93 protein-coding genes and 1 pseudogene (1 of these 94 running past the window's edge) are annotated in these 115,343 nt (G+C 72.4%); 68 read left to right on the top strand and 26 right to left on the bottom strand.

The window, feature by feature from the left end:
* The 6 genes from ACFYW1_RS30085 to ACFYW1_RS30060 all read left to right on the top strand — a co-directional run.
* Positions 1-1,353: the 3' portion of an ABC transporter substrate-binding protein gene (locus tag ACFYW1_RS30085; RefSeq protein WP_389000082.1), read on the top strand. It extends 420 nt beyond the left edge of the window; the window shows 1,353 of its 1,773 coding nt (coding positions 421-1,773); the start codon falls outside the window, past its left edge; its stop codon occupies positions 1,351-1,353.
* Between the two features lie 144 nt (positions 1,354-1,497).
* Positions 1,498-2,499: an ABC transporter permease gene (locus ACFYW1_RS30080; RefSeq protein WP_389000152.1), complete on the top strand. Its 1,002-nt coding sequence runs from the start codon at positions 1,498-1,500 to the stop codon at positions 2,497-2,499.
* Positions 2,496-3,596, top strand: a complete 1,101-nt coding sequence (locus ACFYW1_RS30075; RefSeq protein WP_389000079.1) for an ABC transporter ATP-binding protein — start codon at positions 2,496-2,498, stop codon at positions 3,594-3,596. The genes ACFYW1_RS30080 and ACFYW1_RS30075 overlap by 4 nt, the downstream gene beginning before the upstream one ends.
* Before the next feature lie 35 nt (positions 3,597-3,631).
* Positions 3,632-4,840 (top strand): ABC transporter ATP-binding protein, encoded by a 1,209-nt coding sequence (locus ACFYW1_RS30070; protein WP_389000149.1) that lies wholly within the window; start codon positions 3,632-3,634, stop codon positions 4,838-4,840.
* An 18-nt stretch (positions 4,841-4,858) separates the two neighbouring features.
* On the top strand, positions 4,859-5,530 hold the full coding sequence (locus ACFYW1_RS30065; RefSeq protein WP_389000076.1) for a trimeric intracellular cation channel family protein: 672 nt from the start codon (positions 4,859-4,861) through the stop codon (positions 5,528-5,530).
* A gap of 107 nt (positions 5,531-5,637) precedes the next feature.
* Positions 5,638-6,504 carry a thioesterase family protein gene (locus tag ACFYW1_RS30060; protein ID WP_389000073.1) on the top strand — a complete coding sequence of 289 codons (867 nt, stop codon included), beginning with the start codon at positions 5,638-5,640 and terminating at the stop codon, positions 6,502-6,504.
* Positions 6,505-6,572: 68 nt separating this feature from the next.
* Here ACFYW1_RS30060 and ACFYW1_RS30055 read toward each other — a convergent pair whose 3' ends face one another.
* Positions 6,573-7,220, bottom strand: a complete 648-nt coding sequence (locus ACFYW1_RS30055) for a TetR family transcriptional regulator (RefSeq protein WP_389000070.1) — start codon at positions 7,218-7,220, stop codon at positions 6,573-6,575.
* A gap of 100 nt (positions 7,221-7,320) precedes the next feature.
* On the opposite strand from ACFYW1_RS30055, the gene ACFYW1_RS30050 reads away from it, so the two are divergent.
* The 3 genes from ACFYW1_RS30050 (at position 7,321) to ACFYW1_RS30040 (ending at position 9,099) form a co-directional block, all read left to right on the top strand.
* Complete coding sequence (locus ACFYW1_RS30050) at positions 7,321-7,497, top strand: hypothetical protein (protein WP_389000155.1); 177 nt, start codon at positions 7,321-7,323, stop codon at positions 7,495-7,497.
* Between the two features lie 59 nt (positions 7,498-7,556).
* The gene (locus ACFYW1_RS30045) at positions 7,557-7,880 is read left to right on the top strand and encodes a DUF4190 domain-containing protein (RefSeq protein ID WP_389000067.1); all 324 of its coding nucleotides are present in this window, start codon (positions 7,557-7,559) and stop codon (positions 7,878-7,880) included.
* A gap of 208 nt (positions 7,881-8,088) precedes the next feature.
* Positions 8,089-9,099 carry a helix-turn-helix domain-containing protein gene (locus tag ACFYW1_RS30040; RefSeq protein WP_389000064.1) on the top strand — a complete coding sequence of 337 codons (1,011 nt, stop codon included), beginning with the start codon at positions 8,089-8,091 and terminating at the stop codon, positions 9,097-9,099.
* 51 nt (positions 9,100-9,150) lie between these two features.
* On the opposite strand, the gene ACFYW1_RS30035 is transcribed toward ACFYW1_RS30040, so the two are convergent.
* Positions 9,151-12,978: a S8 family serine peptidase gene (locus ACFYW1_RS30035; RefSeq protein WP_389000061.1), complete on the bottom strand. Its 3,828-nt coding sequence runs from the start codon at positions 12,976-12,978 to the stop codon at positions 9,151-9,153.
* 382 nt (positions 12,979-13,360) lie between these two features.
* Here ACFYW1_RS30035 and ACFYW1_RS30030 point away from each other — a divergent pair, with 382 nt between their 5' ends.
* On the top strand, positions 13,361-14,530 hold the full coding sequence (locus ACFYW1_RS30030; protein WP_389000058.1) for a cysteine desulfurase family protein: 1,170 nt from the start codon (positions 13,361-13,363) through the stop codon (positions 14,528-14,530).
* Between the two features lie 117 nt (positions 14,531-14,647).
* On the opposite strand, the gene ACFYW1_RS30025 is transcribed toward ACFYW1_RS30030, so the two are convergent.
* Positions 14,648-15,328 carry an N-acetylmuramoyl-L-alanine amidase gene (locus ACFYW1_RS30025; RefSeq protein WP_389000146.1) on the bottom strand — a complete coding sequence of 227 codons (681 nt, stop codon included), beginning with the start codon at positions 15,326-15,328 and terminating at the stop codon, positions 14,648-14,650.
* A 61-nt stretch (positions 15,329-15,389) separates the two neighbouring features.
* On the opposite strand from ACFYW1_RS30025, the gene mnmA reads away from it, so the two are divergent.
* Positions 15,390-16,520: a tRNA 2-thiouridine(34) synthase MnmA gene (mnmA, locus tag ACFYW1_RS30020; protein ID WP_389000055.1), complete on the top strand. Its 1,131-nt coding sequence runs from the start codon at positions 15,390-15,392 to the stop codon at positions 16,518-16,520.
* Positions 16,521-16,618: 98 nt separating this feature from the next.
* Here mnmA and ACFYW1_RS30015 read toward each other — a convergent pair whose 3' ends face one another.
* Together ACFYW1_RS30015 and ACFYW1_RS30010 are read right to left on the bottom strand one after the other, a co-directional pair.
* On the bottom strand, positions 16,619-17,419 hold the full coding sequence (locus tag ACFYW1_RS30015; protein ID WP_389000052.1) for an alpha/beta fold hydrolase: 801 nt from the start codon (positions 17,417-17,419) through the stop codon (positions 16,619-16,621).
* A 95-nt stretch (positions 17,420-17,514) separates the two neighbouring features.
* Entirely contained in the window at positions 17,515-17,850 is a 336-nt protein-coding gene (locus tag ACFYW1_RS30010; RefSeq protein ID WP_389000050.1) for a DUF427 domain-containing protein, read from the bottom strand.
* A 76-nt stretch (positions 17,851-17,926) separates the two neighbouring features.
* Between ACFYW1_RS30010 and ACFYW1_RS30005 the strand changes: the two genes are divergently transcribed.
* From ACFYW1_RS30005 to ACFYW1_RS29960, 10 genes are all read left to right on the top strand, one after another.
* Complete coding sequence (locus ACFYW1_RS30005) at positions 17,927-18,466, top strand: TIGR00730 family Rossman fold protein (protein WP_389000047.1); 540 nt, start codon at positions 17,927-17,929, stop codon at positions 18,464-18,466.
* Positions 18,467-18,493: 27 nt separating this feature from the next.
* Positions 18,494-19,183, top strand: coding sequence for an SDR family oxidoreductase (locus ACFYW1_RS30000; RefSeq protein WP_389000044.1), 690 nt, complete (start codon positions 18,494-18,496; stop codon positions 19,181-19,183).
* Positions 19,184-19,232: 49 nt separating this feature from the next.
* Entirely contained in the window at positions 19,233-20,258 is a 1,026-nt protein-coding gene (locus tag ACFYW1_RS29995; RefSeq protein ID WP_389000041.1) for a methionine synthase, read from the top strand.
* 30 nt (positions 20,259-20,288) lie between these two features.
* Complete coding sequence (ligA, locus tag ACFYW1_RS29990) at positions 20,289-22,499, top strand: NAD-dependent DNA ligase LigA (protein ID WP_389000038.1); 2,211 nt, start codon at positions 20,289-20,291, stop codon at positions 22,497-22,499.
* A 301-nt stretch (positions 22,500-22,800) separates the two neighbouring features.
* The gene (locus ACFYW1_RS29985; protein WP_389000035.1) at positions 22,801-24,960 is read left to right on the top strand and encodes a putative bifunctional diguanylate cyclase/phosphodiesterase; all 2,160 of its coding nucleotides are present in this window, start codon (positions 22,801-22,803) and stop codon (positions 24,958-24,960) included.
* A 325-nt stretch (positions 24,961-25,285) separates the two neighbouring features.
* Positions 25,286-25,582 (top strand): Asp-tRNA(Asn)/Glu-tRNA(Gln) amidotransferase subunit GatC, encoded by a 297-nt coding sequence (gatC, locus tag ACFYW1_RS29980; RefSeq protein ID WP_015036350.1) that lies wholly within the window; start codon positions 25,286-25,288, stop codon positions 25,580-25,582.
* Positions 25,583-25,587: 5 nt separating this feature from the next.
* Positions 25,588-27,090 (top strand): Asp-tRNA(Asn)/Glu-tRNA(Gln) amidotransferase subunit GatA, encoded by a 1,503-nt coding sequence (gene gatA, locus ACFYW1_RS29975; protein ID WP_389000031.1) that lies wholly within the window; start codon positions 25,588-25,590, stop codon positions 27,088-27,090.
* Positions 27,087-27,326 (top strand): hypothetical protein, encoded by a 240-nt coding sequence (locus ACFYW1_RS29970; protein WP_389000028.1) that lies wholly within the window; start codon positions 27,087-27,089, stop codon positions 27,324-27,326. The genes gatA and ACFYW1_RS29970 overlap by 4 nt, the downstream gene beginning before the upstream one ends.
* A 15-nt stretch (positions 27,327-27,341) precedes the next feature.
* The gene (gatB, locus tag ACFYW1_RS29965) at positions 27,342-28,850 is read left to right on the top strand and encodes an Asp-tRNA(Asn)/Glu-tRNA(Gln) amidotransferase subunit GatB (RefSeq protein ID WP_389000025.1); all 1,509 of its coding nucleotides are present in this window, start codon (positions 27,342-27,344) and stop codon (positions 28,848-28,850) included.
* A 155-nt stretch (positions 28,851-29,005) separates the two neighbouring features.
* Positions 29,006-30,226 carry an SLC13 family permease gene (locus ACFYW1_RS29960; RefSeq protein ID WP_389000143.1) on the top strand — a complete coding sequence of 407 codons (1,221 nt, stop codon included), beginning with the start codon at positions 29,006-29,008 and terminating at the stop codon, positions 30,224-30,226.
* 75 nt (positions 30,227-30,301) lie between these two features.
* Here the strand turns inward: ACFYW1_RS29960 and ACFYW1_RS29955 are convergent, their stop codons facing one another.
* Complete coding sequence (locus tag ACFYW1_RS29955) at positions 30,302-32,245, bottom strand: protein kinase (RefSeq protein ID WP_389000022.1); 1,944 nt, start codon at positions 32,243-32,245, stop codon at positions 30,302-30,304.
* A gap of 234 nt (positions 32,246-32,479) precedes the next feature.
* On the opposite strand from ACFYW1_RS29955, the gene ACFYW1_RS29950 reads away from it, so the two are divergent.
* From ACFYW1_RS29950 to ACFYW1_RS29930, 5 genes are all read left to right on the top strand, one after another.
* Positions 32,480-34,606: a phosphocholine-specific phospholipase C gene (locus ACFYW1_RS29950; protein WP_389000019.1), complete on the top strand. Its 2,127-nt coding sequence runs from the start codon at positions 32,480-32,482 to the stop codon at positions 34,604-34,606.
* 88 nt (positions 34,607-34,694) lie between these two features.
* Positions 34,695-35,699: a hypothetical protein gene (locus ACFYW1_RS29945; RefSeq protein WP_389000016.1), complete on the top strand. Its 1,005-nt coding sequence runs from the start codon at positions 34,695-34,697 to the stop codon at positions 35,697-35,699.
* On the top strand, positions 35,657-36,151 hold the full coding sequence (locus tag ACFYW1_RS29940) for a hypothetical protein (RefSeq protein WP_389000013.1): 495 nt from the start codon (positions 35,657-35,659) through the stop codon (positions 36,149-36,151). The genes ACFYW1_RS29945 and ACFYW1_RS29940 overlap by 43 nt, the downstream gene beginning before the upstream one ends.
* A 183-nt stretch (positions 36,152-36,334) precedes the next feature.
* On the top strand, positions 36,335-38,557 hold the full coding sequence (locus ACFYW1_RS29935) for an MMPL family transporter (RefSeq protein ID WP_389000010.1): 2,223 nt from the start codon (positions 36,335-36,337) through the stop codon (positions 38,555-38,557).
* Between the two features lie 38 nt (positions 38,558-38,595).
* Positions 38,596-39,150 (top strand): GNAT family N-acetyltransferase, encoded by a 555-nt coding sequence (locus ACFYW1_RS29930; protein WP_389000140.1) that lies wholly within the window; start codon positions 38,596-38,598, stop codon positions 39,148-39,150.
* 47 nt (positions 39,151-39,197) lie between these two features.
* Here ACFYW1_RS29930 and ACFYW1_RS29925 read toward each other — a convergent pair whose 3' ends face one another.
* Positions 39,198-41,771 (bottom strand): helix-turn-helix domain-containing protein, encoded by a 2,574-nt coding sequence (locus ACFYW1_RS29925; RefSeq protein ID WP_389000007.1) that lies wholly within the window; start codon positions 41,769-41,771, stop codon positions 39,198-39,200.
* 302 nt (positions 41,772-42,073) lie between these two features.
* Here ACFYW1_RS29925 and ACFYW1_RS29920 point away from each other — a divergent pair, with 302 nt between their 5' ends.
* The 3 genes from ACFYW1_RS29920 to ACFYW1_RS29910 all read left to right on the top strand — a co-directional run bounded on the left by ACFYW1_RS29920 (position 42,074) and on the right by ACFYW1_RS29910 (position 44,927).
* Positions 42,074-42,298 (top strand): hypothetical protein, encoded by a 225-nt coding sequence (locus ACFYW1_RS29920; protein ID WP_389000005.1) that lies wholly within the window; start codon positions 42,074-42,076, stop codon positions 42,296-42,298.
* Between the two features lie 153 nt (positions 42,299-42,451).
* A complete protein-coding gene (locus ACFYW1_RS29915; RefSeq protein WP_389000002.1) occupies positions 42,452-43,714 on the top strand; it encodes a serine hydrolase domain-containing protein in 1,263 nt (420 codons plus the stop codon).
* A 109-nt stretch (positions 43,715-43,823) separates the two neighbouring features.
* Positions 43,824-44,927: an alpha/beta hydrolase gene (locus ACFYW1_RS29910; protein ID WP_388999999.1), complete on the top strand. Its 1,104-nt coding sequence runs from the start codon at positions 43,824-43,826 to the stop codon at positions 44,925-44,927.
* Here the strand turns inward: ACFYW1_RS29910 and ACFYW1_RS29905 are convergent.
* The 3 genes from ACFYW1_RS29905 to ACFYW1_RS29895 form a co-directional block, all read right to left on the bottom strand.
* On the bottom strand, positions 44,885-45,316 hold the full coding sequence (locus ACFYW1_RS29905) for a DUF6191 domain-containing protein (RefSeq protein ID WP_389000137.1): 432 nt from the start codon (positions 45,314-45,316) through the stop codon (positions 44,885-44,887). The two genes, ACFYW1_RS29910 and ACFYW1_RS29905, sit on opposite strands and share 43 nt — an antisense overlap.
* 28 nt (positions 45,317-45,344) lie before the next feature.
* Complete coding sequence (locus ACFYW1_RS29900) at positions 45,345-46,511, bottom strand: PQQ-dependent sugar dehydrogenase (RefSeq protein WP_389000134.1); 1,167 nt, start codon at positions 46,509-46,511, stop codon at positions 45,345-45,347.
* A gap of 219 nt (positions 46,512-46,730) precedes the next feature.
* A complete protein-coding gene (locus ACFYW1_RS29895) occupies positions 46,731-47,723 on the bottom strand; it encodes an aldo/keto reductase (RefSeq protein WP_388999996.1) in 993 nt (330 codons plus the stop codon).
* A gap of 310 nt (positions 47,724-48,033) precedes the next feature.
* Here ACFYW1_RS29895 and ACFYW1_RS29890 point away from each other — a divergent pair, with 310 nt between their 5' ends.
* The 8 genes from ACFYW1_RS29890 to ACFYW1_RS29855 all read left to right on the top strand — a co-directional run bounded on the left by ACFYW1_RS29890 (position 48,034) and on the right by ACFYW1_RS29855 (position 59,157).
* Positions 48,034-49,002: a 2-hydroxyacid dehydrogenase gene (locus ACFYW1_RS29890; RefSeq protein ID WP_388999993.1), complete on the top strand. Its 969-nt coding sequence runs from the start codon at positions 48,034-48,036 to the stop codon at positions 49,000-49,002.
* Positions 49,003-49,186: 184 nt separating this feature from the next.
* A complete protein-coding gene (locus tag ACFYW1_RS29885) occupies positions 49,187-52,123 on the top strand; it encodes a putative bifunctional diguanylate cyclase/phosphodiesterase (RefSeq protein WP_388999990.1) in 2,937 nt (978 codons plus the stop codon).
* A gap of 219 nt (positions 52,124-52,342) precedes the next feature.
* A complete protein-coding gene (locus ACFYW1_RS29880) occupies positions 52,343-54,199 on the top strand; it encodes an acetolactate synthase large subunit (RefSeq protein ID WP_388999987.1) in 1,857 nt (618 codons plus the stop codon).
* A gap of 22 nt (positions 54,200-54,221) precedes the next feature.
* Positions 54,222-54,749, top strand: a complete 528-nt coding sequence (gene ilvN, locus ACFYW1_RS29875) for an acetolactate synthase small subunit (protein WP_148839397.1) — start codon at positions 54,222-54,224, stop codon at positions 54,747-54,749.
* Positions 54,750-54,861: 112 nt separating this feature from the next.
* Complete coding sequence (gene ilvC, locus ACFYW1_RS29870; RefSeq protein WP_388999983.1) at positions 54,862-55,863, top strand: ketol-acid reductoisomerase; 1,002 nt, start codon at positions 54,862-54,864, stop codon at positions 55,861-55,863.
* A gap of 274 nt (positions 55,864-56,137) precedes the next feature.
* Complete coding sequence (gene serA, locus ACFYW1_RS29865) at positions 56,138-57,730, top strand: phosphoglycerate dehydrogenase (RefSeq protein WP_388999980.1); 1,593 nt, start codon at positions 56,138-56,140, stop codon at positions 57,728-57,730.
* Between the two features lie 78 nt (positions 57,731-57,808).
* Positions 57,809-58,390 carry a TetR/AcrR family transcriptional regulator gene (locus ACFYW1_RS29860; protein WP_388999977.1) on the top strand — a complete coding sequence of 194 codons (582 nt, stop codon included), beginning with the start codon at positions 57,809-57,811 and terminating at the stop codon, positions 58,388-58,390.
* A 242-nt stretch (positions 58,391-58,632) separates the two neighbouring features.
* Complete coding sequence (locus ACFYW1_RS29855; RefSeq protein ID WP_388999974.1) at positions 58,633-59,157, top strand: hypothetical protein; 525 nt, start codon at positions 58,633-58,635, stop codon at positions 59,155-59,157.
* A gap of 26 nt (positions 59,158-59,183) precedes the next feature.
* Here ACFYW1_RS29855 and ACFYW1_RS29850 read toward each other — a convergent pair whose 3' ends face one another.
* Positions 59,184-60,359 carry a PucR family transcriptional regulator gene (locus ACFYW1_RS29850; protein WP_388999971.1) on the bottom strand — a complete coding sequence of 392 codons (1,176 nt, stop codon included), beginning with the start codon at positions 60,357-60,359 and terminating at the stop codon, positions 59,184-59,186.
* Positions 60,360-60,538: 179 nt separating this feature from the next.
* Here ACFYW1_RS29850 and ACFYW1_RS29845 point away from each other — a divergent pair, with 179 nt between their 5' ends.
* Both ACFYW1_RS29845 and pruA read left to right on the top strand, forming a co-directional pair.
* Entirely contained in the window at positions 60,539-61,465 is a 927-nt protein-coding gene (locus ACFYW1_RS29845; protein WP_388999968.1) for a proline dehydrogenase family protein, read from the top strand.
* Between the two features lie 53 nt (positions 61,466-61,518).
* On the top strand, positions 61,519-63,150 hold the full coding sequence (pruA, locus tag ACFYW1_RS29840; protein ID WP_388999965.1) for an L-glutamate gamma-semialdehyde dehydrogenase: 1,632 nt from the start codon (positions 61,519-61,521) through the stop codon (positions 63,148-63,150).
* 141 nt (positions 63,151-63,291) lie between these two features.
* On the opposite strand, the gene ACFYW1_RS29835 is transcribed toward pruA, so the two are convergent.
* The 4 genes from ACFYW1_RS29835 to ACFYW1_RS29820 all read right to left on the bottom strand — a co-directional run bounded on the left by ACFYW1_RS29835 (position 63,292) and on the right by ACFYW1_RS29820 (position 66,730).
* Positions 63,292-64,014, bottom strand: a complete 723-nt coding sequence (locus ACFYW1_RS29835) for a nitroreductase family protein (RefSeq protein ID WP_388999962.1) — start codon at positions 64,012-64,014, stop codon at positions 63,292-63,294.
* A gap of 81 nt (positions 64,015-64,095) precedes the next feature.
* Positions 64,096-65,304 carry a lysophospholipid acyltransferase family protein gene (locus ACFYW1_RS29830; protein ID WP_388999959.1) on the bottom strand — a complete coding sequence of 403 codons (1,209 nt, stop codon included), beginning with the start codon at positions 65,302-65,304 and terminating at the stop codon, positions 64,096-64,098.
* Positions 65,301-66,161 carry a phosphatidate cytidylyltransferase gene (locus ACFYW1_RS29825; protein ID WP_388999956.1) on the bottom strand — a complete coding sequence of 287 codons (861 nt, stop codon included), beginning with the start codon at positions 66,159-66,161 and terminating at the stop codon, positions 65,301-65,303. Before ACFYW1_RS29825 ends, ACFYW1_RS29830 begins: the two co-directional genes overlap by 4 nt.
* The gene (locus tag ACFYW1_RS29820; RefSeq protein WP_388999953.1) at positions 66,158-66,730 is read right to left on the bottom strand and encodes a CDP-alcohol phosphatidyltransferase family protein; all 573 of its coding nucleotides are present in this window, start codon (positions 66,728-66,730) and stop codon (positions 66,158-66,160) included. Before ACFYW1_RS29820 ends, ACFYW1_RS29825 begins: the two co-directional genes overlap by 4 nt.
* A gap of 454 nt (positions 66,731-67,184) precedes the next feature.
* On the opposite strand from ACFYW1_RS29820, the gene ACFYW1_RS29815 reads away from it, so the two are divergent.
* From ACFYW1_RS29815 to cimA, 9 genes are all read left to right on the top strand, one after another.
* Positions 67,185-67,313, top strand: coding sequence for a hypothetical protein (locus tag ACFYW1_RS29815; protein WP_388999950.1), 129 nt, complete (start codon positions 67,185-67,187; stop codon positions 67,311-67,313).
* A gap of 601 nt (positions 67,314-67,914) precedes the next feature.
* Positions 67,915-68,955 carry a 3-isopropylmalate dehydrogenase gene (locus tag ACFYW1_RS29810; protein ID WP_388999947.1) on the top strand — a complete coding sequence of 347 codons (1,041 nt, stop codon included), beginning with the start codon at positions 67,915-67,917 and terminating at the stop codon, positions 68,953-68,955.
* Between the two features lie 239 nt (positions 68,956-69,194).
* Positions 69,195-70,286 carry a branched-chain amino acid aminotransferase gene (locus ACFYW1_RS29805; protein WP_388999944.1) on the top strand — a complete coding sequence of 364 codons (1,092 nt, stop codon included), beginning with the start codon at positions 69,195-69,197 and terminating at the stop codon, positions 70,284-70,286.
* 197 nt (positions 70,287-70,483) lie between these two features.
* Positions 70,484-71,164, top strand: coding sequence for an urease subunit gamma (ureA, locus tag ACFYW1_RS29800; protein WP_356934272.1), 681 nt, complete (start codon positions 70,484-70,486; stop codon positions 71,162-71,164).
* A complete protein-coding gene (locus tag ACFYW1_RS29795) occupies positions 71,161-72,849 on the top strand; it encodes an urease subunit alpha (RefSeq protein ID WP_388999939.1) in 1,689 nt (562 codons plus the stop codon). Before ureA ends, ACFYW1_RS29795 begins: the two co-directional genes overlap by 4 nt.
* 19 nt (positions 72,850-72,868) lie before the next feature.
* Complete coding sequence (locus tag ACFYW1_RS29790) at positions 72,869-73,882, top strand: agmatine/peptidylarginine deiminase (protein ID WP_388999936.1); 1,014 nt, start codon at positions 72,869-72,871, stop codon at positions 73,880-73,882.
* Between the two features lie 3 nt (positions 73,883-73,885).
* Positions 73,886-74,512: a TetR/AcrR family transcriptional regulator gene (locus tag ACFYW1_RS29785; protein ID WP_388999933.1), complete on the top strand. Its 627-nt coding sequence runs from the start codon at positions 73,886-73,888 to the stop codon at positions 74,510-74,512.
* Positions 74,513-74,593: 81 nt separating this feature from the next.
* A complete protein-coding gene (locus ACFYW1_RS29780; RefSeq protein ID WP_388999930.1) occupies positions 74,594-75,928 on the top strand; it encodes an MFS transporter in 1,335 nt (444 codons plus the stop codon).
* Positions 75,929-76,269: 341 nt separating this feature from the next.
* The gene (gene cimA, locus ACFYW1_RS29775; protein WP_388999927.1) at positions 76,270-77,877 is read left to right on the top strand and encodes a citramalate synthase; all 1,608 of its coding nucleotides are present in this window, start codon (positions 76,270-76,272) and stop codon (positions 77,875-77,877) included.
* Between the two features lie 70 nt (positions 77,878-77,947).
* On the opposite strand, the gene ACFYW1_RS29770 is transcribed toward cimA, so the two are convergent.
* Positions 77,948-78,430 carry a hypothetical protein gene (locus ACFYW1_RS29770; RefSeq protein ID WP_388999924.1) on the bottom strand — a complete coding sequence of 161 codons (483 nt, stop codon included), beginning with the start codon at positions 78,428-78,430 and terminating at the stop codon, positions 77,948-77,950.
* A gap of 118 nt (positions 78,431-78,548) precedes the next feature.
* On the opposite strand from ACFYW1_RS29770, the gene ACFYW1_RS29765 reads away from it, so the two are divergent.
* On the top strand, positions 78,549-79,994 hold the full coding sequence (locus tag ACFYW1_RS29765) for a hypothetical protein (RefSeq protein WP_388999921.1): 1,446 nt from the start codon (positions 78,549-78,551) through the stop codon (positions 79,992-79,994).
* 52 nt (positions 79,995-80,046) lie between these two features.
* Positions 80,047-83,022, top strand: coding sequence for a SpoIIE family protein phosphatase (locus ACFYW1_RS29760; RefSeq protein WP_388999918.1), 2,976 nt, complete (start codon positions 80,047-80,049; stop codon positions 83,020-83,022).
* On the opposite strand, the gene ACFYW1_RS29755 is transcribed toward ACFYW1_RS29760, so the two are convergent.
* Together ACFYW1_RS29755 and ACFYW1_RS29750 are read right to left on the bottom strand one after the other, a co-directional pair.
* Positions 82,985-83,497 (bottom strand): hypothetical protein, encoded by a 513-nt coding sequence (locus tag ACFYW1_RS29755; protein WP_388999915.1) that lies wholly within the window; start codon positions 83,495-83,497, stop codon positions 82,985-82,987. The genes ACFYW1_RS29760 and ACFYW1_RS29755 overlap by 38 nt on opposite strands.
* Positions 83,498-83,611: 114 nt before the next feature.
* Positions 83,612-84,241, bottom strand: a complete 630-nt coding sequence (locus tag ACFYW1_RS29750; RefSeq protein ID WP_388999912.1) for a YceI family protein — start codon at positions 84,239-84,241, stop codon at positions 83,612-83,614.
* Positions 84,242-84,494: 253 nt separating this feature from the next.
* On the opposite strand from ACFYW1_RS29750, the gene ACFYW1_RS29745 reads away from it, so the two are divergent.
* Positions 84,495-85,019, top strand: coding sequence for a hypothetical protein (locus ACFYW1_RS29745; protein WP_384220073.1), 525 nt, complete (start codon positions 84,495-84,497; stop codon positions 85,017-85,019).
* 252 nt (positions 85,020-85,271) lie between these two features.
* Positions 85,272-86,039, top strand: coding sequence for an ALF repeat-containing protein (locus ACFYW1_RS29740; RefSeq protein ID WP_388999908.1), 768 nt, complete (start codon positions 85,272-85,274; stop codon positions 86,037-86,039).
* A 104-nt stretch (positions 86,040-86,143) separates the two neighbouring features.
* Here ACFYW1_RS29740 and ACFYW1_RS29735 read toward each other — a convergent pair whose 3' ends face one another.
* Positions 86,144-86,713 carry a DinB family protein gene (locus ACFYW1_RS29735; RefSeq protein WP_388999905.1) on the bottom strand — a complete coding sequence of 190 codons (570 nt, stop codon included), beginning with the start codon at positions 86,711-86,713 and terminating at the stop codon, positions 86,144-86,146.
* 768 nt (positions 86,714-87,481) lie between these two features.
* On the opposite strand from ACFYW1_RS29735, the gene ACFYW1_RS29730 reads away from it, so the two are divergent.
* The 3 genes from ACFYW1_RS29730 to ACFYW1_RS29720 all read left to right on the top strand — a co-directional run bounded on the left by ACFYW1_RS29730 (position 87,482) and on the right by ACFYW1_RS29720 (position 90,072).
* Positions 87,482-89,287: a LamG domain-containing protein gene (locus tag ACFYW1_RS29730; protein WP_388999902.1), complete on the top strand. Its 1,806-nt coding sequence runs from the start codon at positions 87,482-87,484 to the stop codon at positions 89,285-89,287.
* 97 nt (positions 89,288-89,384) lie between these two features.
* Positions 89,385-89,483, top strand: a complete 99-nt coding sequence (locus ACFYW1_RS29725) for an Imm1 family immunity protein (protein ID WP_388999899.1) — start codon at positions 89,385-89,387, stop codon at positions 89,481-89,483.
* A gap of 76 nt (positions 89,484-89,559) precedes the next feature.
* The gene (locus ACFYW1_RS29720; RefSeq protein WP_388999896.1) at positions 89,560-90,072 is read left to right on the top strand and encodes a GNAT family N-acetyltransferase; all 513 of its coding nucleotides are present in this window, start codon (positions 89,560-89,562) and stop codon (positions 90,070-90,072) included.
* A 63-nt stretch (positions 90,073-90,135) separates the two neighbouring features.
* Here the strand turns inward: ACFYW1_RS29720 and ACFYW1_RS29715 are convergent, their stop codons facing one another.
* Positions 90,136-91,365, bottom strand: coding sequence for a glycoside hydrolase family 64 protein (locus ACFYW1_RS29715; RefSeq protein ID WP_388999892.1), 1,230 nt, complete (start codon positions 91,363-91,365; stop codon positions 90,136-90,138).
* Between the two features lie 213 nt (positions 91,366-91,578).
* Between ACFYW1_RS29715 and ACFYW1_RS29710 the strand changes: the two genes are divergently transcribed.
* Positions 91,579-93,279: a protein kinase gene (locus ACFYW1_RS29710; protein WP_388999889.1), complete on the top strand. Its 1,701-nt coding sequence runs from the start codon at positions 91,579-91,581 to the stop codon at positions 93,277-93,279.
* A 98-nt stretch (positions 93,280-93,377) separates the two neighbouring features.
* On the opposite strand, the gene ACFYW1_RS29705 is transcribed toward ACFYW1_RS29710, so the two are convergent.
* Entirely contained in the window at positions 93,378-93,641 is a 264-nt protein-coding gene (locus tag ACFYW1_RS29705; RefSeq protein WP_388999886.1) for a DUF397 domain-containing protein, read from the bottom strand.
* Entirely contained in the window at positions 93,638-94,462 is an 825-nt protein-coding gene (locus ACFYW1_RS29700; protein WP_388999883.1) for a Scr1 family TA system antitoxin-like transcriptional regulator, read from the bottom strand. The genes ACFYW1_RS29705 and ACFYW1_RS29700 overlap by 4 nt, the downstream gene beginning before the upstream one ends.
* A gap of 111 nt (positions 94,463-94,573) precedes the next feature.
* Here ACFYW1_RS29700 and ACFYW1_RS29695 point away from each other — a divergent pair, with 111 nt between their 5' ends.
* Both ACFYW1_RS29695 and ACFYW1_RS29690 read left to right on the top strand, forming a co-directional pair.
* Positions 94,574-95,053 carry an ATP-binding protein gene (locus ACFYW1_RS29695; protein ID WP_388999880.1) on the top strand — a complete coding sequence of 160 codons (480 nt, stop codon included), beginning with the start codon at positions 94,574-94,576 and terminating at the stop codon, positions 95,051-95,053.
* A gap of 109 nt (positions 95,054-95,162) precedes the next feature.
* Positions 95,163-96,035 carry an MBL fold metallo-hydrolase gene (locus ACFYW1_RS29690; protein WP_388999877.1) on the top strand — a complete coding sequence of 291 codons (873 nt, stop codon included), beginning with the start codon at positions 95,163-95,165 and terminating at the stop codon, positions 96,033-96,035.
* 18 nt (positions 96,036-96,053) lie between these two features.
* Here ACFYW1_RS29690 and ACFYW1_RS29685 read toward each other — a convergent pair whose 3' ends face one another.
* From ACFYW1_RS29685 to sigJ, 3 genes are all read right to left on the bottom strand, one after another.
* On the bottom strand, positions 96,054-96,563 hold the full coding sequence (locus ACFYW1_RS29685; RefSeq protein WP_388999874.1) for a hypothetical protein: 510 nt from the start codon (positions 96,561-96,563) through the stop codon (positions 96,054-96,056).
* Between the two features lie 51 nt (positions 96,564-96,614).
* Entirely contained in the window at positions 96,615-97,688 is a 1,074-nt protein-coding gene (locus tag ACFYW1_RS29680; RefSeq protein ID WP_388999871.1) for a MerR family transcriptional regulator, read from the bottom strand.
* Positions 97,689-97,756: 68 nt separating this feature from the next.
* A complete protein-coding gene (gene sigJ / locus ACFYW1_RS29675; protein WP_388999868.1) occupies positions 97,757-98,767 on the bottom strand; it encodes an RNA polymerase sigma factor SigJ in 1,011 nt (336 codons plus the stop codon).
* A 99-nt stretch (positions 98,768-98,866) separates the two neighbouring features.
* Between sigJ and ACFYW1_RS29670 the strand changes: the two genes are divergently transcribed.
* Positions 98,867-99,301 carry a hypothetical protein gene (locus ACFYW1_RS29670; protein WP_388999865.1) on the top strand — a complete coding sequence of 145 codons (435 nt, stop codon included), beginning with the start codon at positions 98,867-98,869 and terminating at the stop codon, positions 99,299-99,301.
* A gap of 44 nt (positions 99,302-99,345) precedes the next feature.
* Here the strand turns inward: ACFYW1_RS29670 and ACFYW1_RS29665 are convergent, their stop codons facing one another.
* Positions 99,346-100,395, bottom strand: a complete 1,050-nt coding sequence (locus tag ACFYW1_RS29665) for a helix-turn-helix transcriptional regulator (protein ID WP_388999862.1) — start codon at positions 100,393-100,395, stop codon at positions 99,346-99,348.
* A gap of 92 nt (positions 100,396-100,487) precedes the next feature.
* On the opposite strand from ACFYW1_RS29665, the gene ACFYW1_RS29660 reads away from it, so the two are divergent.
* The 9 genes and pseudogenes from ACFYW1_RS29660 to ACFYW1_RS29620 all read left to right on the top strand — a co-directional run.
* Positions 100,488-100,886 (top strand): VOC family protein, encoded by a 399-nt coding sequence (locus tag ACFYW1_RS29660; protein ID WP_388999859.1) that lies wholly within the window; start codon positions 100,488-100,490, stop codon positions 100,884-100,886.
* Positions 100,887-101,027: 141 nt separating this feature from the next.
* Positions 101,028-104,900 (top strand): endo-alpha-N-acetylgalactosaminidase family protein, encoded by a 3,873-nt coding sequence (locus ACFYW1_RS29655; RefSeq protein ID WP_388999856.1) that lies wholly within the window; start codon positions 101,028-101,030, stop codon positions 104,898-104,900.
* A 121-nt stretch (positions 104,901-105,021) separates the two neighbouring features.
* Positions 105,022-107,376 (top strand): polysaccharide lyase 8 family protein, encoded by a 2,355-nt coding sequence (locus ACFYW1_RS29650; RefSeq protein ID WP_388999853.1) that lies wholly within the window; start codon positions 105,022-105,024, stop codon positions 107,374-107,376.
* A 68-nt stretch (positions 107,377-107,444) separates the two neighbouring features.
* Positions 107,445-108,851 carry a serine protease gene (locus tag ACFYW1_RS29645; RefSeq protein ID WP_388999850.1) on the top strand — a complete coding sequence of 469 codons (1,407 nt, stop codon included), beginning with the start codon at positions 107,445-107,447 and terminating at the stop codon, positions 108,849-108,851.
* Positions 108,848-111,193 carry a tetratricopeptide repeat protein gene (locus ACFYW1_RS29640; RefSeq protein WP_388999847.1) on the top strand — a complete coding sequence of 782 codons (2,346 nt, stop codon included), beginning with the start codon at positions 108,848-108,850 and terminating at the stop codon, positions 111,191-111,193. The genes ACFYW1_RS29645 and ACFYW1_RS29640 overlap by 4 nt, the downstream gene beginning before the upstream one ends.
* 1 nt (position 111,194) lies before the next feature.
* Positions 111,195-112,625, top strand: a complete 1,431-nt coding sequence (locus ACFYW1_RS29635; RefSeq protein ID WP_388999844.1) for a hypothetical protein — start codon at positions 111,195-111,197, stop codon at positions 112,623-112,625.
* Complete coding sequence (locus ACFYW1_RS29630; RefSeq protein ID WP_388999841.1) at positions 112,622-113,725, top strand: hypothetical protein; 1,104 nt, start codon at positions 112,622-112,624, stop codon at positions 113,723-113,725. Before ACFYW1_RS29635 ends, ACFYW1_RS29630 begins: the two co-directional genes overlap by 4 nt.
* Positions 113,722-114,996: a carbohydrate ABC transporter substrate-binding protein gene (locus ACFYW1_RS29625; RefSeq protein ID WP_388999838.1), complete on the top strand. Its 1,275-nt coding sequence runs from the start codon at positions 113,722-113,724 to the stop codon at positions 114,994-114,996. Before ACFYW1_RS29630 ends, ACFYW1_RS29625 begins: the two co-directional genes overlap by 4 nt.
* Positions 114,997-115,149: 153 nt before the next feature.
* A pseudogene (locus tag ACFYW1_RS29620) lies at positions 115,150-115,343 on the top strand (methylmalonyl-CoA carboxyltransferase); the annotation flags it as partial.

The following is a 115,343-nucleotide window of genomic DNA, read 5'->3' as shown; positions in this document are numbered from 1 at the left end:
AAGCTGACCTCCAAGGACGTCAAGTACGGCATCGAGCGCATCTGGGCGACGGACACCATCACCGGTGGTCCGCAGTACCTGATGCAGACGCTGGACCCCAAGGGCGAGTACAAGGGCCCCTACAAGGACAAGTCCCCGGACAAGCTCGGCCTCAAGGCGATCGAGACCCCGGACGACAACACCATCGTCTTCAAGCTGCCCAAGCCCAACGGTGACTTCGAGCAGTTCCTCGCCATGCCGTCCGGCTCGCCCGTGAAGGCGGAGAAGGACACCGGCGCGAAGTACACCCAGCGCCCGTTCTCCAACGGCCCGTACAAGTTCGAGACGTACAAGCCGGGCAAGAACATCGTGCTCGTCCGCAACGACAAGTGGCAGAAGTCCTCGGACCCGGTTCGCGCCGCGCTCCCGGACAAGATCACCGTCACGATCTCCGCCAACCTGGAGGAGAACGACAAGAAGCTGATGGAGGGCGACTACGACGTCGACCTCAACGGCACCGGCATGACCCAGTCCGGCCGCGTCACCGCCATCCAGAAGCACCGGGACAGCGTCGACAACATGCAGACGTCCTTCGTCCGCTACGTGGCGCTCGTCCACACGGCCAAGCCGTTCGACGACGTCCACTGCCGCAAGGCCGTCTTCTACGCCACGGACTTCGCCGGTCTCCAGCAGACCCGCGGTGGCGAGATCGCCGGTGGCGCGATCGCCAACAGCACCCTGCCGGTCTCCATCAAGGGCCACAGCGACTACGACCCGTACGGCGTCCTCGCCCGCAAGGGCAAGCCGGACCTGGCCAAGGCCAAGGACGAGCTGAAGCAGTGCGGCCAGCCGAACGGCTTCACCACCAAGCTCACCGCCCGCAACAACAACCCGGGTGAGGTCGACACCGCCGAGGCGCTCCAGGAGCAGCTCGGCAAGGTCGGCATCAAGGTCGAGGTCGACCCGATCGACGGCGCCGAGGCGTCCAGCATCACCGGCTCGCCGTCCGTCGTGAAGAAGCGCGGCTACGGCATGACGATGAGCGGCTGGGGCCCGGACTTCCCGTCCGGCCAGGGTTTCGGCCAGCCGCTGTGGGACAGCCGCTTCCTCGCGGACACCGGCAACTACAACGAGTCGCAGCTGAACGACCCGAAGATCGACGGGCTGTTCGACAAGGCGATCGCGGAGACCGACCCGGTCAAGGCCGGTGAGATCTACAAGGAGCTCGACAAGCGGATCCTCGACCAGGCCGACTGGATGCCCTTCATCTACGAGAAGAACATCACCTGGCGCGGAAGCCGTCTGACGAACGCCTACATGTCCGACGCCTACAACGGCCGCTACGACTACGTCTCGCTCGGCGTCGTCAAGTAATCGCTGTAGCCAACAGCATTTGCAGTCAACCCCGTTGACTGTTCCACTGCCGCCGAAACCCGCCAGTCCGAAGGGCAGGTGATGGCCGGGGCGGTGGCCGGGAGCCCCCACAAGGGGTTCCCGGCCACCGCCGGGCCGCACACAGTGCTTGCTTATCTCATCCGGCGCCTGTTCGCCGTAGTCATCATGGTGCTCGTCGTACTGCTCGCGACCTTCACCATCTTCTTCATGCTGCCCAAGTGGGCGGGCCAGGACGTAGCAGTCCTCTTCGCCGGCAAGGCCACGGGTGTCGAGCAGCTCCAGGGCATCCGGGTCAAACTGGGTCTCGACGAGCCCCTTCTCGTCCAGTTCTGGGACTTCGTCAAGGGCATCCCGATGGGGCGCGACTACGCGAACGGTGCCGACGTCACCCACTGCGCCGCTCCCTGCTTCGGGTACTCCTTCCGCACGGAGGTCCCGGTCTGGACCACCCTCAAGGACGCCCTGCCCGTCACCGGGGGCCTCGCCGCCGGTGCCTGTGTCCTGTGGCTCCTCGGTGGCGTCGCCACCGGTGTGGTGTCCGCGCTCCGCCGCGGCACCATCTGGGACCGCGCCGCGATGACCACGGCCCTGGCCGGCGTCTCGCTGCCGATCTTCTTCACCGGCATGGTCGCGATGGGCCTGTTCGTGCACAACTTCGGCTGGGTGAAGATCGCCGACAACCTCTCCACGGACGACAGCATCGGCACCTGGTTCCAGACCCTGATCCTGCCGTGGATCGTGCTCGCGTTCCTGAACGCCGCGATGTACGCCCGCCTCACCAGGGCCACCATGCTCGAAGTGCTCGGCGAGGACTACATCCGCACCGCCCGCGCCAAGGGCCTGGGCGAGGGCACCGTCATCACCCGGCACGCGCTGCGTTCCGCGATGACACCGATCCTCACCGTCTTCGGCCTCGACATCGGCGTGCTCCTCGGTGGCGCCGTCCTCACCGAGTCCACGTTCAACCTGCCGGGGCTCGGGCTCGCGGCGGTCCAGGCCATCAGCAACAAGGACCTGCCGGTGATCCTCGGCGTCACCCTGTTCGCGGCTCTCGCGATCGCCGTCGCCAACCTCCTCGTCGACATTCTGTACGCCGTCATCGACCCGCGAGTGAGGCTGGGATGACCGAACTGCACAAGAGCGGTGCCGCGCTGGGCGAACCCACCCGGACCGGATCGCCCGCTCCCTCCGCCTTCCTCGAAGTACGCGACCTCAAGGTGCACTTCCCGACCGACGACGGACTGGTCAAGTCCGTCGACGGGCTCAGCTTCCAGCTGGAGAAGGGCAAGACCCTCGGCATCGTCGGAGAGTCCGGCTCCGGGAAGTCCGTCACCTCGCTGGGCATCATGGGCCTGCACACCGCCGGCCAGTACGGCAAGCGCAAGGCGCAGGTCTCCGGCGAGATCTGGCTGGACGGCAAGGAACTGCTGACGGCCGACCCCGACGAGGTGCGCAAGCTGCGCGGCCGCGACATGGCCATGATCTTCCAGGACCCGCTGTCCGCGCTGCACCCGTACTACACGATCGGCAAGCAGATCGTGGAGGCGTACCGGGTCCACCACGCCGTGGACAAGAAGACCGCCCGCAAGCGGGCGGTGGAGATGCTCGACCGGGTCGGCATCCCGCAGCCCGACAAGCGCGTCGACAGCTACCCGCACGAGTTCTCCGGCGGCATGCGCCAGCGCGCGATGATCGCCATGTCGCTGGTCAACAACCCCGAGCTGCTGATCGCCGACGAGCCGACGACCGCGCTGGACGTGACCGTCCAGGCGCAGATCCTCGACCTGATCCGGGACCTGCAGAAGGAGTTCGGCTCCGCCGTCATCATCATCACCCACGACCTGGGCGTCGTGGCCGAGCTCGCCGACGACATCCTGGTGATGTACGGCGGGCGCTGCGTCGAGCGCGGACCGGCCGAGAAGGTGTTCTACGAGCCCCGGCACCCCTACACCTGGGGCCTGCTGGGCTCGATGCCGCGCCTCGACCGCGACCAGACCGACCGGCTCATCCCGGTCAAGGGTTCCCCGCCGTCGCTCATCAACATCCCCTCGGGCTGCGCCTTCAACCCGCGCTGCCCGTACGCGGACGTGCCCAAGGACGACGTCACCCGCACCGTACGGCCCGAGCTGCAGGAGGTCGGCAGCCGGCACTGGGCGGCCTGCCACATGTCGCAGGAGCAGCGGGAGCGTATCTGGACCGAAGAGATTGCGCCCAAGCTGTGAGCGAGGAAAAGGCCGTGACGAGCGAGGACAAGGGCGTGGACGTTCCGGCGCAGAGGGCTGCCGGCGACGGGACGCCGGCCGGGGACGCCGCCTCCCGCGAGGTGCTGCTCAAGGTGACCGGGCTGCAGAAGCACTTCCCCCTCAAGAAGGGGATGCTGCAGCGCACCACCGGTGCCGTGAAGGCCGTCGACGGGATCGACTTCGAGGTGCGCTCGGGCGAGACCCTGGGCGTCGTCGGTGAGTCCGGCTGCGGCAAGTCGACGATGGGCCGGCTGATCACCCGGCTGCTCGAACCCACCGCGGGGAAGATCGAGTTCGAGGGGAGGGACATCACCCACCTCGGGGTCAGCGGCATGCGTCCGATGCGCCGGGACATGCAGATGATCTTCCAGGACCCGTACTCCTCGCTGAACCCCCGGCACACGATCGGCACGATCGTGGGTGCCCCCTTCAAGCTCCAGGGCGTCACGCCCGAGGGCGGCGTCAAGAAGGAGGTGCAGCGGCTGCTGGAGGTGGTGGGCCTCAACCCCGAGCACTACAACCGCTACCCGCACGAGTTCTCCGGCGGCCAGCGCCAGCGCATCGGGATCGCCCGCGCGCTCGCGCTCAAGCCGAAGCTGGTCGTGGCGGACGAGCCGGTGTCGGCGCTGGACGTCTCGATCCAGGCGCAGGTGGTGAACCTGCTCGACGACCTCCAGCGCGAGCTGGGCCTCACGTACGTGATCATCGCCCACGACCTGTCGGTCGTCCGGCACGTCTCGGACCGGATCGCGGTGATGTACCTCGGCAAGATCGTGGAGCTGGCCGACCGCGAGTCGCTCTACAAGGCGCCGATGCACCCGTACACCAAGGCGCTGCTCTCGGCGGTCCCGATCCCGGACCCCAAGCGGCGGTCGGCCAAGAGCGAGCGGATCCTGCTCAAGGGCGACGTGCCGTCGCCGATCGCACCGCCCAGCGGCTGCCGGTTCCACACCCGGTGCTGGAAGGCCACGGAGGTCTGCAAGACGCAGGAGCCGCCGCTGGCCGCGCTGAAGACCGGGCACCAGGTGGCCTGCCACCACCCGGAGAACGCGCCCGACCAGGTGCCCGGCGAGGAGGTGACGGCCCAGGCGCGCGAGGCGATCGAGATCGTCGAGGTGAGCAAGCCGGAGCCCGAGGCGCCGGAGCCCGAGGCCGCCGCCGAACCCGCGGCGGACGGTGGTACCGGGTCGTCCGATACGCCGGAGGACAACCCCAAGGAGTAGTACCGGCACAATTGCCCGGTGCTCAACGAACTGTTCACGCCCTCCGTCCAGCATGCGCTCGACATCGCCGGAATCTTCGTCTTCGCGATCTCCGGCGCTCTGCTCGCCGTACGCAAGAACTTCGATGTCTTCGGCATCGCGGTGCTCGCCGAGGTGACCGCGCTGGGCGGGGGGCTGTTCCGTGACGTCGTCATCGGGGCGCTCCCGCCCGCGGCGTTCACGGATCTCGGCTACTTCACCACCCCGCTCCTCGCCGCCGCCCTGGTGTTCTTCCTGCATCCGCACGTCGAACGGATCCAGGTGGGCGTCAACGTCTTCGACGCGGCGGGCCTCGGGCTGTTCTGCGTCACGGGCACGGTCAAGGCGTACGACTACGGGCTCGGCCTCACCGCGTCGGCGACCCTCGGGCTGGCCACCGCGGTCGGCGGCGGCGTGCTGCGCGACGTACTGGCCAACGAGGTGCCCTCGCTGCTGCGCTGGGACCGCGACCTGTATGCGGTGCCCGCGATGGTCGGCGCCATGATGATCGTCCTGTGCATCCGCTTCGGCGCGCTCAACGCGTTCACCAGCGGCACCGCGGTGATCGTCGCCTTCGTGCTGCGGCTGCTGGCGATGCGCTACCACTGGCGGGCCCCGCGCGCCTACAACCGGAAGTCCGCGAGGGCCGAGGAGGGCTCCGCGGCCACCTGAAGCGGCCCGTGCCGGGGCGCGGTCCGTTCCGGGTCCGGGCGGGCCCGTCATTTTCGGACCACGAAAAAGCTACCGCTCAGTAATACAATCGGTGTACGGTGCGTCGCATGGCACAGGCAGCAGAGCAGGCGGCACCGACCGCGCAGGCGACCATCGGGGACAGCGAGTTCGACCGCGACACCGCCGTCACCCTCCGGGAAGAGGGCGTCTACGACGCCGAACTCTCCGCGGGCTGGACGATCATCCACGCCGTCAACGGCGGCTATCTGCTCGCCATGCTGGGCCGCGCGCTCGGCGAGGCCCTGCCGCACCCGGACCCCTTCTCCGTCTCCGCGCACTACCTCACCGCGTCCGTCCCCGGCCCCGCGGTGATCCGGACCCAGACCGTCCGCACCGGCCGTACCCTCTCCACCGGCCAGGCGTCCCTCTTCCAGTACGCGCAGGACGGCTCCGAGGTCGAGCGCATCCGGGTCATCGCCACCTACGGCGACCTGGACGCCCTGACCGATGAGGTCCGCACGTCGGCGAAGCCGCCGGCCATCCCGCCGCTGGAGCACTGCCTCGGCGCGAGCGACGGCCCGGCCCCGATCCCCGGCAGTTCCGCCATCACCGAACGGATCGACATCAAGCTGGACCCGGCGACGGTCGGCTGGGCCGTGGGCGCGCCCTCCGGCAAGGGCGAGATGCGCGGCTGGTTCGGCCTCGCGGACGGCCGCGACGCCGACCCGCTCTCGCTGCTCCTGACCGTGGACGCGCTGCCGCCCACCGCCTTCGAGCTGGGCATCAAGGGCTGGACGCCCACCATCGAGCTGACCACCCACATCCGCTGCCGCCCCGCCCCGGGCCCGCTCCGGGTCTCCATCACCACCCGCAACCTCGCGGGCGGCTTCCTGGAGGAGGACGCGGACGTCTGGGACAGCGCGGACCGACTGGTGGCCCAGTCCCGCCAGCTGGCCAGGGTGTCGCGTTCCTGAAGTGCCATCGATCCCCGCAGGGGCCCGCCGGAATCCGGCGGGCCCCTGTGCGTGCGGGGCGGACGCGCTCAGGCGCCCGGGCCGTCCGGATCGCCCGGGCCGTCCAGCCAGTGGAGCCGGCCGAGGTTGACCAGCCTGAGCCGCCGCCGGGCCGTCTCGGCCACCCGCCGCTCGCCCTCCGGCCCCGCGTCCAGCAGCGCCGACGTGGTCATCACCATGTGGTCGACGTAGAAGCCGCCCAGCATCAGCAGGTCCTCGTCGCTCCACCCCCGGGACTGCGGCTCCCCGGCGAGCGCCGCCGCCGTCTCCTCGGCGAACCGCCGCAGCTGGGCCGCTATGGCCTCACGGACCGGGCCGACCCCGCCGTGCTGCTCGCGGGCGATGAAGCGGAAGTGGGCGGGCTGCTCGCCGACGTGGCGCAGGATCAGCTCGACGCTGCGCCCCAGGCGCTCCTCGCTGTCGCCGGTCTCGGCGAGGACCGCGCCGATCATTCCGTGCAGACTGCCCAGCGCCTCCTCGACGAGTGCCACGCCGAGCGCGGCGGTGTCCTCGAAGTGCCGGTAGAAGGCGGTGGGCGTGACGCCCGCGGCCCGGGTCACCTCGCGCAGCCCGAGGCTGCTGAGGCTCTGGTGCTCCAGGAGGGCGAGTGCGGCGTCCAGCAGTGCCTGACGTGTTCTCAGCTTCTGGGTCCGGCGGACGCCGACGGTGTGACTCATGCCATTCAGTAAACAACTGTTCTCCGGAGTGGGGAAGGGGAGCCGGGTCTAGACTGAGGAGTCAGTGAACAGTCGTAATCTCAAGTGCTCGTGAGAGCCCGTGGAAAGGCTGAACATGATCGTCCTCGTCGTCGCCCTGCTCCTGCTGGGGGTCGTGCTGGGTGCGGTGGCCCAGATCCCGCCCGCGCTCTCCCTCGTGCTCGGTGCCCTGATCGGCTGCTGGCTGCTGGTCTTCGCCGTGCGCGAGCGGGCGGGCGCGCGTCGCCGCTCCTCGTGACCGGCCGCGCCGCCGTGATGCCCGCCGCACCGCACCCCGACCCGAAGGAGTCCGCCGTCATGACCCTCACCGCGACCGCCCGCCGCCCCGAAGTCGCCGCCCCGCCCCCCGCCTCCTGTGGGCCGGCCGCCCCCGCCCGACGCTCCACCCGGGACGCGGACGGGCTGGCCGTGGCCTCGTTCGTGCTCGGGCTCGTCGGACTGCTGGTGATGAACATCCTGCTCGGCCCGGCCGCCATCGTGATGGCGATCCTCGCCCTTGCCCGGTCCACCTCCCGTCGCGGCCGCGCCCTGCTCGGGCTCGCGCTCGGCGTCGCCGACCTCGTGGTCCTCGCCCTCCTCGTCACCGGAAACGGCGTCGTCGCCTGGAACTTCGGCGGCTGAGCCGGGCGGGGCGGATCCCCGTCGCGGCCGCCCGGCTCCCGGGACGCCGCCCCCGCCGCGCCTCCTCGTCGGGCGTCCCGCCCGGGGCTCGCGGAAACCGTGACGTCTCCTGATCATTCGTCAGGTCTGCTCGCATTCTGTTCGCTTTCGATCTTGGATGGCACAGTGGGCGTCCGTCCGGGGTGAGTTGCGGGGAGGGAGAAAGCGCTTGCTGGAGATAGCGGGGATCGAGGCGGCGGAGGAGCGGGTCTACCGCCACCTGGTGGAGGTACGGAGCGCGGGCGTGGACGAGATCGCCCAACGGCTCCGCATCCGGGAACGCGAGGCGGCGGCGCTGCTGTCCTCCCTGCACGACAAGGGCCTGGTCGGGCGGCTGCCGGGCGACGGCGACACGCGGTACGTACCCGTCCCGCCGGACGTGGCGCTGCAACCCCTGCTGGCGCGCGGACAGGAAGCACTGGAATGGGCGCGGCGCGCGGTGGAGCAGCTGGCCGAGGAGTACCGGGCGGGCGGCCGGCGCCATGACGCCGGGCAACTGGTCGAGGTGATCACCGGGGCCGGCGCCATCCGTCAGCAGCTGCGCCAACTCGCCTACGGGGCCCGCAGCGACCTGCGGTGGTTCTGCAAGGCCGATCCCGTGGCGCTGCGCGCCCAGGACAACGACGAGGAGTTCGAGCTGCTCGCCCAGGGCATCCGCTACGAGGCGATCTACGAACGGGCCTGCCTGGAGCAGCCCGGCATGGTCGACAACGTCGCCCAGGGCATCCGCGCCGGTGAGGTGGCCCGCGCCACCAGCACCCTCCCCGTGCGCATGGTCATCGTCGACAGCTCCGTCGCCGTCTGCCCGCTGATGCCGGGCGGCACGTCCGGCATCAGCGGCGAGCCGACCGCGGCGATCATCCGCAGCAGCACCCTCCTGGACGCCCTCGTCGCCCTGTTCGACATCCAGTGGGCGGCGGGGACCCCGCTGCACGTCACGGAGGCGGGCGAACTTGCCGACTTCGCCGGCGGCATGGAACCGGGCGGCAGCCTCGCCGACGACGAGCGCTATCTGCTCTCCCTGGTCGTCGCGGGCGTGACGGACAAGGCGATCGCCACCCAGCTGCGGGTCAGCCACCGCACGGTGCAGCGCCGGATCACCGCGCTGATGCGGCGGGCGGGCGCGACGACGCGTACGCAGCTGGTGTGGCAGGCATCGCGGCGCGACTGGCTGTCGTAGGACGCACGCGAGCCGCGACCGGGACCGGTCGCGGCTCGCGTGTCCCGCGTACTACCTCAGTGCGTAAGCCCGCTCGATCTCCTGCGTCACCTCGTTGCCCGCGTCGTCCCAGGCGCGGACCCGCAGCGTGACGTACCCGCTGGTGCGGGCGGTCGAGGGGTGGGTGACCCGGACACGGTAGGCACCGTCGCTCCGGGCGGAAACCTTCGCCGCCCGCCAGTGCTCGCCGTCGTCGTACGAGACGGACACCTCCATGCCCTTCACGGAACGGCCCGTCAGGCCGTCCTGGTGGCGGGCGCTCACTCCGAAGGCGAAGGGCCCGGAGCCGGGGGCGGAGCCCCGGAGGTCGGTGGCCACGTCGTAGTCGAGCTGGAGGAGGGGGAGCAGGGACTCCTCGTCCCCGGCCGGACGAGGAGCCGTGAACGACCAGCGGGTGCTGGTGGCCCGCGAGAGGGTGCCCTCGGGAGAGGTGCGCTTCACGTCCAGGTCCAGCCGGTAGCGGCCGTCGTCCCCGCCCGCGGGGAAGACGCCCCACGCCCGGGGGCCTTCGGCGAGGACCTCGCCGTCGCGGCGCAGTACGGCGCGGGTCTCGTCGGGGTGGGGGGTGTCGGCGTCCCTGCGGGGCAGGGCGTGGCCGTAGTGGCCGGAGACGGTGTCGGCGAACTCGGGGATCCCCAGGGTCAGCCGGTCGCCCTTGCGGTACGCCAGCCCTTCGGCACCCCGGGGGATCGCCGGGCGGACCACGGGGGCGTACCAGCTCTCCGTGGTGCGCTCACCGGGCCGGTAGGTGCGCAGGGGGCCGAACATGCCGGTTCCCCTCGTCTGGCCCGCCCAGGTGTTGCGGGGGTTGACCCAGTGCAGCCACCGGGCGTCGGCGGGACCGCTCAGGTACTCCGTCCGCACCTGTCCGGTGCGGGCGTACCGGGCCCAGGGGGAGAGGTACACGTTCTCCCCCTCCCACGGACGCCAGGACTCCCGGTTCTCCGTGACGTACCGCGTCCCGCTCGTGTCCGGGTAGCGCGAGACCACGGTGGCCGTGTTCCTCGGCCCCACCTCGTGGACCACGCGCTCGGGGACACGCTGCTGGGAGACCTGCACGACGTCGTAGAGGTAGGGGCTCTCCGGGGTCCCCCTCAACTCCAGCACGGTGCCCGGCACGCGCAGCCGCTGCGCGGTGGCGGGGGAGGCGTACAGCCCGATCGCGGGCAGTCGCGGTCCCACCGGCTGCCAGGTCGCGGTCGCGGACCTGTTGCCGTCGGCGGTGGTGACGGCGGCCGCGGCTCCGGCCTTGGCGGCCGCGGCCACCGCCTCGTCGTACTCGATTCCCTCCAGTTCCACGAGCACCGCCGCGCCGCGGACGTCCGTGCCCCGTTCGCGCAGTGCCGCGTAGTCCTCGGGCCGTCCGTGACCGGCGTCCACCACCCGCAGGCGCCGCACGCCTTCCACGGCGGGGGAGTTGTGGAGCAGCCGGACGGGGACACCGGCCGCGGCGCCGGTGGAGACCGCGCGTGCGCGGAGCATCGGTGCGGTCAGCTGCCAGCGGGAGGAGAACTCGAAGTCTCCCTCGGTGTACTTCCCGGTGGGCGTGACGTAGAGGCGCATCCCGCCGCTGTGGGAGGTGGAGAAGAAGCTGGCGAACTCCCGCTCGCCGGTCTTCCAGTGGGTGCTGAAGACCATCGGGCCCCGCTGCTCGGCCCGCTGGGGGGTCCGGATCTCCACGGGGACCGCCTTGCGCGCGTCGAACACCAGGTCCGTGTCGCCGCTCACCCGCACCTGGGGGTCGACCACCAGGCTGGTGGTGAGGTTGTCCTCGGTGTACTGCCGGATGACGCCGTGCAGGTAGTACGTGCCCGAGGGCAGCTCCACCGTCGCGGTGTTCCCCGCCGGCAACTCCCCGAGGACGTCGAAGCGGCCTATGGGGCCCAGCAGGATCAGCGGGGAGACGGTCGCCGGCTGCCCGTCGCGGTCGACGCCGCGCACGGTGACCTTGTGCTTGGCCGGGTCCTTCGTCGCGGAGAGAACGGTGTGCGCGACGGTCTGCCCGTCGGCCGAGGTGGCGGTGAGGCGACCGCCGTAGATGCCCTCGGGCAGCGCGGGCACGTCGAGGGTCACGGTCACGTCGGCAGTGCCGTGGGCGGGCACGGTGACCTGCTCGGGGGCGCCGACGGCTCCTGCCGGGGGCGGGGAGCCGTAGAGCTTGTCGAAGGTGGTGGCCAGGGCGAGCGCGACGGGCGCGTCGCCGTCGTTGGTGTAGGTGACGCGCACCTGCTGCGGGCCCGAGTCCGGCTCCAGGGCGCCGAAGGTGGTGGTGCCGGTGGCGCGCACCTGCTGGCGCACCGAGCGGGCCACGTCCACCCGGCCGGTGCCCTGCTCGTAGACCGTCTGGTCGGGGGCGGTACGCGTCGTGCTCATCAACGCGTCCTTGAGCTGCCGGCCGTTCCAGTCCGGGTGCTGCGCGGCCAGGATCGCCGCCGCGCCCGCCACGTGCGGGGTCGCCATGGACGTACCGGAAGCGGCGGTGTACGACGCGTCCACCGGGTTGCCCATGGACGTACCGGCCGCGCGGGCGGCGACGATGCCGACGCCGGGAGCGGTGAGGTCGGGCTTGGCGCCGTTGTCCCCGACGCGCGGACCGCGGCTGGAGAAGGGGGCCAGCTTGTCGTCGCGGTCGACGGCGCCCACGGTCAGCGCGTTCGCCGCGGCGCCCGGGGCGCCCACCGTGTAGTCGGCGCCCGAGTTGCCCGCCGCCACGACGAAGAGGGTGCCGGTGTCCTCGCTGAGGTAGTCGAGGGCGATGCTGAGTATGTCGGTGCCGTCGGTGGGCTGGCCGCCCAGGCTCATGCTGACGATGTCGGCGCCCGAGCGGGCGGCCCATTCCATCCCGCCGAGGATGGCGGAGTACGGCCCGGAGCCGGTGTCGTCGAGCACCTTGCCGATCATCAGCCGTGCCCCCGGCGCCACGCCCTTGCGCGAGCCGTCCGAGGCGGCGCCGCTGCCGGCGATGGTGGAGGCGACGTGGGTGCCGTGGCCGTTGCCGTCGTTCGCGGTGGGATCCTCGGTGAAGTTGCGTACCTCGCCGAGTCTCCCGGCCAGGTCGGGGTGGGTGGCGTCGACACCGGTGTCCAGGACGGCGACGGTCGCGCCCTTTCCGTCGTAGCCGGCCTTCCACGCCTCGGGCGCACCGATCTGCGCGGTGCTGCGGTCGAGGGAGGCGTGGGCCTTCGCGTCCAGCCACAGCTTCTCGACGCCGCCCTCGAAGGCCGCGTTCTTGAAAGCGGAGTTCTTGGAAGAGGCTTTCTTCGTGCCGTCCCCGGCGGCGCTCTTGGCGAGCGCGTCGTCGTCGATGGCCTTCCAGAAGCGCCTGGCCTGCTTCTTGTCCGCCTTCAGCGCCGAGCCGCGCAGGCTCTTGAGGACCAGGCCCTTGCGCGAACCGGTGGGCGCCCCCTTGACCGTGGGGTTCGTGCCGCCGGTGTAGCGGGCGATCAGCGGGATGGCGGAGGCGTGGGCGTCGTCGTAACCCTGCTCGATCAGGGAGGTGATGTTGAACAGCTGTCGGTCCAGCTTGCCGGAGGCGATGTACGGGAGTGCGGCGCGGGGCAGCACGTACAGCTGCTTGTCGATCTCCAGCTGGGTGAAGTCGGCCTGCGAGACGCCCGGGGCCGGCTCGACGGAGACGGCCTTTCGGCCGCCGGGGAAGGTCTCCAGCCGCACCCGGTCACCGGTCACGAGTGTGACGGAGGTGACCTGGGGGCGACCTGCGGGGTTCGCGCCGACGGAGGCGGGCGCCGGGGCGGCGCTCGCGCCGAAGGATGTGGGGGCCGAGGTGGCGATGAGGACTCCTGCCGCCAGTACGGCGGCAGATCGATACCGTCTGTGCATCGGAACCTTTCCAGGTGGCAAGGAAATGGACACGCGGTGCGGCTCAAGACTGGGGCCCCGCCGATCGGCCGCACCAGCCTTTTCCGTGCCGCGCTTGCGACATGTCGCCAAAACGACACGGCGCCCTCCGCCGCGCGTACCGGCGCGGTCACCGGGGCCGGGCGGCCCCTCCTCGTCGCCGGAAACGGCCTCGTCGCCCGGGACTTCACCGGCCGGACCGGCGGCCTCGTCACCGGGGACTTCACCGGCCCGACCGGGCGCGGAGCCCGACGCCCTCCCCGCCCGGACGGGCCCGGGAACGGGGCGAGGAGGAACGGCACCCGGCCGTGCGCGGGTGCGCCCGCCGTACGCCCCGCCCCGGGCTCGTAGAATCGAGCCCACCATGGCTTACCTCGACCACGCCGCGACCACGCCGATGCTTCCGGAAGCGATCGAGGCGATGACCGCCCAGCTCGCCGTCACCGGTAACGCGTCCTCACTGCACGCCGCCGGGCGCCGGGCCCGCCGTACCGTCGAGGAGTCGAGAGAGACCCTCGCCGACGCCCTCGGCGCACGCCCCAGCGAGGTGGTCTTCACCTCCGGCGGGACCGAGGCGGACAACCTCGCGGTGAAGGGCCTGTACTGGGCCCGCCGCGACGCCGACCCCCGCCGCACGCGCGTCCTGGCCAGCCCGGTCGAGCACCACGCGGTGCTGGACGCCGTCGACTGGCTCGCCGAGCACGAGGGCGCGAACGTCGAGTACCTCCCCGTAGATCCGTACGGGCGCGTCCACCCCGACGTGCTGCGCGAGGCGATCCTCAAGGACCCCCACGACATCGCGCTGATCACCGTGATGTGGGCCAACAACGAGATCGGCACCATCATGCCGGTGCGCGAACTGGCCGCTGTGGCCCGCGAGTTCGACGTGCCGATGCATGCCGACGCGGTGCAGGCGTTCGGGCAGCTGGAAGTCGACTTCGCCCGGTCCGGGCTGGCCGCGATGACGGTCAGCGGGCACAAGATCGGCGGCCCGTCCGGCATCGGCGCGCTGCTGCTGGGCCGCGAGTACACCCCCGTGCCCGTGCTCCACGGCGGCGGCCAGGAGCGGCACGTCCGCTCGGGCACCCTGGACGTGCCGGCCATCGCCTCCTTCGCCCTCGCGGGACGGCTCGCCGCCGACGGGCGCGAGGAGTTCGCCCGGGAGATCGGCGGACTCCGCGACGAGCTGGTCGCCGCGGTGCGGGCGGCCGTGCCCGACGCCGTCCTCGGCGGCGACCCGGACCCCGGCGGCCGACTGCCCGCCAACGCGCACTTCAGCTTCCCCGGCTGCGAGGGCGACTCCCTGCTCCTGCTGCTGGACGCGCAGGGCATCGAGTGCTCCACGGGCTCGGCCTGCACCGCCGGCATCGCCCAGCCCAGTCATGTGCTGCTGGCCGCCGGAACCGACCCGGACCTGGCCCGGGGCACCCTGCGCTTCTCGCTCGGCCACACGTCGACCGAGCAGGACGTGGACGAGGTGGCCCGCGCGATCGGCCCGGCGGTGGAACGGGCCCGTACGGCCGGACTCAGCTGACCGCCGCGGCCACCGGGTGACACGTGCACCGGGCGGGTCGGGCGCCGGGCGAAACGTGTATCGGCCGGTGCGCGGGACGTGGGCGGTCCGGGCCGTCCGTACCTCCCGGACCGCCGGTCAGGCGGTCCGGGCCGCCCGGACCAGCTTCAGGTAGCGGTTCCAGTCCCAGTGCTTCCCCGGGTCGGTGTGGTCCGTGCCCGGCACCTCCACGTGCCCGACGATGTGCTCCCGGTCCACCGGTATCCCGTACCGGTCGCAGATCGCGGCCGTCAGGCGCGCCGACGCCCCGTACATCGCCGCCGTGAAGTCCTGCGGGCGGTCCACGAAGCCCTCGTGCTCGATGCCGACGCTGCGTTCGTTGAACGATCTGTTCCCCGCGTGGAACGCCACGTCCAGCTCGCGGATCATCTGCGCCACATGGCCGTCCTTGCGGACCACGTAGTGCGCAGCGGCCCCGTGCCCCGGATCCTGGAAGACCTTCACCGCGCTCCGGTAGCTGCCCTGGGTGACATGGATGACGACCCGGTCGATCGTGTAGTCGTCGGGACGGTCGGCCCGCCGCCAGTTCGACGGGGAGGCAGATATCCACTCGGCGCGGGCGTAGTCCACCTCGCCGGGCTTGCGGGGCTTCTCGATCCCGGGCAGCCGCCACCAGGCGCGCTTCAGCTCGTCCCGCGCCAGCACGGCCGTGCCCACGGCCGTGGCGGCGGCGCCGATCAGCAGCCCGCGCCGGCCGATGCCGCGCCCGGCCCCCGCCTTCGCGGACCCCTCGGCGCCCGACGTCCCCTTGCTTCCCATGTGATCCACAACGCTCATCCATGAGCGTCGAGTTCCCCGGGCCCCGTACCCTGGTGGAGCTATGACTCAGACTTCCCAGCGCCCCCTCCGCGTGCTCGCCGCCATGTCGGGCGGTGTCGACTCCGCCGTCGCCGCCGCCCGCGCCGCCGAGGCGGGCCACGACGTGACCGGGGTGCACCTCGCCCTCTCCGCGAATCCGCAGTCCTTCCGCACCGGCGCGCGCGGCTGCTGCACGATCGAGGACTCCCGCGACGCGCGCCGCGCGGCGGACGTCATCGGCATCCCGTTCTACGTCTGGGACCTGGCGGAACGGTTCCGCGAGGACGTCGTGGAGGACTTCGTCGCCGAGTACGAGGCGGGGCGCACCCCCAACCCGTGTCTGCGCTGCAACGAGAAGATCAAGTTCGCGGCGCTGCTCGACAAGGCCCTCGCGCTCGGCTTCGACGCCGTGTGCACCGGTCACTACGCCACCGTCGTGCTGAACGAGGACGGCAGCCGCGAGCTGCACCGTGCCTCCGACATGGCCAAGGACCAGTCGTACGTGCTCGGGGTCCTGGACGAGAAGCAGCTCGCCCACGCGATGTTCCCGCTCGGCGACACCCTCACCACCAAGGACGAGATCCGGGCCGAGGCCGAGCGGCGCGGGCTCGCCGTCGCCAAGAAGCCCGACAGCCACGACATCTGCTTCATCGCCGACGGCGACACCCAGGGCTTCCTCGCGAGCCGGCTCGGCACGGCCGAGGGCGACATCGTCGACGAGTCGGGCGCGAAGGTCGGCACCCACGAGGGCGCCTTCGGCTTCACCATCGGCCAGCGCAAGGGCCTGCGCATCGGCCACCCCGCCCCCGACGGCAAGCCGCGCTACGTCCTGGACATCTCCCCGGTGAACAACACGGTGACGGTCGGCCCGGTCGAGGCCCTCGACGTCACCGCCCTCACCGCGATCCGGCCCCGCTGGTGCGGTACCGCCCCGTCCGGCCCCGGCACGTACACCGCCCAGCTCCGCGCCCACGGCGGCGAGAGCGAGGTCACGGCGGAACTCGTCGACGGCACCCTGCACGTCGCCTTCGCCGAACCGGTCCGCGGCGTGGCCCCCGGCCAGGCGGTCGTCCTGTACGACGGCACCCGCGTCGTCGGCTCGGCGACGATCGCCACGACGGCCCGGCGGCAGACCGCGGCGACGTCCGGCTGATCCCGCCGGCCGCCGCCCGCCCGACCCCGTACAGCCGTTCCCCGCGCGGTCGCGCCCGACCCCCGTACGGGCGGGACCGCGCGGGGCGGGTCGTGGGCTCAGGACGCCTGGCGGGCGTACACGTCCCGGCCGAAGAACTCCGCCAGGACCGGGGCCATCGCCTGCGGCGCCAGCTCACGGGTCTGGCCCGTCAGGGTGCGGTGGCGGGACCGGGGGAGCGCGTCCGCCAGGGCGCGGGTGGACATCCGGGCCGAGGCGGTGCTGGCGCCGCCGCAGACGACCAGGGTGCGCGCCGTGACGGAGGCGAGGCGCTCGGCCGGGATCGAGCCGTCGCCGAGCAGCGCGTCGTCGTACGCCAGGGTGTGCGCCATCGACACCAGGCCGCTCCACAGCGGGGCGCGCCGCATCCGGGCGATCATGTCGGCCGGTACGCCGGTCACGGCCAGGAACAGCTCGACGGCCCCGGCGCGGTCCCCGGAGGACAGCAGCCGGTGCAGCCGGGAGGTGCAGCACGCCTTGTACTGGAGGCCCGAGGCACCCGGCGTGTACGGCGGCTCGTACACCGCCAGCAGATCGACGGGGAGCCCGGCCGCGTGCGCCTCCAGGGCCAGCGCCCCGCCCGCGCCCACGCCGAACACCGAGGCCCGGCCGCCCGCCGCGGTGACGACGGCGGCCAGGTCCTCGATCTCGCGTTCCACCGCGTACGGCCCGCTGTCACCGCTGGCGCCGCGTCCGCGCCTGTCGTAGGTCACGACGTGGAAGCGGGGCGCGAGGAGGCGTGCCAGCGGAGCCTCGGTCTCCGCCGTGCCCAGGGCCCCGCCCACCAGGACCACCGGCGGCCCTTCGCCCCGCCGCCGGTACGCGATCATGGTGCCGTCGCGGGAGAGAATCTTGTCCATGCGAGGGTGGACCGCCCGCCCCGGAAAAACTCATCGGTCCGGCCGAAGTTTTTTTGGAAATCTTCGATTGCCCAGGTCAGGGCCTTGTCTGAGGATCAGTCGGCAACGGTCTCGGTGTCGTAGAAGCAGAAGTGGTCCTTGATGGCGGCGACTTCGTCCTTCGGCTCCGGGTAGGCCCAGACGAGATCCGCCGCCCCCGGCAGCGACCAGTAGGAGGCGTCCCCCTTGAACGGGCAGTGGGTACGGGTCCCCGAAGGGGACAGGAGGTCCGTGCGGACGTCCTCGGGCGGCAGGTAGTAGCGAACCGGACAGCCCGTCTCGCGCAGCACGAGCGGACGGCGGCTCTCGGCGAGTACGTGCCCGTCGCGGACCACACGTACGTGTGCGGTGCCGGGCTCGACCGTGATGCGGTGTCCTGATGCGGAAGCCATATGGGGTTCAGCCACGCTGTCGGCCGGTTTCTTCCCCGGCGCCGGAGATGCCGGCGGCGCCCCTTACGGTGGCTGCATGAAGATCTGTGTTTTCCTCTCCGCCGCCGACCTCGACGACCGCTACACCCGGCCCGCCCGCGAATTCGCCGAACTGCTCGGCAAGGGCGGGCACACCCTGGTCTGGGGAGGGTCGGAGAGCGGGCTGATGAAGGTCGTCGCCGACGGGGTGCAGGAGTCGGGCGGACGGCTGGTGGGGGTCTCGGTCGACTTCCTGGCCGCGAAGGCACGGACCAACGCGGACGAGATGGTGATCGCGCGCGACCTCGCCGAGCGCAAGGCACTGCTCCTGGAGAAGGCCGACGCGATCGTGATCATGGTGGGCGGCACCGGGACGCTCGACGAGGCGACCGAGATCCTGGAGCTGAAGAAGCACAGCAAGCACGACAAGCCGGTGGTCCTGCTCAACACGGCGGGCTTCTACGACGGGCTGCGCCAGCAGTTCCAGCGCATGGAGGACGAGGGCTTCCTGCCGGTCCCGCTCACCGACCTGGTGTTCTTCGCGAAGGACGGCGTGGGCGCCCTGGCCTACCTGGAGGAGTGGTCCGGCCTGCAGTGACACGGCGGCGGGTGAGAACATGAGGCAATGCCCACTCATGTCATCACCGGCGCCGGTTCCGGTATCGGCGCGGCCGTCGCCCGCCGCCTCCTGGAACGCGGCGACGAGACCGTGCTGCTGGCCCGGGACGCGGCCCGCGCCAAGGAACTGGCCGCGCTCCACCCCGGGGCCCGCACGCTCGTCGGAGACCTCTCCAACCCGGACCGCCTGTCCTGGGCCTTCGCCCAGCAGGCGATGCCGGAGCGGATCGACTCGCTGCTGCACGTCGCGGGGGTCGTGGAACTCGGCAGGGTCGGCGACCTCACCCCCAAGGCGTGGCACTTCCAGCTCAACACCAACCTGGTCGCGCCCGCCGAGCTGACCCGCCTCTTCCTGCCCCAACTGCGCGTCTCCCAGGGGCACGTGCTCTTCGTGAACTCCGGCGCGGGCCTCGCGGCGCACGCCGAGTGGAGCGCGTACGCCGCGAGCAAGCACGGCCTGAAGGCGCTCGCCGACTCGCTGCGCCACGAGGAGCACGCGAACGGTGTCCGGGTGACCTCCGTCTACCCCGGACGCACCGCGAGCCCCATGCAGGCCAAGGTCCACCAGCAGGAGGGCAAGGAGTACGACGCCTCCCGCTGGATCGACCCGGAGTCGGTGGCCACCACCATCCTGATGGCCATCGACCTGCCGCGCGACGCCGAGGTCAACGACCTGACGGTGCGCCCCGGCCGCTGACCGCCCCGCGGGCCCGCCGGGGACATGGGGCAGCACTTAGGCTTCCCGTGTGAGCGAGAAGAACGACTTCAGGGGTTGCCCGGCCACCGGGATCGGATCCATGCCCGGGGGAGACGCGCGGGAGGCGGCGAAGACCGTCACCGGCTCCTTCGCGGGCGGCGAGGGTTTGCCGTACCTGGCGGAACTGCCCGCCCGCGGCCCCGGCGCGGACATGATCGGGCGGACCGTCGGGCTGCTCGTCGAGCTGTACGGCCACGTCGAGCCCAGCGGCTGGCGGATCGGCGACCGTCCCGGCCGCGACACCCGCCGCGCCAGGTCCTGGCTCGGCGAGGACCTGGACGCGCTGGAGGAGTTCACCCAGGGGTACGAGGGGCCGCTCAAGGTCCAGGTCGTCGGCCCCTGGACGCTGGCCGCCGCGCTGGAACGCCGGGGCGGCGAGGCCGTCCTCGGCGACCCCGGCGCCTGCCGCGACCTGGCGGCCTCGCTGACGGAGGGGCTGCGCGCCCACCTCGCCGAGGTACGGCGCAGGGTGCCCGGCGCCCGGGTGATCCTCCAGCTCGACGAACCGTCGCTGACCGCCGTGCTGCGCGGACAGATCAAAACGGCGAGCGGCTACCGCACCCACCGGGCCGTGGACCGCCAGGTCGTGGAGGGCACGCTGCGCGACGTCCTGGCGGCGGCCGGGGACGGGGCGACGCTCGTCCACACCTGCGCCCCCGGCGTACCGTTCGCGCTGCTGCGCCGGGCCGGGGCCGGCGGCATCTCGTTCGACCTCACGCTGCTCACCGAGCGTGAGGAGGACGCGATCGGCGAAGCCGTCGAGGGCGGCACCCGGCTCTTCCTCGGGGTGGTGCCGGGCACGGACCCGGCCTCGGGCGGATTGTCGGACCCGGGCGGTAGCGTCATGGGTGTCAGGACGCTGTGGCGCAGGCTGGGGCTGAATCCGGGGACTCTGTCGGAGTCCGTGGCCATCACCCCGTCGTGCGGGCTCGCGGGTGCGTCGCCCGCGTACGCGCGCGCCGTGCTCGCCCACTGCGTCCGGGCCGCGAGATCCCTCGCGGACAACCCTGAGTAACGGGGCATCGGGCAACGGGAGGACGAGACGATGGCCGGCGAACAGCAGACGGCGGTGCCCGCAGGGGCCCAGGAGCAGCACGCACTCCTCGCCGAGCAGATCGAGGAGCACCGCTTCCGGTACTACGTGAAGGACCAGCCGGTCGTCAGCGACGCCGAGTTCGACCGGCTGATGCGCGAGCTGGAGGCGCTGGAGGACACGTACCCCCAGCTGCGCACGCCGGATTCGCCGACCCAGAAGGTCGCCGGGCCGTACCGGACGGAATTCACCTCCGTCGAGCACCGCGAGCGGATGCTCTCGTTGGACAACGCCTTCGACGACGCGGAACTGGCCGCCTGGGGCGAGCGGATCGCGAAGGAGGTCGGCACGGCCGACCACCACTTCCTGTGCGAGCTGAAGGTGGACGGCCTGGCGGTCAACCTCACCTACGAGCACGGCCTGCTGACCCGGGCCGCGACCCGGGGCGACGGCCGCACCGGCGAGGACATCACCCCCAACGTCCGCACGATCGCCGAGATCCCGCACCGGCTGAAGGGCGACCGGATCCCGGAACTGGTCGAGATCCGCGGCGAGGTCTTCTTCCCGATGGCGGCCTTCGACGGACTCAACACCCGGCTCATCGAGGCGGGCGACAAACCCTTCGCCAACCCGCGCAACGCGGCGGCCGGTTCACTGCGCCAGAAGGACCCGAAGGTCACCGCCACCCGCCCGCTGCACATGGTGGTGCACGGCATCGGCGCCCGCGAGGGCTTCGACATCGACTGCCTCTCGCACGCCTACGAGCTGCTGCACGAATGGGGCCTGCCCACCGCCCGGCACAACAAGGTGGTGGACTCCCTCGACGGGGTGCGGGAGTTCATCGCGTACTTCGGCGAGAACCGCCACTCCGTGGAGCACGAGATCGACGGCGTCGTCGTCAAGCTCGACGAGATTCCGCTCCAGGGCCGGCTCGGCTCCACCTCGCGCGCCCCGCGCTGGGCGATCGCCTGGAAGTACGCCCCCGAGGAGGTCAACACCAAGCTGGTCAACATCCGGGTGGGCGTCGGCCGGACCGGCCGGGTCACGCCGTACGCGCAGGTCGAGCCGGTGGAAGTGGCGGGCTCCGAGGTCGAGTTCGCCACCCTGCACAACCAGAACGTGGTGAAGGCGAAGGGCGTCCTCATCGGGGACACGGTGGTGATCCGCAAGGCGGGCGACGTGATCCCGGAGATCCTCGGCCCGGTCGTCGACCTGCGCGACGGCACCGAGCGGGCCTTCGTGATGCCGACGCACTGCCCCGAGTGCGGTACGGGGCTGAAGCCCATGAAGGAGGCCGACATCGACCTCCGCTGCCCCAACGCCCGTTCCTGCCCCGCCCAGTTGCGCGAGCGGGTCGCCTACCTCGCGGGCCGCAAGAGCCTCGACATCGACCACTTCGGCTACGTGGTGGCCGCCGCCCTGACCAAGCCGCTCGAACCCGACGAGCCGCCGCTGCGCGACGAGGGCGATCTGTTCGGGCTGACGATCGAGGAGCTGCTGCCGATCCGCGCCTATGTCCTGGACCAGGACAGCGGGCTGCCCAAGCGCGACCCGAAGACCGGTGAGGAGAAGACCGCCCGGGTCTTCGCCAACCAGCAGGGCGAGCCGAAGAAGAACGCCGTCGCCATGCTCGCCGCCATCGCCGCGGCCAAGGACGCCCCGCTGGCCCGGATCCTCACCGGCCTCTCCATCCGCCACGTGGGCCCGGTCGCCGCCGCGGAGCTGGCCCGTCAGTTCCGTTCCATCGACCGGATCGACGAGGCGACCGAGCAGGAGCTGGCCGAGGCCGACGGGGTCGGGGGCATCATCGCCGCATCGGTGAAGCAGTGGTTCGCCGAGGACTGGCACCGGGAGATCCTCCGCAAGTGGCGCGAGGCCGGGGTCCGGATGGCGGACGAGGAGCCGGGGGAGGACGCGGGGCCGGGCCCGCTCGACGGGCTCACCGTCGTCGTCACCGGCACGCTGGACGGGCACACCAGGGATGGCGCGAAAGAGGCGCTCCAGAAGCTGGGTGCCAAGGTGACGGGGTCCGTGTCGAAGAAGACCGCCTTCGTGGTCGTCGGCGACAACCCCGGCTCGAAATACGACAAAGCGATGCAGCTGAAGGTGCCGGTGCTGGACGAGGGCGGTTTCGCCGTCCTCCTCGAACAGGGGCCGGACGCGGCGCGCGAGGCGGCGGTACGGCCCGAGGAGCCGGCCGGGGAACCGGCGGAGGCCGGATAGGCCGGGCGGGGAGGAGGGCGGACCGGATGGACGGAAGGGTGGGTAAGGGGTGTCCCGCAATGAAACGGGACAAGCAGGGCGACCTGGGGGCGGGTTCACCCGATCGGCGCATACCAGATGTTGACGGATGGTCGGTTCGCATTCGGGCAACAGCGTCCGAGCGCTGCCCGTAGCGGCCCTTCCCGGCCTACTGTTGAGATGTACACCTGTCGTGTCCGGCCGCGGGGTGGGAAACCGGGCAGCGCGGCATGGAGCGGAACCATCGGGTGACATCGGCACCGCCGGCTGTGAGAGGGACGGAATGAAACCGACCGAGAGCGCCGCAACGGTGTCGCGGCTGCAAGGTTTCGTCGGCCTCACTCCGAAAGTGGGGGCCGTGTTCGTGGTGATCGCCGTCGCCCAGCTCGCGACCGGTTTCTACCGGACCGTGAGCGAGGGGCACGCGCTCTTCCCCGACGGCGAGCCCGGCTGGGCGCTCGCCGTCCTGACCGGAATCATCGTCGGCCACCTGGTCGCGCTCGGACGCGACCGCTGGTGGGGAGGGACCGGCTCCGGCGCCTCGCTCACCCTGGCCGTGCTGCTGCTCTACGGCTGGGTGCCCGCCGGACTGGTCAGCCTGGTCGTCGTCGTCCTGGTGGGCGTCGCCCGCAGACACCGTTGGTGGCAGGGGCTGCTGCACGGCGCCGTCGACATCCTCGGCATCGGCGCGGCGGCCCTGGTGCTCGCCGCGTTCGGCGAGGTGCAGACCGTCGAGTCGCCCTGGCAGCCACTCGACTGGGGCATCGCCGCGGTCCCGGAAGTCCTCCTGGCCGCCTCCACCTACCTCCTGGTGACCCGGGTCCTGCTGTGGTACGCGAGGACCCCCCAGGGCGGCGGGCTGCCGACCATCGCCCGCAGCACCCTGCTGCGCCAGGGACTCGTCGCCCTCGCCCTGCTCGGCATCGCGCCGCTGATCTGCGTCGTCGCGATGGCCACGCCCCTGCTCCTGCCGCTCTTCGCGGTCCCGCTGATCGCCCTGGATTCCGCGCTCTGGATCGCCCGGGCACGGGCCGAGGAACAACTGCGCGACCCGCTGACCGGACTGCCCAACCGGCAGTGGCTGCTGGAACGCACCTGGACGGCCCTGGAGGACGCCGAGTCCACCGGCACCAGATCCGCCCTCGTCCTGATCGACCTCGACCGTTTCCGTGCCGTCAACGACACTCTCGGCCATCTGGCGGGGGACCGGCTGCTGCTCCAGATAGCCGAACGGCTGAGACTCGCGCTGCCCCGGGGGGCGGAGGCCGCCCGGCTCGGCGGCGACGAGTTCGCCGTGCTCCTGCCGACGGCGGACTCCACCACCAGTGCCCAGCGGGTCGCCCGCCACCTGGTCGCCGAGCTGTCCTCCCCCCTGGACCTGGACGGCCTGACCCTGGTGCTGGAGGCCAGCGCCGGGGTGGCGGTCTACCCGGAGCACGCCCTGGACGCCGAGGGGCTGCTCAGGCGCGCGGACGTGGCGATGTACCAGGCCAAGCGCGACCGCACGGGCGTCGAGGTGTACGAGTCCAAGCGGGACAGCAACACCCCCGACCGGCTCGGACTCCTGGGCGACCTGCGCCGGGCGCTGGACGCGGGCGAGGTCGAACTGCACTACCAGCCGAAGGTCCGCTTCGACGGCCAGGTGGCCGGCCTGGAGGCGCTGGTGCGCTGGGTGCACCCGGAGCGCGGCCGGGTCCCCCCGGACGAATTCATCGCCATCGCCGAGTCGTCCGGACTGATGCCGCACCTCACGGAGTACGTCCTGGAGACGGCGCTGGCCCAGGTCGCCCGGTGGCGGGCGCAGGGCCTGTTCGTCCCGGTCGCGGTCAACGTCTCCCCGCGCGACGTCCACACCCCCGGTTTCGCGGGCGGCGTCGCGGCCCGGCTCGCCCGGCACGGCGTCCCGGCCGGCGCACTGCAACTGGAGATAACGGAGCACGTGCTGCTGGAGGACCCGCAGCGCGCCGCCGACACGCTCGCCGGACTGACCGGACACGGTGTGAAGATGTCCCTCGACGACTTCGGCACCGGCTACTCCTCGCTGGTCCACCTGCGGCGGCTGCCGGTCAGCGAGCTGAAGATCGACCGGTCGTTCGTGGCCCGGCTGGCCGTCGACAACGAGGACGCCGAGATCGTCCGCTGCACCATCGACCTGGCCCACTCGCTGGGCCTGCTGGTCGTCGCGGAGGGCGTCGAGGACGACGAGACCTGGGAGCGGCTGCGGGACCTGCGCTGCGACGCGGTGCAGGGGTGGCTGGTCGCCGCGGCGATGCCGCCCCAGGAGACGACGGCCTGGCTCCGGGCGCGGGGCGAGCACGGCTGGCGCCGCCCCGCCGAGCTGGCCGCAGCGGCCGCGGCCGCTGCCGCGGCCGCCAGTACGCCCCCGGAACTGGAACAGCGGCCCTCCGGCCGGGCGATCGACTCACGCCCCGCCACGACCTGAACCCGTGCCCCGTCCCGCCCCGCGGGACGGGGCGCCGCACGGTGGGGAAAACCGGGTTCGGGCGAGGTGTTCCCCCGGGTGGCGGGAGAGGCGGCGGGCTACCCCATAGGATTGGGGGTCGGCGGCACATTTCCACCTGCCGCGCGACGCCTGGCACGCACGCTCGCCGTGTTGCCGAATCGTCCACGTGGCTCCGCCACGAGGACGCTCCGGCGCCTTGCGATCGCACGCACCGGACGCCGCGCGGCCCGTCCTCCGGACGGACGGCGGAAATGTGCCGCCGGCCCCCGGCCAAAACCACACACCAACCCCTGAGGATCGCTGCATGCCTGGCATCACGCGCGAGGAGGTCGCCCACCTCGCCCGGCTGGCGCGTCTGGAGCTGAAGGGCGAAGAGCTCGATCACTTCGCCGGTCAGCTCGACGACATCATCGGCGCGGTCGCCCGCGTCTCCGAGGTCGCCGACCAAGACGTACCGCCGACCTCCCACCCGCTGCCGCTGACCAACGTCATGCGCGCGGACGAGGTCCGTCCGTCGCTCACCCCCGAGCAGGCGCTCTCCGGCGCCCCGGCCCAGGAGCAGCAGCGTTTCAAGGTGCCGCAGATCCTGGGGGAGGACTAACAGCCATGACGGACCACAGCACCATCATCAAGCTCACCGCCGCCGAGATCGCCGCGAGGATCGCCTCCGGCGAGCTGACGGCCGTCCAGGTCACCGAGGCCCACCTGGCCCGGATCGACGCGGTCGACGAGAAGGTCCACGCCTTCCTGCACGTCGACCGCGAGGGCGCCCTCGCGCAGGCCCGCGCCGTCGACGCGAAGAAGGCCGCCGGCGAGAAGCTCGGCCCGCTGGCCGGCGTCCCGCTCGCGCTGAAGGACATCTTCACCACGAAGGACATGCCGACCACCGTCGGCTCCAAGATCCTCGAGGGCTGGGTCCCGCCGTACGACGCGACCCTCACCCGGAAGCTGAAGGCCGCCGACGTCGTCATCCTCGGCAAGACCAACATGGACGAGTTCGCCATGGGGTCCTCCACCGAGAACAGCGCCTACGGCCCGACCGGCAACCCGTGGGACCTCACCCGCATCCCCGGCGGCTCCGGCGGCGGCTCCTCGGCCGCCCTGGCGTCGTACGAGGCCCCGCTCGCCATCGGCACGGACACTGGCGGCTCCATCCGCCAGCCCGCCGCCGTCACCGGCACCGTCGGCGTCAAGCCCACCTACGGCGGCGTCTCCCGCTACGGCATGGTGGCGTTCTCCAGCTCCCTGGACCAGGGCGGCCCCTGCGCCCGTACCGTCCTGGACGCGGCCCTGCTGCACGAGGCGATCGCCGGACACGACCCGATGGACTCCACGTCCATCGACGCCCCGGTCCCGCCGGTCGTCGAGGCCGCCCGCAACGGCAGCGTCGAGGGCATGCGCGTCGGCGTCGTCAAGCAGTTCGCCGGCGAGGGCTACCAGGCCGGTGTCGTCCAGCGCTTCAACGAGTCGGTCGAGCTGCTGAAGTCGCTCGGCGCCACGATCGTCGAGCTGGACTGCCCGTCCTTCGACCTGGCGCTGTCGGCGTACTACCTGATCGCGCCGTCCGAGTGCTCCTCCAACCTGGCCCGCTTCGACGCCATGCGCTACGGCCTGCGGGTCGGCGACGACGGCACGAAGTCCGCCGAGGAGGTCACCGCGCTCACCCGCGAGGCCGGCTTCGGCGACGAGGTCAAGCGCCGCGTCATCCTCGGTACGTACGCCCTCAGCTCCGGCTACTACGACGCGTACTACGGCTCCGCGCAGAAGGTCCGCACCCTCATCACCCAGGAGTTCGAGAGGGCCTTCGAGCAGGTGGACGTCATCGTCTCCCCGACGACGCCCACCACCGCCTTCCCGATCGGCGAGCGCGCCGACGACCCGATGGCGATGTACCTCGCGGACCTGTGCACCATCCCGACCAACCTTGCGGGCAACGCCGCCATGTCGCTGCCCTGCGGCCTGGCGCCCGAGGACGGCCTGCCGGTCGGGCTGCAGATCATCGCCCCCGCCATGAAGGACGACCGGCTGTACAAGGTCGGAGCCGCCGTCGAGGCCGCCTTCGTGGAAAAGTGGGGACATCCGCTGCTGGAGGAGGCTCCGTCACTGTGAGTGCACTGACCAAGGCCAAGGGCTTCAAGAAGTCCAAGACCGGTACGTACCTGTCCATCGGCACCACCGCCTTCGGGGCGGTCAGCGTGCTCAAGCAGGCCAAGAAGGCGCGGTCCGAGCACGACACGCTCCGACTGATCGACGCCGTTGTCTCCGCCGCCGCCATCGCCACGGGTGTCGCCCTGCTGCTGCGCGAGCTCAAGCGCATCGGCGATGACGACGTACTGCTGGGCTGAGAGGGAAGTTTCACCGTGACTGTCACCGACCTGGTGTCGTACGAGGACGCGCTCGCGTCCTACGACCCCGTCATGGGCCTGGAGGTCCATGTCGAGCTCGGCACCAAGACCAAGATGTTCTGCGGCTGCTCCACCGAGCTCAAGCAGGACGCCAACTCCCAGACCTGCCCGGTCTGCCTCGGCCTGCCCGGCGCCCTCCCGGTCGTCAACGAGATCGGCGTCGAGTCCGCCATCAAGATCGGTCTCGCGCTGAACTGCGAGATCGCCGAGTGGTGCCGCTTCGCCCGGAAGAACTACTTCTATCCGGACATGCCGAAGAACTTCCAGACCTCCCAGTACGACGAGCCCATCGCCTTCAACGGTTACCTGGACGTCCAGCTGGAGGACGGCGAGATCTTCCGCGTGGAGATCGAGCGCGCCCACATGGAGGAGGACACCGGCAAGTCGACCCACGTCGGCGGTGCCACCGGCCGTATCCACGGAGCGTCCCACTCCCTGCTCGACTACAACCGCGCGGGCATCCCGCTCATCGAGATCGTCACCAAGCCGATCGAGGGCGCGGGCGCCCGGGCACCCGAGGTCGCCAAGGCGTACGTCGCCGAGCTCCGCGAGCTCATCAAGGCGCTCGGTGTCTCCGAGGCCCGGATGGAGATGGGCCAGATGCGCTGCGACGTCAACCTGTCGCTGCGGCCCAACGGCACCGAGACGTTCGGCACCCGCTCCGAGACGAAGAACGTGAACTCGCTGCGTTCCGTCGAGCGCGCCGCCCGCTTCGAGATCCAGCGCCACGCCGCGGTGCTGTCCTCCGGCGGCACGATCGTGCAGGAGACCCGGCACTTCCACGAGGAGGACGGCTCCACCACGGCCGGCCGCATCAAGGACAACGCCGAGGACTACCGCTACTTCCCCGAGCCCGACCTGGTGCCGGTCGCCCCGGCCCGTGAATGGGTCGAGGAGCTCCGCAAGGGGCTGCCCGAGCTGCCCCGGCTGCGCCGGGCGCGGCTCAAGGAGGAGTGGGGCGTCTCCGAGCACGACATGCAGTCCATCCTCAACGCCGGCGCGGTCGACCTGATCGTCGCCACGACCGACGCGGGCGCCCCCTCGGACCAGGCCCGCAAGTGGTGGATGGGCGAGCTGGCCCGCAACGCCAACGAGACCGGCCGCGGCCTCGACGAGCTGCCCATCACCCCGGCGCAGGTCGCCAGGGTGGCCGAGCTCGTCGCCTCGGGCGACCTCAACGACAAGCTGGCCCGCCAGGTCATCGAGGGCGTCCTCGCGGGCGAGGGCGACCCGGACGCCGTCGTCGAGAAGCGCGGCCTGAAGGTCGTCTCCGACGAGGGCGCGCTGTCCACGGCCGTGGACGAGGCCATCGCCGCCAACGCGGCCATCGCGGACAAGATCCGCGGCGGCAAGGTCGCGGCGGCGGGCGCGCTCGTCGGCGCGGTCATGAAGGCCACCCGCGGTCAGGCGGACGCGGCCCGCGTGCGCGAGCTGATCCTGGAGAAGCTCGGCGTCGAGGGCTGATCCGCCCGCGCCCCGGCCGTCCCGTACGGCCGGGGAAGCCGTGAGCCACGTCCCCGGAGGGGCGGTGCCCGCCGATCACCGGTGCACCGCCCCTTCATCCGGGTCCGGAGAGTCCACTGAACACCGTCCTGACCGAAACCGTCTCCGTCGCCCTCCTGCTCGGCGTGCTGGTCTTCGCCGTGCTGCGCCCGAGGGGGCTGCCGGAGGCGGCCGCCGCCGTACCCGCCGCCGTGCTGGTCGTCGTGGCCGGGGCGGTTCCGTGGTCGGAGGCCCGCGCCCAGGTGGACAGCCTGCTCCCGGTCGTCGGGTTCCTCGCGGCGATCCTGGTGCTGGCGCAGCTCTGCGCGGACGAGGGGCTGTTCACGGCCGCCGGCGACCTGGTCGCACGCGCCTGCCGGGGGCGGACCGGCCCCCTGCTCGGCGGGGTCTTCCTCGTCGCCTCCGCGATCACCGCCGTGCTCAGCCTGGACGCGACCGTCGTCCTGCTGACCCCGGTCGTCCTCGCCACCGCCGCCCGCGTGGGCGCCCGGCCCCGCCCGTACGTCTACGCCTGCGCGCACCTCGCCAACTCGGCGTCCCTGCTGCTGCCGGTCTCCAACCTCACGAACCTGCTGGCATTCACCGCGAGCGGCCTCTCCTTCACCCGGTTCGCCGCGCTGATGACCCTGCCGTGGCTGGTCGCGATCGCCGTCGAGTACGCCGTCTTCCGCCGGTTCTTCGCCGCCGACCTGGCCGCGGGGGCGCGCCCGCCGGAACCGGAGGAGGCCCGCCCGGCCGTCCCGGTCTTCACCCTGGTCGTCCTCGCCCTCACCCTGGGCGGATTCGTCGTCACCTCGTTCGCGGGCGCCGAACCGCTGTGGGCGGCGCTGGTGGGCGCCGGGGTGCTGGCGGTCCGCGCCCTGACCAGGCGCGACACCACCGTCAAGGGAATCGTCCGCTCCGCCCACCCGCTGTTCTGCCTGTTCGTCCTCGCGCTGGGCGTCGTGGTCCGGGCGGTGGTGGACAACGGGCTGGGCGCCGGGATCGACGCGTTCCTGCCGGACGGCTCCTCGCTGCCCGAACTGCTGGCGGTGGCCGCGGTGGCGGCCGTCCTCGCCAACCTGATCAACAACCTGCCCGCGATTCTGGCCCTGCTCCCGGTCGTCGCGGCGGCGGGGCCCGGACCACTGCTCGCCGCCCTGATCGGCGTGAACATCGGCCCGAACCTCACCTACGTCGGCTCGCTCGCCACCCTGCTCTGGCGCCGCATCCTGCACGCCCACGGCACCCCGCCCGAGCTCGGTGAATTCACCCGGCTCGGGCTGCTGACCGTACCGGTGACCCTGGGCGCGTCGACGGTGGCGCTGTGGGGCGCGCTGCAACTGATCGGCGTGTGAGCCCCCCCGGCGGGCCGGGGGCACCTCCCGGGGAACGTGGTCACCGCTTGAGGAGCGGGGCCACCTTGAGCGGGGTCACTTCTTGAGGAGCGGGGTGCCGAGTGCCAGGTGCGCGCCGTCACACGTCTCGTCGACGCTGATCCGCAGCCGCAGCCCGTTCTCGACCTTCAGGGACAGCTTCTGGGGCTTGCCCAGTTCGAGCGTGCCGACCCACAGGGTGGTGTCGTCCACCTTGATGGTCAGCCGCCCCGACTCGTAGTTCGAGTTGTCGTCGATGCCCGCGGTCAGGTCGAAGGTCCGCCAGGCCCGGCCGAGGTTGAACTCCATGTACGGCCCCTCGCCGCAGTCGGGCGTCCCCACGTAGGCGTCCGCGTACTGCTGGGCGTCGAGGGTGGCCGCGCCCACCTCGAACCCGGTGGGATCGACGATCGGGGTCAGCGTGGTCAGCGACACCTCCGAGGCGTCCTCGACGGTACCGGGCGTCGAGGTGCCCGCCGACGGGCTGTCGTCCCCACCGTCCCCGTCGTCCCCGCCGTCCGTGCCCCCGGAGTCCGCGGCCGGTTCCCCGGTGTCGGCCTTCGGCGGTTCGGGGGTCCGGGACGACGAACCGGCGGTTCCGCCCGCCCGGCCGCCGCTGTCGTCGTCACGCATGAGCGCCCACGCCCCGCCCGCACCGAGCGCGGCGGCGACCAGCACGGCCGCCACCGCCAGCGCGACGGCCGGACGCTTCCGCTTCCGTTCCGGCGAGGAGGCGGGCGCGGACGCGGGCAGGGGGACGTCCGCGGTCGGCGGGGCCACCGGTGCGGTGTGCGGCCGGTCCCGTTCCCCGTCCGCCGGTCCCTGTTCCGGCGCCGTCCCCGGGCCGGGGTTCACGGTGGCGGGCGTCGGCACGCCCGGATCGGCGGAGGCGGTGACCGGCGGCGGGAAACCGGGCGCCGTGCCCTCGCCGAGGACCGCGGCCGGTGTGCCGGGAGGGGGCAGCAGCGGTGGCGGCGGTACGGGCATTGCGCCCGGAGTCCCCGACGCCCCCGGGCCCGCGCCCGGCACCTCGTCCCGGGACGCCGTGCCGGAGGCGTCCGCGCCCGGCACCGCGTCGCGGACCGGGGCCGCCCCGGAACCGGTGACCGTGGTCGACACCACTGCCGAACGCACGTCCTTCACCCACGCCGACAGGTTCTCCGGCCGCCGGTCCGGCTCGGCCGCGCAGATCTGCAGGAGCCGCTCCACCCGGTCCGGGGCCGCGGCCGCCACCTGGGGGAGCGCGGCCAGCGCGGCCCGCAGCTGCTCCGGGGTGCTCGGCGGGGCCTGGCCGCTCAGCAGGAAGTAGGCGATCGCGCCGAACGCGTACCGGTCGGTGCCCGGGGTCCGCTTGCCCTCGAACACCTCCGGCGCCGCGTACCCCGGGGTGAACCAGACCTCCGCCGTGCGGTGGTCGGCCGTCAGCTTGCTCAGCCCGAAGTCGACCAGCGTGGCCTGCCCGTGCACGTCGACCATCACGTTCCCCGGGGACAGGTCGCCGTGCACGACGGTCCGGCCGGAGGGCGTCGCCCGCCCCGAGTGCAGCCAGTCCAGCACGTCGGCGAGCTGCTCCAGCGTCCGCAGCACCTCGCGCCGCTCGGCGTGGCCGGCCAGGGTGCGCTCCTCGCGCCAGTCGCGCAGGTCGAGGCCCTCCACGTGGTTCATGACCAGCACGAGCGAACGCCCGGCCGCGGCCGATGCCTCGCCGGGCCCGTGGATCGGCGGCCCCTCGAAGTGCTCGCGCACGCCCACCACACCGGGACGGTTCACGAACCGCAGCAGCTCCGCCTGCTCCCGCCACTTCGTGCTGAGCCGCTGGAACTGCTCGACGGTGATCGTGGTCTTCGAGTCCATGACCTTCACGACCACGGTCTCCGGCGCCCCGTCGAGCTCGATCTCGGCGCGGTACAGAACCGCCTCGCCGCCCCGCCCGATGGAATTGAGCAGGCGGTATCTGTCCGGTGCGGAATCCGGCCCGATGTGATGCGACGCACTGTTCAACTGGTCCCCCAACACAAGTAATTGACGGTGCATAAGACTGCCGCGCGAGCGGGGGCCGGTCAACGCCCGACCGGCGGCGGACGGGTACGGGAACGGCGGCGGGCGAGGGGCGGCCGCGGTTGGACTTCCCGGTCGACCTGTTGGACGTTCACCACGGAGCCGTACGAAATCCTTCCCCGCGCCACCCGGCCCGGTTAGCTTCCCGGCTGAACGACAGGACTCGGGAGGCCCATCTTGACCACGGACATTTCACGGCGCCGGCTCTTCGCGCTCGGCGGCGGCGCACTCGGTGCCGCGGCGGCGGGGTCGCTGCTCCCGCCGTCGCTGCAGGCCGCGATCGCCGCGCAGCCGGCACCCACGGCGGGGTCCGGCGGCCGGGGCGGGCTCGGAGCCATCAAGCACGTGGTGATCCTGATGCAGGAGAACCGTTCCTTCGACCATTACTTCGGAATGCTCCGGGGCGTACGGGGCTTCGGCGACCGCAACGCCGTCGAGCTGCCGTCCGGCCGGCCGGTCTTCGAGCAGCCCGCCCCGCTGGGCGGTTCCGTGCTGCCGTTCCCGGTACGGGACGCCGCCGAGGCCCAGAAGAAGGACCTCCAGTACATCGGTGCCCTCGACCACTCCTGGAGCGGCGGCGGCAAGGCGTGGGCCGGGGGGTGGATGAACAACTGGGTGAGCGCGAAGACGGCCGCCACCATGGCGTACTACGACCGCCGGGACATCCCGCTGCACTACGAGCTGGCCGACACCTTCACGGTCTGCGACGCCTACCACTCCTCCATCCACACCTCGACCAGCCCCAACCGCAACCACCTGTGGAGCGGGAGGACCGGCAACGAGCCGAACGGCAAGCGGGCCGTCGGCAACGACGCGTACGACGAGGGCACGCACCCCGGGTACGACTGGGGCACCTACGCGGAGCGGCTGGAGAAGGCCGGGCGCAGCTGGCGCACGTACACCGAGTGGGAGAACTTCACCGACAACCAGATCGAGTTCTTCGCCACCTTCAAGGCGGTCGCCCGCAAGGCGCTGGCGAGGACCGGCGGCCACACGTACATGGAGTCGTTCTACGCCGCGATACGCGACGCCGACGACGCGGAGCGGCAGCGGCTGTTCGGACTGCTGGAGGAGGGCGTCGCCACCCTGGACAAGACCGAGCGCAGCCTCTTCGAGCGGGCGCTGCGCCGGGTGGAGACCGGGAAGCTGGCCGAGGAGTTCGCCAAGGACGTGGCGGCCGGCACCCTGCCCGAGGTCTCGTACCTGGTGCCGTCGGCCGTCGACTCCGAGCACCCGAGCGTGTCCTCGCCGGTCCACAGCGCGACGATCGTCTACAAGGTGCTGGACGCGCTGGGCAAGCACCCCGAGGTGTGGCGGCACACCGCCGTGCTCATCAACTACGACGAGAACGACGGCTTCTTCGACCACGTGCCGCCGCCGGTCGCGCCGCCCGAGGTGGCCGAGGAGCGCTGGGAGGGCAAGCCCACCGGTCTCGGGATCCGGGTGCCGCTGCTGGTCGTGTCGCCGTGGACGGTGGGCGGCTACGTCTGCTCCGAGGTCTTCGACCACACCTCCGTGATCCGCTTCCTGGAGCGCTGGACCGGGGTGGCGGAGCCCAACATCAGCCAGTGGCGGCGCACCGTCACCGGCGATCTGACCTCCGCGTTCGACTTCGAGCGCGGGCGGCGCAGGCCCGACGTGGAGCCGCCGGCCGCCATTCCGCCGTTCAGCGGGCGCTGGTCGCCGAAGCCGCCGGCCGTGCAGCAGGTGCCGGTGCAGGAGCCCGGCACCCGCCCGGCCCGCCCGCTGCCGTACCAGCCGGACGCGCAGGCGAGGCTGGTGGACGGCGCGGTACGGGTGGACCTCAGCAACACGGGCCGCTCGTCCGCCCACTTCGCGCTGTACCCGTACGCGGGCGAGTTCCCCGTGCCGCAGCACCGGGACGTGCGGGGCACGGACCGGTGGACGGTGCCGCTCCCCGGCGACGCGTACCGCTTCACGGTGACGGGGCCGAACGGCTTCCGGCGCGAGTTCGCCGGGCCCGCGAGGGGCGGCGCGTCGGCCGGGGCCGAGGTCGCCTCGCGGATCGACGCCCACGAGCGGGACCTGCACCTCACCCTGCGCAACACGGGCAGCACGGTGCTCACCTTCGTGGTGCGCCCCCTGGGGTACGTGGACGAGTCGGACCTGCGGGGCTGGTCCAGGACCGTCAAGGTCAAGCCGGGGCGCAGCCGTACCGTGGTGCACTCGGCGGCCGACGCGCACGGCTGGTACGACCTGGCCGTCACCGTCGAGGGGGACGACGCCTTCCGGCGCCGCCTGATGGGGCACATCGAGAACGGCCGGGCGAGCGTCTCGGGCTGACGGACCGCCCGGAAGTTCCCTCGTACGGAAGTTCGATGCCTGGCGGAACCGTCGCGGCGCGGCCCGCGTGTCCTCGATCATGACCGAAATGATCGAGAAATGGCTCGACGTCACGACGGGGTCCGCCCCCGAGGAGGCGGACCCCGTCGTCCTGGAGTGCGCCCGCCTGCTCGCCGCCGAACCGGACGGTGAGCAGGCGGTCCTGCTGACCTTCGGGCTGGTGGGCATGGCGCGGTACGTTCTCGAACGACGCGGCACGGCCGTCGAGCGGGCCGTGGTGGACGCGCTCGGCGCCGCCGCCGCGGCCCTGGACGAGCGGGGTCTTCGGGCCGGCGGGTGCGGGCACGAGCTCCATCCGTGCACCGAGAGCCTGGAGGAGTGGGACACGGACGCGGACGGGCTGTTCACCGCGCCGGACGTCGAGATTCCGCTCGATGAGTGGGACGAGGCCGAGATCTGCCCCCGCAACGCCGCGGGATGGGCGCGGACGGCAGCCGACGTGATCCTGCCGGGCAGCACGGACGGCATCCCCGGGATCGTCCCCGAAAGCCACCGGAGGTACATCCGCAGCCTGGGCAGCGTGCTCAACGACTATCCGAACGGTGATCCGCTCTGGGACCTGGAGATCCACGCCGTACCGCCCACCCGCCCCTCCCGGGCCGCTCTCGCCGGCTATGTCGTCGTCGCCCACGCGAGCTGCTGGTACGCGGGGTCGGGCCGGATCAGGCAGCGCTCGCTGCTCGACGACATGATCGAGGGCCTGGAGTCCGTACTGCCGCTGCTGCCGGACGGGGCCTGCGCGCACGGGGAGGGCGAGCACCCGGCACTGCGCTCCGGCAGCGAGGAGCAGGCCACCGAGGGCATCCACCTGCAGAGCCCCGGCGGCCGCACCCTCCTGCGCGAGGAACACGCGGGCGGATATACGGGGCCTCGCTGGAGGCGTGGACCTGCACCACCTTCCTGCGCGCCCTCGCCGTCGAGGCCCGTGACCATCTGCGCGAAGCGGTCGACAGGCTCTTCGGCACCCGGGAGACGGCGCACCTGGACCAGGTGTACCTGCGTCCCGACGGCCGGCTCGACATCGAGCCGCTGACCGAGCGGCACGTCCCGTTCAAGGACGGGACGGCCTCCGAGGAGGCGGCGCTCTGGGCGGCCCGGCGGTACGAGCGGCTCGGTCCGGACGGACCCGCGCCCGACCGGACCGTCCTGCTGCTCCTGATGGGCACGGCGGCCGATTCCCTGGACCTGTCGTACGGAATCGCCCGCGAGATCCTCGGCATCCTCCGCACCGCCGCCGCCACCCTGCCCGGCGGCGCGTGCGACCACGCGGACGGCCACGGGCGCGCCTCCGACCGCCTGGCCCACCTCGCGCACCTCTACGCCCCCGACACCTGCCCCGCCCCCGGCCCGGACTCCGGCCGGGGTCTCGGGAGCGAGGTGCTGACCTGCCCCGTCCACCTGGCGGAGGTCGTGACGAAGGGCATCGCGGAGATCGAGGAGCTGTTCGAGGAAGAACTGGAGGCGGAGGAGCAACGGGCGGGGTGAGGCGGCCGGAGGCCGTCGCGAACCGGGACCGCGGCAGCCTCCGTGGCCATTGTGAGTAAGGCCACGAAAGGGGCAAAGGATCACGATCGGCTGCCAGAGTGGCAGTTCTCAGGTCATGCGCTCTTTGCGGGTAATTCATGCTTTGTCCCGACGAAGGGCCACGAACCGGCAGGGAGCACGTCCGTGGCCGCCATCGCCCGCTGGTGCATCAGGCACCGCCTCATCGCCGTCCTCATCTGGCTCCTCGCCCTCGGCGGAGCAGCCACCGCGGCGGGATTCGCGGGTTCCGCGTACTCCAACGACTACGAGGTGCCCGGCACGGAGTCCGGCCGGGCCACCGAACTCCTCACGAACGGCTTCACCGACCTCGGCGGGGACACCGACACCATCGTCTGGCACACCACCGACTCCACCGTGCGGGCCGACGACGTCCGCCAGACGATGACCCGGACCCTGCACCGGGTCGAGGAACTGCCCGGCGTCGGCTCGGTCACCGGACCCTACGGGGCCGCCGGCGCGGCACAGATCAGCGAGGACGGACGCACCGCCTACGCCACGGTCACCTTCGACCGGCAGGTCGACGACATCCCGGTGACCCAGGCGCAGGCCCTCGTCGACACCGCGAGGGCGGCGGCCGGCGAACACCTCCGGGTGGAGGTGGGCGGCTCGGCGGTCGCCCTCACCGAAGCGCCCTCCGCCCACCTCAGCGAGGTCGTCGGCGTCGTCGTCGCGGCGGTCGTCCTGTTCCTCGCCTTCGGTTCGCTCGCCGCCAGCATGCTGCCCATCGCCACCGCCCTCGTCTCCGTCGGCACGGCCTACGCGGGCATCGTGCTGCTGGGCCACCTGATGACCGTCGCCGACTTCGCCCCCATGCTGGGCATGCTGATCGGGCTCGGCGTCGGCATCGACTACGCGCTGTTCATCGTCACCAGACACCGCAGAGGGCTGCGCAGGGGGCTGACGGTCACCGAGGCGGCGCAGGACGCCGTCGCGACGACCGGCCGGGCGGTGGTCTTCGCCGGGGCCACGGTCTGCATCGCCCTGCTCGGCATGCTGATCCTGCGGCTCGGCTTCCTCAACGGCGTGGCCATCGCCGCCTCGCTCACCGTCGTACTGACCGTGGCCGCGTCCGTGACCCTGCTCCCCGCCCTGCTGTCCTTCATCGGGACGCGGGCCCTGAGCCGGCGCGAGCGGCGCAGGCTCGCCGAGCACGGGCCGCAGCCCGAACTCCCCACCGGCTTCGCCGCCCGCTGGTCCGCCTTCGTCGAACGCCACCCCAAGCTGCTCGGCGGGATCGCCGCCGTGGTGATGCTGGTCCTGGCCCTGCCCACCTTCTCGCTCCACCTGGGCAGCGCCGACCAGGGCAACAACCCCGCCTCGTCCACCACCCGGCAGGCGTACGACCTGCTGGCCGAGGGCTTCGGGCCGGGCGTCAACGGGCCGCTGACGGTCGTCGCCCGGCTGGACGGCGCGGACGACCGGCTGGCGATGGACGGACTGCCCGCCACGCTGCGGTCCACCGAGGGCGTGGCCTCGGCCGGCCCGGTCACCTACAGCGCCGACGGCGAAACGGCCTTCGTCACCGTCGTACCGAAGACGTCGCCGCAGTCGGAGCGGACCAGCGAGCTCGTCGACCGGCTGCGCGCGGACGTGCTGCCGCAGGCCGCGCAGAACACCTCGCTCCAGGCCCACGTCGGGGGAGTGACCGCGAGCTACGACGACTTCGCCGGGATCATCGTCGGCAAGCTCCCGCTCTTCATCGGCGTCGTCACGGGGCTCGGCTGCCTGCTCCTGCTGCTGGCCTTCCGGTCGATCGGCATCCCACTGAAGGCCGCGGCGATGAACGTGGCCGCCGTGGCCTCCTCGTTCGGGGTGGTCGTCGCGGTCTTCCAGTGGGGATGGGGGAGCGAGCTGCTGGGGCTGGGCAGCGCGGGCCCCGTCGAACCGTTCCTGCCGGTGATCATGGTGTCCGTGCTCTTCGGGCTGTCCATGGACTACCAGGTGTTCCTGGTGGGGCGGATGTACGAGGAGTGGCTGGAGACCGGCGACAACCGGCGGGCGGTCCGGGTCGGCCTCGCCGAGACCGGCCGGGTGATCAACTCCGCGGCCGTGATCATGATCTCGGTCTTCCTCGCGTTCGTCCTCAGCGGGGACCGGGTCATCGCGATGTTCGGCATCGCGCTCGCCGCCGCCGTCGCCCTCGACGCCTTCGTCCTGCGCACGCTGCTGGTCCCGGCCCTGATGCATCTGCTGGGCGGGGCGAACTGGTGGCTGCCGCGCCGGCTGGACCGGCTGCTGCCGCGGATCAGCATCGAGCCTCCCGAGCGGCCGGTGCCGCATGCGAGGATCCCGCAGGCGGCGCAACCGGTCGAGGACGGGGCGGTGGAGGCCGCGAAGACGGTGTGAGCCGTCCGATGATTCCGACCACTTCGATAAGGGGCATGATGTTCGCGGTATCCCTGGGCGACGACGGAGCGGAACTGCGTCCGCTGGAGATCTGGCAGGCACAGGAGTTCCTCGCCCACATGGACCGGGCCCGGGAGCTCGTCGATCCCTGGATCCCCTTCGCGTCCTTCGCCACCGACCTGGAGTCGGCGCGCGCCCTGCTCGGAAGGTACGCGCAGAAGCAGGCGACCGACACCGGCCGGCTCTACGGCATCTGGCTGGACGGCACGCTGGTCGGCGGCGTCCTGTTCCGGGTCTTCGACACGGAGTCGGGCAACTGCGAGGTCGGCTGCTGGCTCGAACCGGCCGCGCAGGGGCGCGGTCTGATCACCCGGGCGGCGCGGAAGCTGATCGACTGGGCGGTGCACGAGCGCGGCATGCACCGGGTGGAATGGATCGCCTCCGCCGCGAACCGGCGCAGCGTCGCCGTGGCCGAACGGCTCGGCATGAAGCAGGACGGGGTGCGGCGCGAGAGCTACCTGTACCGGGGCGAGCGGCACGACTCGGAGATCTGGTCCGTGCTGGCCCCGGAGTGGCGGGCCCGGAAGGACTGAGAACGGGGGCGCGGCGCACCGTCGGGCGGGCGCCGCGCCCTGCCCGCTCAGCCGCCGCGGGCCGCCGGCGTCCGCTGCGTCCCGGCGCCGAACCTGGCCGGCGCGTACTTGCGCTGGTGCTCGCGGTAGGAGCGGGCGAGGTGGTGCTGGAGCCGGATGTGGCGGAACTGGTACACCGCACCGGCCCGGCGCAGCACCCCCCGGCGGTAGGCGTCGTCCAGGAAGGCCACCGTGTCCCAGGGCAGCTTGCCGGTCATCGGCAGCCACACCCGCGACAGGACCAGCCACCGCCCCCAGGCGGTGAACGAGAGCGCGTACGAGCAGGTGCCGCCGAGCCCGCCGATGGCGCCGATGAGGAGCCCGTCCGCCGGGTCCCAGACCAGCGGGCCGAGGAGGCCGTCGAACAACTCGGCGACCAGGCCCCCGCCGAACGCGATGACCAGGGTGAGCATCGGCGCCAGTACGAGGACCTGCCGGAGCACCGTCGCGCGGTTCGAGGCCAGCAGACCGGCCGGGGTGGCCGCGGAGGAGACATCCAGCGGGGCTTCGAGCGCGGCCAGGATCCCGAAGACGAGCCCGGCGCCCGCCCCGAAGATCAGCCCGAAGAGCAGCATGTCGACGAGCGTGCCCTTGATCACCATTTCGTTCGCGAGCGGGACTCCGTAGAACAGCCGGCGCTGGAGGGTGAGGGCGGACGCGCAGCCGGCCCCCATCACGGAGCCGCCCAGCAGCACGGCGCCGAATCGGGCGGCGAACGTACGGATCGGTCTGCGCCCCACGCCGGTGCCCGCGCCGGGCAGCCGCAGCCGTACGCGGGCCGGTTCGAAGGCCATGGTGCCGAACCGGGCCAGGACCGCGTGGACGCACCCGAAGGCGAGACCGGCGACCGTTCCCATCAGACCTCCCAGCAGGAGGGCCTCGCCGATCGGGAACGGCAGGCTGATCAGGTTGATGAGCCACTCGCAGAGGGCGACGCAGAGCGCCGACGCCACCACCACCGACAGCAGGCGCGTGGACAGCCGCAGCGAATCACCGATCCGCCACCACGCCAGGTCCTGCTGGTCGCGGTCGAGCCGGGCCAGATGGTGGGCGAGGTAGCCGAGCCAGTGCTCGGCGCGCTCGGGGTCGCGGGGCCGCTCCCGGCGGCCGGCGGCGCTCCGTTCGGCGACGCGGCGCCGGTAGACCGTCGGCACGAAGCCCGCCAGCAGATGCTCCTCCAGGGAGTTCTCGTCGGGGAAGAGCCCGGTGTCCAGCAGCTCGGCCGGATTCCGGTCGGGCGCCTCGCTGTACATCGTCCGCGCCAGGATGATCATGAGCGGGGTGCTCAGGACCCTGGCCAGGGGAGCGGCCTCCCCGCCCTCCCGGGCGCGCAGCCGGTCCAGTACGGGGGTCCAGACCGCCTCGCTCCCGTCGTCGCGGGGGATCCGGCGGGCCGTCCGGGGCAGGTAGTCGTCGAGGTCGTCGAGGGTGAGGTCGGTCAGTTCGAGACCGGCGGCCCAGACCAGCGGGGCCCCGGCCTCCCGGACGGCCTCGGCGAACTCGCCGCGCCGGCTGGTCAGGACGAGCGGCACCGAGGTGGAGTTGAGCTCCTCCAGGGCCGCGCTCCGCAGCCCCTCCGCGATCTCGTCGAAGCCGTCCAGGACCGGCAGCACGAGGTCCGCGTCGACCAGCGCGGTGGCCAGCGTGGACCCGCCGGGCGCCCGGCGGGTGAGATGCGGGTGGTCGCGCACCAGCCGGTCGATCAGCCAGTCCCGTAACGCGACGGCCGTGGGGTCCCAGGAGCCGACGCCGAAGATCACCGGCACCCGCTCGTGCGGCTCCCGGGTCTCCAGCCGGTCCAGCACGAACCTGATCGTCAGGATCGACTTGCCGGACCCGGCCCGGCCGAGGACCACCAGCCGCCCGGAGTCGATCCGCCGGTAGACCTCGGCCACGCTGCCGAGGTCGCCGCTCAGGTCCATCCGGTCCGGCGTCGCTCCCGGCGGCAGCCGCTGGATGTTCGCCGAATGGTCGGTCAGGGAATCGGGCGCGTCCTGCCAGCGCACCGGCAGCGGAAACGGGTCGTGGACCCGGCGGTGCTCCTCCTCGCGCTGCCAACGGCGCCTGATCTCCTGCGCCAATTCGTCGGCGGCGGCGACGAGGGGATTGCGGAACGGTGATGCGAGACGACCGGGACCGGACCGCGGACCGGACTTCTTCCGGAGGCCCGGCCCGGAATCCGTTCCGGAAACCTCTTCGGAATTCTGCCCGGCCTCCGGACCGGAATTCTGTGCCGGAACGGGTGAGGGAACAGGTGTGGTCACGGAATCCGCCGGGGCCTCCGCCATGGAATTCGCCGTGGAATTCGATGAGGTGGACTCCCCGGCCGTCCCGGTCTCCCCGGAATCCGGCGCGCTTCGCGTTCCCGTGAGCAGGGCCACGAGTCTCTGGCGGTCCTCGGGCCCGGCCTCCAGGGCGTCCGCCAGCAGATTCACCGTACCCAGCCGGTGATCGCTGGATCTGCCGGTCTCCAGTCTGCGGATGGTGCGCACGCTCACTCCGGACCGTTCCGCCATCTGCTCCTGCGTCAGTCCCGACCGGGTGCGCAGCCGACGCAACAACGTGCCCAGCTGATCCGTCACTTGGACATCCCCTCCACCACCGAGCGCGGCCGGTCATGAGCCTATCGTGACGACCGGTCATGCATGGCCGGTCGTATGGCCTGTTCCCCGAGCAGGGCGAACGCCACGATCAGTGGTGCCCGGTCGGTACGCCGACGCGGGGCGACGCATACCGCAGGACCTCCGAGAAGCAGATGGCACACGCGGCCGGCCGACGACGGACCGTCGACGGACCGGGGCGGACCGCAGGGCCGGGCGGGCCCGGCACCGGACCCGATCGCCTCTCCCGGTTTTCTCCTGCCACGGACATATGAGGAGTTGACATGGCATATCGGTTCTGGTGCGGCGAATGCGGTTTCAAGACGCCATGGCTCAGCGAGTCCCAGGGGTCGGACCGCCAGCTCGAACATTACGAGAAACAGCACCCCGGAATTCCCCCCGGTGGCCACGTGGAGGTCAACCGGAAGAACCCGGAGGGCGGCGGATGCTTCGCGGTGCTGGGAATCGTCGTCCTCCTGCTGATCATCGCGGCCTCCTGTCAGCGATAGGTCCTCGGACCCGCCCGTGTCCACACGGCGGCGCTCCTGCGGAACCGCCGTCCCGGACGACGTCACGACGTCTTCCGGGACGGCATCCGGAACGAATTCGACTTCTGCCGAACAGCTGGAACGACCAGCCGACTGAGAGGGACGGAAAAGAAAATGAGCATGCGTGATGTCTCCGGGGCCCGTATCCCGACTGCCACGGAGGAAACGGGCGTCGACGGCGCGGCCCGGAGCCCCTCGCCGACGCGCGGGAACTGGCGCCGGCTGCTGCCGGCGGCCACCGCGGTCTGCCTCCTGATGACCGGGGCCGCCCCGGCCGTCGCCGCCGCCCCGGCCACCGGCTCCTCGTCCACCGGCTCCCCGGCCGCGGCCCAGACCCCGGCCGACATCCTGCAGGCCGGAGCCCAGCAGGGGATCGCCGACGGATACCCGGGCGTGATCGGCATGGTCCGGCAGGGCGACACCACCCAGTACGTCCACGCGGGCGTCGGCGACCGCGCCACCAAGACGCCCGCGGACCCGAAGGCCAAGTTCCGCATCGGCAGCAACACCAAGGCGTTCGTCTCCACCGTGCTGCTCCAGCTGGAGGCCGAGAAGAAGCTCTCGCTGGACGACACCGTCGAACGGTGGCTGCCGGGCGCGGTCGCCGCCAACGGCTACGACGGCTCGAAGATCACGATCCGTCAGCTGCTCAACCACACCTCGGGCCTGCCCGACTACCTCGGCTCCCTCCAGATCAACGGCCCGTACTTCCTCAACCTCAACCCGAGGGAGGCGTACCCTCCGCAGAACCTGGTCGACGTGGCCCTCGGCATGCGCGCGCCGGCGACCGAACCGGGCGAGAAGTTCGGCTACTCCAACACCAACTACGTGCTCGCGGGCATGGTGATCAAGGCCGTCACCGGTGAGGACGCGGCCGCACAGATCCAGCGGCGGATCATCGAACCGCTCGGCCTGCGCGACACCAGCTTCCCCACCACCGACCCCGCGCTCTACGGCAATTACCTCCGCGGCTACGTGCTCCGGGCGATCCTCATCGGCGACGGCACGGTCTCCAACGTGCAGGTCACCGGGAGCGCCGGGGCCATGGTGTCGACCATGGACGACCTGGCCGCGTTCGGCAGGGCGCTGATGACCGGAAAGCTCCTGGCACCCGCGCAGATGGCCGAGCTCAAGACCACCGTTCCCGTGGCCACCGGCGTCGGCTACGGGCTGGGCATCGAGCGCATGGAGCTGCCCTGCGGAAAGACGGCCTGGGGACACAACGGCGCGGTGCTCGGCTACTTCAGCGAGTGGCTGAGCAGCGAGGACGGCACCGAGCAGGTGCTGCACACGAACAACGAGTTCCACATGCTCGCCGGTACGCCGGGGCAGGCACACACGGGCAAGGCCATGACGGACGCGTTCTGCGCGCTCTGAGCACCGCGACCGGAAGGGAGCTCCCCGCGCGGCCGGCCCGCCGACAGGCCCCGGCCGCCGGGCCGGCCCCACTCACCCGTGAGAGCCCCGCTCTCGGAGAGGACACCCGATGAGAACGCAGCCGACCACCCGGCGGACCCGGACCCGGACGGCCGTCGCAGCCGCCGCGCTGGCCGTGACCGCGACCCTCGCCACCCCGCTCGCACACGCCGGGGGCACCGAGGGCGCCGCCCCTCCGCCGGTGCTGTCCGACGGATTCGGCCTGACCCAGATCGCCGGGGGCACCGAGGTGCACTCGGACAACGACTTCACCATCACCGTGACCACCTCGCAGGTGACCGGACCGCGCAAGATCCGCATCTTCCTGCCCAGCGGCTACCGCAGCCAGCCCGGCAAGCGCTGGCCGGTGACGTACTTCCTGCACGGCGGACCCGGAAACCCGGACGACGCCGCGGCCGCCCCGGCCCTGCGCTCGGACTCGATGATCACCGTCGTGCCGGACGGCGGCCGGAAGGGCTGGTACGCCGACTGGCTCATGCAGAAGACCGCCGAGGGCGCGGCGAACTGGGAGACCTTCCACCTGAAGCAGGTCGTCCCCTTCATCGACGCGAACCTGCGCACCGTCGCCGACCGGGACCACCGGGCCGTCGTCGGCCTGTCGATGGGCGGCTTCGGCGCCCTGCACTACGGCGAGGCCCGCCCCGACCTCTTCGGGCACGTCGCCTCGCTGTCCGGCGGCATCGACTTCGGCATGGCGGAGGTCCGCGCGGCGGTCCTGGCCACGGAACTCAACCTGCCCGGCGCCTGGTGCGCCGTGAGCAGCTCCACCCCGCCCGGCACCGGCGAGTGCACGGGCTACGGCCCGGTCGTCGACAGCGACGCGATCTTCGGCTCCCCGTACCCGATCCTCGACGCGGACCGGATCTGGAAGGCGATCGACCCGGCCGCCCCGGTCAACCTGGCCAGGCTCGCCGACACCGACGTCACGCTCTACACCGGCGACAACGATCTGATCGACCACTTCACCGCGATCGCCTCCAGGAACGTCAAGGCCCGCATGGACAAGCTCGGCCTGAGCAGCCGCCTCGTCGACTACGGCAACGGCTCGTCGCTCTCGCCCACCTGCAACGGCGGACACAACTACGGCTGCTGGGCACCGGCCGTCGCCGACTACGTCCCCCGGCTCCAGGACGCCTTCGACCGGGCCGGCTGAACCGGCCCGGCGCAGGCGGCGGGCCCGCGTACGCGACGCGGGTCCGTCACCCCCGGCCGGGGCCCGGGAGGGCACCGGGACCGGCGGCGGGGTCCGATCCGGGATCGGGGGAGGGATCGGGCCCCGCACCGGGGGCGGGGTCGGGGGGGGGGGGGGGGGGGGGGGGGGGGGGGGGGGGGGGGGGGGGGCCCCCCCCCCCCCCCCCACCCCTCTTCCCGTGCTCCGGAGGCGCCGGACGGCCGGACGGTGACCTTGCCCGAGGCCAGGTCTATCGGCCCGCGCCCCGGGTCGCCGATGCCGAGGTCCGCCCGGGACAGCTCCAGCCGCTTCTGCTCCTCGGCGGTGTGCTTGCGGCCGGGCGCGAAGAGTTCCTCGAAGAAGTTGAACACCAGCCGCACGCCCTTCCTGCCGTGACCGCTACCGCACCTCCAGCACCAGGATCCTGTCGTCTCCCGGTTCGGGGGTGCCGCGGCCGTCCGTGTTGCTCGTGACGAGCCAGAGCCTGTCGCCGCCCGCGGCGAGCACGGTGCGCAGACGGCCGTACTTCTTCTCCAGGAACGCCTGCGGGGCCGCCAGGGGTTCCCCGCCGTCCCTGCCGGACAGCGGAATCCGCCAGAGCCGCTCGCCGCGCAGGCCCGCCATCCAGATCGAGCCCTTGACGAAGGCGATCCCGCTGGGGGACGCCTCGGACGTCTTCCACTGTGCCACGGGGTCGACGAAACCCTTCCGGCCCGCCTTGCCCTCGACCTCCGGCCAGCCGTAGTTCCTGCCCGGCAGGATCAGGTTCAGCTCGTCCCGGCTGTCCTGCCCGAACTCCGACGCCCACAGCTGCTTGCGCCCGTCCCAGGCCAGCCCCTGCACATTGCGGTGCCCGGACGAATACACCACGGAGTCGGCCTCGGGGTTGCCGTGCAGCGGCTGCCCGTCCGGCGTCATCCGCAGGATCTTGCCGGCCAGCGACTCCGGATCCTGCGCGAGACCGTCGTCCCCCGTCTCGCCGGTGCCCGCGTACAGCATGCGGTCCGGCCCGAAGGCGATCCGGCCGCCGTTGTGGATCGCGCCCTTGGGGATGCCGCGCAGGATCGTGTCCGGGGCGCCCAGCAGCCGGCCCGGCACCGTGCCGTCCTCGTCGTACTGCATGCGCGCGATGCGGTTGTCGGACTCGGTCGTGAAGTACGCGTACACCAGGTGGTCCGCGCCGTAGGTGGGGGAGACCGCGATCCCCAGCAGTCCGCCCTCGCCGGCCGGCGCCACCCCGGGCACGGAGCCCAGCAGGGTCTTCTTCCCGCTCTTCGCGTCGATCCGGGTGATCGTGCCCTTGTCGCGCGAGGAGACCAGCAGGTCGCCGTCGGGCAGCGCCGCCAGGCCCCAGGGCGAGTCCAGGCCCTCGGTGAGCGTGGAGACCACCTTCACCGAGCCCTTCGCGGGCGGCAGGGAGGCGGTGGCGGTCGGGGAGGCCGACGGGGACGGGGCGGCGGGGGAGACGGCGGCCGACGGCGTCCGGCCGGTGTGCGCCGCGCCGCCGGAACCGTCACCGGAGCACCCCGCGGTCAGCACCAGCGAACCGGCGGCCAGCGCGGCCAGCGTGCCCCGCCGCACCGCCCCGCGGCCCGGGCCCCGACGCCGCCCGCCGGGCCCCGCCGGGCCCCGTACAGATCCGAACAGAACACCGCGCACAGAACCGATCCCTTCGACGGACACCTGACCACTCCTCAAACACCGTCGCCCCGTTCCGGGTTCCCGGTGCCCGACGATTGTCCCCGCCCGCCGCCGGAAGCGGCGCCGAGGAGCGGAGACCGGCGCTCAGTCCCAGGATCCCTGGGCGCCGGGCAGCCGGGCGATCTCCGCCAGGTCCCGCGCGGTCAGCTCCAGCCCGGCCGCCCCGGCGTTCTCCACCGCCCAGTCCTCCCGCTTCGTCCCCGGCACCGGCACCACGTGCGGGCCCTGCCGCAGCACCCAGGCCAGCGCCACCTGTGCGACGGTCGCCCCGTGCCGCTCGGCGATCCGCCGCAGCCCGGCCACCACCGGCTGGTTCGCCGCCATCATCTCCGCCGTGAACCGGGGGTGCCGGGCCCGCAGGTCGTCCGGCTCGAAGCCCTGCCCCGGCGTGAGCGTGCCCGTCAGATAACCGCTGCCCAGCGGCATGGCCGCCAGCAGCCCCACCCCCCGCGCCGAGCACCACGGAAGCAGGGCGTCCAACGGCTCCGGGGACCAGACCGAGAACTCCGCCTGCACCGCGCTCACCGGGAAGACCTGCTGCACCCGCTCCAGCTGACGGATCGTTCCGTCGTACATGCCCGCGCCCGACCGCCGCGGGGCCCGCGCCCCGACCGCGCAGAGTCCGAGCGCCCGCACCTTGCCGGCGGTCACCAGCTCCGCCATCGCGCCCCAGGTCTCCTCGACCGGCACCTCGGGATCGGCCCGGTGCAGCTGGTACAGATCGATCACATCGGTCTGCAGCCGACGCAGCGAGGCGTCACAGGCCCGCCGCACGTAACCGGGACGGCCATTGGCCACGATGTGCTGATCACCCACCAGCAGCCCGCACTTGGTGGAGACGAACGCGTCGGCCCGACGGCCCTTCAGCGCCCGCCCCACCAGCAGCTCATTGGTGAAGGGGCCGTACATGTCGGCGGTGTCGAGCAACTGCACCCCCGCGTCCAGCGCCGCGTGCACCGTCCGCAACGCACGGTCACCGCGCTGTTGTGACGCGCTGTACGCCCAGCTCATCGGCATGCAGCCGAGGCCGACCGCCCCCACGGCGAGCGCCGCCGCACCGAGACTCCTGCGCTCCAACTCCCCGTACCCTCCCTGGGTCCCGCCACCGGACCGCCGCCCGTCGCGGACGCCCGGCGCTTCCCCGAGCTCCCGGCTCCGTCAGGGCAGGGGGGACCCCTGTCCCGGCCCCGGAACTCCCCGGCGCCCCGCGACCGCGCGCGCCGGACGCCGCACGGCATCCCTGCGGGCGACGACGGCAGTTCGACGACCGGGTTCGGGTCCCGCGATCACGGGACCACACCGCACCCAAAGTAACCTCTGCCGCCCGGCGCCCCTCGCGCAGCCTCCACCGATCGCCCCCGGGGGGGCATGTCCTAGCCTCCTGATCATGACTCCGACGAAGACTTCCGACCCGACGAGAACCCCCGACGTCTGGCTGCCGTTCCCCGCCGACGAGATCGACGGGCTTCCCGAAGGGCTCAACTACCGCTTCTGGGACGGGGGCCCGGACTACCCGGCCGACCCCGCCGACTGCGCCTTCTACGTCGTGCCGTACATGAAGGGCGCGGAGGTCGCGGTCCGTCCGCTCGGCGGCATGGCGTCGGTCCGGGTGGTGCAGACCCTCTCGGCCGGCATCGACCACGTCGAACCCGGTCTCGGCCTGCTTCCCGCGGGGGTGCGGCTGTGCAACGCCAAGGGGGTCCACGAGGCGTCGACCGCCGAGCTCGCCCTCGCCCTGATCCTGGCCTCCCTGCGCGGCATCCCCCGCTTCGTGCACGGCCAGGACGAGGAGGAATGGCGCTCGGGCTTCTACCCCGCGCTCGCCGACAAGTCCGTGCTGATCGTGGGCTACGGGTCGATCGGCTCCGCCATCGAGGACCGGCTCGTGCCCTTCGAGTGCGCGCGGGTGGCACGCGTCGCGCGCACCGCGCGGACGACCGCGCGCGGCCCCGTGCACACCCTCGACGATCTGCCCGAACTCCTGCCCGAGGCCGACGTCGTCGTGCTGTCCACCCCGCTGAACCCGTCCACGCAGGGGCTGGTGGGAGCCGGCTTCCTGGCCGCCATGCGGGACGGGGCGCTGCTCGTGAACGTCGCGCGCGGCGGCGTCGTGGACACCGCGGCCCTGCTGGCCGAACTGGAGTCCGGCCGGCTGTGCGCCGCCCTCGACGTCACCGACCCGGAACCCCTGCCCGCCGGGCACCCCCTCTGGCATGCTCCCCACGTCCTGATCACGCCCCATGTCGGCGGCAGCACATCGGCGTTCCTGCCGCGCGCCAAGCGGCTGATGGCCGGACAGCTGAACCGGTTCGCCGCGGGCGAGCCGCTGCGGAACGTCGTGCGCACCACCGGCTGACCACGCGGCGGTTCCCCGCCACCGCGCAGCGTGCGGACAACGCCCCAGGTCGTCACGGAGAGTAGAGGAACTATGTCCCTGAGTGACGACTCTGGTGTATCGTCCCGAAAGGGGCGCTGCGTCGTGGAAGGGACGGCGCCGGGGGACGCGACACGCAAGGGGGGCGACGGGCGATGCACGGCCGATGGGTGGACGATCCGACACCACGGGGCAGTCGACGGGGACCGGCGGGGCGCCGGGTGAGGGCACAGCCGACGGCATCGGGGTCGCGCCGGTGAGCGCGCCGGTCGACGCCCTCGGCGCGCTCCTCTCCCGCCGGTCGGCCGTGTGCGGCCCCTCCGCCCTGTTCTGGCAGCTCCTGCTCGGCTTCGTCTGCGCCGGTTACGCCGTGGGCGCGGCCCTCGGCTGGGGATCACGCCAACTGTCTCTCTTCATGGGGGACTTCGGTCTCAGCGCGGCCGCGCTGATCGCCGCCGTCTCCTGCTTCCTCTACGCACGCGCCGTCGGCAGCCGGTTCCGGCCGGCCTGGCTGCTGTTCTCGTTCTCCTCGCTCATGGCCGCCGGGGGCAACGCGGTCTGGGGCTGGTACGAGGTCGTGCTCGGGCGCGAGGTGCCCACCCCCTCCGTGGCCGACGTCCTCTTCCTCTGCTTCGCGCCGCCCGCCATCGTCGGGCTGCTCGTCCTCGCCAAACGCCCGGTCACCAGAGCCGGCTGGGTCTGCCTCGCGCTGGACGCCTGGCTGATCGGCGGCTCGCTCCTCACGCTCTCCTGGAGCCTCGCCCTCGCCCACACCGCCCACCTGGTGGACGCCGAGGGCACCAGCGTGGCCCGCGCGGCGCTCTCGCTGGCCTACCCGCTGCTCGACATCGTGCTGGTCTCCATGGTGCTCGCCCTGCACTTCCGGCGGATCGGCGCCGACCGCTCCGCGGTGAACACCGCCGTGGCCGCGCTCGCCGTGACGGTCCTGTCCGACGCCCTGTTCACCTCGCCGCTGCTGCGCCAGAGCTACCACTCCGGACAGTTGCTGGACGCGGGATGGTTCGCCGGTTCCCTGCTCCTCGCGTACGCCCCCTGGGGCGCCAACAGAGCGGCGGACAACGCTGTCCCGCCGCGGGAGGAGCCGCAGTCCGCCAGCCGCCCCGTCGCGGGCTCGCTGGCCGCGCTGACGCCGTACCTCGCCGCCGCCGTCTGCACCCTCGGCATCCTCTACAACGTCATCGAGGGCCGCCGGGTGGACCGCGTCGTGGTCCTCACCGGCTGCGCGGTGGTGCTCGCCCTGGTGGTCCGGCAGGGCATCATGCTCGTCGACAACATCGCCCTCACCCAGGAACTGGCGCAGAAGGAGAACCACTTCCGCTCCCTGGTGCAGGGCTCCAGCGACGTCATCATGATCGCCGCCCCCACCGGCGTCCTGCGCTACGTCAGCCCCGCCGCCGCAGGGGTGTACGGACGCGACGCCGACGAGCTGGTCGGGGCCGAGCTCTCCTCGATCATCCATCCGGACGACCTGGGGCGGGTGGTCCACGAAGTGCGCCGGTTCCTCGCCGCCCCGCCGGGCGAGGAACCCACCACCCGCATCGAGTGCCGCTTCCGCTCGGGCACGGGCGACTGGCTCAACGTCGAATCCACCGTCAACCGGCATCAGGGCGGCCTGATCCTCAACAGCCGCGACGTCACCGAACGGGTGCGGCTGCAGGCCCAGTTGCAGCACAACGCCGAGCACGACCCGCTCACCGACCTGCCCAACCGGGCCCTGTTCACCAAGCGGGTCCGCCAGGCCCTCGGCGGCCGGCGGGCCGGTGACCAGGGCACGGCCGTGCTCTTCATCGACCTCGACGGCTTCAAGTCGGTCAACGACCGCCTCGGCCACCAGACGGGCGACGAACTCCTCGTCCAGGCCGCCCACCGCCTCCGCGAATCCGTCCGGTCCGGCGACACCGCGGCCCGGCTCGGCGGCGACGAGTTCGCGGCGATCATCCTCGGCGACGGCACCCGCGACCAGGCCGCCCGGGAGTGCCAGGTCCACGAGATCGCCGACCGGCTGCGCCTCACCCTCTCCCAGCCGTACCGGATCGGTTCCGGGGACGTCCGGGTCGCCGCCTCCATCGGGGTCGCCTTCGCCGAGCCCGGCATCAGCCCCAGCGACCTCATGCGCAACGCCGACCTCGCCATGTACCGCGCCAAGGCGGGCGGAAAGAACCGCGTCGAGCTGTACGCGCCGCAGATGCAGGCCGAGGTCGTGCGCCGCTCCGAGCTCTCGGCCCGGCTGCGCACCGCCCTGCGCGACGGCGAGTTCGCCCTGCTCCACCAGCCCGTGGTGCACCTCGCCAGCGGCACGATCGCCGCCGTCGCCGCCCAGGCCCGCTGGCGCTCCGCCCAGGGCATCCTGTTCACCCCGGCCGAATTCCTCCGCACCGCCGAGGACAACGACCGCACCGCCGAGCTCGGCCGCTGGCTCCTGGAGGAGGCCGTCGCCCAGGCCGCCGAGCGGGCGAGGGCGGGGCACCCGGCCCCCGTGTCCGTGCGGCTCCCCGCCCGCAGACTCCTCGACAAGGGACTCCCGTTCAGCTCCGTCGAGGCACTGCTCACCCGGCACGGCCTGCCCTCCGGAGCCCTGATGATCGAAGTGGCCGACAGCGACCCCCGGATCTCCTTCGACGAACTGGAGCAACGCCTCGTGGCCCTGCGCCGCCTCGGTGTCCGCATCGCGCTCGACGGCTTCGGCAGCGGCTACGCCGCGATCAACGCCCTGCGCCGGCTCCCCATCGACGTACTGAAACTCGACCGCGGCCTCGTCGAGGGCGTCGTGGAGTCCGCCCGGCTGCACAAGATCACCAGCGGCCTCCTGCGGATCGCCTGCGATCTCGGCATGCAGTCCGTGGCCGACGGGGTGGACCTGCCGGAGCAGGTCCTCGCGCTGCGCGCCATGGGCTGTACGCACGGCCAGGGGATGGCCTTCTCCGGCCCGCTCGACGAGTACCGGCTGCGCCGCGCCCTGGCCCGCGGCGAGTTCCCGGTGCCCGGCACAGGCAGCGGCAGCGGCACCGGGAGACCCGTCCTGACCGGGGGTTCCACCCGTTCGGGTGGATCACATGTTGAGACGACCGTCCCACCCACTTGACATGTCGAGTGCGTCGGAGAGAGGGTCATTGCCATGCGCACCCGAATTCTCGTACTTGGAAAGCGCGTCGGCTGAAGCAGAGTCCCTCGCTCGACACTCTGCAGGACCCCACCGACGCGCTCCCCTCGCTTGCCTCACGGCACGAGGGGTTTTTTGTTGCACTGACACCAGGCAAAACGTCTCAAAAAACCCGCAAGAACCCTCAGCTTCGAGAAGAGAATGCCGATGACCGAGCAGGCCACCGGGGCCCACCACCCCCAGCCGCGGGCCCGTAACGGCGGATCCCCCGCCGCCACCGTCGAGCACGTCACGGGCGCGCAGTCCCTCGTCCGCTCCCTGGAGGAAGTGGGCGCCGACACGGTATTCGGCATTCCCGGCGGCGCCATCCTCCCGGCGTACGACCCGATGATGGACTCCACCCGGGTCCGCCACGTCCTGGTCCGCCACGAGCAGGGCGCCGGGCACGCCGCCACCGGCTACGCCCAGGCGACCGGCAAGGTCGGCGTCTGCATGGCCACCTCGGGCCCCGGCGCCACCAACCTGGTCACCCCGATCGCCGACGCCCACATGGACTCCGTCCCGCTGGTCGCGATCACCGGCCAGGTCGCCTCCAGCGCCATCGGGACGGACGCCTTCCAGGAAGCCGACATCTGCGGCATCACGATGCCGGTCACCAAGCACAACTTCCTGGTCACCAGGGCCGAGGACATCCCGCACACGATCGCCGAGGCGTTCCACATCGCCTCCACCGGCCGGCCGGGCCCGGTCCTCGTCGACATCGCCAAGGACGCCCTCCAGGCGCGGACCACGTTCAGCTGGCCGCCCACCCAGGACCTGCCCGGCTACCGCCCGGTCACCAAGCCGCACGCCAAGCAGATCCGCGAGGCCGCCAAACTGATCGTCCAGTCCAGGCGCCCGGTGCTGTACGTCGGCGGCGGCGTCATCAAGGCGGGGGCCACCGCCGAGCTGAAGGTCCTCGCGGAGCTCACCGGAGCGCCCGTCACCACCACACTGATGGCGCTCGGCGCATTCCCCGACAGCCACCCGCTGCACGTCGGAATGCCGGGCATGCACGGTGCGGTCACCGCCGTCACCGCGCTGCAGAAGGCCGACCTGATCGTCGCCGTCGGAGCCCGTTTCGACGACCGCGTCACCGGCAAGCTGGACAGCTTCGCCCCGTACGCCAAGATCGTCCACGCCGACATCGACCCGGCCGAGATCGGCAAGAACCGCGCCGCCGACGTCCCGATCGTGGGCGACGCCCGCGAGGTCCTGGCCGACCTGGTCCAGGCCGTCCAGGCCGAGCACACCGACGGCCACGTCGGCGACTACGAGGCGTGGTGGAAGGACCTCAACCGCTGGCGCGACACCTACCCGCTCGGCTACGACCTGCCCCAGGACGGCAGCCTCTCGCCGCAGCAGGTCATCCAGCGCATCGGACAGCTCGCCCCCGAGGGCACGATCTTCGCGGCGGGCGTCGGCCAGCACCAGATGTGGGCCTCGCACTTCATCCAGTACGAGCAGCCCGCCACCTGGCTGAACTCCGGCGGCGCCGGAACGATGGGGTACGCGGTCCCGGCCGCGATGGGTGCCAAGGCCGGCATGCCGGACCGCACGGTCTGGGCGATCGACGGCGACGGCTGTTTCCAGATGACCAACCAGGAACTCACCACCTGCGCGCTCAACAACATCCCGATCAAGGTCGCGATCATCAACAACGGCGCGCTCGGGATGGTCCGCCAGTGGCAGACCCTGTTCTACAACCAGCGGTACTCCAACACCGTCCTGCACTCCGGCGCCGACACCGAGGGCGTCCCGGCGAAGGGCACCCGCGTCCCGGACTTCGTCAAGCTGTCCGAGGCCATGGGCTGCTACGCGATCCGCTGCGAGGACCCGGCCGACCTGGACAAGGTCATCGAAGAGGCCAACTCCGTCAACGACCGCCCCGTCGTGATCGACTTCATCGTCCACGAGGACGCCATGGTGTGGCCGATGGTCGCCGCGGGCACCTCGAACGACGAGGTCATGGCCGCCCGCGGGGTCCGCCCCGACTTCGGCGACAACGAAGACGACTGAGAGACAGAGAGAGACCGACTCCATGTCCACCAAGCACACGCTCTCCGTCCTGGTCGAGAACAAGCCCGGTGTCCTCGCCCGGATCACCGCCCTGTTCTCCCGCCGCGGCTTCAACATCGACTCGCTCGCGGTCGGTACCACCGAACATCCCGACATCTCCCGCATCACCATCGTCGTGAGTGTCGAGGACCTGCCACTGGAGCAGGTGACCAAGCAGCTCAACAAGCTGGTCAACGTCCTGAAGATCGTCGAACTCGAGCCGTCCGCTGCGATCCAGCGCGAGCTCGTCCTGGTGAAGGTCCGCGCCGACAACGAGACCCGCTCCCAGATCGTCGAGATCGTCAAGCTGTTCCGGGCCAAGACCGTGGACGTCTCCCCCGAGGCCGTCACGATCGAGGCGACGGGCGGCGCGGACAAGCTGGAGGCCATGCTCAAGATGCTGGAGCAGTACGGCATCAAGGAGCTGGTCCAGTCGGGCACCATCGCCATAGGGCGCGGCGCGCGCTCGATCACCGACCGTTCGCTGCGCGCCCTGGACCGTACGGCGTAGGACCCTGCGCCGGACGGCCCCGACCCGCCGCCCGCATGGCAAGACCCCCCAACGTATTCGACGCCCCCGCCGTACGGTGGGACGCAACACCTGCACACCAAGGAGAAACCCAGTGGCCGAGCTGTTCTACGACGCCGACGCCGACCTGTCCATCATCCAGGGCCGCAAGGTCGCGGTCATCGGCTACGGCAGCCAGGGTCACGCCCACGCGCTGTCGCTGCGCGACTCGGGTGTCGACGTCCGTGTCGGCCTGCACGAGGGCTCCAAGTCGAGGACCAAGGCCGAGGAGCAGGGCCTGCGCGTGGTGACGCCGGCCGAGGCCGCCGCCGAGGCCGACGTCATCATGATCCTGGTCCCGGACCCGATCCAGGCCCAGGTCTACGAGGAGTCCATCAAGGACAACCTCAAGGCGGGCGACGCGCTGTTCTTCGGGCACGGCCTGAACATCCGCTTCGACTTCATCAAGCCGCCGGCCGACGTCGACGTCTGCATGGTCGCCCCGAAGGGCCCGGGCCACCTGGTCCGCCGCCAGTACGAGGAGGGCCGCGGCGTCCCGTGCATCGTGGCCGTCGAGCAGGACGCCTCGGGCAACGGCCTGGCGCTCGCCCTGTCGTACGCCAAGGGCATCGGCGGCACCCGCGCCGGCGTCATCAAGACGACCTTCACCGAGGAGACCGAGACCGACCTGTTCGGTGAGCAGGCCGTCCTCTGCGGTGGCACCGCCGCTCTGGTCAAGGCCGGTTTCGAGACCCTGACCGAGGCCGGTTACCAGCCGGAGATCGCGTACTTCGAGTGCCTGCACGAGCTGAAGCTCATCGTGGACCTCATGTACGAGGGCGGCCTGGAGAAGATGCGCTGGTCCATCTCGGAGACCGCCGAGTGGGGCGACTACGTCACCGGCCCGCGGATCATCACCGACGCCACCAAGGCCGAGATGAAGAAGGTCCTCGCGGAGATCCAGGACGGCACCTTCGCCAAGAACTGGATGGACGAGTACCACGGCGGCCTGAAGAAGTACAACGAGTACAAGAAGGCCGACAGCGACCACCTCCTGGAGACCACGGGCCGCGAGCTGCGCAAGCTCATGAGCTGGGTCAACGACGAGGACGCGTGACACCGACGCCCCGGGGGCGGGCCGCAGGGCCTGCCCCCGGGGCGTTTCCGTCGTTCCACCGCACGGAAGAAGCGGCGCGCCATACGTGTGTACAAGACGTCCACCCCCGTGTGGGTGATCCTTCCAACGGGGCGCAGTGCGGGTCCGGTCACATGACTACACTGCTCCCCATACACGCGTCAGGCCCACAGTGTCGTGCGTCTTCCACGCGGCAAGCCCCTCCACGCCTGCGGCCGTCGGGACGGCCGTCCGCACTGGAACTGTGAGGACTCACGTGAGCTCGAAACCTGTCGTACTCATCGCTGAAGAGCTGTCGCCCGCCACGGTTGACGCCCTGGGCCCGGACTTCGAGATCCGGCACTGCAACGGCGCGGACCGCGCCGAGCTCCTCCCCGCGATCACCGACGTGGACGCCATCCTGGTCCGCTCGGCCACCAAGGTCGACGCCGAGGCCATCGCCGCCGCCGGGAAGCTGAAGGTCGTCGCCCGCGCGGGCGTCGGTCTGGACAACGTGGACGTCTCCGCCGCCACCAAGGCGGGCGTGATGGTCGTCAACGCCCCGACCTCCAACATCGTCACCGCCGCCGAGCTGGCCTGCGGTCTGCTGGTCGCCACCGCGCGCAACATCCCGCAGGCCAACACCGCCCTCAAGAACGGCGAGTGGAAGCGCTCGAAGTACACCGGCGTCGAGCTGAGCGAGAAGACCCTCGGCGTGGTCGGCCTCGGCCGGATCGGCGTCCTGGTCGCCCAGCGCATGTCGGCCTTCGGCATGAAGATCGTCGCGTACGACCCCTACGTGCAGCCCGCGCGGGCCGCGCAGATGGGCGTCAAGCTGCTCTCGCTCGACGAGCTGCTGGAGGTCGCCGACTTCATCACCGTGCACCTGCCCAAGACCCCCGAGACGATCGGCCTGATCGGCGACGAGGCGCTGCACAAGGTGAAGCCCTCGGTGCGCATCGTCAACGCCGCGCGCGGCGGCATCGTCGACGAGGAGGCACTGGCCTCCGCGCTCAAGGAGGGCCGCGTCGCGGGCGCCGGCCTCGACGTGTACACGAAGGAGCCCTGCACGGACTCCCCGCTGTTCGCGTTCGACCAGGTCGTCTGCACCCCGCACCTCGGCGCCTCCACCGACGAGGCCCAGGAGAAGGCGGGCATCGCGGTCGCCAAGTCCGTCCGCCTGGCCCTCGCCGGCGAGCTCGTGCCGGACGCGGTCAACGTCCAGGGCGGTGTGATCGCCGAGGACGTGCGTCCGGGCCTGCCGCTCGCCGAGAAGCTCGGCCGGATCTTCACCGCGCTCGCGGGCGAGGTCGCGGTCCGCCTCGACGTCGAGGTGTACGGCGAGATCACCCAGCACGACGTCAAGGTGCTCGAACTCTCCGCGCTCAAGGGCGTGTTCGAGGACGTGGTCGACGAGACCGTGTCGTACGTGAACGCCCCGCTCTTCGCGCAGGAGCGCGGTGTCGAGGTCCGCCTCACCACCAGCTCCGAGTCGCCCGACCACCGCAACGTGGTCACCGTCCGCGGCACGCTCTCGGGCGGCGAGGAGGTCGCGGTCTCCGGCACGCTGGCCGGTCCCAAGCACCTCCAGAAGATCGTCGCCGTCGGCGAGTACGACGTGGACCTGGCGCTGGCCGACCACATGGTCGTGCTGCGCTACGAGGACCGCCCCGGCGTCGTCGGCACGGTCGGACGGATCCTCGGCGAGGCCGGTCTGAACATCGCGGGCATGCAGGTCTCGCGGACGGGCGCGGGCGGCGAGGCGCTGGTCGTGCTCACCGTCGACGACGACGTCCCGCCCGCGGTGCTCGCCGAGATCTCCTCGGAGATCGGCGCCGCCTCGGCCCGCACGGTGAACCTGACCGACTGACCGGTCCCGTCCCGGCACGTACCCGGAATCCAGACAACCGTCTTACACGGACGTCTGGGCGCCGGGTACGCTGCTGTCATGGGACACCGTGAGGATCTGCTCGAAGGCGCCAAGCGCTGCCTGCTGGAGAAGGGGTACGCCCGGACGACGGCGCGCGACATCGTGGCCGCCTCCGGTACGAACCTCGCCTCCATCGGCTACCACTACGGCTCCAAGGAGGCCCTGCTCAACCTCGCCTTCCTCAAGGTGACGGAGGAGTGGGGCGATGTGCTCACCGAGAAGCGGGACGCGGACGGCGACGAGGCGGCCCGGCCGCCGCTCGACCAGTTCCGCGACACCTGGCAGCGGGTGATCGACAGCTTCGAGGGGACCCGGTCCGTCTGGCAGCTCCAGATGGAGGTCGTCTCCCGGATCGACCAGGACCCGGAGCTGCAGAAGGCCCTGGTGGGACCGCAGCGCGAGGGCCGCGACGGGCTCGCCGAGAACATGCTCGGCATCGACCCGGAGAAGGACCCGGAGAAGGCGCGGGTGGCCGGGCTGTTCTGCCAGGCACTGCTCGCGGGCGTGATGGTGCAGTGGCTGATGGACAGTGAATCCGCGCCGTCCGCACAGGATCTGACGGATGGTCTGAAAGCGGTGCTGGAGGGGCGGGAGTCCTGACGGTGCCGGGGGCGGGGGCGAGGACGCCCCGGCCCGGCGGGACGGCGGAACCGGATCGCGGTTCCGGACGACGGAGGGGAGCGGGGCATGAACGGTGGGGTGCGGGGCCTTCGGGCCTCCCGGCCGGAGCGGGGCGCGGGACGCGGGGGCGAGGGGCGCGGCGCGCCCGCCGGGCACCGGCCTCCGGCGCGGCTCGCGAAGCCGCTTCCCGGAGCGACGGCCCCGGCGCACCGGACCGCCCCGTGAGCGCCCGCGCCGGGGAGACCTTCGACACCGCCCGCGCGCTGGCCGACGTCCGGGGACTGCTGGCCGGCCCGGTGCCGGAGGCCGGTCCCGTCGTGGCCGAGGGCGAGCCGGACACGGGGGAGTGGACCGCCACCGCGGGCCCGGGGTTCCGCATCGTCCCGCTCTGGGAGGGCGACTCGCTGACCGGCGTGTACGAATCCGAGTGGCACGAGGCCGTGGACGCGTCCGAGTCCCATCTCGCCGGTCTGGCGGCGGAGTTGGACCGCGAATGGGGCCCGCACCACGTGGTGCCCCTGCACGTGCCGATGCTGCGCCACCAGCGGGGCGTCCCGGTCGAGCCGCTGTTCGAGGCGCTGTTCTCCGAGGACCTCTACGGGGACCTGACGGTCTGGGGCCCGGTCGACGGCACCGGCCGCTGGGTCGCGCTGGGCGTGGGCCACAGCGACGGGGACGCGCCGCTGGTGCTGGCGGCGCTCGTCAGCCTCCGGTCCGTCACCGTCCCGGACACCGACGACCGGTGACCGCGGGCGGCCGGTGACCCGGGACGTCAGGGCGCCGGCGGGACCGCCGGACCCCGGATGGTCCGCAGACGCGCGGTCTTGAGCGCCATGTGGAGCAGCAGCCGGTCCTCGCCGTCGTTCAGGTCGAGGCCGGTGAGCTGCTGGATCCGGGAGAGCCGGTAGTACAGCGTCTGGCGGTGGACGCCCAGCTCGGCGGCGGTCCGGGAGGCCTGGCCCGCGCAGTCGAGGAACACCTCGGCGGTGTGGGCCAGCTCCTTGTGCGACGGGGCGAGCAGGGCGCGGACGGCGAAGTCCGCGGCGGTCCCCGCCGGGAGCGCGGTCAGCAGCCGGTACGGGCCGATCGCGGGCCATCCGGCGACCGGGCCGAAGCGGGACTCGGCCGCCGCGGCGCGGGCCGCGCCCGCCGCCTCGTGCCAGGACGCGGCCAGGTCCACCAGGCCCCGGCGGGGGGCGGAGATCCCGGCGGTGGCGTCCCGGCCGACGGTGGAACGCAGCCGCTCCGCGGCGGTGAGGGCCGGGGCGAGGGCCTCGGCCGAGCGCAGCCGGACCAGCGCGGCCAGCGCCGGGAGCCCGGCGTCGGGGAGCGGGACGGAGACCAGCGCCGCCGCCGACGGCACCGTACGGACCGAGGGCGGGTCGTCCGGCCACGGGGTCACGCACACCACCGCGTGCAGCCCCTCCGCGTCCGGCCCCAGCGCCTCGTGCAGCGCGGCCACCGCCATGTCGCGCTGCCAGCCCCGCCCCGCGGTCAGGACCGCGCCGAACTCGCGGGACGGGTCCGAGCCCGCCCGGGCCTCGGCGGCGAGCAGCGCCCCGATCCGGGCCGCCACCTCCATCGCCGCCCTCAGCTGCTCGTCGGTCGGCCCCGGCTCGGCGTCGAGCAGCCATACGTAACCGAGCACGGCACTCCGGTGGCGTACCGGAAGGCAGAGCCGGTCCCGGAAGACCCCGGCCTCCGGGGCGGCCGGGATGCGGACCGGGCCGGTGGCGCGCGTGATGCCGAAGCCCTCGAACCAGGCGCGGACCGCGGGGGTGGAACGGCGGGTCAGGATCGAACGGGTGCGGACCGGGTCCATCGCGGAGTCGTCGTCGCTGTCGTGCGCGCCGAAGGCGACCAGCGCGAAATCCCGGTCCTCCAGCGTCGCCGGAGCGCCGAGCAGCCCCGAGATCTCGTCCACCAGCTCCTGGTAATCGCCCTTCACCCGGCCATTCTCGCACCCCTTCAGACATATGTCTGAGAACCGGGGAACGGATGCGTGACAGCTGTCGATGGCACACGATCGGGGAGATCCTTAGATTTCACGGTGGTTCTCCGTGCTGTACCGATCTGTTCTCCATGTACCGGTATGGCCCTCGTTCGTACTTTCCGTGGAGGTGCCCCGTGCTGGGTCCCGTGATTCTCGCCGCGTCCCGCAGCGACAAGATGCGCCGTTTCATCTCGGCGGCACCTGGCACCAAGCAGGTCGTCGACCGGTTCATCGCGGGCGAGACCGTCGACCAGGTCGTCCCGATCATCGAGGACGCCGCCGCCAAGGGCCTCGAGGTCACCCTCGACGTGGTGGGCGAGGACATCACCACCCCCGAGCAGGCCGCCGCCGCCCGGGACGCCTACCTGGAGCTGATCGAGCACCTCAAGGACCTGGGCCTGGGCACCAGGGCCGAGATGTCCGTCAAGCTCTCCATGTTCGGCCAGTCGCTGGAGGGCGGGCACGAGCTGGCGCTCGCCAACGTCCGCCCGGTCGTCGAGGCCGCCGCCGCGATCGGCACCACGGTCACCCTGGACGCCGAGGACCACACCACCCTCGACTCGATGTTCGCCATCCACGAGGAGCTGCGGAAGGACTTCCCGCAGACCGGCTGTGTGATCCAGGCCTACCTGTTCCGCACCGAGGAGGACGCCCGCCGGCTGGCCGCCAACGGCAGCCGCGTCCGCATCGTGAAGGGCGCCTACAAGGAGCCCGCCTCCGTCGCGTACCAGGACAAGGCCGAGATCGACAAGGCGTACGTCCGCATCCTCAAGACCCTGATGGAGGGCGAGGGCTACCCGATGATCGGGTCCCACGACCCGCGTCTGATCGCCATCGCCCAGGAGCTGGGCCGCAAGGCAGGGCGCAAACTGGACGAGTACGAGTTCCAGATGCTGTACGGCATCCGCAGCGACGAGCACCTCCGGCTCGCGGCCGAGGGCCACCGGATGCGGGTCTACACCGCGTACGGCACCGACTGGTACGGCTACTTCATGCGCCGTCTCGCGGAGAAGCCGGCGAACCTGATGTTCTTCGGCCGTTCCATCCTCACCAAGGGCTGAACCGGCCCCAGGCCGCCCCCCATCCCCGCCGACACCAAGGAGACAAGGCACTCATGGACGCTGTGACCCAGGTTCCCGCGCCGGTCAACGAGCCGGTCCACTCCTACGCCCCGGGCAGCCCGGAGCGCGCTCGCCTGGAGGCGAAGCTCAAGGAGCTCAGCGAGAACCCGATCGACCTCCCGATGACCATCGGCGGCGAGAAGCGGATGGGTGGCGGCGAGCGCTTCGACGTCGTGCAGCCGCACAACCACAAGGCCGTCATCGGCACCTTCGCGGGCGCCACGCAGCAGGACGCGCAGGACGCGATCGACGCCGCGCTGGCCGCCGCCCCGGCGTGGCGCGCGATGTCCTTCGACGACCGCGCCGCGATCATCCTGCGCGCCGCCGAGCTGCTGGCCGGCCCGTGGCGCGAGACGCTGGCCGCCTCCACGATGCTCGGCCAGTCCAAGACCGCCCAGCAGGCCGAGATCGACACCCCCTGCGAGCTCGTCGACTTCTGGCGCTTCAACGTGCACTACGCGCGCCAGATCCTGGCCGAGCAGCCCCCGGCCAACTCGCCGGGCGTGTGGAACCGCATGGACCACCGCCCGCTGGAGGGCTTCGTCTACGCGATCACGCCGTTCAACTTCACGGCCATCGCGGGCAACCTGCCCACCGCCCCGGCCCTCATGGGCAACGTCGTGGTGTGGAAGCCGTCCCCGACGCAGACCCACGCCGCCGTGCTGCTGATGCAGCTCCTGGAGGAGGCCGGCCTGCCCAAGGGCGTCATCAACCTGGTGACCGGCGACGGCATCGCCGTCTCCGAGGTGGCCCTGAACCACCGCGACCTGGCCGGCATCCACTTCACCGGCTCGACCGCCACCTTCCAGCACCTGTGGAAGACGGTCGGCACCAACATCGCCAACTACCGCACCTACCCGCGGCTCGTCGGCGAGACCGGCGGCAAGGACTTCGTCGTCGCCCACCCGTCGGCCGACCACGCCGTCCTGAAGACCGCGCTGACCCGCGGCTCCTTCGAGTTCCAGGGCCAGAAGTGCTCGGCCTCCTCCCGCGCGTACATCCCGGCCTCCATCTGGAACTCCGGTTTCAAGGAGAAGTTCGCCGCCGAGGTCGACGGCATCACCATGGGTGACGTCACCGACCTGTCGAACTTCATCGGCGCCGTCATCGACGAGCGCTCCTTCGCCAAGAACAAGGCCGCGATCGACCGCGCCAAGTCGGACCCGTCCTGCACGGTCGTCGCGGGCGGCACCTACGACGACTCGGTGGGCTACTTCGTCCGCCCGACCGTCATCGAGTGCACCGACCCGGCCAACGAGGTCTTCACGACCGAGTACTTCGGCCCGATCCTCGCCGTGCACGTCTACGAGGACGACAAGTACGACGAGATGCTGGAGCAGATGGAGTCGGTCTCCGACTACGCGCTGACCGGTTCCGTCATCGCGAACGACCGCGCCGCGGCCGCGTACACGATGGAGAAGCTGCGGTACGCCGCGGGCAACTTCTACATCAACGACAAGTCGACCGGTGCCGTCGTCGGCCAGCAGCCCTTCGGCGGCGGCCGCGCCTCGGGCACGAACGACAAGGCGGGTGCCCCGCAGAACCTCCAGCGCTGGACGCTGACCCGGGCCATCAAGGAGACGCTGGTCCCGCCGACCGACTACACCTACCCCCACCAGGGCTGATCCCCTCGGGGCGTCCCACCCCGACGCCCCGCCCCGAACTCCGCCTCCCGCCCGGTTCCCCTGCCGGCCGGGAGGCGGTTTCCATTTCCGGGCCCGGGACGGGCCGTCCGGGCCTTCCGGAGGTGCCCGCAGGCCCCGGGCTCAGATCTCCACGAGCACCTGGTCCAGCGACTTGCGCACCAGGTCCGGCACCTCGCAGTCGTCGGCCGGATACCCGACCGGGATCACCGCGAACGCCTTCTCGTTCTCCGGGCGGCCGAGCACCTCGCGCAGGAACCGCATCGGGCTCGGGGTGTGGATCAGCGCCGCCAGGCCCGACAGGTGCAGGGCCGTCAGCAGCATCCCGACGGCGATCCCGACCGACTCGTCGACGTAGTAGTGCTTGTGCTTCGTGCCGTCCTCGCCCACCCAGTACCTCTGCTGGAACACCACGACCAGGGCCGGGGCGTCCGTCATGTGGGCCTTGACGGCGTCCGTGCCCAGCGGGCGCAGCGCCGCCAGCCACTCCTCACCGAGCCGCCCGTCGTAGCTGATCCGCTCCTCGTGCTCGGCCGCCTCCCGGATGCGCCGCCGCACCTCGGGGTCCTTGACCAGGACGAAGGTCCACGGCTGCTGGTGCGCCCCGGACGGGGCGGTCGCGGCGCAGGCGATCGCGTCCCTGACGACCTGCTCGGGCACGGGATCGCGGGAGAACCGGCGTACGGTCCTGCGCTCGTCCATCCGCCGGCGCAGACGGGCGGCGTGCGCGAGCGACTCGTCGGCCGCGATCCGCTCGGGGCGGTGGGGGACCGGTCGGTAGGGCTCGCCGTGGACGGGCGTCCACCGCGGGGGCACGGGTGCGGGTGTGGCTGTGGTGTCGGACATGCGGGCAGTGTGACGGGCGGGGGCAGGTCCGGACCAGGGTCCCGCCGGACAGAACCGGTGCGCCCGTCGGTCAGTGTCCGCTCAGCCCCAGCCCGCGACGATCAGCGAGAGCCCCGCCGTGAAGCCGCCGCCCAGCAGGACCAGGTAGCGGCCGTAGTGGCGGCGGTGGCGGCGCATCAGCATGCCGAGGGCCGCGAAACCGAGGCCGACCGTCAGGGTCCGGGAACCACGGGCCTTCGCCGACGCGGCGAGCCAGTCGGCCGTCGGCACCCCCGCGCGCCCCGCCTCCGCCCCGTACACCTTGAACGGAATGCCGTTCCACGGCTGGTGGCGCACCGCGGACGCGCCCTCCAGGGCGAGTTCGTGACGCACCTCGGCCCGCATCCGGTCCGTGGTCAGCGGCGCGGGCAGCCGCACCCCGGCCGAGGCCAGCTGGAGGGCGAGCAGGCCACCGACCAGGCTCCCGGCCAGGGCGCCCAGCGACAGCCGCAGCGCCGCCCCCGGCACGGCCACGCAGACCGCGCCCAGCAGCAGCTCCGGCATCAGCGGCCAGCTCAGCGCCTCCGCCAGCGCCCACAGGAACGCCAGGGGGACACCCCACCGCGAGACGGCGACCGCCGCCACCCGGCGCCGCGTCGCGGAGTCCCGCAGCGGCTCGGCGACCGTACGCCGGTGCAGCGCCACCACCGCGTCGCGGGCCTCCCGCGGGCCGATCGCCGACGGCAGCGGGTCGCCGATCGACACCCGCACCAGTGCCGGGCGCAGCCTGCCGTGCTTCGGCAGCAGCCGGTCCGTGCCCGCGATCCCCACCGGCACCACCGGGACGCCCGCCCGCTCGGCCAGCACCAGCGCGCCCCGGTGGAAGGAGCCCAGCTCGCCGTCCCGGCCCCGGGTGCCCTCCGGGAACAGGACGACCGCCCGGCCCGCCCGCAGCTCGTCCGCCATGGTCAGCAGGTCGTCCATGCCGCCGCCGCTGCGCCGGACCGGGAACCCGGCGGCCAGCCTGCGGCAGATCCGGCGCCGCCACGGAGAGGCGAACCAGTAGTCCGCCGCGGCCCCGATCGCCGGGGTGTGCCGGGCGTCGAGCGCGGCGAGGAGCGCCGCCGTGTCGGCGTGCGAGGAGTGGTTGGCGACGACGACACAGCCGCCGCGCGGCAGCCGGCCGCGCCGCTCCACCCCACCGGTGAGGCTGAGGATGCCCCACCACAGACCGCGCCGGAGCGCGGCGGAGAACCGGGAACGGGCGGGCAGCGCGATCCGGTCGCGGACGCGGGGAAGGGTGGAGGTCATGTCATCACCATCGCCAGGAGAAGAGCCACCAGCAGGGAGTCGATCCGGTCGAGGAGGCCGCCGAAACCGGGCAGCCAGTCACCCGCGTCCTTCACCCCGGACTCGCGCTTGACCATCGATTCGAGCAGGTCGCCGAGGACACAGCCGCCGAGCACCGCGGCCCACAGCGGGAACGTGAACGAGCCGAGCACGAGCAGCGGCAGGGCCGTGGCCACCGCCGCGCCGAGCACCCCCGCCCAGGTCTTGTTGGGGGACAGCGGCGACAGCGGCCGCGCCAGTGGGCCCCGCCGGCCCAGCGCCGTGCCGCCGCACCAGGCGCCCACGTCGCCGAGCGCCACCGCGAGCCCCACCGCGACACCGCTCTCGCCGAGCGTCACCAGACCGGTCAGGGCGACCGGGATCCACAGCAGCCCGAAGGCGGTGCGGGCGGTCCGGGTGAAGCCGGTCCGGTCGTCCCCGGCCAGCACCGGGGGCAGCGCGGCCGCGACCAGCAGCAGCGCCGCCGCCCGCACGTCGAGGACCTCCGGCACCAGCCACGCCAGCGCGGGAAGCACCACCGAGGCCGCCACCAGCACCGCGAGGTCGCCGCGCCGCAGCCCCGCCATCCGGGCGAACTCGCCCGCCGCGACCGCCCCGAGCCCGGCGGCCAGCACGAACGTGCCGCCGCCGCCCAGGAAGTACGCCCCCAGGAAGACCGGCGCCACCAGCGCCCAGGTGCGCCACCGCTTGCGCAGCTCGGCCCGCATCCGGACCTTCGACGGCAGTACGGCGACGGCGACCCCGCCCGCCCCCAGCACCCCCGCGACCAGCGGCACGGCCCGCGCCGCCGCCTCCTCGGCGATCAGTACGGCGCTCATGCCAGTTCCCGCCACAGGCCGGCCAGCCGGAGCGCCGCGGTCAGCAGCGAACCGGCGGCGATCACGATCAGGACGGGCACGGCCCAGCCGCTCGCCGCGGCGACCACCACCAGCAGACAGCGCTCGGTCTTGCCGACCGGGCCGCCGTTGCGCCGGGGCGCGCCCGCCGCGGCACCGGCCAGCGACACCCAGGACGGCAGCGTCGCCGCGAGCCCGGCCGCCGCCACCAGCCACAGCGGGGCGAGCGTCAGGAACCCGGCCAGCACGACCAGGTCCGCCGCCCGGTCGCCGAGCTCGTTGAGCACCGCGCCGCGCCTGGTGGTCCGGCCCGTGTCGCGGGCCAGTGCGCCGTCCAGGTTGGCGAAGGCGAGCCGGGCGGCGAGCAGTACGGCGACCGGCAGGGCCGCGGGGCCGGCGGGCAGCCAGGCCAGTGCGGCGGCGGCACCGGCGGCCGAGACCACCCCGGCCGCGGTGAGGGCGTCGGGCGACACCTCACGGCGGGCCAGCGAGGCGCGGACACCGGAGAGCCGGTCCGCGTACCAGGGCTTGAGAGCGTAGAGGCCGTTCATGGCTTCCACTCTCGGGCGAAGCACAATCGTTCGACACGGGGTGAGTACTCACCTGCGGCTGAGTACTCGGGGCGTGCGCCCGGGTATTCGGGCGAGGGGTGTGACCCTCCTCGCACGAGCGCCCCGATCGGCCACCTCGCCCCTTTGACCAGGGACGACCGACTGCCGTACGGGCTCCGGGGGGCGGAACGGGGGCGGTCCGGCGCAAACCTCCGTCTCAGATAGTAGGAAGTCCGAGTAATTGTGGAGACAGACCGTCCGGGCTGCCCTAGCTTTGTAGGAGCCGAACGTCTCGCTGGAACCAGCGACTGGCGGTCCCGAGCGCGCGCCCCGTGCAGGCAACCCCTGCGGCGCCCGCCTCCGCCCCTTCAGGCACCTCGAAATCCTGATCTCGAAATCACCCTCACGATTTTTCGATCTCGAAATCCTCGCGATCTCAAGGAGTCGATCCACCATGGCCGAGACGACCGTCCGCCGCGTCCGCCGTACCCACCGCCCGACCGAGTCGGAGCGCCAGAACGCCGCCGCCGCCCTGCAGCGGGCCCTCGACCGACGGGACAACGGCGGCTCCACGGGCCACTGACCCCGGCTTTCGGCACCGGTCCGCGGGGACCGGTCGCCGATGGCCGCCGACCGCCCGGCCTCGGGGGCCGGGCGGCTCCCGAGACCGGGCGCCGCCCCGACGGAAGTCGGCCGCGGCCGGTCTCGAAGTGGTCGACGCGCCCGCCCGGCCCGGCGAGTGCGGTCACCTCCATCCACGGGTGCCGTCCGGGCGTCACCTCCACCGCCGGGAACGAGAACCCGGCACGGCGCGCCCGCTCCACGCTCCCGCCGCCCTCGACCACGTGGTACGTGTCGACGCCCTCCCGGCCTCGGGCCCGTCCCTCGTAGCCGTCCGGGACCGGAAGCCGTGGAGCGGCCTGCCCGTCCCGCCCGTCGTGACGTGCGCGATGCCGTCGCGCGCCGGGCCGGCCGGGTCCGCAGACATTCGTGCTGCTCGGCCATGGCCATACCGGCGGCGGGCTTCCCGGGTGTCCCGAAACGGGGATGCCCGCGCCTCCGAACGTCCGCCCTCGGGCCGAGGCCACCCCGTCGAACGGGCGAGCGGCATGCGTACGACTCCCCGCCTGTCCGAATCGTGGACGTCGTATGTCATGAGGTGGGACGAGCAGTAAGGTGCGGACATGTCTCGCAGCATCAATCTCGCAGTGATCCCCGGTGACGGAATCGGCCAGGAGGTCGTGGCCCAGGGCCTCAAGGTCCTCGGGGCCGTGCTTCCGCAGGATGTGAAGCTGGAGACCAAGGAGTACGACCTTGGTGCCCGGCGCTGGCACCGCACCGGAGAGACCCTCCCGGACGCGGAGCTCGAAGCCCTCAAGGGGCACGACGCCATCCTGCTCGGCGCGATCGGCGACCCCTCCGTGCCCTCCGGGGTCCTGGAGCGCGGGCTCCTGCTGAAGCTGCGGTTCGCCTTCGACCACTTCATCAACCTGAGGCCGTCGAAGCTCTTCCCGAACACCGCGACCCCGCTGGCCGGCCGCCCGGACATCGACTTCGTCGTCGTCCGCGAGGGCACCGAGGGCCCCTACACGGGCAACGGCGGCTCGCTGCGCACCGGCACCCCGGCCGAGGTCGCCACCGAGGTCAGCGTCAACACCGCGTACGGCGTCGAGCGCGTCGTCCGTGACGCGTTCGAGCGGGCGAACGCCCGCCCGCGCAAGAAGCTGACGCTGGTCCACAAGAACAACGTCCTGGTGTACGCGGGTCACATGTGGAAGAACATCTTCGACCGCGTCGCGACCGAATACCCCGAGGTCACCACGGACTACCTGCACGTCGACGCGGCGACGATCTTCTTCGTCACCCAGCCGGAGCGCTTCGACGTCATCGTCACCGACAACCTCTTCGGCGACATCCTCACCGACCTCGCCGCCGCCGTGACCGGTGGCATCGGCCTGGCCGCCTCCGGCAACATCAACCCGACGGGCGCCTTCCCGTCGATGTTCGAACCGGTCCACGGCTCCGCCCCCGACATCGCGGGGCAGGGCAAGGCCGACCCGACCGCCACGATCCTCTCCGTCGCCCTCCTGCTGCGCCACCTCGGTCACGAGGCCGAGGCCGTGCGCATCGAGGACGCCGTCTCCGCCGACCTCGCGGAGCGCGACGGCGCGGCCCGTACGACCGATCAGATCGGCGACGCGCTGGCGGTACGCGTAGCGGGCTGACCCGACGACTCCGCTCACGAGCCGCCGGGTGGCGACAGCGCCCGGCGGCTTCTCCTGTGCGGCCCGGGGTGCCACCATCGACCACTGGACCGCATTCGCGTCATTTCGTGCCAGGCTGCCCCGGAGCGATAATCGAACGGGACCGCGGCTCGTACTGAAGCTCGGACGTCCTAGTACCTGCCCGGCGGGAGAGGCGTGAGCGCGGTCCAACACACACAACAGGTGAAGGACACGCACTCATGACGACGCCCACGATCGAGCTCAAGCCCTCCGCGAACCCGCTGTCCGACGCGGAGCGCGAGGCCAGCATGGTCAACCCCGGATTCGGCCGCCGCTTCACCGACCACATGGTGACGATCCGGTGGACCGAGGGCCGCGGCTGGCACGACGGCCAGCTCATCCCCTACGGCCCGCTCGCGCTCGACCCCGCGACCACCGTGTTCCACTACGCGCAGGAGATCTTCGAGGGTCTCAAGGCGTACCGCAGGCCCGACGGCGGCGTCGCCACGTTCCGCCCCGAGGCCAACGCCCGGCGCTTCCAGGCGTCGGCCCGCCGCATGGCCATGCCGGAACTGCCCGTCGAGACCTTCATCGAGGCGTGCGACCTGCTGGTCCGGCAGGACCGCGCATGGGTTCCCCCGCACGGCGGCGAGGAGTCCCTCTACCTGCGCCCGTTCATGATCGCGACCGAGGTCGGCCTCGGGGTGAAGCCCGCCAACGAGTACCTGTTCGTGGTGATCGCCTCGCCCGCCGGGGCGTACTTCCCCGGCGGTGTGAAGCCGGTCTCCATCTGGCTCTCCGAGGACCGGGTGCGCGCCGTCCCCGGCGGCGTGGGCGACGCCAAGACCGGCGGCAACTACGCCGCGTCCCTCCTCGCCCAGGCCGAGGCCAGTGCCAAGGGCTGCGACCAGGTGGCCTACCTCGACGCGGTCGAGCACAAGTGGGTCGAGGAACTCGGCGGCATGAACCTGTACTTCGTGTACGGGAACAAGATCGTCACCCCGGCGCTGACCGGCTCCCTGCTCGCCGGCATCACCCGTGACTCGCTGCTCCAGGTCGCCCGCGACCTCGGCTACGAGTCCGAGGAGGGCCGCGTCTCCATCGACCAGTGGCGCGACGACGCCGCGAACGGCACCCTCACCGAGGTCTTCGCCTGCGGCACCGCGGCCGTCATCACCCCCGTCGGCACCGTCAAGTGCGAGGGCGGCGAGTGGGTCCAGAGCGGGGGCGAGCCCGGCGAGGTCTCGATGAAGCTGCGCGAGCGCCTGCTGGACATCCAGCGCGGGGTCGTCGAGGACACCCACGGCTGGATGCACCCGCTCGGCGAGTGACCTCCCGCCCGGCCGTCCGGCCGGGCCGTGCACGACGCACACACAGGGCCGCGCCCGGCCGTCCGCCGGGCGCGGCCCCGCGCGTTCCCGGGGCGGTGCGGGTGGCGCCCGGCTGTGACGGGGGTGACATGCGCCAGGGTTAGAGCGCTGCTCTAACCCTGGGTTAGAGTGCTGCTCCAAACGGGAGGTGTGGAGACGTGCGACTGACTCCTACGGAACGCGACCGGCTGCTGCTCTTCGGTGCGGCCGAACTGGCCAGGGCCCGCCGCGCCCGGGGGCTGAAGCTCAATGTCCCCGAGGCGACCGCGCTGATCGCGGACACGGTCTGCGAGGCCGCCCGGGACGGACTGCGGCTGGCGGAGGCCATCGAGGCCGCCCGCTCGGTGCTCGGCCCGGACGACGTGCTGCCCGGCGTGGCCGACGTCGTCACCGAGGTCCACGTGGAGGCCGTCTTCGACGACGGATCGCGGCTCGCCGTGGTCTCCGCCCCGCTGGGCGGGAGCCTCGGCGACCGGGCGCCGGGGGCCGTCCTGCCCGGCCCCGCCGGACCCGAGCCGGAGCCCGCCGTGCGACTGGACGTCCGCAACACCGCGACTGTGCCGGTCTCCGTCACCTCGCACTACCACTTCTTCGAGGCCAACCCGCGGCTCGACTTCGACCGCTCGGCCGCGTACGGGATGCGGCTGTGCGTCCCCGCCGGGTCCTCCGTCCGCTTCGGGCCGGGGGAGTCGGTCGAGGTGGGGCTCGTGCCCATCGGCGGCGACCGGATCGCGATCGGCTTCGCCGGGCTGGTCGACGGCCCGCTCGACGCGCCCGGCGCGAGGGAAGAGGCCCTGCGGCGCGCCGCGGCCTGTGGATACCTGGGAGCAGGACGATGAGCATCGACCCGTACGAGTACGCCTCCGTGCACGGCCCGCGCGCCGGTGACCGGGTCAGGCTCGGCGACAGCGGGCTGACCGTCCGCGTCGAGTCCGACGCGCAGGCGTACGGCGAGGAGTTCCTCGCCGGATTCGGCAAGACCGCCCGTGACGGGCTGCACCTCAAGGCCGCCGCCGTCCGCGACACCTGCGACGTCGTCATCAGCAACGTGCTGGTCATCGACGCCGTGCAGGGCATCCGCAAGGTGTCGATCGGCATCCGCGAGGGCCGGATCGCGGCGATCGGCCGGGCCGGCAACCCGGACACCCTGGACGGCGTGGACGTCGTCGTCGGCACGGGCACCACGATCGTCTCCGGCGAGGGCATGATCGCCACGGCGGGCGCCGTCGACACCCACGTCCACCTGCTCTCGCCGCGGATCATGGAGGCGTCCCTCGCCTCCGGCGTCACCACGATCATCGGCCAGGAGTTCGGCCCGGTCTGGGGCGTCGGCGTCAACTCGCCCTGGGCCCTGCGCCACGCCTTCAACGCCTTCGACGCCTGGCCGGTCAACATCGGCTTCCTGGGCCGCGGTTCCTCCTCCCACGGGGCACCGCTGGTCGAGGCGCTCGCGGAGGGCGGGGCCTGCGGCTTCAAGGTCCACGAGGACATGGGCGCCCACACCCGCGCCCTGGACACCGCCCTGCGGGTCGCCGAGGAGCACGACGTCCAGGTCGCCCTGCACAGCGACGGGCTGAACGAGTGCCTGTCGGTCGAGGACACCCTGCGCGTCCTGGAGGGCCGCACGATCCACGCCTTCCACATCGAGGGCTGCGGCGGCGGACACGTCCCCAACGTCCTGAAGATGGCGGGCGTGCCGAACGTCATCGGCTCGTCCACCAACCCGACGCTGCCCTTCGGCCGGGACGCCGTCGCCGAGCACTACGGGATGATCGTCTCCGTCCACGACCTCAAGACGGACCTGCCGGGCGACGCCGCCATGGCCCGCGACCGCATCCGCGCCGGGACGATGGGCGCCGAGGACGTGCTGCACGACCTGGGCGCCATCGGCATCACGTCCTCCGACGCCCAGGGCATGGGCCGGGCCGGCGAGACGGTGCGCCGCACCTTCGCCATGGCCGGGAAGATGAAGGCGGAGCTCGGCCCGATGGACGGAGACGGCCCCGGCGACGACAACGCCCGGGTACTGCGCTACATCGCCAAGCTCACCATCAACCCCGCCATCGCCCACGGCCTCGCGCACGAGGTCGGCTCCATCGAGACCGGCAAGCTCGCCGACATCGTGCTGTGGCGCCCCGAGTTCTTCGGCGCCAAGCCGCAGCTGGTGCTCAAGGCCGGCTTCCCCGCGTACGGCGTCACCGGCGACCCGAACGCCGCCACCGACACCTGCGAACCACTCGTGCTCGGACCGCAGTTCGGGGCGTACGGGGCGACCGCGGCCGACCTCTCCGTCGCCTTCGTCTCCCGGGCCGCCACCCAGCTCGGGGCGGACTCGATGCCCACCCGCCGGCGCCGCGTCGGGGTGCGCGGCACCCGGGGCATCGGCCCCGGCGACCTCGTGCACAACTCCCGTACCGGAGAGGTCGCCGTGGACGCCCGCAGCGGCCTGGTCACCCTGGACGGCGACCCGCTGCGCTCCGAGCCCGCCGACTCCGTCTCCCTCAACCGCCTCTACTTCCTCTGACACCCCTTCAGGACGCCTCATGACCTTCCGCATGCCGCCCGAGTGGGCCCCGCACGAACGCACCTGGATGGCCTGGCCCGGCCCCAACCCCACCTTCGACACCGACGCCGAACTGGCCGCGGCCCGCGAGGCATGGGCCACCGTGGCCCGCGCCGTCCGCCGCTTCGAACCCGTCACGATGGTCGTCGGCCCCGGCCAGGAGGACGGCGCCCGCGCCCTCCTCGGCCCGGACGTCGAACTCGCCGTCCGCCCCCTGGACGACGCCTGGATGCGCGACATCGGCCCCACCTTCGTCACCGACGGGAAGCAACTGGCCGCCGTGGACTGGACGTTCAACGGCTGGGGCGCCCAGGGCTGGGCCCGCTGGGAGCACGACCGGCACATCGCCCGCTCCGTCGCCGAACTCGCCGACGTGCCGGTGCACGGCTCCCGCCTGGTCAACGAGGGCGGCGCCATCCACGTCGACGGCGAGGGCACCGTCCTGCTCACCGAGACCGTCCAGCTCGGCAAGGAACGCAACCCCGACTGGACCCGCGAGCAGGTCGAGGCCGAGATCCACGCCCGGCTCGGCACCGAGAAGGCCATCTGGCTGCCGCGCGGACTGTCCGGCGACTACGGCACGTACGGCACCCTCGGCCACGTCGACATCGTCGCCGCCTTCGCCCGCCCCGGCACCGTCGTCGTCCACGTCCAGCCCGACCCGGCCCACCCCGACCACGAGATCACCCGCGAGACCGTCCGCATCCTGCGCGGGGCCACCGACGCCCGGGGCCGCTCGCTGGAGGTCGTCGAGGTCCCGGCGCCCACCGTGCTGAAGGCCGACGGGGAGTGGGTCGACTACTCCTACATCAACCACTACCTCTGCAACGGCGGCGTGGTCCTGTGCGCCTTCGACGACCCGCGCGACAAGGAGGCGGCGAAGATCTTCGGCGAACTCTTCCCCGACCGTACGGTGACGCTCGTCGACGCCCGTACCATCTTTGCCGGCGGTGGAGGCATCCACTGCATCACACAGCAGCAGCCGAAGGTCTGAAACGTGCCCCCCGCGCCACGCCGTCGCAACACCGCCCCGCCCCGTGAGGAACTGCTGGCCGCAGCCATGGCCACCATCGCCGAACGGGGGCTCGACGGCCTCACCATGGCCGGACTCGGCCGCGAGGTCGGCATGAGCAGCGGACACCTCCTCTACTACTTCCGTACCAAGGACGAGCTGCTGCTCCAGACCCTGGAGTGGAGCGAGGGACGGCTCGGCGCGCGGCGGCGCGCCCTGCTCGCGGGGCGGGCGACGGCCCGCGAACGGCTCGACGGCTACCTCGACCTGTACCTCCCCGACGGCGACCACGACCCGCACTGGACGCTCTGGCTGGAGGTGTGGAACCGCTCGCGGGACGCGGACGACGACGCGCGTGCCCGGCAGGCCGCCATCGAGGACGCCTGGCACCGCGACCTGGTGGCCCTGGTGCGGGAGGGCATCGCGGGCGGCGAGTTCCGCGCCGTCGACGCCGAACGGTTCGCGACCCGGCTGCGCGCGCTGCTCGACGGCTTCAGCGTCCACGTCGCGGTCGGCATACCCGGCATGGGGCGTTCCCGGGCCCTCGCCGAGGCGGGGGAGTTCGTCGGGGAAACGCTCGCCGCGGACAGCGCGCCCGTCCCCCCGCCATGAACGAAACGCACGTAAGTACGCGCGATCGTTGCCCGTTGCGCTCTTGTTGTGTTCGCCGTCGGTCGGGCACGGTGGCGGACCATGGGACGAGAGCAGTGGAAGAAGATCTGGGTCGGCTCCGCCGGCAACATGGTCGAGTGGTTCGACTGGTTCGTGTACGCCACCTTCGCGGTCTACTTCGCGGATTCGTTCTTCCCCGAGGGCAACGAGACCGCCAACCTGATGAACACCATGGGCATCTTCGCCGTCGGCTTCTTCATGCGGCCGGTCGGCGGCTGGCTGCTCGGCCGGATCGGTGACCGCAAGGGCCGCAAGGCCGCGCTCACGCTCACCGTCACCCTCATGTCGGCCTCCGCCGTCCTCATCGCCATCGCGCCGACGTACGACGTCGCGGGATACGGCGGTGTCGCCGTCCTGCTGGTGGCCCGGCTGCTCCAGGGCCTGTCCGTCGGGGGCGAGTACGCCGCCAGCGCCACCTACCTCACCGAGGCGTCCGCCCCCGAACGGCGCGGCTTCGCCTCCAGCTTCCAGTACGTGTCCATGACCGCGGGACAGCTGGTCGGCCTCGGTCTCCAGATCGTCCTGCAACGCAACATGTCCGAGGCGGCCCTGCACAACTGGGGCTGGCGCATCCCGTTCGTCGTCGGCGCGCTCGGCGCCGGAATCGTCTTCTACCTGCGCCGCAACATGCTGGAGACCGAGGTCTACGCGGAGTCCGGCGCCGCCGACCAGGAGGACCGGGGCACCCTGAAGGCGCTGTGGGAGCACAAGCGCGAGGCGTTCCTCGTGATGGCGTTGACCATGGGCGGGACCGTCGCCTACTACACGTACACGACCTACCTCACCAAGTTCCTCTCCAAGAGCGCCGGCATGGAGAAGTCCACCGCCTCGCTCGTCAGCTTCTGCGCGCTGTTCGTCTTCATGTGCCTCCAGCCGCTGGCCGGGATGCTCTCCGACCGGATCGGCCGCCGCCCGCTGCTGATCGGCTTCGCCATCGGCTCCACCTTCCTGACCGTGCCGATCATGACCATGCTCAAGCACGCGGGCACGTTCTGGCCGGCCTTCGGACTGGCGCTGCTCGCCCTGGTGATCGTCACCGGCTACACCTCGATCAACGCCTGCGTGAAGGCGGAGCTGTTCCCGACCGGCATCCGCGCACTGGGCGTCGCCCTCCCGTACGCCCTGGCCAACGCGCTCTTCGGCGGCACCGCCGAGTACGTGGCGCTCTGGTTCAAGAAGGCGGGCGTCGAGTCCGGCTTCTACTGGTACGTGGCGGGCTGCGCCGCGGTCTCCCTGGTGGTCTACCTGACCATGCGCGAGACCCGCGACATCGACCTGGGCCGGATCGGAGCCAAGGACGCGGACCGGGACGGCGCCCGGAAGTCCGGAGCGGCCGACGCCATGCCCGCTCCCTGACGGGGACGGGCGGCGCCACGTCCGAGCCCTGACGGGGACGGGCGGCGCGCCCGCATCCTGAGACGGGGAAGGGTACGGAGGCAGCCCTGTGCAAGACTGTCTCCGTGCCTTCGTCCGTCATGATTATCGGCAGCAGGCGCGCCGGTCCGCAGTGACCGCCCCGCACCACCACGTGCGACGCGGCCACCGTGCCCCAGACCCGCGCGCAGACCTCTCGCACCCGCGAGGGGTTTTTTCGTTTTCCGGCCCTCACCCGGGCCGGGGCGAGGCGCAGGCGGAATGATGGGGGCAAGTGGAGCCAGATCGTCCGGATCCGCTCATCCGACAGGAGTCAGACCAGCATGACCACCAAGGCCAAGGCCACCGACGACAGCTTCCATGTCTTCGACACCACACTGCGCGACGGGGCCCAGCGTGAAGGCATCAACCTGACGGTCGCGGACAAGCTGACCATCGCCCGGCACCTGGACGACTTCGGCGTCGGCTTCATCGAGGGCGGCTGGCCCGGTGCCAACCCCCGCGACACCGAGTTCTTCGCCCGCGCCCAGCAGGAGATCCAGTTCGAGAACGCCGAACTGGTCGCCTTCGGTGCCACCCGCAGGGCCGGCGGCAGGGCCGCCGAGGACCCCCAGGTCAAGGCGCTGCTGGCATCCGGCGCCCCGGTGATCACGCTGGTCGCCAAGTCCCACGACCGCCACGTGGAACTCGCGCTGCGCACCACGCTGGAGGAGAACCTGGAGATGGTCCGCGACACCGTCTCCTTCCTCCGGGAGCAGGGCCGCCGGGTCTTCGTCGACTGCGAGCACTTCTTCGACGGCTACCGCGCCAACGCCGAGTACGCCAAGGCCGTCGTCCGCGCCGCCGCCGAGTCGGGCGCCGACGTCGTCATCCTCTGCGACACCAACGGGGGCATGCTCCCCGCCCAGGTCCACGCGGTCGTCTCCACCGTCCTCGCCGACACCGGCGCCCGGCTCGGCATCCACGCCCAGGACGACACCGGCTGCGCCGTCGCCAACACCCTCGCCGCCGTCGACGCGGGCGCCACCCACGTCCAGTGCACCGCCAACGGCTACGGCGAGCGGGTCGGCAACGCCAACCTCTTCCCCGTCGTCGCCGCACTGGAACTCAAGTACGGCAAGAGCGTCCTGCCCGAGGGCTCCCTCGCCGACATGACCCGCGTCTCGCACGCCATCGCCGAGGTCGTCAACCTGACGCCCTCCACCCACCAGCCCTATGTGGGTGTCTCCGCCTTCGCCCACAAGGCCGGACTGCACGCCTCCGCGATCAAGGTCGACCCCGACCTGTACCAGCACATCGACCCCGCCCTGGTCGGCAACACGATGCGGATGCTCGTCTCCGACATGGCGGGCCGCGCCTCCATCGAGCTCAAGGGCAAGGAACTCGGCATCGACCTCGGCGGCGACCGCGAACTCGTCGGCCGGGTCGTGGAGCGGGTCAAGGAGCGCGAGCTCAAGGGCTACACCTACGAGGCCGCCGACGCCTCCTTCGAACTGCTGCTGCGCGCCGAGGCCGAGGGCCGCCCCCGCCGGTACTTCCGCACCGAGTCCTGGCGCGCCATCGTCGAGAACCGCCCCGACGGCACGCACGCCAACGAGGCGACCGTGAAGCTCTGGGCCAAGGGCGAGCGGATCGTCGCCACCGCCGAGGGCAACGGCCCGGTCAACGCCCTCGACCGGGCGCTGCGGGTCGCCCTCGAACGGCTCCACCCGCAGCTCGCCAAGCTGGAGCTGACCGACTACAAGGTCCGCATCCTCGAAGGCCGCACCGGCACCGAGTCCACCACCCGCGTCCTCATCACCACGGCCGACGGCAACGGCGAATGGTCCACGGTCGGTGTCGCCGACAACGTCATCGCCGCGTCCTGGCAGGCGCTGGAGGACGCGTACACCTACGGCCTCCTGCGGGCCGGTGTCGAGCCCACGGAGTAACCGCCGGACGGGACGGGGCCCCGCGCGCCGCCGGGCTGCGCGCGGGGCCCGGGAAACGGCGGGCGCGGGGCTACCCCATGACCTCGCGGGCCGCGTCGAGGAACACCGACCGGTTGATCTCCAGGAGGTCCCGCAGGCCGTCGCCGTCGCCGTCGGGCAGTCCGTGCCACACGGTCCGGTTGAGGTCGAGGAAGTGCGCGTGCGCGACCTCGTGCACGGACGCGGGGAACTGGACGCGCAGGAGCCGGTCCGCGACCCAGAACCGGGACATGACGTCCCGGGTCGTGAGGTACCAGTCGTCGGTCTCCTCCCACTCGGACGGCCGGGTGTAGGCGCAGCGCTCCGCCTCCGCCGAGACCTCGATGAAGCGCTCCAGCAGCGCCAGCCGTTCCGCGCGCCGGGTCTCCGACAGCGCGATCCGCTGCCGCTGCTGCTCGGCGCGTTCCGCCGACCGCTGGGTCCGGTGCTGGACGAGGTAGGACAGCACGCCGCCGAGGACGACGCCGCCCAACGATATGAGAGACACCCAGACTTGACCTGTCATGGCGAGCATCGTTCCACGGCCCGCTCCCGGCCCCGGGCCCCCGGGCGCCGGGGACCGGCGGGCGGCCCGCGGAACCGGCGGTCCGGACGACAGCGCGCGAGCGCCCCGTCCGGGTTAGCTTCGAAGTATGCGGAACAGAAGGTTCCCTTCCTTGTCGGCCGGTCTGCTGCTGACCTTCGCGGCGGCCGTCCTCGGCACGGCACCCGGTGCGCCCGCGACGGCCGGTGCCGCCGAGGCCGGCTCCGCCGCGGCCGGTACACCCGCCGTCGGCTCCGCCACCGCCCCCGCCACCACGATCGACGAGGTCGCGCAGGCGCTGCGCAGGAGCCCGGTGTACGTCGATCCGGCCGCGGCCGACCAGCTCTCCCCGGCGCAGGCCGCCGCCCTCACGAAGAAGATCGAGGCCGCCGGCAAACCGGTGTTCGTGGCGGTGCTGCCCCGGACCGCGGCGTTCCCCGCACGGAACCTGCTGGCCACCCTGCGCACCGACACCGGAATCACCGGTGTCTACGCCGTCCGCCTCGGCGACGCGTTCGACGCGGGCGCCGACCCGCAGGTGATGCCCACCCGGGCGGTCGACAACCTCACCGCGGCGGTGAAGGCGCCCGGCACGGCCACCGACGCCGCGACCCAGCTGAACGCCTTCGTCGACCGGGCCGTCGAACAGGCCCGCGGCAGCGCCCCCGCCTCCTGGGGCGGCGCGTCCGGCGGTGGCGGGGGCCCGTCGTCCACCACCGCGCTGATCGTGGCCGGCGGCATCCTGGTGCTGGGCGGCGGCACGGCCTACGGCGTCGTCCGCCGCAACCGCAGGCGCAAGGAGGAAGAGGAACGCGCCGCCCTCGACAAGCTCCGGGTCGTCGTGGACGAGGACATCACCGCGTACGGCGAGACCCTGGACCGGCTCGACTTCCACCCCGCGGAACGGGGCGCCGACGACGCCATGCGCGCGGACTACGAACGGGCCCTGGACTCCTACGAGACCGCGAAGTCCCGCATGGCCGCCGCCCGCCACCCGTCCGACGTGCGCGAGGTCACCCGGGCCCTGGAGGACGGCCGGTTCTCCCTGGCCGTCCTGGAGGCCCGCCGCGCAGGCCGGGAGCCGCCCGCCCGCCGCCCGCCGTGCTTCTTCGACCCGCGCCACGGCCCCTCGGCCGCCGACGTCCGGTGGTCCCCGGCCGGCGGCACGGCCCGCGAGATCCCGGTCTGCGCGGTGGACGCGACCAGGCTGCGCGCGGGCGAGGAACCCCTCGGCCGCACCGTCGACACCGGGGACGGCCGACGCCGCCCGTACTGGGAGGCGGGCCCGGCGTACGGTCCCTGGGCGGGCGGCTACTTCGGCGGCGGGCTGCTCCCCGGCCTGCTCGTCGGCACGATGCTCGGCTCCGTGCTGTCGACCCCGGCGTACGCGGCGGAGTACGGCGGCGGCGACTTCGGCCCCGGCGACTGGAACGGCGGTGACTTCTCCGGGGCGGACTTCGATTCCTCGGGCTTCGACGGCGGGGGTTTCGACGGCGGCGGATTCGGCGGGGGCGACTTCGGAGGAGGCGGAGGCTTTGACGGCGGCGGGTTCTGAGCCCCCGGCGGCGGCCTCTCGCGCGGATGCGATTCGTGCTAGACCTGGAGTTATGTCTGGTATCGGCCGATCCCGGGCGTGGCCGGGACGGTCCGTCCGGCCACCACGTCGGCCCGAGGAGGAACACCCGGCCCGAGCCGCTTCCACGTCGGCAGCACGGGGCCCGGCCCGCCGCTCCCGGGGCGGCGGACTGCGCTCGCTGTTCACCGTGCGCACCGTGGCCGGCCAGGTCTTCGGCCTCGTGCTCGCCCTCGTCCTGCTGCTCGTCGTGGTGGGCACGGTCGCCCTGTTCGTGGAGAGCCGCAAGGACAGCATGGACCAGGCCCGCGCCCGTACCCTGAGCGTCGCCGAGACCTTCGCCAACTCGCCGGGCATCGTGCCCGCCCTGGAGAGCGCGCACCCCACCGCGATCCTGCAGCCGCGCGCCGAGCGGATCCGCGAACAGACCCACGTGGACTCCGTCGTCGTCGCCAACACGCACGGCATCCGCTACACCCACCCCGACCCCGCCCTGATCGGGAAGCACCTCGTGGGCCCCTACGAGGAGGCGCTGGCCGGGCAGGGCTTCACCCGGACCTTCACCGGCTCCCGCGGGCCCTCCGTCAACTCCGTGGTGCCCGTCGAGCGGCCCGACGGATCGGTCGTCGGGCTGGTCTCCGTGGGCATCACCGTCGAGACGGTGAACAGCGCGGCGGACCGCTCCATCCCGCCGAGCGCGGCGGTCGCGGCGATCGCCCTCGCCCTCACCACGGGCGGTGCCGCCCTGGTCAGCAGGCGGCTCCGGCGCCAGACCCACGGGCTCGAACCGGCCGAGATGACCCGCATGTACGAGCACCACGACGCGGTGCTGCACGCGGTCCGCGAGGGCGTCCTCATCTTCGGGGCCGACCACCGGCTGACCCTCGCCAACGACGAGGCCCGCCGCCTGCTCGGCCTGCCCCAGGACGCCGAGGGCCGGGCGGTCACGGACCTCGGCCTCACCCCCAGGACGGCGGCCCTGCTCGCCTCCGGCGGGAGCGTCAGCGACGAGGTGCTGCGCTCGGGCAACCGGCTGCTGGTCGTGAACCTGCGCCCGACCGACGAGCGCGGCGGACCGCCCGGCACGGTGGTGACCCTGCGGGACACCACCGAACTGCGCGCCGTGACGGGCCGGGCGGAGTCCGTGACCGAACGGCTGCTGCTCCTCTACGAGGCGAGCGCCCGGATCGGCACCACCCTGGACGTGACCCGGACGGCCCAGGAGCTGGCGGACGTGGCCACGCCCGGCTTCGCCGACGCCACGACCGTGGACCTGGTCGGCCCGGGTCCGCCGGGGGAGGATCCGGTGGTGTCGGACGACGGCGGTCTGGAGATGCGGCGCACCGCCATCGCGGCCCCCGACGCGGGCCGGCCCCTGTATCCGCTCGACCGGAAGGTCGGCTTCGTGCCCTCCCGGACCAGGGCCGTGCACGTGCGCATCGACGCGGAGGACCTGGAGCAGGAAGTCGTCGCGCGGATGGGGCGGGGGTACTGGGACCCCGAACGGGCCAGGAACCTCCTGGACCACGGGTTCCACTCGATGATCTCCGTGCCGCTGCACGCCCGCGGGGTCGTCCTGGGACTGGTGAACTTCTGGCGGGTGGGCGACTCGGAGCGGTTCGACGACGACGACCTGTCCTTCGCCGAGGAACTGGTGGGCCGGGCGGCCGTCAGCGTGGACAACGCCCGCCGCTACACCCGCGAGCACGAGATGGCCGTGACGCTTCAGCGCAACCTGCTGCCGCGCGGCGTGCCGGACCAGAGCGCCCTCGACGTCGCCCACCGCTATCTCCCGGCTCCGGCCGGAGTGGGCGGCGACTGGTACGACGTGATCCCGCTGTCCGGCGCCCGGGTCGCGCTGGTGGTCGGCGACGTGGTCGGACACGGGGTGCACGCCGCGGCCACCATGGGGCGGCTGCGCACCGGCATCCACAACTTCTCCGCGCTGGACCTCGCCCCCGACGAGCTGCTCGGCCACCTCGACGAGCTGGTCGCCCGGATCGACCGGGAGGAGGCCGGCGGCGAGGGCGGTGTCGAGATCGCCGGGGCCACCTGTCTGTACGCGATCTACGACGGTGTGTCCGGGAACTGCGCGGTGGCCAGGGCGGGCCACCCCGGGCCGGCGCTGGTGCTGCCCGACGGCACCGTCGAGTGTCCCGACGTCCCGGCCGGACTCCCGCTCGGCAGCGGCGCCCTGCCCTTCGAGGCGGTCGAGTTCCACGTACCGGAGGGCAGCCGCCTGGTGCTCTACACGGACGGCCTGGTCGAGCGGCGGGGCCGGGACATCGGGACCGGCCTGGAGCTGCTGCGCGACTGCCTCGCCGGCCGTGACCGGACGCCCGAGCAGACCTGTGACGACGTGCTGTCCGCGATGCTGTCCGAGCAGCCGGGCGACGACGTCGCCCTGCTCGTGGCCCGCACGCACATCCTCGACCCGGACCAGGTCGCGCGGTGGGCGGTGGCCACCGACCCGGCGGCCGTCGCCGGGGTGCGCAAGAAGGTCGCCCAGTGGCTCGCCGACCGGGGCCTGTACGAGGAGGCGTTCACCACCGAACTGATCCTCAGCGAACTGGTCACCAACGCGGTGCGCTACGGCGAGGGCCCCATCGAGGTGCGCCTGCTGTACGACCGCAACCTGATCTGCGAGGTCTCCGACACCAGCAGCACCGCCCCGCACCTGCGGTACGCGGCGACGACGGACGAGGGCGGCCGGGGTCTGTTCCTCGTCGCCCAGTTCGCCGAACGCTGGGGCACCCGCTACACGGAGAACGGCAAGGTCATCTGGTCGGAGCAGACGGTCGGCGAATCGGACGGGGAGGGCCCGGTGGGGGCGGGCCTGTTCGGCGACGACCTGTTCGGGGACGACGAACCGGACGAGGACGAACCGGACGGCGACGGGCCGGACGGCGAAGCGGCCGACGACGAACCCGGGGGCGGCACGCGCGGTGACGACCCGCTCGGCGGCGGTGTGCTCAGCGGTGGGCCCCCGGGCCGTCCGGATCCTCGGTGATCCGCACCCGCTGGGGCGCGTCCCGGGGGAAGGCCCAGATCCGGCCGGAGGTGTTGACCGCGGTCACCGTGGTGTCGTCCAGGGTGACGGCGCTGAAGGGATTGGACCAGCTGGAGACGGCGATCCACTCCAGGGTGCTCCCGTCGTCGTCCCGGGTCAGCGCGACCCAGCCGATGGACCCGTGATTGGCCGACTCCCCGGCCCAGGCCCGGCCTCCGGCATGGGCGTGCGTCGCGAGCGCGGAGTCGACCTCCACCCAGCTGTCGGCACTCCATTCGGTGGCGTGCAGGCTCTCGGTCCAGTGCCACTCCTCGGTCCCCGAACCGTCGGGCGGCTCGGGCGACCGCAGGCACAGCAGGTCCATCACCCGGAGAGAGCCGTCGGCGAACACGATGAAGTCCCCGTCGGGCGCCTCCCGGTCGCGCCAGCGCCGGTGCACCTCCCGGGCCGTGGCCGACATGGCCGAAACGTCCATGCCCGGCATTGTGGCACGGTGTGCCGGAACGCCGAGCGCCCGCCTCCCGCCCCGGTGGGGGAGGGAAGGGCGGGCGGGGTGCTCGGGTCGGTGCCGTGCCGTGCGGCGGGGGCGTCAGGCCTGCGGTGCGGCGGCCTTGATGGCGGAGATGTCGAAGGTGAGCTTGACCTTGTCGCTGACCATCACGCCGCCGGTCTCCAGCGCCGCGTTCCAGGTCAGGCCCCAGTCGGAGCGCAGGATGGTCGCGCTGCCCTCGAAGCCGACGCGCTCGTTGCCGTAGACGTCGGTGGCGGAGCCGTTGAACTCCAGGTCGATGGAGAGCGGGCGCGTGACGTCCTTGATCGTGAGGTCGCCGGTGACGCGGTAGTCGTCGCCGCCGAGCTGCTCGGCACGCGTGGAGCGGAACGTCATGAGGGGGAACTTCTCGGCGTCGAAGAAGTCGCCGCTGACCAGGTGGGCGTCGCGGTCGGCGATGCCGGTGTCGACACTGGCGATCCTGACGTCGATCGAGGCGGTGGAGTTCGCCGGGTCGGAGCCGTCCAGCTTCAGGGTGCCCTCGTGGTCGCCGAAGGTGCCGCGGACGTTGGTGACCATGGCGTGGCGCACGGTGAAGCCGATGCTGCTGTGGGCCGGGTCGATCGTGTAGTCGCCGGTGAGGGCGGCCAGCGCCGGGTCCACGGCGGGGGCGGTGACGGCGGCAGCGGCAGCCGGGGCGTTGTTGTTCTTGCGGTTGAACAGAGCCATGGCTCCTCCTCGGGGGACGTGATCGAGCGGGGAACGCGATCGAGTGGGTGTCGAAGCTGTTGTTTAACCTTCAACGAGATTGACTGTAGCGGCATCTAGTTCAAAGTTCAACATCTAGGGATCGGGCGGTCGTGAACGGCGTCGGAACGGCGGGGCAACTCCCACCCGATCCCCGCTCCCCTCTGGCGGACGCGCGTAGAGCTCGGGCAGTATCTGCATGTCGTTGTTTGTCATGAGCAGGAGGAGTCCCCCCATGGTGTCCCGTATGACACTGCGCCCCGCCCTGACGGCCCTCGCCCTCGTCCTCGGCGTGCTCTTCGCCCCGGGCGTCGGCGTCCTCGGCAGCGGTGCCACCCAGGCCCACGCCGTCACCAAACTCACCCACTCCCAGGCCACCGCCCGGTTCAGCTCCTCCGGGATCACCTGGTCCTCGTCCGGCGGTTGCTCCGACCGCAACGTCCCCACGTGCACCTCGTTCGACCAGCTCAACCTGGCCACCGCCCAGGGCGCCCAGACCCTCAAGAGCGCCACGGGCTGCGCGCTGAACATCACCGGCGGCACCGAGACCGGGCACGCCGGCGGCACGTACTCGCACTGGAACGGCTACAAGCTCGACTTCGCCAAGTCGACCTGCCTCACGAACTACGTCCACAACACCTTCACCTACATCGGGGTGCGCGGCGACGGTGCCCCCATGTACAAGGCGGGCTCCGGCAACATCTACGCCGACGAGGGCAACCACTGGGACGTGACGTACTACAACTGCGGCGGCTGCTGACCTCCGCGCACGCGCGCACAGGTGCCCCCGTTCCGGCGGAACGGGGGCACCCGTGCGTGGTCGTGATCATGTCGGCAACGAGCCGGGGGTGAAGACTGCTCGGTCCGGGCAGTGCGCCGGGTGCCGCCCCCTGGCATGATGCCTCGCCGTCGGACAGTACGCGACGGTACGGATCAGGCGCGCCGTCAACTCCCGTGCCACCGACCGGTGCACGAGGTGTCCGGCCGTTCCCGAACAGAGGTAGGTACTCACGTGAGACTGACCCGCGCGGCGCTGGCCGTGGCCGCAGGTGCCCTGGCCCCGGCCCTGCTGCTCTCCACCCCGTCCTCCGCCGCGCAGCCGGCCCCTTCCCCCGCCGCCACGACGACGGCCCCGGACGCGGGCCCGGCCGACGACTCCCCCTACGACTCGATGACGGAGGAGGAACTCCGCGTCGAGATCGCCCGCATCCTGGCCGACCCCGAGATCGGCAAGGCGGTGTTCCGGGAGGCCCAGGAGGCCATGGACGGCACGATCGACGACATGCGGTACTTCCTGAAGACCGGCCGGGCCATCGCACAGGAGGAGGACGACCGGGTGGCGGTCGCGCGGATTCTCGCGGACCCGAACATCGGGAAGGCGGTGTACCGGGAGGCGCAGAAGGCCATGGACGGTACGGCCGAGGACGTGCGGTACTTCCTGGAGACCGGCTGGGCGATCGCTCAGGAGGAGGACGACCGGGTGGCGGTCGCGCGGATTCTCGCGGACCCGAACATCGGGAAGGCGGTGTACCGGGAGGCGCAGAAGGCCATGGACGGTACGGCCGAGGACGTGCGGTACTTCCTGGAGACCGGACTCCGGCTCGCCCAGGCGGAGGACGACCGGGTGGCGGTCGCCCGCATCCTGGCCGACCCCGGCATCAGCGACGCCCTGCGCGCGGCGGCCGAGAAGGCCATCGACGGCACCCCGGAGGAACTGCGCCACTTCCTGGAGGTCGGCCAGTACGAGGCGGACGGCCGGACCCCGCCGACCTCGGGCTGACCCCACCCGCCGCCCGTGCGTCCCGGCCGCCGCAGGAGCGGCCCGGACGCACGGGCGGGCCGGCACCGTCCGGCCCCGGCCTCCGGGCCCCGGTGTCGTTCCCGCTACTGCCCCACCCTGCCGTCGATGCACTCGCGCAACAGGTCGGCGTGCCCGCAGTGCCGGGCGTACTCCTCGACCCGGTGCACCATCAGCTCCCGGACCGAGGTCCTGTCCTTCCCCAGGCGCGTGCCCAGATCCGGGTGCTCGGCCAGCGCGGCGTCGGTCGCGGCCTGCTCGCGCTCCAGATCCGCGTAGGCGCCGTCCACCACGGCCCGGTCGGCGACGGCCTCGTCGAAGTCCGCGTCGCGCCTGCCGTACAGCTTCGGCAGCGGATCGCCGTCACTGATCCAGTTGCGCCAGTCCCGTTCCACCTCGGCCAGGTGCCGGACCAGGCCGAGCAAGGACATCGTCGACGGCGGAACCGACCGCCGGGCCAACTGCTCCGGGTCCAGGCCCTCGCACTTCATCCGCAGGGTCATCCGATACCCCGACAGGAAGTCGTTCAGCGTGGCCAGTTCACCTTCCGGACTCGCTCCGCCGCTGTCACGGGGGTCGTCATCGGGGTCGGCCCACATGTCGGGGTAGACGGTCGCCTGGGTCCATCGCGCGGGTTGATCGCTCATGCGCGCCATGTTCGCCCGCGGGGCCCGCGCCCGCCAGCCATTTGTACGCGGGCCCCGGACGCCGACGGCATGGGCAAGCCGCCCGCCTGGTCCGGCCCGAAACGGGTGAGAAGCGTTGGGTGCCTGATATCCGGTCCGACGCTGTCTCGTTCGCCAATTCCATGATGAATGCACAGAGTTGCTTTCTGTGACTTCGCTCGACAAGGAACGGTCCCGGTTGCCCGTACCCGTTCCGGTGACCATCGGTCCAAGAGATGCCCATGTGTGCTCTCCGGTGAAGTCTGATGCGGAGCGAGCGGGATTCGCATTGCGGAACGTGGGACGGCACGGGGCGGGGGCTTCGGTGACGGCGATGCGGGGGAGTCGGGAAGCGGGTCGACCGGTCAGGAGTGAAAGATCCCAAGGTTTTTTGGACTTCGCGGTCTGTTTTTCGTGCCCGGGTGATCGTCGCCCCACTCGGGAGCGAGGCTCCTTCACTGCCGCAACTCGCCCATGGAGTGACCCGGATCACTCTTGACCGGCCCTGATCATGCCTCGATATTTGGCTGACTTTTGTGAAAGCCGTGTGGGGTCGGGGTGGGATCTGTGAACGGTGGGTTGTGGCGTCGCGCGCGTCACGGTGTGTGTGCGCTGGCTGTCGCCGGCACGGTGGCGGGCTCGCTTCCTGCTCTGGCCTCGCAGGCCGTGGCCTCACCCCTGTCTCCCGGGGGAGTCGCGAGGGAGTCGACCTCGCCGGGGTCGAGGGCCCTGGCCGCCGCGGCCGAAGCGGGTGAGCATGTGGAGGCTGGGGAGGAGCGCACCGAGCGGGGGGCGGCGCCCGGGCCCCCGACCATCACGTTCGACACCACCGGCCCGTACACCCCGTGCACGGCGAACTCCTGCGTCCCGGGAGGCAAGCCCGGCCAGGCAGGGTCCTTCACCCTCGGCCCGGCGGCGGGGGACGTCAACACCGCGTACCGGTACAAGCTGTCGACCGATACCGCATGGTCGTCCTACATACCCGGGGCGACCGTGAAGATCGCTCCGGTGCCTCCGAGATCGGGCACGATGACCCTGGAGGTGGAAGCGAAGGACGCGAACGGCCCCGGTGCCGCCAACTCCGTCGACTTCGTTGTCAAGGAGGGCGACGGACCGGTCGGACGATGGGACTTCCACGACACGGGCGACGAGGCGGTCGACTCCTCCACCACCGACCCGCAGCTCCAGGACAACGCCACCCTGGCCGGTGGCGCGGCCCGAACCGGCCAGGGACGCCGTGGCGAGATCACGGTCATCCCGGCCACGGATACCACTCCCGCGGAGAAGGTCGCGGACAGCGGCCTCGCCCTCGACGGCGCCACCGGCCACGCCGCGACGGCCGGCCCCGTCGTCGACACCCGTGCCTCGTACACGATGGCCGCTTGGGTCCGCCTGGGCGCGGATTCACGGGACGCCACCGTGATGGGACAGGACGGCGCGAATCGCAGTCCGTTCCTCCTGGGCTACGAGCAGAGCACCAAGAAGTGGTCGTTCCGCGAGGCGGACAGCGACGCACCCGCCGGAGACGCGGTGTCCTACCAGCGGGTCACCTCCAAGAGCCAGGCGGTTCCGAAGGTGTGGACCCACCTGGCGGGTGTGTTCGACTCCGTCGACAACACGATCAGCCTGTACGTCAACGGTCGGCTCCAGGGGACCACACCGTTCACGACGGCCTGGGCGGCGGCCGGTCCGCTGCAGATCGGCCGTGTTCAGTCGGCCGGCGCGTACACGGACCACTTCCCGGGCGTGATCGATGAAGTGGCGGTGTGGCAGGAGGCACTGACCGAGGTGCAGGTGAAGCAGGAGAGCGCGCTGCTCGACGCGGACGGAAAGCCGTCCGCGGAACTCGTCGCCTCATGGGACCCCGCTCAAGCCACCGGTATGTCACTGGCCAACAGCGCACCGGATTACGACGGCGCCCTGTCACTCTCCTCGGGCGCCTCGCTGGTCGATGGCGAGCTGGTGCTGGACGGCACGTCGGGGGCCGGGAGCACGCCGGGTCCCGTGGTCGATGACTCGGGTTCGTTCACGGTGACGGCGCAGGCGGTCGTCGACGGGGCAGCAATCATGGAGAAGCCGAACGGTTACAAGGCCCAGATCCTCGGCCAGCGTACGGCCACCGGATCTTCTTGGAGTCTGTGGTTCGAGAAGACCGGCGTCGGTCAGGAACCGGAGCTCGACGAGAACGGCGAACCGGTGCTCGACGAGAACGGCAATTTCGTGACCAAGCCGGTGCCGGTCGGGCGTTGGCACTTCGGCCGCCTGACCACGGACGGCACAGGGACGTCGGTCGTCAGCGAGGAAGAAGCCGCCCTGGACTCCGAGGTCCGTCTCACCGGTGTCCACGACGCGCAGGAGAGAACCATCCAGCTCTATATCGCTGCGGACGCTCAAAGCAACGGGACCACGACCTACACCACACAGGTCGGCAGCGGCGAGTTCTCCGTCGGCAAGGGATACCTCGGATCCTGGGGCAACTACCTGCCCGGGCGGATCGGCGACATCCGGATCTGGGCGGGAGCAATGAGCGACGAAGACCAAGTGAGCAACATCGTCGGTACCTGACCTCGCTGTTCCACGCCTGACCGGAACCAGCGGGGCCGGCCTCCATGGCGGCCCCACCGGTTCCCGGGTTCCCGGCCCCGCGGGGCCTTCGGAGGAGATGCCCCTTGCCCCGGTGCGTCAGGCCGCGAAGGAGTTCCTTTCTTCCGGAGGGTGGTGTCCGGCGTGTGTGCAATGGCGGGAGCCGGAGATCTGGTGATCGGCTGCCCTGGGCCCGTGCCCGGTGGGGTGGTGGGGGTGCGGCTCGATGGTGTGGAGACGTAGGGTTCCTGGCCATGACCGTGTTGCGTGGCGCTTCCGTCTTCCTTCGGCCCACTGTTCGCGAGGACGTTCCCGCCCTGGCCGCGATCCGGGCCACTCCCGAGGTGCGGGCGCGGTGGAGGGGTGGGGACGATCTTGAGGCGGAGGTCTCGGCCGATCTCGAAGACTCCGGCAGCCGGCATCTGACCATCGAGTACCAGCAGCGGATCGTCGGCATGATCCAGTGGCACGCCGAGGAAGAGCCCGACTACCGGCACGCCGGCATCGACCTCTTCCTCGATCCCGCCGTGCACGGCAGGGGGCTGGGCACCGACGCGGTGCGCACGCTGGCCCGTCATCTCGTCGACGACCACGGCTACCACCGGCTGGTCATCGACCCGGCGGCCGACAACGCGGTGGCGATCCGCTGCTACACCAAGGTCGGCTTCCGGCCGGTCGGCGTCATGCGGCAGTACGAGCGCGGCGCGGACGGCACCTGGCACGACGGCCTCCTGATGGACCTCCTGGCCGCCGAGCTGGTGCGCTGACCACGCCTGCTCGGCGGCCCGAGCGCCCGCGCCCGCTCCTTGCGGGGGTGCGGGGCCGGTGGCTCAGGCGCCCACCGTCACCGTGAAGCGGCGGGGGTTGCCGTCGTTGGCCGCGCCCGAGACGTCGGGTTCGCCGTCGGGGCGGACGTCGTCGTAGGGGAAGGCGTAGCCGATCGGGGTGTTGGCGTGGACGACGCGGGACCAGTGGTTGGTGGTCGGGTCCCGGTAGTAGTCGGCGGTCGAGGTGCCGTTGGGCTGGTCGGAGTGGGTGAGCATCAGGGAGCGGTTGAAGCCGGAGGCCAGGCGGGCGAGGAGGGCCTTCTTGTCGTCCGGGTCGGCCGGGTTGTTGGCGAACGGGCCGTGGTTGCAGGTGAAGACGTCCTTGGAGGTGGGCTTGGTGAAGGTGTGGCCGCCCTCGAACGTCAGCACGTCCCCGTTCACCCGGCCGGTGCGGACGCCCCGGCCGCCCTGGAGGTCGATGCGCAGGTCGGTGGAGCGGTACTTCTCCCAGACCCGGTCGATGTACGAGGTGAACACGTCGCGGAACGGCATCTGGTCCGGGCGGTCGAAGAACGGCGCCATCAGGTTCTGCGGCGAGATCACGCGCAGCACGTTGCCGTCCGCGCCGCGGATCACCAGCTTGTCCCACGGCTGCCCGTCGGCGGCGGCCTGGGCGACGAGGCCGTCCGCGATCCGCTGCACCGCGCCGTCCGGGAGCGGCGACACGGTGTGCGTCGCGTCGCCGGTCAGGGTCAGGCCGATCGGCAGTGCGGTGACCAGGTCGACGTAGCTGATGTTGGCGTACAGCTGCTGGGGGTTGAAGGTGAACTCGCAGAACGACCAGGTGCGGCCGTAGTTGGCGTCGGTCGAGGTCGCGAACGCCGGTTCCACCAGGGCGGGGCCGGGGTTGAGGTAGAACGTGAGGGTGTCGTCGCGTACGAAGTAGACGCGGGCGCCGTACATCTGGGGCAGCGTCAGGACCACCGGCGCGCCGCCCGCCGAGTTCAGCGGGATGGCGCAGTCGACCGGCAGCGGGGTCTGCGGCGCGGCGGGGGAGTCGGGGCGGTAGACGCTGCCGTCGGCCCGCAGCAGGACCCAGCGGTCGGTGCCCTGCTCGTGGCCGGTGACGTAGGCGTTGACCCTGCCCGGCAACGAGCGGTTCTCCAGGGCCAGTTCGCACGTCGCGGGGGCGGCGGACGCGCTCGGGCTCAGGGCGCTTCCCCAGACGGGGTAGGTGAGGGCGGTCGCGGTGGCGGCGGCGCCACCGGTCAGGAAAAGCCTGCGTGAGATCACGGGGACTCCTGAGATGTGGGGGGATGTCCTCCACTCTCGCGAGGGCCGCTCCTGCCGTCAAGACTTATGACTGAGAGCGCTCTCAGAAGTCCTGATCCTTCACAACTCGCAGTCATGGGGCGGATGTTGGAGATTGGTTCCGAACCCGTCCCGGACCTGCGAGCATCTGGACGTGACCATCGTGTGCTGGGCCGCCGGGGGAGAGACGACCGGATGAGAGAGCTGTTGCCCACCGACCCCCGGGAGGTCGGCCCGTACCGCCTGCTGGCGCGGCTGGGAGCCGGTGGGATGGGCGAGGTGTTCCTCGGACGTTCCCCCGGCGGGCGGACCGTCGCGGTGAAGGTGGTGCGGCAGGGGCTCGCGGAGGACACGCAGTTCCGGCTGCGCTTCGCCCGGGAGGTGGAGGCGGCCCGGCGCGTCGGCGGCTTCTACACCGCGCAGGTGGTGGACGCGGACACCGACGCCGCACCGCCGTGGCTGGTCACGTCCTACATCCCCGGCCCGTCGCTGCGCGAGGCGGTCGCCGAGTGCGGCCCCTTCCCCGGCGAGGCGGTCGCGGCGCTCGGCGCGGGCCTCGCCGAAGGGCTGAAGGCCATCCACGGGTGCGGAGTGGTGCACCGCGACCTCAAGCCCGGAAACGTGATCCTCGCCGACGACGGGCCGCGCGTCATCGACTTCGGCATCGCCCGCGCCCTGGACGCCACCTCCCAGCTCACCCGGACGGGCGCGATCGGCACCCCCGCCTACATGTCGCCCGAACAGATCCGGGGCCAGGAGGCCGGTCCGGCGAGCGACGTCTTCTGCCTGGCCGCCGTGCTGGCGTACACCGCCACCGGCAGGGGCCCGTTCGGGGACGGCCCCACCGAGGCGCTGGTCTACCGGGTCGTGCACGACGAGCCCGATCTCTCGCGCCTCCCGGCCGGCATCGCCCCGATCGTCGCGGCGGGGCTCGCCAAGGCGCCCGGCGACCGGCCCGGCATCGACGAATTCCTCAGCCGGTGTGCCGCGCTCGCCGGACCCGACGGGCTCCGGCTCCCGGACGGCGTGACCGAGCTGATCAACGAACAGACGGCACGGACCAAGGCGCTGACCGCGCCGGCGGTCCCACGACCGCCGAAACCCTCGGAGCCACCGCAGCCCCCATCCTCGGACCCGGCCCCGGCGGCCGAATCCGCCGAACCTGCCGAGCCCGTCGAACCCGTCGAGCCTGCCGGGCGGGCCGCGGCACCCCGGCCCGTCCAGCACGTCCGGGCCACCGGGCAGAAGACCGCGCTCGGGTACACACCCGTGGCTCTGCCCTGGCTGCCGGGAAGGACGGACGGGGCGCGGCGGGCGAGGATCGTCCGCTGGCACAAGCAGGTGGGCGACGAGATAGCCGTGGACGAGCCGCTGATCGACGTCTCGTCGGTCCGGGGCGAGACCGTGATCACCTCCCCGGCCGACGGCACGCTCCTGGCCGTGTACCGCGGCGACGGCGCGTCGGCCCGCATCGGCTCCGTCGTCGCGGGCATCGGCACACCGGGGGCGAAGGTCCCGCGCGTGCGCCGGTTCCGCGTGGGCCGGGTCGTCCTGATGTCCTTCGGCTGCCTCGTCGCAGCGGCCCTCGTCGTCGTCATCGGGCTGCTCGGTGCGCAGGGGACGCTCTTCACCGGTGACATCCGCGAGGTGGGCCAGGGCGATTGCGTCGCCCAGGAGTACCCGGAGGGGAACAGGAACGCGGACTGGATCACGAAGCCGTGCGTCTTCATGCGGATCCGCGCGGTCCTGAACGACGGCAACGAGTCCAAGACCTACGCGAAGGTCCTCTATCGCGATCCGCCCGACGGGTGTTCCAGGGCCGTGGAGGGATGGTCCGGGACCGACGACTACGAGGCGGAGGTCGGAGACACGGTGCTGTGCCTGGAGCTGCTCTGACCGGCGGCCCGGTTGGTGTTTCGCGCCCGGGAAGCACGATGCCCCGCCGGGGCCGGCCCGAGGGGCGGCGGGGCGGGGCAGGAAGGTTTCCGGGGCTCTCAGACGGTGGCGTTCAGGAAGGCGGTCCAGGCGGCGGGAGGAACGGTGAGGACGGGGCCGTCGGTCACCTTGGAGTCGCGGATGTGGACGGCGGCGGGGTGGGCGGCCACCTCCACGCAGGCGCCGCCCTGGTCGCTGCTGTAGCTCGACTTGCGCCAGTCGTAGGCGACTTCGAGGCAGTCGCCGCCCTGGCTGCCGCTGTAACTGGATTTGAACCAGGCGAGGGTGGCGGTGCGGGGGGCCGGATGTGCTGCGCGGGTCATGTTTCTCCAAGCAGTTCGTCCAGTAGGCGTGCACTCGCCTCGACGGAGAGCGCCTGCGAACGCAGCATCCCACATTTCTGCTGGAGCACGCTGACGTCGTCTGGATCTTGATGCAGGTAGCTGGTCAGCTGGCCCTCCACGTAGACCAGGTGGTCGTGATCGGGGGTCTCCAGCAGCACCATCGGCCCGTCGAGCGCTGCGTGCTTCGGCAGTTTCCTCGGCATGATCTGGAGTCCCAGGAAAGGGAGTTCCATGCACTGACGCAGATGCCGGATCTGGTTCCGCAGTACGGCGGGGTCGCCGATCTCGCTGCGCAGAATGCTCTCCTCCAGCAGGAAGTGCAGCATGGGGCGGGGCTTGCGGCTGAGCAGCTTCTGCCGGTCGAGTCGGTCCGTCACCCACTCCTCCAACTCGTCCTCTTCGAGGGGCGGGTACTGGCAGGAGAAGACGAACCGGGCGTACTCCTCGGTCTGGAGCAGCCCCGGTACCACCTGGTTCTGGTACGAGAACAGTGTCACCGCATTCTGTTCGTAGTCCACGAAGTCCTGGACGAACGCCGGGAACCGCTCCTTCATCGGAACCTTCTCCACCGCGACCCGCAACGCCCCCTTCGTGTCCAACAGTTCGTCCAGCAGGATCGCGAGATCCAACTGGAGCGTCCTGCGGCCCTGTTCGATCGATGCGATCGTGTCCTCTCCCACGGAGCACCGGTCGGCCAGCTCCACCTGCGTCATTCGCGCCGCCTTGCGGAACATCGCCAACTGCGCACCGATCAGGTGCCAGGACGTGATCCGCTTGCTCTTCTTCTCTGCCGGTTGCATGAGCTGCCTCTCCCCGCTGCGAACCCCGGATGACCCGTCAGGAGCCGTACAAACCCGATGTACGACCCCACGCGGTGCTCAACGCTAGTGACTTTGTGTGACGTTGGCGGCGTGAACGAAACAACTCAACTCTCCTGCTTCCGCGAGGTGTTCCACCGCCGGGAACGCCGTGCCGTGCCGCTCGTACGGCAGTTCGTGCGCGCGGCCCTCGTCGACTGGACGTGCGACGTCCGGGCCGACGACGTATTGCTCTGCGTGAGCGAACTCGTCACCAATGCCGTGCTGCACGGCGTCCCGCCCGGCCGTGGTCTCCGTGTGCGCCTCTACTGGGAGCAGGCCGGCGGCGTCCTGCGCATCGAGGTCCACGACAGCGGTGACGGGGAGGTCCGCCCCCGCGATTCCGGAGCGGCGCACGACGAGGAGGGCGGGCGCGGGCTGCTGCTGGTTGCGGCGCTCGCAGACAGGTGGGGGGTGGGGGAGCGGAACCCGGGCAAGGTGGTGTGGTGCGAGTTCGGGATGGGGGACGTAAGCGTGCCAAGGGTCACATACCCCCCTGGCCGGCTCGGAGTGTCGGATCCGGTCGGGGGATGAGGCGCAAGATCGACGGGGTCTACCGGTTCCGGTCGCGGGTGGGGTACCCCTGGAGCGGCGGCCCCGGCCGGGCCGTTCCCCGTGCACGCCAAGCGGAAGGACCCCTGTGATGGACAGCTGGTACGTGGACGACCGCTGCACCAACTGCGACGTCGCCCGGCAGTTCGCGCCCGAGCTGATCGGCGAGGAGGACGGGACGTCGCGCATCCTGCGGCAGCCGGAGGACGAGGCGGAGAACCGGCGTTTACACGCTGCCGTCTTCGCCTGTCACACCCGCTCGATCCGCCCCGCGTCCGGGCAGCCGGACCCGGCGCTCGACCCCTTCCCGATGGCGCTGGACGACGGTGTGCTGGTGTGCGGGCACAACTCCACGCACACCGCCGGGGCCAACTCCTACCTGCTGCGACGGCCCTCCGGCACGGCCATGATGATCGACACCCCGCGCTGGAGCCCCCGGCTCGCGGAGCGGTACGTGGCGGCCACGGGCCCCGTCACCGACGTACTGCTCACCCATCGCGACCATGCCGCGCACGGCCGCCGCTACGCCGACCACTTCGACGCCCGGCTGTGGATCCACGAGGGCGACCTCGACGCGGCGCCGGACGCGGACCGGGTGATCAAGGGGCTCGACCCGGTGGAGATCGGCGAGGGCGTCACCGTCCACCCGCTGCCCGGCCACACCCGGGGCAGCGTGCTCTACCTCGCCGACGACCGGTACTGCTTCAGCGGCGATAGCTTCTACTGGTCGCGCACGACCGAGGACCTCGAAGTCGCGGAGAGCGTGACCTGGTACTCCATCGAGGAACTGGCCGCCTCCCTGGCGAGGACGGCCGGGAAGCTGCGGTTCGAGTGGGTGCTGCCCGGCCACGGCGACCGGCGGCGCCTGGACGCCGACGAGATGTCCCGGCGGCTGCACGCACTGACGGAACGCACGGGGCTGCTGGAGCCCCGGCCGATCGACTTCACGGCCCTGCGCTGGTGAGGGGCGCGTTCCGACGCGTCACGCAGCGGGACCGGGCGCGGAGGGCCGCTTGGCGGTGTCCCGCGAAGCGATGGCCTCCGCCACCTCTTCGAGCGCGGTGCGCAGGGAGGCACCGTATGCGTCCTGCGGGAGACCGGGGGCGTGCTCCCGGGCTGCGTCGATGTGCTCGCGGGCCGCGTCGAAGGACCCGAGCCGGCGGTAGTTGTCGGCCAGGTTGAGATGGAGGGAGGGGTAGAACCCGGCGATGTGGAGGCCGGCGTGGTGCTCCTGGACGCGCTGATCGGTCACGGCGTCGGCGGCGTCCAGGGCCCGGACGTCCCAGGCGAGGGCCCGGGCGGGATCTTCGTAGAGGTCCGCCAGGTAGTGGGCGAGCGAGCAACGGTGCAGCGGGTCCCCGGTGACGCCGATCACCGACCACAGGTCCAGGAGCGTGCGGCGGGCGGAAAGGACGTCGCCCGTCCGGCCTTCGACGACGGCTCGGCCGATGGCCTCCATGGTCGGATCGGGGACGGCGGATGCAGTGGGCATGAAGTGTTCCTCGTCGTTGTCGTTGTTGCTGTTGTTCGTCGGTCGTCGTTCTCAGGCCGAGTGGTCGAACCTGATGGGCATGGCCAGAGTGGTGAGATCGCCGCGGTCGGCGGAGCGGATCGTGACGGGCCGGTCGGGTCCCCTCAGATCGAGCATCACGTCGGGGCCGATCGCCGTGCTCACGGCGGGATAGAGCGTGGTCACCCCGAACCGGATCCGGAGGTCCTCGCCCGCCACGGTGGCGGGGAGCGGGATTCCGGGGCGCTCGTCGTCCGGGGCCCGGACGCTCACGCCCTGCCCGGTGACGTGCAGCGCGACGTGTTCGCCGGGGTGTTCCTCCAGGGCCCGCAACAGCAGGTCCTTCGGGACCGTCGCGCGGGTGGTGACCTCGTCCAGGGAAGCGAGCATCAGCCGGTGGTCGGGGAACTCCTCGGGCAGGATCCGGCAGTGCCGGTCCTCGCGCCCGGACATGCGCAGCCGGATCCCGTGCGGCACCGCTTCGACGCGGACCAGCGCACTGCGCCGGACGTCGGCGACCGCGGCCCGGAGGTCGCTGCCGTCGACCGTGCCGGCCCAGGTCCGCTCCGCCGTCCGGGCCGGCACCAGGGTCCGGGTGGAGAGCCGGTACCGGTCGGTCGCCGTCAGGGCGATCGCCTCATCGTTCGCCTCGACGTGCAGACCGGCGAGCACCGCCGCCCCCGGCTCGTGCGCGGTCGCGGTCAGGACCTGCTCGACCGCATCCGCCAGCACGGGCCCCTTCAACGCGGCGATCAGCAGACCGGGCAGGTCGCCGCCGAGCGCGGACCTGATGACCGCAGCCTTCTGCCGTGCCGCTGCCGCGTCCCCCTCGATCCTGGCGAGATGCTCGTCGAGCAGCCGGGCCGCCTCCTCCGCCCCGGCGCCGAGGACCGCCTCGACCGCGGCCAGCGGCATGGCGATCTCGCGGAGCCGACGCAGTGTGGTGGCCCGCGCCAGCTGGTCGGCGCCGTAGTGGCGGTAGCCCGTGACCGGGTCCACTTCGGCGGGGGGCAGGAGCCCGGAGTCGGCGTAGAAACGCAACGCGCTGGAGGTCAGGCCACTGCGCTGCGCGAAGACCCCGATGGGCATCAGCTCGGAATTCGGCACCTCGCCATCATTGGGCTTCAACCAACTCGAAGGTCAACATCGACGTGGGGGCATCGGCGTCATCGACGTCATGGCCGGAAACGACCGGGCGTCCACAGACGGAGCTTCTCCGGATTGCGGACCACCCAGATCCGGTGCGCCCGGCCGTCGAGGGAGTCGAACGCGGCCACGGTCGCGGTGACGCCCCCGTGCTGGGCGACCAGACCGGGCGCACCGGCCACCGAACGTTCCAGGAGCCGCAGCCCCGGCGCCCTGTCGGCGATCGCGATCATGTACTGGGCGATGCGCGCGCCGCCCTCGACCGGGCGCAGCACGGTCCCGACCAGGCCGCCGCCGTCGGCGGTCATCACGGCGTCGGGGTCGAGGAGACTGACGAGGGCCGTGATGTCCTTGGCCTCCCACGCCTCCTTGACGTGCCGCACCACCTCGGCCCGCCCCGCCGTCGCGGCCGAGGGGGTGCGCTCGGCACGCATCCGCCGCCGGGCCGAACTCGCCAGCTCCCGGCAGGCTCCGGGGGTGCGGCCGACGATCCCGGCGATCTCGGGGAAGGAGTAGCGGAACACGTCGTGCAGCACGAACGCGACCCGCTCGGCGGGCGTCATCGCCTCCAGCACGACGAGGAAGGCCATGGTCACCGACTCGTCCAGGGCGATCCGGTCGGCGGGGTCGGTGGTGTCGGTGCCGCGCCCGCCGACGGCCCACTCCCCGTGGTCGGGCAGCGGCTCGGGCAACCACGCGCCGACGTAGCGTTCGCGCCGGGCCCGTGCGGAGCCGAGCACGTCCAGGCAGATGCGCCCGGTCACCGTCGTCAGCCAGGCGCCGGGGGAGACGACGGCCTCGCGTCTGCCCCGTGGCTGTGCGTACCAACGGGCGTACGCCTCCTGCACGGCGTCCTCGGCCTCGGCCACCGAACCGAGCAACCGGTAGGCGATGCCGATCAGTTGGCGCCGCTCGCCCGCGACCTCCGCCGGGTCCGGCGTGCCTGAGACCTCCGCCGCGCCCTGCCCGCCCGTGTCTCCCGCCGTGCCCCGTTCACCGGCGGCCTTCGCCGTGCCCCGCTCGGGCGCACCCCTGTTCATGACCGCTCCCCCCTGGCCCGTCGTTCGCCCGCCTTGCATTTCGCGGGCCTGCGTCGTCGGACCGGTGAGACCTTATCGATCCACCCAGGGGACGGCATCATGACGACGCGGACGACAACCACGACCGGCACGACAACCCCGACCGACACGGCGGCGACGACGGCCGTGGCGCGGCGCACCGCCGTGTTCCTGCGGACATCGGTCGTTCTCCAGACCCTGACCCTCTTCCTCCAGGCGGTCAGCGCCGGTGTGCTGCTGTCCTCGGCGCACAGCGGTCTCCTGCACGACGTCGGGGCGCGCGTGATGTACGGGGCGTCGATGCTGTACCTGCTCGCGGCGGTGCTGGCCTGGCGGCCGGGCGGCGGTTCGCCCCGCCCCATCGGGTACGCGATCGGCTTCCTCGCCCTCGCCTCGGCACAGGTCGTGCTCGGCATCGCGCACGTCCCGTCGGTCCATGTCCCGCTGGGCGTCCTGATGTTCGGCCTGAGCGTGCTGGTACTGGCCCGTGGGGGGACGGGGGCGGCGCGCGGCTAGCCATGCGGTTCCGCGCGGCCGGGCCCGGCGGGCGCAGGGCGCGGTCAGGTCCGGCGGGCGCAGGACGCGAGGCGGTCGGCGAGGGCGGTGACGAGGTCGCGCAGTTCGGCGGGGCGCTCGATGACGAACGGCCGGTCGAGCGAGGCCAGTACCGGGGGCAGCCAGTCGAGCCGTTCCACCCGCAGCTCGACGCGCCACCAGCGTTCGGCGGCCGGGCCCCGGCCCGTCGTATCCCGGTCCGTCAGGTCCCGGCCCGTCGTATCCCGGTCCGTCAGGTCCCGGCCCGCCGTGGGTCCGTGCTCCTCCAGGCGGGCGACGGCGGCGGGAAGGCGGGTGCGGATCTGCTCCGCCGTTCCGTGGATCCGCAAGGTCACCTCGTGCCGGTACTCGGCCGTGGCGAACCCCGACAGCACGCGCCGCGCCGGATCGGTGCCCGCCGGCACTTCGAAGGAGCCGGGCAGGGTCCTCGCGTCCGCGATGCGGTCGAGCCGGAAGGTCCGGTCCTCGCCGATCCCGGCGTCCTCGCCCGTGACGTACCACCGGCCCGCGTGGGCGACGATTCCGTACGGGTGCAGCGTGCGTTCGCTGCGCCGCCCGTCGCGGTCGGTGTAGCGGACCGAGACCGGCCGGCGGTGGCGCACCGCGTCGGCGACGGTGAGCAGGACCCCGCTGTCCGGGGCGTCGAAATCGCCGGGCCGGTCCGTGAAGGCGAGGGTGTCCAGGAGCGTGTCGAGCCGACGGGCGACGTGCCGGGGCAGCACCCGGCGGATCTTCGCCGACGCCGTCTCGTTCGCCGTGAGCTCCGCCCCCGTCAGCCCCGCCCGGCGCCCGGCGACCAGGCCGAGCAGCACGGCCAGCGCCTCGTCGTCGCCGAGCATCAGCGGAGGCAGACGGTACCCGGGGGAGAGCCGGTACCCGCCGTAGCGGCCGCGCACCGACTCCACGGGCACGTCCAGATCGATCAGCTGGTTCACGTACCGCCGCACGGTGCGTCCCTCGACGCCGAGCCGGCCGGCGAGTTCGGCCACGGTCCTGGTGCCGCCCGACTGCAACAGCTCCAGGAGCGTCAGCACGCGGCCGGTGGGTCGGGACATGGGTGCACCCTAATGCGGATACCGGACCGATTCTGTCCGGTATCCCTCCTAGCCTGCGGCGTGCACACTCCGGCACGACCAAGGGGATTTCCATGGACTTCGTCTCGATCCGCATCATCACCGGCGACGTGGCGCGCCTCGTCGAGTTCTACGAGCGGGCCACGGGGGTGCGGGCGACGTGGGCCACCGAGGACTTCGCCGAACTCAGGACGGCGGGCGCCACCCTCGCGATCGCCGGTACCCGCACCGTCCCGCTGTTCGCCCCGGGCTCCGCCCGCCCGGCGGACAACCACAGCGTGATCACCGAGTTCCTCGTCGACGACGTGGACCGCGTCCACCGGGACCTGGCCGGCTTCGTCACCGACTTCGTCGGCGGGCCCACCACGATGCCCTGGGGCAACCGGTCGCTGCTGTTCCGCGACCCCGACGGCAACCTCGTCAACTTCTTCACCCCGGTCACCCCGGCGGCCGTCGAGAAGTTCGCGCGCTGACGCCGTGCCCAGCCGCTCCCGGGACTCCCGGCAGGGCGCGCACCGCCCACTTGGACTTACGCGACAGGGTTGTTGGACTGGAGCACCCCGAGTCGTCGCAGGTCGTTGACGGTGTCCGGTCACGGGGACTACTCAGAGCACATGTCGCCAAGATTCACTTCGGCGGGCGCCGTCGCCGCCGCATCAGCCGCCGTGCTGGCGCTGGTGGGGACCGCGCTCCCCGCCACCGCCGCAGCTCCCCCGTCCGCCGCAGCCGGGCCGGCCGTGCCCGCGGGCGCCACCGTCATCGGCTCCGCGCAGCTCTCGGTGGCCGTCGCCGACGACTTCCCGCGTGTCCTGGCGTACACCGACAGGGCCAGTGGCAACCGGCTGTTCGGCAGTACGCAGCCGGTCGCCGCCGTGACCCTGAACGGCACCGCGCACCCGGTGAAGCTCAAGGGCGCCCCCGTGGTCGGCGCCTCCTCCGCCCGCTACACGCTGGTCTTCGCCGACCTGCCCGGCGTCGAGATCGACGCCTCGCTCTCCGTCTCCGGACGCGCCACCACCTTCAAGGTGACCGCAGTCCGGGACACCGAGGCGTTCCGCGTCGGCACCATCGACATCCCCGGCCACGACCTGGTCTCCGTGGGCTCCACCGACACCGGCGCCGCCACCGCCTTCACCCGGCTGGACAACGACTCGACGAGGACCGCCGACGTCTTCGCGAAGGTCACCGCGGACACCGCCGCCGACAAGACGCCGGTCGGTGCCTCGTACGCGATCGTCAACACGGGTTCGCTCGCCGCGGCCGTGGAGTCCAACTCCTCGTACGACAAGCCGTCCGGCGCCACCGGCGGCGACGACGCCCGGTTCTGGCACCAGGCCCGCACCGCGGACGACGGCGGCGTCCGGGTCGGCGTCTGGTCCGGCCAGTGGACCTACCGGGGCGACGGCGCGCCGAAGCCGGAGAGCGGCGACGCCCTGCCCTGGGCGAAGGTCGTCGTCACCCCCGACGCCAACGGCGACAAGGCGGTGGACTGGCAGGACGGCGCCGTCGCGTTCCGCTCCATCGGGATCGAGGCGCCCGGCGGCAAGGACACCCCGGACCGGGTCGTCACCCACATCCCGTTCAACTTCGCCAGCCAGGCCACCCACCCCTTCCTGCGCACCCTCGACGACGTCAAGCGGATCTCGCTCGCCACCGACGGCCTCGGACAGCTCGCCGTCCTCAAGGGCTACGCCTCCGAGGGCCACGACTCCGCCCACCCCGACTACGGCGGCAACCACAACGAGCGCGCGGGCGGGCTGAAGGACCTCAACAAGCTCCTGAAGGACGGGAAGAAGTGGGGCGCCACCTTCGGCGTCCACGTCAACGCCACCGAGGCGTACCCGGAGGCCGACGCCTTCGACGAGAAGCTCGTCGACAAGACGAAGCCCGGCTGGAACTGGCTCGGCCAGAGCTACTACATCGACCAGCGCCGCGACATCAACAGCGGCGACCTGGCCGAGCGCTTCCAGCGGCTGCGCGACGAGACCGACCGCAATCTGAGCCTCCTCTACATCGACGTCTACTACACCCACGGCTGGATCGCCGACAAGACCCTCCGGGCCGTGGGGAAGCAGGGCTGGAACGTCGCCACCGAATGGGCCGACAAGTTCGAGCGCGCCTCGCTCTGGTCGCACTGGGCCAACGACCTCGACTACGGCGGCGCCACCAACAAGGGCCTCAACTCGAAGATCATCCGGTTCATCCGCAACGGCGAGAAGGACGTCTGGAACAACGACCCGGTCCTCGGCCAGAGCGCCATCGAGGAGTTCGAGGGCTGGACCGGCGAGATCGACTGGAACGCCTTCTACGACAACATCTGGCAGCGCAACCTGCCCGCCAAGTACCTCCAGCAGCAGCGGATCACCCGCTGGGACGGCAATGACGTCACCCTCACCGGCGGCGTCCGGGGCACCGTCGAGGACGGCCGGCGCACCTTCTACGACCACGGCCGCAAGGTCCTCAGCGGCACCGACTACCTGCTGCCCTGGGACGGCGGCAAGAAGCTGTACCACTACAGCAAGTCCGGTGGCACGAGCAGCTGGGAGGTGCCGTCGAACGCCACGTACACCGTCCACCGGCTCACCGACAACGGGCGGGTCGAGGCCGGCACGGTCAAGCCGGTCGACGGGAGGATCACGCTGACCGCCGAGGCCGGGCAGCCGTACGTCCTCTACCCGCAGCGGGCGCCGAAGGCCGCCGACCCCCGGTGGGGCGAGGGCACCCCGGTCCACGACCCCGGCTTCAACGACGCCGCCCTGAGCGACTGGTCGAGGACCGGAACCGTCACCCGCGACACCGACGACCGGGGCCGCAACAGCGCCGAACTCGCCGGCGGGGCCCCGGCCGCGCTCGCCCAGCGCATCGACGGCCTCACCCCGGGCAAGCGCTACACCGCCTCCGCGCTCATCGAGGTCCAGCCCGGGAAGAGCCGGCACACGACCCTCTCGATCGGCGGGAAGTCCGTCGCCGTGGACCGCTCCACCGTCAAGGACCAGGTCGCCGCCTCCGACTGGCACGGCACCTACTTCCAGCGCGCCAAGGTCAACTTCACCGCCCCCGCGAACGGCCGCGCCACCCTGCGCATCGAAGCGGCCGGGGACAGCACGGCGAAGGTCCGGGCCGACGACGTACGCATCGTCGCCAACGCCCCGAGCACCAGGGCGAACACCGTCGTCCACGAGGACTTCGAGGACGTCGACCAGGGCTGGGGCCCCTTCCTCAAGGGCGACGCGGGCGGCTCCACCGACCCCCGCACCGTCATCACCCGGCTGCACGCCCCGTACACCCAGGCCGGCTGGAACGGAAAGCTCGTCGACGACGTGATCGGCGGCCGGGAGTCCCTCAAGTCCCACGAGGAGAACTCCGGCCTCGTCTACCGCACCGCCCCCTGGACCGTGCCGATGACCGAAGGCCACCGCTACGAGGTCGAGTACGACTACCAGTCCAGCCACGCCGGCGCCTACGAATGGGTCGACGGCTACGACCGGATCACCGCGGACGGCAAGCCAGGCTCCGTCGAGACCCGGACCACGCCCGTCGGACAGCAGCGCACCACCGGCCACTTCACCGAGACCCTCACCGCGGGCTGCGGCGACACCTGGACCGGGCTGCGCAAGCGCGGCGACGCCCCCGAGGGCGCCGACTTCGTCCTGGACTCCTTCACCGTGACCGACCTCGGCCCGGCCCCGGCCTCCGAACAGGCCGCCTGCGGCACGCTCGGCATCGACCCGGGCGCCGAGACCCTGGAACCGGGCACCGCCAACACAGTGAAGGCCACGTTCACCAACCACGAGACGAAGGCGGCCACCGGCGTCGCCCTGACCCTGACCGTCCCCGAGGGCTGGACGGCCGAACCGGCGGGCGCCGTCTCCTTCGACTCCGTCGCGTCGGGCGCCGAGGCCACCGCCACCTGGCGGGTCACCCCGCCGGTGGACGCCGAGTACCGGACGTACGGCCTGGCCTCCGAGGTGAAGTACGCGGTCGGCGACGCCCGGCGCACGCTCGGCGCGCAGACCTCCGTACGGACCCTGCCCCCGCCGCCCACCACCGACAGCTGGGCTGGCGACCTGGACTGGACGGCCGCCGAGAACGGCTGGGGACCCGTCGAACGCAACCTCTCCAACGGTGAGACCGGCACCGGTGACGGCACCCCGCTGACCATCGGCTCCACCGTCTACACCAAGGGCCTGGGCACCCACGCCCCGGCGAAGGTCCGCTACTACCTGGGCGGGAAGTGCACCTCGTTCACCGCTCAGGTCGGCGTGGACGACGTGCAGAAGAGCGCCGGCAGCGTGCAGTTCTCCGTCCTGGCCGACGGCACCGAGAAGGTGAAGTCGCCGGTGCTGAGGGCGGCCGACAGCGCCTGGTCGCTCACGGCCGACGTCACCGGGGCCAAGTACGTCGACCTGGTCGTCGGCGACGGCGGCGACGGCAACGGCAACGACCACGCGGACTGGGGCGACGCCCGCTTCCGGTGCGGTAACTGATCCACCATGATGCGGGACGGGCGCCCACCGGATGCGCCCGTCCCGCGTCGTGCGTGCAAGGCCCCCCACCCCTCCCGACGGCCACTTCCCGACGGCCGTCACCGATGACATGGAGCCGCACATGCCGAACCAGTCCGGCTGGTCCCGCCGCACCCTGCTGACCCTCTCCGCCGCCACCGCCCTGGCGGTCACCCTCCCCGGCTCCGCCACGGCCGCCGCTCCGCACGCCTCCCCGGACGCCGACGAGTTCGACACCCTCCGCCGCCGCTGGACCGACATCGCGCTCGGCACCGGCTACGACCCGGGCGCCGAACCCTTCGCCTCCCGACTGGCCGGGACGGGCACGCTCGCCCGCGGCTTCCGGTCGACGATGAGCCCGGCCGCGAACTCGCTGTGGCCCGGCCTCGCCTTCGATCCGCCGTCCGGCATCAGCCAGAGCTACGGCCGGCTGTGGACGATGACCCAGGCGTACGCGCAGCCCGGCACCGGCTCGACCGGCGACGCCGCCCTCCTCGCCGACATCCTGCGCGGCTGGGACCACCTGGCCGCCACCGCCTACCACGCCTCCGTCACGCCGTACGGCAACTGGTGGGAGTGGCAGATCGGCAGCCCGCGCCTCCTCATGGACATCGCGGCCGTGCTGTACGAACAGCTGGGCACGGCCCGGATCGAGGCCGCCTGCGCGGCCGTCGACCACTTCATCCCCGACGCGGTCCTGCGCGACTACAGCGGCACCTCCACCGGAGCTAACCGCGTCGACCTGTGCCGCTCCGTCGCCGTGCGCGGCGTCCTCGGCCGGGCACCCGCCAGGACCGCCCTCGCCAGGGACGCCCTGTCGCCCGTCTTCCCGTACGTCACCAAGGGGGACGGCCTGTACGCGGACGGGTCGTTCGTCCAGCACACCACCGTCGCCTACTCCGGCACCTACGGCCAGGTCATGCTCGACGGCCTCGGCCGCCTCTTCGCCCTGCTCGCCGGATCGACCTGGGCCGTCACCGACCCGAACCGGCAGATCATCCTGGACAGCGTCGAACGCGCCTACGCCCCGCTGATCCACAACGGCCTGGTCATGGACAGCGTCAACGGCCGGGCCATCAGCCGCGGCCTGCTGAAGAACGACGACCTCCAGGTGATGCGCAGCGACCACTTCCACGGCCAGGGCATCATCGCCGGGATCGCCCTCCTCGCCGCGGGCGCCTCACCGGCCGAACGCGACCGGTGGCACGGCATGATCAAGGGCTGGATCGCCCGGGACCGGACCAGCCCCGTCCTCACCGCCCGCCAGTTCCCCGTCGCGGACCTGGCCCGGCTGCACGCCGTGCAGGCCACCGCCGTCCCGGCCGCGCCGGAACGGGTGGGCCACCACCTCTTCGCCCAGATGGCCCGCGCCGTCCACCGCCGCCCGGACTGGGCCGCCGGCATCTCCATGGCCTCCTCGCGGATCTCGTACTACGAATGCGGCAACGGCGAGAACCCGCGCGGCTGGCACACCGGCGCCGGAATGCTCTACTGGTGGCCGGGCGCGGCCCACAACGACCAGTACACCGACTGGTTCTGGCCCACCGTCGACCCCTACCGGCTGCCCGGCACGACCGTGTCGACCAAGCGGCTCGCCGACCGGGCCGGCGGCGAATGGGGCGCGGCCAGACCCGCGGCGAACTGGGTCGGCGGCGCCACCGACGGCGAGTACGGTGCGGTCGGCCAGCACCTCAAGGGCCTCGGCTCCACCCTGGACGCCCGCATGTCGTGGTTCTGCGCCGCCGACGCCGTCATCTGCCTCGGCGCCGGCATCACCGCCACCGACGGGGTGCCCGTCGAGACGATCGTCGACAACCGGATGCTCGGCGAGAAGGGCACCGAGGCGCTCACCGTCGACAGCCGCCCCCGGCCCCGCTGGGCCCATCTGGAGGGCCACGGCGGCTGGGTCCTCCCCGGCGGGGCGGACCTGCGCACCCTGCGCGAGGACCGCACCGGCGCCTGGTCCGACATCAACACCACCAGCTCCACCGAACGCCGCACCCGCCGCTACCAGACCCTCTGGCTCGACCACGGCACCGACCCGGACGCCGCCGACCACGTCTACCTGCTGATGCCCGGCGCCTCCCGCCGCGCCGTCACCGAGCGCGCCGCCGACGAGGGATGGCTGACCGTGCTCGCCAACACCGCCACCGTCCAGGCGGTCGCGGTGCGCGCGCTGGGGCTGACCGCCGCCAACTTCTGGCGCGCGGACACCGCCGGACCGCTCTCGGCCACGGCCCCGGCGAGCGTGCTCGTACGGCAGCGGCGCGGCACGACGACGCTGTGCGTGAGCGGACCGGACCGCAGCGGCACCCCGGTGGAGGTGGTGTGGGACCGGCCGGTGCGCGAGGTCGTCTCCGCGGACCCGGGCATCGAGGTGCGCGCCACCGGCCGGAGCCTGGTCCTCCGGGTCGACCCGGGCACCGCGGGCGTCACCCTCCGGTGTGACGTCCGGTAGCCGATGGGTGACCGGAGTGTGCCGAAGGGCTGGGAGCGGCCCCCGTCACGCGCGTATTCTCGTGCGCCATGGGGGAGTTGAGAGCGGACTGGCGGCTGCGGCTGCGACGCGGCGCCGCGGACGGGCCCGTCTGCGGCGCCGGGGTGCTGCTCACCCAGGACCGGGCCCTCACCTGCGCGCACGTCGTGGGGGAGCCGGATGCCCGGATGTGGGTGGAATTCGCGGAGAACCCCGGCATCGCCCCGGTCGGGGCCCGCGTCGCCGAGGGCGGCTGGCTGCCCGGACTCGGCGCGACCCGCGAGGACATCGCCGTACTCGCCCTGGACAGCCCGCGCCCGCACGCCACCCCCGCCTCCCTCGACCGGAGCCTGGAACGCGGCCGTGAGGTGTGGATCGGCGGATACGCGCGGGCCTTCGCCGACGGCATGTGGCTGACCGGGCGGATCGGCGGGGCGCACGGGGCGTGGATCCAGCTCGACGCCGGACGCAACGAACAGGTGGTGCGCCCCGGGTTCAGCGGGGCCGCCGTGCAGGTGCGCGGCGGCCCCGCCGGATCGCCCGAACGGGTGGTCGGCATGGTCGTCAGCTGGCGCGGCGACCGCGACCTGGCCCTGCCCGCCGACAACGACCTGGCGTTCTCGTACATGGTCCCGATCGACAGGATCGCCGAACTCGTGCCCCTGGTCGCCGAGTTGAGCGGCCCGGACGGCTGGGACCACGGGCTGGCGCGGCGGCTGCGGAGATGGTTCGCCGGGGGCGACGAGCCCGAGGTGCGGCTCAGCGTCGTCCCGCACGGCGGCGGACGCGACCGCACCCTGCGCCACCAGCTGCACCGCGCCCACCTCGTCTACCGGGGCGGGCGCACCACCCCCGAGGACTTCGTCGACGAGCTGGTGACCCGGCTCCGCCCGCCCCGCCACCAGGCCGCGGCGTACCGCGACTGGCTCCTCACGGGCGGCACCCCGCCGGAACGGCCACCGGGGACGGGGTCCGGGGGAGCGGGGGCCGGAGGCGCCCGCCCCACCCTCGCCGTGATCGGACTCGACGAGGACCGGCAGCCGCACCGACTGGTCCCCCTGCTCGTACGGGTACGGGCGCTCGGCTTCCGGGTGCTCGTCGTCGTCCGGGAGGGCGGGGGCGCCGGGGTGACCGAGGCCGCGCGGCACCTGCTGCTGCCCGCCCTCGACGACCGGGCCGCCCTGCTGATCCGCCGCGCCGAGGAGATCGAGCGGGAATGGGCCGCGCTGAACGGCCTGGTGGAATCGGCCTCCATGGCCCCCCTGCCGCGCACGGACGCGGCCCGCCACCGCCGCCGGCTGGCCTCGCTGCGCACCGTCGAGGACCCGCACCAGCGGCTCACCGCCCTGCGCGCCCTGCTGCGCGATCTGCGGGCGGACCTGGACCGGCACGACCGGCACGCCGGGACGGAGCTGCCCGCACCCCGTGGCGAGCAGGGCCGGGCGGAGCAGCGATGAGAATCCCCTGCCCGCACCGCCGCTTCACCGGAGGCCCGTGCGACGGCGCCGTGCAGAGCACCGGCCACTGCGACACCTGCGGGCGCGCCGAGGACGGTCCCGGACTCCCGCCGCTGCCCGCCGACCCCACCGCGTACGGCCCGGTGAACCTGCTGGAACTGCCCCGGCTCCGGCCGAACCCCCCCGACCGCCGCCTGAGCGCCGCCGTCACCCGGGCCCGCATCCGGATGAGCTGCTCGGCCAAGTCCTGCGCCACCTACTTCGTCCCCCCGTACACCGCCGCCCCGCCGCCCGACGAGGGCCACTGCCCCCGGTGCGGCGCCCCCTACTCCTACCGCCCCGAACTCACCGGCGACGGACCGCTGCTCCAGAACCAGTACCGCATCCTCGGCCCCATCGCCCACGGCGGCCAGGGCTGGGTCTACCTCGCCCGCGACACCCACCTCGAAGACCTCGTCGCCGTGAAGGGCCTGCTCAACCGGTACGCGGAACGGGGCGCCGCCCAGGCCGGCGAGGAACGCCGCAGCCTGGTCGCCATCCGGCACGAACGCATCGTCCAGATCCGGGACTTCGTCAGCACCGGCAACGAGGACGGCACCGTCTCCGGCGGGTACATCGTGATGCAGGACGTCGGCGACCGCACCCTCTCCGCAGTCGTCGAGGCGACCCGGCAGGGCACCTTCGTCCTCGACATCGAACACGTCCTCACCTACGGCTGCCAGATCCTCGAAGCCCTCGCCCACCTGCACGGCATGGGATTCCTGTACGGGGACATGAAGCCGTCCAACGTCGTCCACCAGCACGACGGCATCAAGGTCATCGACCTCGGCGGGGTGCGGGCGATCGGCTCCACGGAACCGCCGCCCGTCATCACCCCCCGCTACGCCGCGCCCGAGATGGTCAGCGGCAGCCCGCTGACCGTCGCCCACGACATCCACACCGTCGGCGCGACCCTGGCCGAGCTGGCCGGCTGGGCCGTCGGCGACGACGTGCCCGGCCTCGGCACCAGCTCGTTCCGGCTGGTGGTGGAGCGGGCCACCGACCCGGACCCGGAACGCCGGTTCGCCGACGCCGACGAGATGGCGGGCCAACTGCGCGGAGTGCTGCGGGAGATCAGGGCACTGCGCGGGAAACGCGACCGGACCGAACCGTCCGCCCACTTCACCCCGTCCACCGGACTGCTCGGCGCGCGGCTGGGCACCGTGCCCGACTACGCGCACTGGCTGGCCCGCACCCCGCACCGCCGCGACGAGATCCGCGAGGCGCCCGCCCTGGACTCCGGGCTCCCCACCCCCGCCGAGATCGCCCGGCGGCTGCCGGTGCCCCGCCCCTACCCCGGGGACCCGGAGGCCGCCCGGTTCCTGGTGAGCAGCTACGACCCCGGACGATTACTGGCCCAGCCCGCCACGGGGGAGCGGTCGGTGGAGATCTGCCTGCACAACGTCCGCCTGCTCCTCGCCAGGGAGGGCGGCGAGGCCCTGGCCGCCGCCCGCGAACAGGTGGCGGCGGCGGACGCCATCCCCGGCCCCGGCCCGGTACGGCAGTGGCGGCTCGGCTGGCACCGGGGACTCGTCGCCCTGCGCGGCGCCCAGGACCCCGGCGACCGGCGGCGGCTGCTGGCACAGGCCCTGGACCACTTCACCGCCGTGCACCGCGCCCTGCCCGGCGAGTACGCCACGAAACTGGCCCTCGCCTACGTCGCGGAGCAGCTCGGCCCCGACCACCCGCCCGGCCCGGCCCCCTCGGCGTACGAACTCTTCCGGGCCGTGCACGCCCGCAACCCCTCCCACGTCGGCGCGGCGCTCGGCCTGGCCCGGCTCGCCCTGGCCCGCGGCGACCGGACCGCGGCGACCGCCGTCCTGGACCTGGTGCCCGACGAGTCGCGGGACCACACCGTCGCCCGGATCGCCGCCCTGCGCATCCGGGCGGCCCGGCTCGCCGCCGGGGAACACCCCCTGCCCGGAGTGCGGCGGATCGACGCCGTGATCGACGCCGTACCCCTGCGCGGTGACCGCACCGGACCGCAGCCGCCGTCCGTCGTGACGGGCGACGAATCGGCCCGGCTGCTGCGCACCGAACTGTACGAGTGGAAGCTCGACGCGGTCCGGGCCGCCGCCGGCGGCAGCCGGCCCGACGGGCGCTGGTGGCGGCGGGGCCTGCCCCCGGTGCCGGTGCCCGGCGAGAGGGCCGTGCGGGAGGACCTGGCCCGGAGCTACCGCTGGATGGCCCGGCAGTGCAGAGGGGGCGCCGACCACGACAAGCTCATCGACCTCTCGCACGCCGTCCGCCCGCAGGGCCGCTTCTGGCTCTCGCCCGGACGCCGTACCGCCGGGGGGAGCTGAGATGGTCCGCAGCGCAGCACCGACCGGACTCGGGGTCGAGCTGTCCGTCCGGGTCGCGGAGAAGCACCGGCCGGACCAGGACGCCCGGATCGACGCCCACGTGCGGGTCACGGCGGTCGCCACCGGCCCGCGCGACCGCGTCCCCGCCGTCGACATCGCCCTGGTCCTCGCGGTGGACGTGGCGCCCCGGCGCCGCGACGCGGCCGCCGCCGCACTGGCCGCCGTCATGGGCGCCCTGCCCGACGGGATCTCGTACACCGTGCTGGGCGGCGGCGACTCCCGGTGCTACCCGCTGAGCGGCCGGTGGGCCCTGGCCGGTCCCGCCGACCGCCGCCGCGCCGCCTTCAGCGTCGGACGGATCGCCGCCGCGGACGGGCCGCCGACCGGATACGCGCACCGGCTCGCCACCGCACGCGAACTGTTCGCCGAACGCGCCCTGCCCGTACGCCACCTGATCCTCGTCACCGACGGCGGCGACCGCGCCGACGGGGACGACCCGGCCCGCCCGGACAGCGCGCTGAACCTCGAACTCGCCCGCTGCGAGGACGCGTTCACCGCCGACGTCATCGCCCCCGGCGCCGACTGGGACCCCGGCCCGCTGCTCGCCGTCGCGGAAGGACTGCACGGCACCGCCACCGGCTCGCCCGACGACTTCGCCCCCGCCGCCACCGCGGCCCTGGACCGGCTGCGCCGGGTCCGCAGCCCCGAACTGCCCATCGAGGTGACCGTCCGCCCGGCCGTGCGCGAGGTGACCCTGACCGAGACCGCCCCCCACCAGCAACGGCTGGAACCGGTGCCGGTACCGGTGCCCGGCGGGAAGGCCGTGGCGGGCGGGGGCCGGCCGCGCCGGCTGGAGTTCCGCACCCACCGCTGGGGACCGGAGTCCCGCGACTACCTCCTGGGCCTGCGGGCCGACGCGAGCGGCGACCCGCTGGACGTGCCCCTCCAACTGGCCACCGTCTCCGTCGGCGGCGTCATCGAACCGGTCGTGGTCCGCTGGCTGCCGTCCGGGGACGCGGCCGCCACCGCGAGCCCGCCCGGCGTCGCGGACCGGACCGTCCACACCATGAACGTCTCCACCCAGATGCGCACCGCCCTCCACCACGGCTACGCCGCCCTCGACCTGGAACGCCGCGAGCGGGCCGAGGCACAGCTCGGGCTCGCGGTCCGGCTCGCCACCGAGATCGCCGCCGACTGGGTCCTGGACGAGGTCCGCCGGGTCGCCCGCATCGTGGACGGCCCCCAGGGGCAGGTGCGGATCGGGCCGACCGTCGACCCCGGAACCGTCCGCCAGGGACTGCTCAGCATCGCCTCCGGCCACCCCGTGCGCCTGCCCGGGGCCCCGGACGGAGCGGCGGGCCGCTGCCCGCACTGCGACCACCCGGCCGGGACCTCGGCCCTGTTCTGCATCGCCTGCGGGAGGCGGCTGTGAGCATCCGGACCGTCATGAGGAACCGGAACGCCGCCGGGGCGGGGGCCCGGACCGGGCCCCCGGGCAGTGCCCCCTACCGTTCCCGGACCCGCCGCCTGCTGGAGCGGCACCGCGCCGCGCTGCTGCTGGTCGCCCTGGTCTCGATGGCCGCCCTGCTCCTCTCGTACCGTCAGGTGCAGTCCGCCGCGGGCGAGATGCGCACCCGCGGCGCCCCCGCCGTGCAGGGCGTGGCCGCCACCCAGCTCGCCCTGCTGCGCGCCCACGAGGAGGCCAGGGGCTCCGTGGCGGACCACATCGCCGACGTGGTCGGCGCCGGGGCCCGGTACGAGACCCAACTGGCCGCCGCCGACCAGGGCCTGACCCGGCTCGCCGACGTACAGATCGACGGGGAACGGGGCCGCGGGGCCCTGGAGACCGTGAACGGCGTGCTCACCTCCTACAGCGCCTCCATCACCCCGGCCGTGACGAAGTACGTGTCGGACGATCCGATGCGGGAGGAGAAGTTCGCCGAGGCCGACACCCTCCTCACCCGGAAGGACACCGGGGTGGTGCCGCGACTGGACGTCCTCCAGGGACACCAGATGGAACGGGTCGACCTGCTCAGTTCGGCCGGCACCTTCCAGCGGGCCGGCTGGGCGGTGGCCGGGACCGGACTGGTGGCCATGGCCCTGCTCACCCTCTCCGCGCTGTGGCTGCTGCGCACCCGCTGCGGACACAGCCTGGACCTCTGCCTGCTGGTCTCGCTGGCCGCCACGGTCTTCCTGGCCGTGGTCCCGCTGACCGCGACCGTCGTCACCCTGGACCGATTGGACACCGCCCGCGACGGACTGGCCCGGATCGAACGGCGGGCCCACGGCCACACCGAACCGGCCCGGTCCCAGCGGGCCGGCACCGGGGAGTCGGCCCGGGTGCGCGCCGACCTGGCCCGGTCCCAGCAGGCGGTCACCGACGAGTCGGCCCGGGTGCGCGCCGGACTGGCCGCCCGGGACTGGCAGAGCGGCACCTACTACGGGGCGCTCGCCGGCGGCGTGACGATCCTGCTGCTGCCCGTCATCGGCCTCGGCCGGCACCTCAACACCGACTACCGGAGACCGGGATGACCGGCCGCCCGCGACACCGGCCGCCGGGAACGGGGACGACCGGCCGCCTCCGCGCCGTCCTGTTCGTCCTGTGCCTGGCGCTGACCGCGGCGGGCTGCGGGCTCGCCGTGCCCGGCGGCGACGACGGCCGGCCGAAGGTGACGATCCTCGGCCCGTGGACCGGCGAACAGGAGAAACAGTTCAAGGGCGTCCTGGACACCCTCGGCACCCCGTACACCTACCAGGGCACCGCAGCCACCCGGGAGGTCCTGCTCGCCGGGGTGCAGGCGGGCGACCCGCCCGACATCGCGATCCTGCCGGGCATCGGTGACCTCGTCGAGTACGCGGCGGAGAACCGGCTGAAACCGGTGGGCCGCCCGGTCGGCGCCACGACGTACGGCAGACCCTGGCAGCCCGAGGCCGAGGGCATGGACGCGGACCTCTGGGTACCGCTCAAGGCCGACCTCAAGAGCATCGTCTGGTACCGCACGGACCGTCCGCCGCCCGCCGCCCCGGCGCCGCTGGGCTCCTGGTGCATCGGCATGGGCGACGACGGGGCGTCCGGCTGGCCCGGCAGCGACTGGATCGAGGACCTGATCCTGCAGACGGCGGGCCCGGTGCTGTACGGGCGCTGGGCGACCGGTGACCTCAGCTGGACGGCCGAGCCGGTGGTCCGTGCCTGGAGCCTGTGGGCCGGACTGCTGGCCCAGAGCCCGGCGACCGCCCGGAACGCCCTGGTCCAGGACCACCGGGGCGAGCCCGGCGGGAACGGCCTGCTCTTCGAGGGCGACTGCGCCCTGGAGCACCAGGGCTCCTTCGCCCGCTTCTTCTACGGGGACCGCCGGGAGCGGGTCTCCTTCACGGACTCCGCGCGGCTGCTGCCCGGGGGACCGAGGGCGAAGGGCCGCGAGGTCTCCGCCGACTTCGCCGCGCTCTTCGGCGACTCCGCACAGGCCCGCGACCTGCTCGCCCGGCTCACCTCCCGCGAGGCCCAGGAGGAATGGGGCCGCAGGGCCGGGGTCTTCTCGCCGAACCCCGACGTGCCCGCCCGCAGCGGTACCGTCGAGAAGCGGATCAGCGACCGCCTCGCCGATCACCGGCTGCCGCTCTGCCTGGACGCCTCCGACGTGATGCCCGCCGCCGTCCGGGACGCGTTCTACGAGGCGGTGCTGCTCACCATGGCCCACCCCGGCGGGTCGGTACGGGAGCGGCTGAAGGACGTGCAGCGGGTCCAGAAGGCCCAGCCCCGCCGTGTCCCCAGACTGACGGGGGTGTGCAGCAGACCACGGTGAGACTTTGTCGGACCCGCACAAAGACTTACCCGTACTGGCTGGTACTTCGCCTGCACGCGGCTCTGCTTATGTAAGGCTCCACCAGTAAACGGGTCGGGAGACTGTACGGAGTCAACGGCAGGATTTGCTTGTCCGGCTCCGTAGGGTCGGTGCATGACCGTTGTGGACGAAATCCCGGGCGAGCCGACCGACACCCGCGGCCGGGTGGCCGAGCTGCTGGCGTTGCGCGAGCAGGCCCGTCGTGGACCGAGTGACCGGGCGACCGAGGCGCAGCATGCCAAGGGGAAGCTGACGGCGCGTGAGCGGATCGGTCTGCTGCTGGACGAGGGTTCGTTCCGTGAGGTGGA

Origin of the sequence: Streptomyces sp. NPDC002669, assembly GCF_042889165.1 — a bacterium.
In the GTDB taxonomy this organism is placed as follows: domain Bacteria; phylum Actinomycetota; class Actinomycetes; order Streptomycetales; family Streptomycetaceae; genus Streptomyces.
This window is presented reverse-complemented; position numbering and strand designations above follow the sequence as displayed.

What these genes read in the sequence shown, in the direction of transcription:
- ACFYW1_RS30075 (WP_389000079.1), top strand. Translation starts at nt 2,496, where the DNA reads ATGACCGAACTGCACAAGAGCGGTGCCGCGCTGGGCGAACCCACCCGG.
- ACFYW1_RS30060 (WP_389000073.1), top strand. Translation starts at nt 5,638, where the DNA reads ATGGCACAGGCAGCAGAGCAGGCGGCACCGACCGCGCAGGCGACCATC.
- ACFYW1_RS30055 (WP_389000070.1), bottom strand. Translation starts at nt 7,220, where the DNA reads ATGAGTCACACCGTCGGCGTCCGCCGGACCCAGAAGCTGAGAACACGT.
- ACFYW1_RS30045 (WP_389000067.1), top strand. Translation starts at nt 7,557, where the DNA reads ATGACCCTCACCGCGACCGCCCGCCGCCCCGAAGTCGCCGCCCCGCCC.
- ACFYW1_RS30035 (WP_389000061.1), bottom strand. Translation starts at nt 12,978, where the DNA reads ATGCACAGACGGTATCGATCTGCCGCCGTACTGGCGGCAGGAGTCCTC.
- ACFYW1_RS30030 (WP_389000058.1), top strand. Translation starts at nt 13,361, where the DNA reads ATGGCTTACCTCGACCACGCCGCGACCACGCCGATGCTTCCGGAAGCG.
- ACFYW1_RS30025 (WP_389000146.1), bottom strand. Translation starts at nt 15,328, where the DNA reads ATGGGAAGCAAGGGGACGTCGGGCGCCGAGGGGTCCGCGAAGGCGGGG.
- mnmA (WP_389000055.1), top strand. Translation starts at nt 15,390, where the DNA reads ATGACTCAGACTTCCCAGCGCCCCCTCCGCGTGCTCGCCGCCATGTCG.
- ACFYW1_RS30015 (WP_389000052.1), bottom strand. Translation starts at nt 17,419, where the DNA reads ATGGACAAGATTCTCTCCCGCGACGGCACCATGATCGCGTACCGGCGG.
- ACFYW1_RS30010 (WP_389000050.1), bottom strand. Translation starts at nt 17,850, where the DNA reads ATGGCTTCCGCATCAGGACACCGCATCACGGTCGAGCCCGGCACCGCA.
- ACFYW1_RS30005 (WP_389000047.1), top strand. Translation starts at nt 17,927, where the DNA reads ATGAAGATCTGTGTTTTCCTCTCCGCCGCCGACCTCGACGACCGCTAC.
- ACFYW1_RS30000 (WP_389000044.1), top strand. Translation starts at nt 18,494, where the DNA reads ATGCCCACTCATGTCATCACCGGCGCCGGTTCCGGTATCGGCGCGGCC.
- ligA (WP_389000038.1), top strand. Translation starts at nt 20,289, where the DNA reads ATGGCCGGCGAACAGCAGACGGCGGTGCCCGCAGGGGCCCAGGAGCAG.
- ACFYW1_RS29985 (WP_389000035.1), top strand. Translation starts at nt 22,801, where the DNA reads ATGAAACCGACCGAGAGCGCCGCAACGGTGTCGCGGCTGCAAGGTTTC.
- gatC (WP_015036350.1), top strand. Translation starts at nt 25,286, where the DNA reads ATGCCTGGCATCACGCGCGAGGAGGTCGCCCACCTCGCCCGGCTGGCG.
- gatA (WP_389000031.1), top strand. Translation starts at nt 25,588, where the DNA reads ATGACGGACCACAGCACCATCATCAAGCTCACCGCCGCCGAGATCGCC.
- ACFYW1_RS29945 (WP_389000016.1), top strand. Translation starts at nt 34,695, where the DNA reads ATGATCGAGAAATGGCTCGACGTCACGACGGGGTCCGCCCCCGAGGAG.
- ACFYW1_RS29930 (WP_389000140.1), top strand. Translation starts at nt 38,596, where the DNA reads ATGTTCGCGGTATCCCTGGGCGACGACGGAGCGGAACTGCGTCCGCTG.
- ACFYW1_RS29920 (WP_389000005.1), top strand. Translation starts at nt 42,074, where the DNA reads ATGGCATATCGGTTCTGGTGCGGCGAATGCGGTTTCAAGACGCCATGG.
- ACFYW1_RS29915 (WP_389000002.1), top strand. Translation starts at nt 42,452, where the DNA reads ATGAGCATGCGTGATGTCTCCGGGGCCCGTATCCCGACTGCCACGGAG.
- ACFYW1_RS29910 (WP_388999999.1), top strand. Translation starts at nt 43,824, where the DNA reads ATGAGAACGCAGCCGACCACCCGGCGGACCCGGACCCGGACGGCCGTC.
- ACFYW1_RS29890 (WP_388999993.1), top strand. Translation starts at nt 48,034, where the DNA reads ATGACTCCGACGAAGACTTCCGACCCGACGAGAACCCCCGACGTCTGG.
- ACFYW1_RS29885 (WP_388999990.1), top strand. Translation starts at nt 49,187, where the DNA reads ATGGGTGGACGATCCGACACCACGGGGCAGTCGACGGGGACCGGCGGG.
- ACFYW1_RS29880 (WP_388999987.1), top strand. Translation starts at nt 52,343, where the DNA reads ATGCCGATGACCGAGCAGGCCACCGGGGCCCACCACCCCCAGCCGCGG.
- ilvN (WP_148839397.1), top strand. Translation starts at nt 54,222, where the DNA reads ATGTCCACCAAGCACACGCTCTCCGTCCTGGTCGAGAACAAGCCCGGT.
- ACFYW1_RS29860 (WP_388999977.1), top strand. Translation starts at nt 57,809, where the DNA reads ATGGGACACCGTGAGGATCTGCTCGAAGGCGCCAAGCGCTGCCTGCTG.
- pruA (WP_388999965.1), top strand. Translation starts at nt 61,519, where the DNA reads ATGGACGCTGTGACCCAGGTTCCCGCGCCGGTCAACGAGCCGGTCCAC.
- ACFYW1_RS29835 (WP_388999962.1), bottom strand. Translation starts at nt 64,014, where the DNA reads ATGTCCGACACCACAGCCACACCCGCACCCGTGCCCCCGCGGTGGACG.
- ACFYW1_RS29830 (WP_388999959.1), bottom strand. Translation starts at nt 65,304, where the DNA reads ATGACCTCCACCCTTCCCCGCGTCCGCGACCGGATCGCGCTGCCCGCC.
- ACFYW1_RS29825 (WP_388999956.1), bottom strand. Translation starts at nt 66,161, where the DNA reads ATGAGCGCCGTACTGATCGCCGAGGAGGCGGCGGCGCGGGCCGTGCCG.
- ACFYW1_RS29820 (WP_388999953.1), bottom strand. Translation starts at nt 66,730, where the DNA reads ATGAACGGCCTCTACGCTCTCAAGCCCTGGTACGCGGACCGGCTCTCC.
- ACFYW1_RS29815 (WP_388999950.1), top strand. Translation starts at nt 67,185, where the DNA reads ATGGCCGAGACGACCGTCCGCCGCGTCCGCCGTACCCACCGCCCGACC.
- ACFYW1_RS29810 (WP_388999947.1), top strand. Translation starts at nt 67,915, where the DNA reads ATGTCTCGCAGCATCAATCTCGCAGTGATCCCCGGTGACGGAATCGGC.
- ACFYW1_RS29805 (WP_388999944.1), top strand. Translation starts at nt 69,195, where the DNA reads ATGACGACGCCCACGATCGAGCTCAAGCCCTCCGCGAACCCGCTGTCC.
- ACFYW1_RS29795 (WP_388999939.1), top strand. Translation starts at nt 71,161, where the DNA reads ATGAGCATCGACCCGTACGAGTACGCCTCCGTGCACGGCCCGCGCGCC.
- ACFYW1_RS29790 (WP_388999936.1), top strand. Translation starts at nt 72,869, where the DNA reads ATGACCTTCCGCATGCCGCCCGAGTGGGCCCCGCACGAACGCACCTGG.
- ACFYW1_RS29780 (WP_388999930.1), top strand. Translation starts at nt 74,594, where the DNA reads ATGGGACGAGAGCAGTGGAAGAAGATCTGGGTCGGCTCCGCCGGCAAC.
- cimA (WP_388999927.1), top strand. Translation starts at nt 76,270, where the DNA reads ATGACCACCAAGGCCAAGGCCACCGACGACAGCTTCCATGTCTTCGAC.
- ACFYW1_RS29770 (WP_388999924.1), bottom strand. Translation starts at nt 78,430, where the DNA reads ATGCTCGCCATGACAGGTCAAGTCTGGGTGTCTCTCATATCGTTGGGC.
- ACFYW1_RS29765 (WP_388999921.1), top strand. Translation starts at nt 78,549, where the DNA reads ATGCGGAACAGAAGGTTCCCTTCCTTGTCGGCCGGTCTGCTGCTGACC.
- ACFYW1_RS29760 (WP_388999918.1), top strand. Translation starts at nt 80,047, where the DNA reads ATGTCTGGTATCGGCCGATCCCGGGCGTGGCCGGGACGGTCCGTCCGG.
- ACFYW1_RS29755 (WP_388999915.1), bottom strand. Translation starts at nt 83,497, where the DNA reads ATGGACGTTTCGGCCATGTCGGCCACGGCCCGGGAGGTGCACCGGCGC.
- ACFYW1_RS29750 (WP_388999912.1), bottom strand. Translation starts at nt 84,241, where the DNA reads ATGGCTCTGTTCAACCGCAAGAACAACAACGCCCCGGCTGCCGCTGCC.
- ACFYW1_RS29745 (WP_384220073.1), top strand. Translation starts at nt 84,495, where the DNA reads ATGGTGTCCCGTATGACACTGCGCCCCGCCCTGACGGCCCTCGCCCTC.
- ACFYW1_RS29735 (WP_388999905.1), bottom strand. Translation starts at nt 86,713, where the DNA reads ATGGCGCGCATGAGCGATCAACCCGCGCGATGGACCCAGGCGACCGTC.
- ACFYW1_RS29725 (WP_388999899.1), top strand. Translation starts at nt 89,385, where the DNA reads ATGCCCCTTGCCCCGGTGCGTCAGGCCGCGAAGGAGTTCCTTTCTTCC.
- ACFYW1_RS29720 (WP_388999896.1), top strand. Translation starts at nt 89,560, where the DNA reads ATGACCGTGTTGCGTGGCGCTTCCGTCTTCCTTCGGCCCACTGTTCGC.
- ACFYW1_RS29710 (WP_388999889.1), top strand. Translation starts at nt 91,579, where the DNA reads ATGAGAGAGCTGTTGCCCACCGACCCCCGGGAGGTCGGCCCGTACCGC.
- ACFYW1_RS29705 (WP_388999886.1), bottom strand. Translation starts at nt 93,641, where the DNA reads ATGACCCGCGCAGCACATCCGGCCCCCCGCACCGCCACCCTCGCCTGG.
- ACFYW1_RS29700 (WP_388999883.1), bottom strand. Translation starts at nt 94,462, where the DNA reads ATGCAACCGGCAGAGAAGAAGAGCAAGCGGATCACGTCCTGGCACCTG.
- ACFYW1_RS29690 (WP_388999877.1), top strand. Translation starts at nt 95,163, where the DNA reads ATGGACAGCTGGTACGTGGACGACCGCTGCACCAACTGCGACGTCGCC.
- ACFYW1_RS29685 (WP_388999874.1), bottom strand. Translation starts at nt 96,563, where the DNA reads ATGCCCACTGCATCCGCCGTCCCCGATCCGACCATGGAGGCCATCGGC.
- sigJ (WP_388999868.1), bottom strand. Translation starts at nt 98,767, where the DNA reads ATGAACAGGGGTGCGCCCGAGCGGGGCACGGCGAAGGCCGCCGGTGAA.
- ACFYW1_RS29670 (WP_388999865.1), top strand. Translation starts at nt 98,867, where the DNA reads ATGACGACGCGGACGACAACCACGACCGGCACGACAACCCCGACCGAC.
- ACFYW1_RS29665 (WP_388999862.1), bottom strand. Translation starts at nt 100,395, where the DNA reads ATGTCCCGACCCACCGGCCGCGTGCTGACGCTCCTGGAGCTGTTGCAG.
- ACFYW1_RS29660 (WP_388999859.1), top strand. Translation starts at nt 100,488, where the DNA reads ATGGACTTCGTCTCGATCCGCATCATCACCGGCGACGTGGCGCGCCTC.
- ACFYW1_RS29655 (WP_388999856.1), top strand. Translation starts at nt 101,028, where the DNA reads ATGTCGCCAAGATTCACTTCGGCGGGCGCCGTCGCCGCCGCATCAGCC.
- ACFYW1_RS29650 (WP_388999853.1), top strand. Translation starts at nt 105,022, where the DNA reads ATGCCGAACCAGTCCGGCTGGTCCCGCCGCACCCTGCTGACCCTCTCC.
- ACFYW1_RS29645 (WP_388999850.1), top strand. Translation starts at nt 107,445, where the DNA reads ATGGGGGAGTTGAGAGCGGACTGGCGGCTGCGGCTGCGACGCGGCGCC.
- ACFYW1_RS29640 (WP_388999847.1), top strand. Translation starts at nt 108,848, where the DNA reads ATGAGAATCCCCTGCCCGCACCGCCGCTTCACCGGAGGCCCGTGCGAC.
- ACFYW1_RS29635 (WP_388999844.1), top strand. Translation starts at nt 111,195, where the DNA reads ATGGTCCGCAGCGCAGCACCGACCGGACTCGGGGTCGAGCTGTCCGTC.
- ACFYW1_RS29625 (WP_388999838.1), top strand. Translation starts at nt 113,722, where the DNA reads ATGACCGGCCGCCCGCGACACCGGCCGCCGGGAACGGGGACGACCGGC.